The following is a 113,851-nucleotide window of genomic DNA, read 5'->3' as shown; positions in this document are numbered from 1 at the left end:
AACACACCTTCTTGTTCTGGCCAAAATAAAGATTCGGGCTCTGTCGACAAATGACGAACATGGACAATCGGTGCATGACTGGCACGCCAATGGGCTAATAGCTCTGCAATTTCATGTTCCGCATTTGGGTTATTGCGTTCGCCCGCTTGTGGCCAAGACATGCCTTGCTGCATATCGATGATCATCAATACTACTGATTTAGTCATCGTCACTCCTTTATTTAAACATCTTGGGATTAACTGTCCTTGAGCTTACGTGTCTTTAAACTTCAGCGTTTTTAACTTCAGAATCCGATTTTGCTTTTTCATCAATACGATTTTCAAGCGCCTGCAATCGCTTCTGCTGATTACGTAATTTAAAAAAGAAAACCACTAACGCCATACACAACAAGAAAGTTAAATTACCCAAGAAATTCACACGATATTCTAACGACTTAACATGCGCTATTTTGGTCGAAAGTGATTGGTAATCACCTAGAGACGCAGTGGATAACTGTAAAATGGCCACACTTCGCTCTAAATCAAAAACAGTTTGAGCTAGCTTTTGCTGATCTTCTGGCATGGTTTGCGCGGCCATAGAAACCGATACAAAACCACCAAGAAATAGACATAAGAGCAATCGATATAACATAAGTAGTCCCTAAAATAGTGTCAGATTGATATCTGCATAATAACGGCATCGCAGCCCTAATAGCTAGGGAAGGTGCGAATAAGTCTACTAAGCCTCAGTCTTTCAGAGAAATCGTCAGATAAGGCGCGGCTCTGAAGGAATGTAGGTACCTTTCAAAGAGTCGCAACGACATGTGGCCTGTTACTTTTAATAGTAAGCTCTGAAAGACCCGCAGGGCATGGTCTAAAAGCCTGTATTCTTTGTTGAGCACCTCGAAAATAGAACCACTATTCACATTCGGTACTCGTCTCGAATAACAGGCTTTTATCAACATGCTGAGGCAAGAGGACTTGTTCGCACCTTCCCTAGGCCTGCGATCACAGGTTACAGATACTAATAGTGATTCTACTTTAATCGACATTAAGCCACGATTACTGAGTCACACTTTAAATATTGAAATACTACGGTTCAACGATTCAGCTTGATCTGCAATAGCCTGACTCGCCTTAGAGTTCAACGCGACAGATTCTGACGTGTCTTCCGTGATTTCACGTATTGTGTCGACGTTTTTACTAATCTCGTTGGCTGCGATGGTCTGCTGTTCAATTGCGGTTGATACAGAGCCCGCCATTGCCGAGATTTCTTCTACATCAAGAATAATTTGCTCAAGTACAGTTCCAGTAGTCGCCGCTTCATCACGACTTAACACACCATCATGACGGCAATTTTCCATCAGCGCCACAATGCCTTTGGTGCGCTCTTGCAAGGTGACAATAATGTCAGAAATTTCTTCCGTGGCAGAATGAGTTCGACTTGCCAATGCACGTACTTCATCGGCAACAACAGCAAAGCCTCGGCCTTGCTCACCCGCTCGAGCGGCTTCAATCGCGGCATTAAGCGCCAGTAAGTTGGTCTGCTCAGCGATACCTTGAATAACGTTCAACACCGTGCCAATGCTTTCGCTTTCTTTTGCTAATGCACTGACGGTTTCGACAGAGCCTTCCAGTCTGTCTGAAAGCTGACGAATACGATCAATCGCAGAGTTCACTTTAGACTGCCCTTGTCGTGCATTTTCTTGCGTTGAATGAGCCTTCGCCGCAGCCATTTCCATACTGCGAGAAATATCTTCCACTGTGCCCACCATTTCAGTGACAGACACCGCCACCATATCAGTTTCCGCTCTCTGCTTCTGCGCATCATCTGAGGTTCTGGCTGCATTTTGCGACAACTGAATTGTCGTGCTATTCATCTCTTGTACAGTGAGGTTTGCGTTAGCAATGACGCTACTAAAATCCGTCAACATATCGTTAATACTGGCAGCCACAAAACCAATCTCATCTTTCGCCGGCAAATCGACACGTAAACCAATATTGTGAGTGGTTTGAATATTTCGCATCGTTGTTTGGATGGTATTCAATGCCGAATTGATCGTACGATTAATAATCCACGCAACAAACACTCCAACAACAATGATGACGCCACAAAGAATAGTTGTCATCATCATGGCAAAGGATGTTTTGGCTTGAATAACCGACGTTAACTGAGCTTCCAGTGAATCGAGTGCCGTTTCGGTTTTATGGATAGACTCACGCATTGCCAGTAGTTTGCCTTCTTTACTGGTCAAACCTAAGGCTTTTTTGCCATCCGCATATTGGTTAAAGCCTGTTCGATATTGTTCGGAAAGAGATATTAATAGCTGAATCTTATCTGCTGGCAGTGAGCCACTGCGTAAGTTACTTTCTAACTGATCTAAGGTTTTATTAAAAGAGGTAATATATTTAGGATTACTGCGCAACATAAAGTCTTTTTCATGTCGACGAAGCTGCAACATAGTCACAAGTAACGCATCTTGGTTCAGGGCTGATAACTCGCTTTCAATATTATGTACCGCTCCACGAAGCTGACCTTGCAGTCCCGTCTCTGGTGTTAGGCCCAATTCTTTAGAAGCCGTCACAACAGAGGTAAAATCTGTCTGATACTCTTTAAAATCGTCGGTAAGTTCCAGCAAAGTATTAGTATCGACAGCAAACTCATTCATTACGCTTTCAAGTAATGTTTGATCTGCAAAAAGAGAAGTCATTGTCTCGTTGAATTTTACTTCATAAGAAAGGTCAAGACGCGCCAGAAAATCTTTTTCATTACGACGTAAGGTCAGCATATTCACTTGTTGGTGTACGACAAGATTCTTGGCATAGTTTAGCTTTTCTAGATTGCTCTGCGTATTATAAAAAAGCCCTAACATGGCGACGAGCGCAACAACTAACAAGACGGTATTTAAAATTAATTTATGTTTAATGAGCACAATTGGCTCCTATCATTAAAAAGAAAACGATCCTTTACTTACACTAAAATTAATTCCATCTACCTATATGATAATTCATAAAAAACGGAAGATCCTCGATTCGCACAATTCCATAATAAACGTCACAGGAAATAACAAAGCTAACCGAGGTTTGTTACAGAAAAATATCTGCTCATCAAAACTTCGCAAAAGATGTTTTTAAAAAATCCAGCAACAAGCGCAACTTTTTAGACTCTGCGGTTCCGGGCGGAAAAACCGCGTAAACATCAATGCCTGTGCATTTATAATCCGGTAAAATTCGTTCTAAACTACCATTAGCAATACGCGGTAACGCGTCGTACATGGGAATGCGTCCTATGCCGTTACCGCCTTCTAAAAATATTGTCCTCGCTGCCGCATTGTTGGTACTCACCGCGCCATGCACAGACAAGCTAAACGACTTAGAACCTTGGCTAAGGTGTACGGTATTTGCTGCGGGCGTATAGACCACCCAATCATGGTCATAAAGTTCTTCGGGCTTAGTTGGTCTGCCGCGACGGCGAAAATACTCTGGCGAGCCACACAAGCAGGTCTCAAAGGTCTTTAACTTGCTGGCTTGCAAACCAGAATCTAATAAGGGCGCACCTCGAATTGCCAGATCAACACCGTCTTTGATGATATTAACTACTTCATCACTTAGGGAAACATTCAATTCTATTAAAGGATAAAGCCTCCGAAATTCATTCAGCGCGGGCACAATTACTTGCAAGCCCAAATTGACTGGACAAGAGATCTTCAACTTCCCTTCTGGCTCTTGTTTGGCTTTTTCTATCTGTCGGTTCGCTTCGTGAGCTTGAAAAGCAATGGCTCGGCAACGCTGATAATAAGCTTCGCCCGTTTCGGTCAATGACAAAGATCGAGTAGTACGATTCAGCAGTTTTACGCCAAGCTGCTCTTCTAGCTTTTTTAGGTGATAACTCACCACGCCACGGGAAATCCCCATGAATTTGGCGGCGGCCGTTAAACTGCCTTGCTCCACTACTTGGGCAAACACCACCATACTTTTTAACTGTTCAAAGGAGACTTCCATAGTGACGACTCTTTTATATAGATAACGGGAAACCAGATTAATTGTATCAATTATTAGATCAATGAAGTCAAAAATAACTCCATTACACTCATTCGATTAATTAGATAGACTAATCACAAGTTAATAACACAACTCATTCAAACATTTAGGAGCCTCTTATGAGCAGCAAAAAAATTCTAGTCGTACTTACTTCCCATTCGGATCTGGGCGACACAGGTCACAAAACAGGTTTTTGGGTAGAAGAATTCGCTGCACCTTATTACGCATTTCTTGATGCTGGCGCAGAAATCACTGTCGCTACGCCAAAAGGCGGCCAAGCGCCAATTGATCCAAACAGCACAGCGCCAGATGCACAAACCGAGGCAACTGAACGCTTCTATAAAGATCAGGCTGCGCAAGACGTAATTGCTAACACAGTCAAATTGAGCGATATGAAACAAGAGGACTTCGATGCCATCTTTTACCCGGGCGGCCACGGTCCACTTTGGGATCTGACTGAAAACAAAGAGTCTATTGCCTTGATCGAAAGCTTTATTAAAGCCGACAAGCCAATCTCTTCTGTCTGTCACGCACCAAGCGCTTTCTTGAACATCAAAGACGCAGACGGTGAGTACTTCATTAAAGGCAAAACCGTCACTGGCTTTACTAACAGTGAAGAAGCGGCTGTGCAATTGACAGAAGTTGTGCCTTTCTTGTTAGAAGATGAAATGAAAAAACGCGGTGCAGATTACAAAAACACGGCGGATTGGACACCATTTGCGGTTCAAGACGGTTTAATGATCACAGGTCAGAACCCTGCCAGCTCTGAACTAGTGGCTGAAAAACTATTGGCTCACTTAAATAAATAAGCCCTACTAGCCAATTGGTGAAAGTATAAAAAAACCGTCTCAAGATAACTTGAGGCGGTTTTCTGTTTTATCGTCAGTGAAACTAAGGCGTTATAACGCGTAATCGAAAACAATAATGTCTTCTAAAATCGGCCCTAGTTGCGCTTTTAATACTTCGTGTTCTGGATGAGGAATATAAGCATCACGTGCAGCTTCGTCCACAAAGGTCATAAACACACAATGGGTATACTCTTTATTGCGCCCTTCTGGACTGTTGTTTAAGCCCCATTCAACCGATTCAATGCCATCGATCTTGCTCTTAATTTTCTCGAAGTTAGCCATAGACGTTGCGATATCCGCCGCGGTCGCTTGCTCTTTGTACTTGATAAACAATACATGTCGAATCATAAGGACTCCTGTTTAAATAAATGATTTAACAAAATCATACTCCGCTCCTCCAACGAAAAACATGCGAACAGTAAACAATCCTTAAAAGGTCAATTTTGTTCAATACGCCAAGATCCTAAAAAACGATAGTGAACGCCTGTTGATTATTTTCTTAGGAACATCTGATGACTTTCTCTTTAATCATTTCTATGTCTTTGTTTGCCTTAGCGGCGTCTTTGTCACCAGGCCCGGTGAACCTTGTCTCGCTAAGTGGCAGCGCTCGCTATGGAATCAAAACGGGGCTTATTTTTGTAACGGGAGCGACGCTCGGTTTTATTGTGCTGTTTTTGCTGATCGGCTTTGGGCTACATTACTTAATCGACCAATTAAGCTGGATCACCCAAGTGCTGCAATGGTTCGGTATCGCCTTTCTGCTGTATCTGAGTTATCAGTTATTCACCGACAATGGCGAGCTAAATTCCGACAAACATAGCAAGGCGCCAACCTTTATGACAGGTGCCATTATGCAATGGCTAAATCCAAAAGCATGGCTAGCCTCGCTGTCTGGCATTGCGGCCTATACTCCCAATGCGGAAGCAACCGAGGTGATCATCTTTGCGAGTCTATATTTGCCAATTTGCTGGCTGTCTTTGGGAATTTGGGTGTGGATAGGAAAAATACTCGGACAGTATTTTCAAAGCCCCGACAAAATGCGCTTAATGAATAAAACCTTGGCGATATTACTGGCAGGTAGTTGTGTGATGATTCTAGTCTAACTGACCTTACCTAAGAAGAAACTGAACGGCGATACTGATCTGGTGTTGCCGCTACTCGCTGTTTAAACGCGCGCTGAAAGTGCGCTTGATCACTAAAGCCAATCGTCTGTGCCACATCAACAATGGCTTGACCTTGCTTTAAGGCTTGCTGGCCCAGTTGAATACGACGATTCAAACGATAAGCATGTGGCGTCATATTAAAATGGCGCTTAAACGCACGAACCAAATAACCAGTACTGAAACCAAATTCAGTACTGATTTGCTCAATCGAGGTATCGTGCAAACAGTATTGATTCAAATAGTCCGCCACTTGATATAAGTTATTCACAGGCAAAGCTGTGGAAAATTCGATGTTATTCGCATCCAACTCCGTGAACAAGTCCACCAGCACCGCTTCTAGCCTTTGGCCTTTTTCTATAGACGAAAAATGAGTAGCCATTAGACATTCACATACTTCTACAAATGCCTGATAAGCCTGAGCTGACAATAAGGTATCACCCAGAGTATCTCGCCAAGTTTGAGCTTCTCTAATGCCATGGGCGAACAATAAGGACGCTAACCAATCCTTGTCTAAATGCATCATGTAATAAGCCCAAGGAGAATCTTGACGAGGATTACAAGCATGAACCACATCTGGATTCATCATCACCAAAGCCCCCCACTCAACGCCGTGTAAGCGATCCGCACAGCGGAATTCGCTCTGGCCTTGCAGAATGGCACCAATCGACCACTCTTGATGAGAATGTGGCGCATAGCTAACATTTCTGCCATCCAATACTTGGCGAAGCTCTACATAAGGCAAAGCCGGATCTCGCCAAAACATCGGATGGGTAGAAGGTGTCATTTTATCGTCCTATCAATCAAGCTGTTTATGCCAAATAGTTTATGACAAACAATTTATGGCAAGCAACTCATACGAAATTTATCATCCAACGTCACAGGCAAAACCAAAGTACTAAATTTTAACGTCAAAGATTGTTTACACATAGCACTTCGTTGCGCTTCATCATCCACATAAATCTCACGATATTCTGCGTTTAGTACAGGCTTACCTTTACTAATGAAGGCTTCATATGAGCGACATTCAGAGTATTCGAAACATTGCTCGTTGACGGCAAAATCAAAATCATCGACTAAAGCACGAATCTGATCTGGGTCGTTTTTGAGCCCAATCGCCAAGCCTCTTTTATGAGCTTGAGCGGCAAGAAAGCGATTGAAATCTAGCTGATCATTACGGTGAAAATAGAATCCAGTGTTAGTTCTGTAGCTGTCTACATTGTCTGGCTCAACGCCATCACAACCTTTTTCAGCAGCTAAATCAAGACGACGGGACAACACTTCACGAACATGCTTAGAGCGAATATCTAACCAACGTTCATTGTCCCAACCACTTAAGGTTTTGCCCAAATATTTGGTAGCAAAGTCTGTTGCATCAGGTCGCCAATCTTCGTATGAACCAGCAGAGAAATAACAAATAACTTTTTTACCCGATGCTTGCAGGCGTTGAATCAGCTCAACAGACGAATCAAATAAATCAATGTCGTATAAGTCCACGTCATAACCTTCGTTAACGACGCCATCGAGCTGCCATTGCCAGGTCACGGAAACCGGTGGACGATACCAATCATCCGCCGCATAAAGAGGGGAAAAGAGAGACGAAAGCAACACACACAACACAGGGAATGGAAAAAATAGAACGCGCATAGTGGACTCCATATGCTCAAAAGGCTAAAAAGCCCGCGACAGGTCTTGCCGCAAGCACCCACTCTACTCTGTTATGAGGTGAAAGGCTCTCAATCTAATGGCTTAGATTCTAGTGGAACAGCTGAGACAGGCACTCATTAGAAATACTGCCATGACAAACAGATGTCACGCCACCACTCATACTGACCCGAAAATCGTCGCTAATTTCAATATCTATCTGGCCACCCGGCATCATCACCTTGATGGACGAGTCACATAAACCTAACTTGTATGCCACTGCAGCGGCTGCACAACTGCTGCTGCCAGATGCTAACGTATAACCAGCGCCACGCTCCCAAATTTCGATCACAATATGATTACGATCAATCACTTGCATAAACTGCACATTGGTTCGATTAGGGAAATTGGGATGTGTCTCAATCAAGGGACCAAACTCTTTTGCCATGGTTTCAGTTGGCGACTCAGCCAAGATAACGCAATGGGGATTGCCAATGGTGACAGCGCTATAGATGTGATTCAGACTCATCACATTAAGGTTTTCTAACAAGACTTCGCGAGGTTCACCCCAAACTGGAATGTCTTGGCTAAAAAAAGACACTTTGCCCATTTCCACATCCACTCGCTGTCCATTGTCAGACACTTGTGCTTTGACCACGCCACCTTTGGTTTCAATAGTAAAAGGTTTGTCTTTCACCAAGCCTTGGTCCCATAGTGAACGACAAAAAATTCGTAAGCCATTACCGCTTTTCTCTGCTTCGCTGGCATCTGGATTAAAAATACGTAACCCAAAGTCTGCAATATTTGAAGGAAATGGACCGACCAATACGCCATCTGACGCTACACCATAATGTTTATGGCAAATATTTTTAATGATCAAAGCGGCAGGCTCATCAGGAAACTCATCTGGTGAGACCACTAAATACACATTTCCTAGCGCATGGTACTTACGAAAATCCATTGCCTTACTTCCTTTGGCTATTCAATTAACTGATTGGCTAAAGCGTATTTTATCAAGCCGGCAGAGGTATGAATATCCAACTTGTTTTTAATATTTTGTCGATGGGTTTCGGCAGTTCTCACACTGATATTCAAGGATTGGCCGATTTCTTTATTAGATAAGCCTGCCGCCAAAGCTTTCAATACAGCAACTTCTCGCTTAGTTAAGTCATCCGACTGCTTGGGAGAAGCGCCCAATGAAAACAGTGAATCAGACGCTCCTGAGCTAAAATAAGTACCGCCTTGATGCACGGTATTAATGGCTTGTACTAATTCTTCTGAAGACACGTCTTTTAACACGTAGCCATTCGCACCAGACTGAATCAGCGACAAAATATACTCTTTGTCATTATGCATACTCAGCATCAAGATTTTCACATTGGGCTGTTCTGCTTTAAACCGCTTGGTCGCCTCTAACCCATTTAAAACGGGCATAGAAACATCCATAAGAACCAAATCTGGCTGGGTTTCTTTGGCTTTTTCTAAGGCATCCAATCCATTCGATGCGGTTGCTATAATGTCGATATTGCCTTCTAACTCCAAGCGAGCTTGAAGACCATCTAACACCAACATGTGATCATCGACTAAAATTAATCGGATATTTTTTGTCATTATTGTCACGCTTTCCTAACTGATTACAATCTTTGTTCAAGAGGCAATAACGCATGCACTGTCGTGCCTTTGCCGCGCTGTGATTCCAACATAAAATCACCACCAATTAACTCAATTCGCTCACGCATATTAATTAAACCAATCCCGGAAGACAGCTCTGATTTTTTCGAGAAACCATCACCATCATCCACACACTCAAACATTACATGTCGGTGAGATTGCAATACTTGTAGCGATATATTCTTAGCTTGCGCGTGCTTTTCAATATTAGTCAAAGATTCTTGAGTAAGACGATAAACCGTAATTTCTATTTCATCTGGTAATTTAGAGGATACATCAAAACGATATATAACCTGGATTTCCGTTCGCTCCATAAATTGATCAATTAGGGCCTGTAACGCCGTATCCAAACCTAAATCATCCAACAAGGTTGGCCGTAAATTATGGGAAATCTGCCGAACTTCGCTGATAGTTTGATTGATCAAGTCACTCGCTTTGGCTAATTCCTGATGAATCACCTCTTTTCCATGGTCACGCTTTAATTTATTTTCCGCTAGCTCTATTCGAAACTTACAACTCACTAGTAACTGATTAATACCATCATGAAGCTCACGGGAAAATCCGCGCCTTTCATTCACTTGCAAACGCATAAAGCGCTGAGCCAGCTCTTTTAATCTTGAGTCCGCCAATTTATGCTCATGAAGATTAATCGCCAAGCCTAATAAAATTACCAGTACTACGGTGACCACAACCACGGCAATTACGGTAAAGAAACTACGCTGAATGTTATCATTCATGATGGCTTTAGTTTTTGCCAACTCGGCGTAGATATCATCAAGATACAGCCCGGTGCCCATGATCCAATTCCATCGATCAATGGCGACAACGTACCCAATTTTATCTTCTTGCTTCATTAATGGCGGCTTTTCCCAAATATATCTATGGTAACCACCACCCGCTTGAGCCGCGCGAATTAAGCCTTGGATCAAGAAATTTCCCGAGCGATCCTGAAAGTTCCATAGGTTTTTACCAATGAAGTCCGGTTGCTTAGGATGGACTAGATTCACCCCAGACATTTCATAAGCAAAGAAATAACCATCGTCTTCGAAACTCAAGCCAGCCAGGATTTTTTTCACCTGAGACTGTGCTTCAGCATCATCTAACTGTTTATTTTCTAGCACAGGACGAATCGCTGACATGGCAATATTAACGTGATTTTTCAAAGCTAATTTTTTAGCATCTACTAAATTGTATTCATAAATAGATAGCTCTTGCGACGCCAGCTCACGAGCAGATTGAAAACCCAGATAAGTAATGATTGCTGTAGCGACAATTAAAGGCGCAACAGCAAGTAAAATAATTTTACTTTTTAACCCCACAACAAAAGACCTTTTTTTATTATTTTCAGAGAGCCAAACTGTTTAGTCTTCCTAAAATAACAAAAAAGCGGGTAAAAACCCGCTTTATTTTATATCTTAGCGTCTAAGTAATTAACCCATTCCATACCATTCAGGAAAGACCATAATACTTGCCAGAACTAGAATCTGAATCAAAATAAAGGGTATAACGCCTTTATAAATATCCATTGTCCGTATCGAACTGGGTGCAACCCCTTTTAAATAGAATAGACTAAAACCAAAGGGCGGGGTTAAAAACGACGTTTGTAAATTCATCGCGATCAAGATCGCGAACCACACCATATTGACACCCAATGCTTCGGCAACAGGAGCCAAAATAGGCACGATGATAAACGCAATCTCAACGAAGTCGATAAAGAAGCCCAAGATCAAGATGGCGACCATCGCCAAGATGATAAAGCCCCATTTTTCACCAGGAAGATTTAATAACACTTCTTCAACAATCGCATCGCCACCTGTGTAACTAAACGCCATAGAGAAGGCTGTTGCACCCATCAAGATAGCAAATACCATTGCCGTAACTTTTACCGTTTCCAAGCCACTGTCATAAAGCATTTTCCAGCTAAATTGACGGTAAATAAGCGCCAATACAATCGCGCCCATGCCGCCTAACGCAGAAGACTCAGTCGGTGTGGCAATCCCTGTAAAAATAGAACCCAATACGATCAATACCAAGGCAAGTGGCGGGATAATCGCTTTTAACGCGCTACGAATTTGCTGTGCACGGGTTTCATTATCCAAATCCTGTGGCATAGCTGGGGCTAGCTCAGGCTTTAAGAAGGTCAAGATCAGGATATAAACAATGTAGCAACCAATCAGCACCATGCCAGGAAACAAGGCTGCATGAAAAAGGTCACCGACTGGAATACCTAGAACATCACCTAAGATAATCAAGATAATCGATGGTGGAATAATTTGACCCAAGGTACCAGACGCACAAATCGTGCCGCAGGCTAAAGATTTACTGTATTTATATTTCAGCATCACAGGCAAGGAAATTAGTCCCATTGCCACCACACTCGCGCCAACCACACCGGTTGATGCAGCTAATAACGCACCCACTAAAATAGTCGAAATCGCCAAGCCGCCGCGAACACCACCAAACAGTTTGCCCATGGCTTCTAATAATTGTTCTGCTAACTTAGTCTTTTGTAACACTATGCCCATAAATACAAACAAAGGCACCGCCATCATAACGGTATTTTCCATGTAGCTTTGAATGCGGAACGGCATAAAAGCAAACATATCAAAACCTTCGGCAAAGACGCCGAAAATCAAGGCCACACCACCAAAGGTAAAGGCCACAGGGAACCCCAGTAAAAGCAATACTAGGGCAACAAAAAACATGATTATTCCAATCATAAATAACCTATAAGCTTAAAATGGAGACAAGAATTAATGTTGAATAGGCGGATGTGAAAAACCTTCTTCACTCACACCACGCAGCACATTGATGCAGCGAATAATCATTCCTAATCCACTGATCGCCATAGAGAAAAAGGCAACAGGAATAACCGCTTTAATAATCCAACGATAAGGCAAACCACCGGGATCACCACTGGTTTCACCAAGGGCATAGGCCTCATGCGCAAAACCCACTCCGTAATAACCGACTAACAAGGTAAAAGGCATTAGAAACACGACACAACCAAACAAATCTATCCAAGCTTTACCGCGGATAGAGAGGTTTTCGTAGATCAAATCTACACGTACATGGCCACCATGCTGAATACCGTAAGGAATGCCTAATAAGAAAATCGCAGCGTATAAATGCCACTCCAACTCTTGCATACCAATCGACACATCGTTAAAGGCATAGCGCATCAGAACGTCGTAAAAAACGTTAAATAACAAGCCAATAAATAATATGGTGGAGAGGATTCCCAATAGATTCGAAAAACGAGTGATACCTCGTTCTAGGGTGATTAATGACATGACAAACTCCTAGAAAAGACAAAGGGCGAGGTCATACTCAGTATTCACTCGCCCTGTCAGAGGTTTTATTGATCTAAACGGTCAACGCTTTCAAGATAAGCGCGATCAGAAATGTTCGACCAAACTCGTGCTGTTTTCATGTACGCAGCCTGAGAGTCGATAATTTCTTTCGCCAATGGATCTTTCGCCGCTTCTTCCGTCAAAAGTTCGTCGTTGGCTTTTTTCATTGCGTTCAGAACAGGTTGTGGGAAGGTTTTAACCTGAATATCTGGGTACTCAGATTTCATCGTCGCCCAGTTCACACCACTTTCATGGTAGCTCTGAATATACATATCATAAGCCGACACCTTCATAGCTACGCGTAGAATTTCACGAAGATCGTCTGGTAACTTTTTCCAAGTTCGTTCGTTCACAAGGAACTGAAGTTCCGTTGCTGGCTCATGCCAACCTGTGTAGTAGTAAGGCGCAATTTTGTGGAAACCCATACGCAAATCAAGTGAAGGACCAACCCATTCAAGCGCATCAATCGTATTACGCTCAAGCGCTGTGTATAGCTCTCCAGGTGGAATATTGGTTGGTTTTGCTCCTAGTTTTGCTAATACTTCGCCAGCAAAACCTGGAATACGCATTTTCAGACCTTGTAAGTCCTCAACAGAATTGATCTCTTTTCTGAACCATCCGCCCATCTGTACGCCAGTATTACCACCAGGAAAGGACAACAAACCAAATGGTTGATAGACTTTTTCCATCAACTTCATGCCATCACCATAGTAGAACCAGCCGTATTGCTCTGGCGCGGTCATACCAAAAGGCATGGTAGTGAAATAAACGGTATTAGGGACTTTACCTTTCCAGTAATACGACGCGGAGTGGCCTAGGTCGTATTGGCCAGAACGCACCATATCAAACACCCCCAAAGGCGCTTTATGTTTGTTAGCAGAATCTATGGTGATTTTAAGGCGGCCGCCAGACATTTCTTCAGCAATACGAACCATGTTTCTTGGTGCATCACCAAAGATAGGAAAGTTCGTCGCCCAAGTTTCGGCCATTTTCAATTTATAGACTTTTTCCGCTGCGATAGCAGGCAAAGAGAAGGCGCTTAATGCCACTGCGGTTGCAGCAACAAGAGTTGTAAGTTTTAAGGATTTCATCGTTTTTATCATCCTGTAGTTTTATTTTTTATTATTTAAGGTAGATCAAGAATGATAATCGCGCGTATAGAAAGTGCAAACAATTCGTACGAATACCGACCTAAAAATCGGCAACTACGTAGACGACTAGGTATTAATACTTATATGTAAATCAAAGTTTTTCATCGCTAAATCGATATTCTTCCATTAATTCAACGACATAAGGTTCTATTGCATCGGCAAAAATCTGATATTGACTGGCATTAGGATGCAAAAAATCATTCATAACATCACTGGTAATTCGCCCTTCATCATCCAAAAACACAGAATTGATATTGCGAAAAAAGACGTTTTTATCGTCGGCAAATTGACTAATAATTTGATTAACTTCCTCATTCAGCACTCTAAGCTTTTGCATGGGTTTCGCACTACGGGGAAAAATCGCCAACAGCAAAATTTTGGTCTGCGGTAACTTTTCCGCCAGTACTGACAAAATAGTTTGAATACCAAGTGCTGTGTCTTCTGCTTTGTCCATGCGGTGTCCCGCATTGTTGGTTCCAATCAACAAAACCAACAACTTAGGCTGAATATTATCGATTTCCCCATGAGCCAGTCGCCACAAAACGTTCTCAGTTTTATCGCCATTGAACCCTAAATTCAGTGCATGCCTTGGTTGATAAAAAGCCTGCCAAACATCCGCGCCCTCTTTCTCCCAAGCTTGTGTGATGGAATCCCCAAGAAACACCAGATCCACTCGCTCCATGGCATTCTTTTCAGCTAATTTTTCTTCATGACGAGGCAACCACCAAATAGTTTCTTGTGGAGCCGATTGCAAGGCCAGTGGCAATTTCTTTGTCATCGTGTTCGCCTCTTTCATAATTAAGACACTGTGCGTTTAGCAAATAAAGCCCAGATACCTGCAATCGACATCAAGGAGCCACCAGCCAGATTAAAACCCCGCATAGCTTTTTCAGAAGAGAGAAGCGTACGTGCTCTAAGGGCAAAAAAAGCATACATAGAAGCAGACAGAGTTGCTAACATCACGAAGGTAAACGCCAAAATACAAAGCTGTTCTGTCGTATTGCCTTGGTGAGAAACAAATTGCGGCAAAAAGGCCACAAAAAAGATAATGCCTTTGGGATTCAATGCAGTAACAATGTAAGTGTTTAAAAAGAGTCGCCATTTAGAAACCAATATATCTGAAGACGGTATTTTCATTGCTGAAGTGCCAGATCTGAGTAACTTAATACCCAAGTACAAAAGGTATAAACCACCAATACTTTTCACCACAGTAAACCAAAAAGCCGACACAGAAAATAAAGCGCCTAACCCCACTAAAGAGGCAAATAACGCCGTGGAATCCCCCAGCGCGACACCAGCAACCAATGGAATATTCGCTCGGCGACCATGTGCCACAGAATTCGCAATCACGGCCAAAATTGTTGGGCCAGGAATGATCAGCATGGTAATAGACGCAACAACAAAAGCGAGCCAAACTTCAATCGACATGGAACTTTCTCCTTCTTTAATAGATATCTATCAATCCATAGACGACAGCAAAGATCAATCGTTAAACACTCAAAAAAAACAGGCCGAGACACAAGTTACAAATCACACCCTAAAAAATGCGTTCCAGGAATTGGGTTGTAACTCACCGGATCACAAGGTTCAAAACCCAAACGAACATACAAACGTCTCGCGGTTTCAAAATCTGCTAACACATCAAGACACATACGCTGATAACCATTTTCCTTGGCACAAGACATTAACGCAGTGACTAGCTTTTCGCCCAAACGATGACCACGTTCTGTTGGCCGAATATAGACTCGCTTCATTTCGCAAATTTGCGCATCAACCCGACGAAAAGCCCCGCAGCCGACGACTTCATTGTCTTTCCAGATAAGTAAAACAACACCATTGGGAAGTGAGTATTTACCTTCCAAAGCAACAAACTCTTGTTCATTCTGTTGATAATCCAAGCTCACCGGAGCCGACGCTATATACTCACGAAAGATAGCTAACACACTGTCATTGTCTTGTGGGAAATCGGCAGGGCGAACGGAAAACATGGCGTGTCCTTACATCAGAATGTCAAAAGCAAAATAATACCGACAAAACAACCTGAAAAACAAAGCTTAATAGAACCCTTTTAAGCTTTAAGACAAAACCATACTCCTTTATGATCCCTGTACTCTAAAACGACATTATTAAAGAGATAGCACAGTGGGCATTATTCTTTTTTACCTCAAGAAAATCATCGGCATGATGCTCATGCCAATTCCTCTCACTTTGCTGGCCATGTGCCTCGCATTTTTACTGATGAATAAATGGCCAAAAATTGCTCGTTTTTTCTTGTTGTGCGGCATATTAATGCTGGGACTCACTAGCTGGAACCCAGTTGCCAATACACTGATTGCGACGGTAGAACATGACTTCCCAGTATTTGATATTCAGCAACCTGTTGATGTCGTTATCGTCCTCGGCAGTGGACATCAAAACCTTCCTAATACGCCTGCCGTTATGCAACTTGGTAGAAGTGCAATTTACCGATTAGAAGAAGGAATACGCATACTAAATGCAAACCCAACTGCTCAATTATTTGTTTCTGGCTTCGGTGGCCACGCACAAAAAATGCGAGACGCAGCAATTGAGCTAGGTGTAAAAGCACAAAGGATCAAAATGTTTCCAAAACCAAAAGATACCGAAGAGGAAGCCAACAGCATGAAACCTTACTTAGAAGGAAAACAAGCAGCCTTGGTTACAGAAGCCTCACATATTAAACGTGCGTCTATTTTCTTCGAAAAAGCCGGCATCAACATCATCCCAGCGCCAGCCTTGTACTTAGGCTCAGAAAAGAGCGACTGGCAAATCGACGCCACCGCCGCCTACAAAAGCCAACGCGCCTTTTACGAATGGCTTGGACGTACTTGGCAATGGATTAAGGGGTAAATAATGACATCTAAAATGACATTTGAAGCAGATAAAATAGATGACCCAATATCTCATGATACTTGGTTAACACAGCAAATAAACACCGCTTTCGATCGCATGGAAAACGGCCTTGCTGTATTTGTGTCGAACGAAGAAGCCAATGTTCAGATGGAAGATTTTAAGGCAAAAGTTCGTGCTAGGAATAAGAACTTATAGTTACACTGCCTTATAAATTAAACCCATAATGGCTGCCATCTGGCAATTCAACATCAACGGTTAGTTTGCCACCAGCCCCTTCTACATAACGCTTTAAAGTAGATAGCTTTACATCTCGGCCTTTGCGTTCCATTCCAGCAATCGTTGGCTGCTTCACGCCTAGCGTGTTTGCCATATCCTCTTGAGTAATTTGCATGCGTTCACGTAACTGAGACAGATGAATTCCAAGCACCATATCCTCAGCTTTTTTACGGGCGTTTTTTACTATTTCAGGCTTCTGATCTGAAATTAACTTATCAAGCGTTCTAGCCATTACTCACCTCGACTTTTTAGATCCAGTAGATGCTTTTCAAATTCTTTATCAGCAACTGAAATCATCTGTTCATAAAATCGCTTATCTTTCCCTGTTTTCTCTCCAGCACATAATAAAATACCAGTTCTGCTTGGATTGAATGCATAAAACGAGCGTATAGGGTTACCCTTACTTTGCGTCCTTAGCTCTTTCATATTAGCGAACTTCGAGCCATTCACAGCATCAGCATAAGGCCTAGATAATTGCGGTCCTTTTTGCTGTAGCAAAAGCAATGTTGCCAACACGTTTTCTTTATCAATGTCGTCCAGAGCTTCAAACCATTCATCAAACACATCCGTTGTTTCTATACTCCACATAAATTCCCTTTTATATAAAATAATAGCTTTTAAACTATATAGCTTTAAAGCTATATTTTCAATTTAAAAAAAGCAGCGACGACTTAATTAGCGCTGCTTGTTTCATTTTAAAAGTAGAGTTTTTCTAAGCTAACCCCCTAATGTGAAACAGTAACCGAGTTTGACAGCGATTCCCCAACTCTCTCTTTGGCAATTTCAATTACCGCATGGGCAAGCTGTACCAAGGTCGCAAAGTTAGGCTTGGTTTCCGGTTTAAGAGATCGATAAGCACTGGTTCGGCTTTTAATACCCGCTCTTGCAATCACGACACTGTGTCCGAATAACTCAACATAGGAACGAATAGCGGCTTGCAAAATGTCTGGGCGACCTTCTTTCATAGAGTCCCATGAAGCCTGTTTAATCACCTCTTCCATTTGTTCAACATCAAATCGTATGCATGAGGTCTGATAGGCACCTTTTGTAATGCCGCGTAATGTGCCCGCAGTAAGCTCATTACCATTCCAATTCAACGCACCGTCTGCAGTTAAAGCAAAGCGTTTAAAGTCTTTTACGGTAACAAAAGGTGGTTTTGAAAAGTAATCCGATAAGTCTGCCTCACCTTCAAATCCGTCGTTAAAGGTTAATGCTAAGGTGTGATCTTTAACCCAATCCACATCTATAATTTTTAACATAAATCCTCCAACTTTCCCGGGTTCTCACCCTTCACTGCTTTACGCCACATCTGCATGAGTTGCTCTCGATACATAGTTATGTGAGCTTCAGCACGTTTACGCTGTTTGCTGGGAAGGTAACCTTCTAAGCATTCACTGGTTTCAATAGCAATAATCAATTCATAGTCACCATATTTCACATGTAAGTGAGGTAACTTGTGCTGTTGGTTATCAAAAAAGTATAAGCAAAACGATAATCCTAATAACGCATCGATTTCAGGCATCCTTACCCCTCGATATTTATATAGATAAAACTATAGACTAGTCTCTCAAAAGAGACAATGTTATTTTATAAACACAAAAAAAGCAGCACCCATTACTGGACACTGCTTTTTAATATTTCAAAGATACTGAATTTCTAATTAATCAAACCTGAAACAAGAAGTTTTTGATCAGGTCTTTGCCACCTTCTGTGGCGAAGGATTCTGGGTGAAACTGAATCCCTTGGATTGGGTACTCTTTATGACGAACGCCCATCAGTTCAAACTTGCCACCTTGGTGAATTGTGGCAATGTCTTTGAAGTCAGCTTCTTTTAACTCTCCAACAGAAGCCGTTACTTCCAACACCTCTGGAAAGCTTTCTGCTTCGGCGATTAACGAGTGATAACGCATGACTTCTAGTTGGTCTGGGATATCATGGAATATACCTTCACCGTTGTGAGTAATCGGGCTGGTTTTACCGTGCATTGGCAATGGTGCTTTCACTACTTTGCCGCCAAATACATGACAAATCCCCTGCATTCCCAAGCAAACGCCCATTAATGGAATGGTTTTACCGAACTCTAGAATGACGTCGGCACACACACCGAAGTAAGCTTTGTCGTCTGGCGAACCTGGCCCTGGAGAAATAATAATGCGATCTGGCGCAGCGGCACGAATATCGTCTAATGTTACTTCGTCGTTACGTTTTACAATCACTTCAAACGCGTCGATTTCACCACGGCTTTTCTCAGTTTCTAACACTTCACCAATAAACTGATACAGGTTGTAAGTGAAGGAATCGTAATTGTCGATAATATAAACTTTCATGCTTCCCTTACTCCTGATTCGCTTTTGGCGCGAAGCTGTCTAACACACGTTTGGTGCCGGCAAATTTACGTTGGATTTCTTCGTATTCATCTTCGGCATTGGAGTCATACACATTGCCGCCACAGGTTTGCACATAGGCTTTGTTGCCATTAGCAAACACAGTACGAATCGGAATCGCAAACATACAATCGCCATTGAAAGAGAACTGACCAACCGCGCCGCCGTAAGGGCCACGACCATCATTTTCCAAATCATCGATGATCTTCATGGCTTCGATTTTTGGTGCGCCCGTCAAGGTTCCTGCAGGGAAGTTACTAGCTAATGCTGAGAACATGTCGTGATCTTCCGCCATGATGCCGACAATCTCACTGGAAATGTGCTGAACGTGACTGAAACGTTTAATGTCCATCAAGCTACGAACTTTCACTGTACCGAATCGCGCTACACGACCAATGTCGTTGCGATGCAAATCGACAATCATATTGTGCTCGGCGATTTCTTTCGGATCATTCAACAAAGCACGCGCAAAGGCGGTGTCTTCTGCGGCATCTTTACCACGCTTCGCCGTTCCGGCTAATGGGAATGTTTCCATTTCCCCTTGGCGAACACGGAACAATAATTCTGGGCTCGCGCCGATGACTTTTTGCTCACCAAACTTGATGTAATACATTTGCGGGGATGGATTCACTTCACGCAATTGCTCGTACAAATTAATGGTGTCGCCTTCCATATCGAACCATTTTTTAAAGCCGACTTCACACTGGAAGATTTTACCTTCGATGATATCTTGCTTCACCTTGGCAACCGCATTCGCATGATCAGTTTTGCTCATCGATTCGCCAGCAGGACGAACTACAAATGGGCCGTTTTCTGGCGTCGGTTCCACCATCATGCTGTTCACTAATTCCACACGATTCCCTGTAGAATCGTCGTCGTAATAAAAGTAGAAAACTTCGCCGGTCATCTTGTCCAGAATCAGACCATCTTTGTACAAACCAAAACGAAACGCGTCGAACATCTCGCTCGATTGCAGATCCAACGTCGGCTCAAAATAGTTCATGCTGTCGTAACCGATATAACCCGTTAACCCACCAGCAAAACCACGCGACAAAATATTTTGCGGCACGATATCACGCAGCAAGTAATATGGATTGTCGGATTCAAAAGACTCAGTACTGCCGTCACGTTCTTGGATAAATAACTGCTTACCTTCCGCCCAGATCAATTTCTCAGGATCAAAACCGATAATCGAATGGCGGGAAATGAAGCTCTCTTCACCAAGGGATTCCAACATAAAACAGTTATCAAAACGCTTCTCGACTTTCTTAAACAAGTCAAAAAAATCGCAGGCAGAACTGATGGTGACATACTTAGGTTTGCGCGGCAGCGTGATGCGCTGCGGCTTTTTATTATATGAACTCATATCTCTTTTAATTCCTTCAATGCTCGGGAGCCACGGGTCACAGTAGCAATACCCACACCCAACTGTTTCGCAATATCTCGCTGCGGCACGCCTTCGTCTAACAAGGCAATAATCTTCAAACGACTCACCATTTCACTAATTTCATTCGGTGTCAGCAGCACTTTTAAACGCTTCTCCAACACAGACTCATCGTCTACTTCGGTTAAAAACTGGATCAAGTCCTTCATAGGATTCAACTCTCACAAGAAGGTTTGTATTCATGTACTAGTACAGTATTTCATTTGAATGGCTAAAGCAATAGATAAAATAAGTGGCGAGAATATAAAACCAAAGTTATCATATAAGATAACAGCCAGGAGGTAACCATTAGCTGGAAAATACAGTTTTATGATGGCGTAGAGGACTCTATTCTTAGCATGCCACCAAAGATCCAAGCACGAATGATTAAACTTTTAGAGTTAATGGAAAAGCATGGAGCACATCTTGGCCCACCTCATACAGAGGCAATGGGTGATGGTTTGTTTGAGATTCGAGCCAAAGCGCAGGAAGGTATTGGCCGGAGCTTATTCTGCTACTTAAAAGGCCAACAAATATTTGTATTGCATGCTTTTGTGAAAAAGTCACAGAAAACACCAAGAAGAGAGCTAGAACTCGCTAAATCAAGACAACGAGAGGTTCAGTCATCATGAGTCTACAACACTTAAAACAACGAGCATTGAGCAACACAGAGGTTCGTGCGGAATATGATCTGCTTGAAAATGAGTTCGCGTTTATCGATCAATTGCTTTCTATGCGCGTCCAAGCGGGATTAACCCAAGAACAACTCGCAAAACGCATGCACACCCAAAAAAGCAACATCAGCCGATTGGAACGCGGCAACGCCAACCCAAGCTGGACGACGCTACTAAAATACGCCCATGCTTGTGGATTTGAGCTAAGCTTAACACTGCAAAAGATGTCGCATGATGTTTAAGCATCACTGCTAAATATTAGAAACCTGATCCAACCCTTCTTTTAACTTAGCCTTGTTGTGGTAGTCTTCGAAATAGTGTTTCTTTAATCACAGCAATACAGTTTGTCAGATGTAAGTTTTCCAACCATATCAGATAAAACGTCGCTTTCGCCGTCAAAGTGACGTTTTATCGCTTTCTCGATTGTCTAACGATTAACTAGCTTGTACTTTTTACTTATCAAACCATTTATCAACGTCCAAAAGGCCTACTCATGACATTCATCAAAGCCAAAGACTTCACTGCCGACCGCGCTTGGGGCGCGTTGGATATTGCCAATATGTACGGCGTGACGACTCGTTTGCATTGGACAGATCAGACGTATAAATGGCACATCAACGATGGTGCAGAAGTGTTTGTGGTGTTAGATGGCGAAGTGAATATGTATTATCGAGTCGATGGCAAAGAGTATATTCAGCTGATGACGGTAGGCGATATTTTCTACGCGGCGATTGGCACTGAACACGTAGCACATCCTGTTGGGGAAGCACGTATTTTGGTGATTGAAAAAGAAGGCAGCGTTTAAAATCAGGCGTTTATTTACTTCACTATCCTATTATTTATTTTCACATTTTCTTACAGAAGAGCCACTGAATTAGACAATAGATTCCATTACTGTGGATAAATAAAATTTATATGATGTTAGCCTATGAATCTTCCACAGCCTTCTGATTACAGTGCCTACCCTTCCCTTAGCACCACTCAGGTTATCGTTCGTATTACTGCGATTATTATGCTGTGGGAATTTGTCATCATGCTGGCGCTGGGCATATTAAAAGTAGATATTGGCCTTTATTGGTTGGCGGCTTTGGATATCTTGTTTTTGTCTATACTGTCTACACCGTGTATTTATTTCTGGGTAATACGCCCTTTTACTCTAGCTCGCGATCAAGCTATTACGCAGATCCATCACCTTGCTCATACCGATCCCCTCACGCAATTAGTCAATCGCCGTGGTTTGTCTTTATTTTTAGAAAAGTTAATCGCACAGACACAGCGTCATGGCGCATCAGGTGCAGTGTTAATTATTGACTTAGATGGCTTTAAGGTCATTAATGATATTGAAGGACATGCGGCAGGAGACGCGGTACTTATCGAAATCGCACAGCGCTTAAATGATAATGTTCGTACTGAAGACAGCGCTGGGCGTTTAGGTGGCGATGAGTTTATGGTTCTGCTAACCAATTTAGACAATCAGGAACAAATTTCACGCGCCTCTGCTATGCAGGTCGCCAACAAACTTTGTCACATCATCAAGCAACCCATAGAGTTTGAAGACAAACATCTAAATGTGGGCGCGAGCATTGGTATCCGCATATTAGGGTTTGAAAAACTAGATACAGAAACGGCTATTAAAGACGCCGACACAGCCATGTACTTTGCCAAGCAAGCAGGTAAAAGCTGCGCGGTTGTCTTCACACCCAACCTAACTAATACCTAAGCTCTTTATTGGGCTCTTTCTCAAGCTCTATCTTAAGCAGTAATCAAATCATCCAACAGCGATGATGTTGCTTTCTATCCTCGGTTTCACCCAGACTTTTAATCCGATAATAAAGAGAATTAAAAAAGCGGCCGCAGTGCCAATGGTAACCAACGAACGAATCGGATGATCGCCAAAAGTTAATAGCTGAAAACTGAATACCGCAGCGACATAAGCCACCGTCGTACTCCAAGCCACAACCACGCTAGACCAAAGCATTCCACCTTCTTTTACTAAGGCGCCAATGGTCGCGGCACAAGGTGTATAAAGCAGTACAAAGACCAGATACGAAAACGCGCCTTTCCAACCTTCAAATAAAGACACCATGTTACGATGTCCAGGCGTCATAACTTGGCTTTTGGCTTCGCTGACACTGGTCAAACCTAACGGATCGGTTAATGTCGTTACAATGCCCGCAAGGTTACTGCCTAATAAGGTCACAGCACCGACGATATTGCTTATTGGGGATTCGTATTCAATGTTGCTCGGCTCATTGTCGGCATTGGAATACAAGGCATCCATAGTGCCGACTACAGCTTCTTTCGCTAAGATGCCAGTAAACACACCAACAGCTGCGGGCCAATTATCATCGCCCATACCAATCGGGGAAAACACTGGCGTGATGACTTGACCGATTTCAGCCAAGGCGGAAGGCTTGCCACCTTCGTCTGCGGCGCGCCAAGATGGCACTGAATTCAAAATAGTTAGAATCGCTGAAACAAGCACTATGGTCTTGCCAGCGCGCAGAATAAAGCTGCGCACTTTATGCCAACTCGACAAACCGACATTGCTCCAACGTGGACGATGATAATGGGGCATTTCCATCAAAACACTCACTCGTACATTACGAAATAATTGCTTTCTGAAAATCCACGCTGTACCAACCGCCATGATGATGCCAAACAGGTATAAACCGAACACCAGAAGCCCGCCGTACTCGCGGAAGAATACCGACACAAACATCACGTAAACGGCCAAACGCGCACCACAAGACATAAAAGGCGCCATCGCCATGGTCAGCATGCGTTGTCGAACATTGGTCAAACTTCGCGTCGCCATAATAGATGGCACATTACAGCCAAAACCTAGCAACAACGGAATAAACGCCTGACCGGGCAGACCAATCGACGACATAATACGATCAACAATAAACGCCGCTCGCGCCATATATCCGCTGTCTTCCAAGATACTTAAACATATATAGAGGAAGCCAATAACAGGGATAAAACTCGCCACCAGCTGAATACCACCGCCTAAACCATTGGCAAGTATGACAATGGTCCACTGAGGAATGCCTAACTGCGTTAGCCAGTAGCTTGGAAAGCTCACAAACCAATAGCCTGCAAACATATCGATAGGATCGATAAATAAGGTGCCAACACCAATAGCCACTGCAAACATGGCGTACATCGCAAACAAAAAGATCGGAATACCAAACCAAGGATGCAGCACGATTTGATCTATTCTGTCAGTAAAATTTTTCGCCTGCGCACGTCCTTTGGTCACGTTAGACAACCAAACTGCCACACTCGGAACGCTTAAAGAATCGGAATACTCATCACTGAGGCTTCGTTGCAGGGCCAATTCACGATCCGTTGGCAAAGCATGAAAATGTACTAGTAGTTGGCGTTGTAAATCAGTTACTGACAACTGATGACCATCAACGACTGGCACGCCTATATTCTTCGATAATATCTCTAGATTCGGCATGATATTCAGCTTGCGGGCCAAATCGGTCATGGTAAGCACAATCACCATAGGTCGACCCAAGGCGACCAGTTCTTGTGTCAATTTGAGGTTACGTTTTAAGTTGGTGGCATCTACTACATTAACGATAACATCGTAATCGCTCTCGGTTAAAAAACGTCGCGCGATTACTTCATCCATGCCGCCAGTCTGGTTATTCAAACTGTAAATGCCCGGCAAGTCGGTCATGTCAACACGTTGATCCGAACTAGTGAAAAATCCAGTCTTACAATCCACTGTAACGCCAGCCCAATTGCCTACTTTTTGCCGAGTTCCTGCCAGCTTATTAAATAAAGTCGTTTTCCCTGTATTTGGATTACCGACTAAAGTGATGTGGAATGTCATGCTTGTGGTGATCTCTTGTTGAAGCTAAATACTAATCGCAGAGGTGAATATAGCTTGCGTCTTCAGAATGAATGGCGACCAAAGTAGAGCCGACCTTTATTTGCAAAGAATGACCAAATGGCGCTTTCGTCATCAACTGCACAGTTTCACCTGGGTCAAAACCTAATGCTAAAAGTTGGCGTTGCATGTCTTCTTGTGGATGAGCAACAGAATGGATTTCAGCAACCGTACCTTTCGGTAACTGTGATAGAAGCATTATCTCTCCAAGAACAAACGTAATAATAATTATCAAATCAAATTGTACGGTTATTATCGCTCACACAGGTAGAGAGTCACCAGAACAAAAATGTAACGATTCGGTAAACATAAACAAAAAATTCTAAAATCAGAAAGGCATAAAAAAGATGAAAAAGCCCTCGCGAAGAGGGCTTTGGAAGGTGTAAAGGAGGCTTTTAAATACTGTAATCAATAATAATCATATCACTGAGCAACGATCCTAGTAGTTTTTTTATCTCGTCATGCGCTTCATGCGGCAAATAATGATCGCGTGCCGCTTCATTAATAAAGGTCATCGTCACACAATGTGTAAACCCTTTATTAGCTCCTTCCTTACTATTATTTACTCCCCATTCTATTGACGCAATTCCCTCTACTCTCTCGGTGATGCTATCGAGCGTTTCAAAAAATAGTGAGATATTTGAGGCCGCTGCAAGTTCATTAAACTGAATAAGTAAAATATGACGAATCATAATACCTGTCTCCAAAATACAGTTTTCCTGCCGTTTAAAAACATACAAGGCGTTCAACTGTGTTAATAACAATGCCGCATGATCAGGTTTCCTTACAGTCTTTGCCGCTACCCAATCATGCGACGTACAGACTAAAGAAACATTCCTCCAGACGCTTCAATACGCTGTCCAGTTATCCAACCACTGTCTTCACTCAACAACATAGCAACGGCTTTACCAATGTCGCCTGCTTCGCCAACACGGCCCAAGGCAGTAACAGAAGCTACCATTTGATTCATTTGTGGGTTGTCTCGGACATTACCATCGCGGAAATCCGTAGCGATTGCTCCTGGCGCCAATGTGTTCACACGGATCTGGCGGTTTGCAAGCTCTTTTGCCATATAACGCGTCATCACTTCAACCGCGCCTTTGGCCATTGCATAAGCACCAGAGCCAGGCAAACTAAAACGCGCCAAACCAGAAGAAACATTAAGAATATGTCCACCATCTTTAAGCAATGGTAAAAGCGACTGAGTCAAAAAGAAGGGTCCTTTGACATGAATCGCCAACATATCTTCCAACTCGTCATAAGTCGTGTCTTCAAGGCTCGCATGTAACCCCGTACCAGCGTTATTTAATAAATAGTCAAAGTCGCTTCGTGAAAACTCATTAGTTAACACAGTTTGAATTTGGCCCACGAACTCAGAAATAGTGACAACATTTCTCGTATCTAATTGTAAAGAAAAGGCTTTTTGTCCTTTTTGTTTAATCTCGTCAATCACATCTTGTGCTGCGTGGACATTATTGTGATAAGTAAAAATAACGTCTACACCTTTATCCGCTAACGCTAAGGCACTGCTTTTTCCTAAACCGCGGCTACCACCTGTGATGATCGCTAACTTTTTCATAGTCTATCCCTCTTGTTTATTTGTTCGATGTCGAAACACAAGTGCAGAATAGAGATTTTATTAGTCTGGATATACACACCAAAAGTGATAACATTGTTCGCATTAAACGAACAAAGGTAGAGGTGATGGACAAGTTTGAAGCCATGCAGCGCTTTGTATTGGTTGCTCAATTTGGTAGTTTCACTAAAGCAGCAGACGCATTTGGTTTACCAAAATCAAGCATCTCAACTGCTATTCAAGGACTTGAAAGCGAACTTGGGACACGACTTTTCCATCGCAGCACTCGCAATATAACGTTAACTCAAGACGGTGAGATCTATTTACCACAGTGTCGAGCATTACTCGCTAATTTAGACGCACTGGACAGCCAATTCCAACGAGAACCAAGTGATGTTCGCGGTGTACTTAGAGTCGACATGCCAAGCCGTTTTGCCACTACGGTTGTCATTCCGCATTTATCCGACTTTCTCGAAAAATACCCGAACATACGTTTAAAGATCAGCAGCGCAGATTATCGAGTAGATATGATTAAAGAAGGTATTGATTGTGTCATTCGAGTGGGTAATCTTGATGATAGTAGCCTTATCGCTCGTCCATTAACGCTGTACCGAAGCCTAAACTGTGTGTCGCCAAGCTATGTTGAAAAATATGGCATTCCGCAAACAATCGAAGAGCTAGCGAATCATAAGCTGATCGAGTATTCCCATTCGCTTGGTAATCTCGACGCACAATTTGAATACCTAGAAGGCCACAAGGTAAAACAACAATCCATGCCAAGTAGCCTAGCGGTTAATGGCACAGATGCCTATTTAGATGCTTGCTTAGCAGGGCTTGGCATTGCCCAAATACCCGCTATTGGCGCAGAAAACCTCATCAAGAAAGGCCTACTCATTTCTATCCTACCTCAATTCGAAGCAGAACCAATGCCGGTATCCTTGCTCTATCCATCACGCAGACAACCAACCAAACGCCTGACTGTCTTTATGGATTGGCTGCAATCCATCACCCTTGCCGCACAAGAAAAATCACAACGTATTTCGTCAAGTTATTGAAAACTATCTGTTTTAAAAAACGCCTTATCTATATTCCAAAAAAGTTACTTTTTAGCCATTGTAATAACTAAATCTTTTAAGTAATCTCGCTATCAATATAATTCACTGCTTCCCAAATGAGGATACTATGAAATCTAAGCCACGCTTTTTAAAATCTATTATTGGTACATTGTTATTGAGCGGAGCCGTTCAAGCGTCGGCTGCGGATCAAACGATTCTTAACACGTCCTACGATATCGCTCGTGAGCTGTTCGCCACTTATAACCCAACGTTTGAAAAACATTGGTTAGAGAAAACAGGCAAAACTATCGAGATCAAACAGTCTCATGCAGGATCTTCAAAACAAGCCAATGCCATCATGAACGGCTTGTCTGCCGATGTTGTTACTTTTAACCAAGTCACCGACGTCCAAGTTTTGCATGACAAAGGCAAAATGATTCCTGCCGATTGGAAAAACGAATTTCCAAATGCCAGCTCACCTTACTATTCAACAATTGCCTTCCTTGTACGTAAAGGCAATCCAAAAAATATCAAAAGCTGGGGCGATCTAGCGGGTAATAATGTGGCATTGGTGTTCCCAAACCCTAAAACATCTGGCAACGGTCGTTACACTTTCCTAGCGGCTTACGGTTACGCACAAAAAACCTTCGGCAAAGACAACGAAGCGAAAGTAGACAATTTCCTCAGTACTTTCCTGAAAAACGTGTCTGTGTTTGATACTGGCGGTCGTGGTGCGACAACAACTTTCGTTGAGCGTGGCATTGGTGATGTGTTGATTACGTTTGAATCGGAAGTAAACAATATTCGTAACCAATACGGTGCAGACAAATACCAAGTGGTTGTACCAAAAACCTCTATCTTGGCTGAATTCCCAGTAGCCGTTGTTGAGAAAAACGCGAAGAAAAACGGTACAGAAGAAGTGTCTCGTGAATACCTAAGCTACTTGTACAGCGAAGAATCTCAGCGTTTGTTAGCTGGTTTTAACTACCGCGTACACAACGATGTTGTAAAAGCAGAATTCGCTGATAAGTTCCCTGAAGTGAACTTGTTAACCGTCGAAAATATTGCTGGCGGTTGGCCACAAGCGACTAAAGAATTATTCGCAAATGGTGGTAAACTAGACCAACTTCAGCGCCGCTAATATCTGAATAGATAACAACTAGCCGGATACGCTTGCGTATCCGGCTTTTCTGTCTCTAAAGCAACTAGCGACTTTATTGAAATACTCTTGTTAAGACCATAATAGGCAAACACATGGCAACACATTTAAGCGCGGCCGCAACCAGACCTCGCCATAAGCGAGTCTTGCCCGGACTCAGTTTAAGCTTGGGAACCTCCTTGCTGTTTATCAGTTTGATTTTACTACTCCCAATGAGCGGACTGGTTATGCAATCCGTCGACATGGGCTGGGATAGATATTGGCAAGTAATCAGCGACGAACGTGTGGTTGCCAGTTACAAAGTCACGCTTTGGGCGGCCTTAATAGCTTCTATCTTTAATGGTTTCTTTGGCCTTCTATTGGCTTGGGTATTAGTGCGTTATGAATTCCCCGGACGCCGTATTTTAGATGCATTGGTGGATTTGCCTTTTGCTTTGCCAACGGCGGTTGCAGGTATCACCCTGGCAACCTTATACGCTCAGAACGGTTGGTACGGTGAAATACTCGAAAGCCTAGGACTCAAGGTTGCTTACACGCCTTGGGGGATCGTGCTTGCTATGGCGTTTACCAGCATTCCCTTTGTGGTTAGAACGGTTCAACCAGTATTGGAAGAATTATCCCCAGAAGAGGAAGAAGCAGGAATGACGCTAGGCGCATCCGATTGGTCGGTGTTTCGTCGGGTTATTTTCCCTGCCTTGTGGCCAGCATTGATGACGGGCATTGCCTTGTCATTCACTCGTAGCTTAGGTGAATTTGGTGCTGTCATCTTTATCGCGGGTAACATGCCTTACGTCAGCGAAATTACGTCTTTGATGATCTTCGTTAGCTTACAAGAGTTCGATTTCCCTGCCGCCAGCGCCATTGCGTCTGTTGTGCTGATAGCGTCACTGATCCTTTTGTTTGCCATTAACATTTGGCAGGCGCGTTATTTACGTCGCCTTCATGGACGCAGTTAGGAAGCTTATATGTCATCGTCTAAACACTCATCGAGCCAACTTAGAGTCGGCGATAGCCCTTTGGTTAAATGGCTACTAATTGGTCTGACGCTGTTCTTGACCGCGATTTTGTTAGTCGTGCCGCTGATTGCCATTTTCCAACAAGCTTTTGTGGAAGGCGCAGCACACTATTTCAATAGTTTAATTGAAGCCGATACCTTGCACGCCATTGGTTTAACTCTGGTGGTTGCGGCGCTAACCGTGCCGATTAACTTGGTATTCGGAGTCATGCTCGCATGGGCCGTAACCCGTTTTGAATTCCCCGGTCGAAAAATCCTAATGACTTTGATGGACATCCCTTTTGCGGTGTCACCTGTAGTGGCGGGCCTGTTATATCTTTTGTTGTACGGCAATAACGGCTGGATTGGCTCTTGGCTTTATGATCATGACATCCAGTTGATGTTCGCTTGGCCTGGCATTGTCATGGTCACCGTGTTTGTAACCTGCCCATTTGTCGCCCGAGAATTGATTCCTTTGATGCAACAACAAGGACGAGAAGACGAAGAAGCCGCCGTCATTCTGGGCGCTTCTGGCTGGCAATTATTCCGTCGCGTGACCTTGCCGAATATCAAATGGGCGCTGATTTACGGCGTGATTCTAACTAACGCCCGTGCCGTCGGTGAATTTGGCGCGGTATCTGTGGTCTCTGGAAATATTCGTGGCGAAACCAACACCTTGCCGCTGCACGTTCAGTTGCAATATGAGGATTACCAAGCCGCTGCGGCGTTCGCCAGCGCATCGCTACTAGCGATGATCGCCCTACTTACCTTGTTGTTGAAAGCCTTCATCGAATGGCGTCAGGAACGTAGTTTAAAAATTGAAGCTGAAAAAGAAAGACAGGTGACACAATGAGTATTTTGATTGAAAACATTTCCAAACACTTTGGGCAGTTTCAAGCCTTGTCACCTTTGTCATTGGATATCAACGAAGGCGAAATGATTGGTTTGCTTGGCCCATCAGGCTCAGGAAAAACCACTTTATTGCGCATTATCGCGGGTCTAGAAGGCGCGGATACTGGTCGCATTCAGTTTGGTGACCGAGACGTGACTAACTTGCATGTGCGAGATCGTCGCGTGGGCTTCGTATTCCAAAACTACGCCTTGTTCCGCCATATGACAGTGGCTGACAATGTGGCCTTTGGCTTAGAAGTCTTACCACGTAAAGAACGCCCAAGCCCGACTGAAATAAAAAACCGCGTTATGCATTTATTGGAAATGGTGCAGCTTGAGCATCTTGCCAGCCGTTTCCCGTCACAGCTTTCTGGTGGTCAAAAACAACGTATCGCTTTGGCACGTGCCCTGGCGACTCAGCCAGAAGTCTTACTACTGGACGAGCCCTTTGGTGCATTGGATGCCAAGGTTCGTAAAGAGCTTCGTCGCTGGTTGCGCGGATTGCACGACGAACTGGGCTTCACCAGCGTCTTCGTCACCCATGATCAAGAGGAAGCCTTGGAACTGTCTGATCGAGTTGTCGTGATGAGTAATGGCCACATAGAACAGATCGACCAACCAGGTGCACTTTACGCCTCACCTAACAGCCGGTTTGTCTTCGACTTTCTTGGCAACGCCAATGTCTTTGAAGGCAAATTGGAAAACGGCAAATGGCAAAATCTGCAAGCCAATATCGTTCTGCCAAATGGTGCAGAACAGAAAGACGGCCAACTGTACATTCGCTCCCATGAGTTCTTTGTCTCGAAAGAAGCAACAGCCCAAGCAAACTTGCCGTTACGCGTTATTGCCATCAACCCGATTGGCGCCGAAGTTCGCCTAGAACTGACTCCAATAGATTGGCACAGCAACGACGTATGGGAAATCGACCTACCTCACAAAGCCTTCGATAAGAACTGCTTCGAAAAAGGCCAAACCTTATACGTCACGCCGAAAGCAGGTTACTTCTTTGCCCATGATGCACAGCAACCTGTGCTATTGAATTGGGAAACAGAGAAAGTACAAGTAACTGAGCAAGCATAATAAAAGATAACTAAGAACGGCATTCAGAATGCCGTTCTTCTTTTTTATGCCCAGCAATGATACGTTTATGCATCGCATGAACTGAATAAGTGCAAAGAAAATTCCACAAAAATACTCTAGTCGTTTTCCGTCAACCTTTCGCCGCAATGAGGAATACAACTAAAAGATAAGCGCCCTAGAGTCGGTAGATACCCACTCCCGAAGGAAAACGTCGTATGCGCTATTCTAGCCTATTGTTAGTTTCTGTCGTCTTGTCCCAAGCACCATTTACATTAGCCGCCGCAAAGTTTGATTTCTCTAATGAATACAACGCGACGTCTATTCATGCTGAAGGAGATAAGTATTTCATTGATCAAGTCACTAAGCTTAGTCAAGGTGACATAGATATTACGCTTCATACCGGTGGATCTTTAGGTTTCAAATCTACGGATAACTTTTACGCGGTTGCCGATAACGCGATCCAGATTGCAGACACCTTGGCAGGCAGCATGGCAGGTATTGACCCTATATTTTTATTGTCTTCGTTGCCTTTTATTGTTGAAAATGAAGATCAGGCCGAACAACTTTATAAAATAGCCAAGCCTTATTACCAGAAAGTATTTGCTCAAAATGGACAAATCCTACTTTACGCTTCCCCTTGGCCAGCTAGCGGTATTTGGTCTCAAAAACCTGTTACTACAAAAGAAGAACTCGCCAATTTAAAAATCCGTACCTATGACAAAAATGGTACTTTGACATTACGTGAGGCAGGCGCAGAACCAATTAGCCTCTCATGGGGAGATGTCGTTCCTCAACTGTCTACAGGAGGAATTAAAGCGGTACTTACCTCAGCCGATGCTGGTGCGAGCGGTAAATTTTGGGAACATCTAGATAATTATAGTGCCATTCAATATGCAATCCCTCTGAACATGGTTCACATGAACAAAGAGGCGTTTGATGATTTATCTAGTGAAGAACAAAGCGCTATTTTAAAAGCGGCCGCGTTAACAGACGAACATAACTGGCAAACAGTAAGAACTCGCGTTGTGGATAATTACAAAGAGCTTGCTGCGAATAATGTAACCATTCATCAAAACCTTTCAAAAACTTTTATTAGTTGGCTGCAAGAGTCAGCTAAGCCTTCTCTAAAAGAATGGTTAGAAGATACTGGGAAGTCGGGTAGCGATATCATGGCGGATTTTGAGAAAAGCAAATGATCATCCGTCTATTAGTCAGTATTTCCAGACGGCTTAATCAGCTGTCTGGCGCCTTGGCAATGTTACTCATTGCTTATCTGCTGTGTCATATATTGTTAGAAATTGTCTTGCGACTATTTGGCACATCAACTTATGTTCTAGATGAATTTGTGGGTTACGCCATCGCCACAATCACTTTTCTTGGCTTAGGTTATAGCTTAGAACGAAATGGTTTAATCAAGGTAAATATATTAAGTGACCGACTCCCTGAAAAATATCACTGGATATTAGATTCTTTTATTTCTCTTGTTTCTTTCGCTATGTTTTTTTGGGTTTCCTATTACTGGTACATCAATGTCGCCAGAAGCTTTAAACGCAATGTCACCAGCGAGTCCATAGCAGAAACACCTTTGTGGATTCCGGAAGGCATGGTGTTAGTTGGCTTAACTCTTTTGTGCTTAACCCTATTTGTCAGAATACTTGTACTCGTATCTACACGCCAAGTCCCACATATCGAGAGCAATAAATAAGATGGAAATTCTATTATCTGCCGTTGGCGTTATTACCTTAATTCTCTTGGTACTCGGACTTGGAGTTTGGGTATTCTCTGGACTAGCTATCGTTGCTTTGTTGTCCCTAATTTTAATTGGTGATGTCAGTTTAGATCGCTCCGGAGCTATACTCAGTCGTATTATTTTTAGATCTGCAAACTCTTGGGAACTATCTGCTATCCCGCTCTTTATACTGATGGGCGAGCTTATCTTTCGGTCTGATATCTCAGATAGATTATTTCGCGGATTAGAGCCTTGGACGAAAAAGATCCCTGGCGGCATACTTCACACGAATGTTTTCGGCTGCGCTCTTTTTGCTGCGGTAAGTGGTTCAAGTGCGGCAACCACAGCAACCGTGGGAAAAATCACCACGACTGAGCTTAAAAAACGTGGTTATGATAGAAGTTTATCCGTCGGCTCCTTGGCTGGAGCAGGAAGCTTAGGACTGTTAATTCCGCCTTCCCTTGTCATGATTGTTTATGGCATTCAGTCTGAAGTCTCAATCAGTAAACTTTTTATGGCTGGCGTATTGCCTGGGGTTTTAATTGCGGCACTCTATTCTGGATACATCATATGTCGAGCATTATTAAACCCTTCATTATGCCCACCAGAGCAATCCCATGCCGCCAGTAAACTGGAAAGTTTGGTTCTGCTTTTCCCCGTAATTTCACTGATCGTTATCGTAATGGGTGCCATTTATACAGGTATTGCCACACCATCAGAAGCCGCTGCAGTTGGTGTATTTGCGACACTTGTTATTCTTATAAAAGAACGCCAGTTGTCTTTTAAAATGATACAAGAGGCAATGATTGCCACCTTGTTGAGTTCAACCATGGTCTGCAGCATATTGGTATCAGCGGCACTTTTGTCGACTGCGATGGGCTTCCTACATTTACCTTCTGAGCTAGCAAGCTATATCGCCAGTTTGGATCTTACTCCAGCATTTTTACTGTTAGCCCTGGCCATTTTTTACGTCATACTCGGTTTATTTCTGGATGGTATCTCCATCACGGTAATGAGCTTACCTATAACCTTACCCATCGTGATTCAAGCTGGCTTTGATCCTATTTGGTTTGGTGTTTTCTTGGTTATACTGATTGAACTTGGACAAATCACACCACCCGTTGGCTTTAATCTGTTTGTTCTTCAAGGCTTGACGGGAGAGAAAATAGGCAAAGTTGCAAAAGCCGCTTTCCCATTCTTTCTTCTGATGTGCTTAGCTGCATTCATACTTTGTCTAGTTCCAGAAATCGCTTTATGGCTGCCTAATGCACTTTCAAATTAGGCTTTATCCATGTCTAATAAAACACCAAGAAAAAAGCAAAGTGATAAACAATTATGCAAGCCGTTATTTTTGACATGGATGGATTACTGATTGATTCTGAACCATTCTGGAAGCAAGCGGAATACGATGTGTTTTCATCGGTTGGTGTTGAAGTTACGGCCGAGTTAGCGACACTAACTGCGGCAATGACGACGAGAGAAGTCACTGAGTTCTGGTTTGCAAAACAGCCTTGGCAAAATGCCTCTCTTGAGGAAGTCGAGAATCGTGTTGTTGAGCGAGTCAAATATCTGATCGAGACTCAAGGGCAAGCCATGCATGGCGTCCATGATTTACTCGATTCACTACAACAAGCCAAAGTAAAAATTGGCCTAGCTACCAACTCACCAAAAGACATTATTCCCAGCGTGTTACAACGCCTTGATATCGCAGACTATTTTATGGCTTACAGCTCAGCGGATGAAGTAAGTCAAGGCAAAACCGCTCCTGATGTTTACCAGCTAACACTGGAAAAACTTGGTATTGAAGCTCATCAATGCATTGCTTTTGAGGATTCACTCGGCGGTATAAAAGCGGCATTAGCTGCTGGCATTAAAGCGATTGCCATACCGCACCCTGACGAATTTAATCATGATAAATTTGATCTAGCACCACACAAACTCAAGAATTTATCTGAGTTCAACCACCAGCTTGGCAAAAGGCTTTTGGCTAGCGCCTAAAGCTAAAAAAAAATAAAACCAAAAGCTTAAATTAAAAATCTAGCTTCAAAGCCTCATTAAGCTTTTGATATGACAAAATGCAGCGCGACCAAGCGCGTCTACGTTGTAACCGCCTTCCAATACTGACACGATTTTTCCATCACAATGACGATCTGCCACGTCCATTAATAGATCGGTAATCCAAGTAAAGTCCGACTCGCTTAATCTTAGTTGTCCCATTGGGTCTTCTTTGTGAGCATCAAAGCCTGCTGAAATCATAATCAGTTGTGGTTTGAAAGCTTCAAGTGCGGGCAACAGTTGCTCGGAGATAATGGCTTGAAAGGCGTCACTGCCAGAACCTGCTTCTAGCGGCATGTGTAGAATATTATCATGTGAAGCGCCCGGATCGCTGTAGGGATAAAACGGGTGCTGGTAGCTGGAGGCATAAAGCACCTTGGGATCGGCTTTAAAAATGTCTTCGGTGCCGTTGCCGTGATGAACATCAAAATCCACAATCGCTACGCGCTCTAAACCATATTGTTCAATGGCATAACGTGTTCCGACAGCGATGTTATTGAACAAACAAAAACCCATGGCTTTGTCGTATTCCGCATGATGTCCCGGTGGGCGAATCGCGCAAAAAGCATTGTCCATCTCGCCTGTCATAACGAGATCCACCGCTTTAATCACCGAGCCTGCCGCATACAAAGCCGCGTCCAGCGTGTGCGGCATCATCAAGGTTTCTGGCTCCAGCTCCACATGACCGTCTTCTGGCGCGCGTGCGAAAATTGAATCTACATAGGCTTCATCATGTGTAAGAAGCAATTGCTCACGCGTTGCTGGATCAGACTCCAGTCGACGTAGGAAATCCATCAACTGCCCCATAATCAAACGATTTTGAATCGCCCCAAGGCGCAGCGGCGACTCGGGATGATCGTCTCCCATATCATGTTTGTCGCAATAAGTGTGTGTGATGTAAGCCGTTGTCATCTTTATTCCAGTGTTTTTTATTTTTAAAAACTGCCGAGGTCTTTTCAGAATTTCATGAACACAGTTGGCATGACAAGATCTCATGAATGAAAAAGACAGTCCACCCTACCATGGTCTACAATTCGTACTATCGAAGACTATGATACAGTCTCAATACGTTGCTTTTTCCCCAAAGCATAAAGTAAGTTTCAGGAGAATATTAGGTGAGCCAACACGCATTACAATCTCTACTCGCCCCAAAATCTATGGTGGTGCTTACTGGCGATGATGCGCACGATCCTCTCATGCTGGCGCTTTTGACCTCCCTCTCTCATGCGACAAAGTCCTGTCCTGTTAGTCTTGTGGGTGTTCAGCCAGCGACAGAATTCTCTTTTCCGCTTTTCTCAACACTCAGCGAATTAACCACAAGCCCTGATCTTGCCGTGTTGGTCGGCTCCTATTCTTGCAAAGAAGACCAACCTTACATGGAAAGCATTATTGCCGCCTGTGGCGCTGTAGGCATTGGTTCTTTGCTAATGCTGTCTTGGACAAGCGACAGCCAAGAATCGCTGGTTGAAGCACTGCGCAAACACAATGTGCGTTTGCTTGGGCCGAACAGCTTTGGCATTTGTCGCCCTAAACAAGGCGTCTTTGCTTGGCTTGGTTTAACCCAGCCTTTACCGGGACGCTTAGCCTTAATGTCGCAATCTGGTACGGTCGCCAGTGCGCTTGTAGACTGGGCAACGTGGCAAGGCATCGGCTTTTCCCAAGTGGTTTCTATGGGATCACCTGTCGATGTGATGCCATCGCAAGTCTTGGATTACTTATCCAATGATTTCGACAGTCAGGCCATTTTGATGTATTTGCAAAAAATCGGTCGTCCGACACGATTCCTCAGCAGCTTACGCGCCACAGGGCGAAGCAAGCCGGTTGCGGTTGTAACAGAGCATTCTATTGACGCTGATGAACGAGTACTCGACGCCGCACTCAGTCGAACCGGTGCGGTACGAGGTCGACGCTTGAATGATTTAATCGCAGCGGCCTCGGTAATGACAAACGCTCGTCGAGTCAAAGACGGTTCCTTGTTAATCATTGGAAACGGCGCTGGGCCAGGCGAATTGGCAGCACAACGCGCTATGGAATTAGGCATTGATCTACTCACGCCAGAAGGCGAGTTACACAATAGATTGGAATCCACCATGGCGGGTCGCGGTGGCATTGGCCCGGTGACAACGGTTTGGGCAAGTTGCGCCACCGATCTCTTTATTGATCTTGCTGCCGATGCCTTGCACAGTGAAGATTGTGGTGCGGTGTTACTGACACTAAGCCCAACCGCACTCATCGACATCGATTCCCTGTACGACCTTATTATCAAATTACACCGAACACAGAAAAAGCTCGTCATGGTGTGTTTGCTTGGCGGCGGAAACATGACCAACATGCGTACGCGTATTAACGAAGCCGGTATCCCCACCTTCCGTACCCCTGAAACAGCTATTGAAGGCTTTCAATTTTTGGTGCAATTCCAACGCAACCAATTGCTCGCTAAGCAATCACCTGACAGCCATGCATTTCGTTTTAAAATTGATGTTTCAGAAGCAACCAAGACCCTTAATCGCCTTATTAAACAAGAAGGTAAACAAGGTGAAAAAGTACCTCAAAACGATTCACTACGAGATGTTTTTGAGCTATTCCATGTTCACTTAATTACTCGTCGTCAGGCTTCAAATCAGTTGTCTGCACCAATCCACCTTCGAGTCTTTCAGGATGCTGTGTTTGGCCCAGCCATTGGTTTGTCTTTGGAAGGCGCACAGCAGCACAAACAAGCAGAAGCCGTCGCTTTACCGCCACTCAACACCGTCTTGGCAAAAGATTTAATTCAACGTGCGTTTCCTGGAGAAGAGTCCTTTGAACTAGAAAGTTTGCTGCGCAATTTATCTACCATGGTGTGCGAATTACCCGAAATTGAGAGTCTAGAGCTAGGAGATGTGCGGCTCTACGAAAACGGCAGTGTTTACGCTGACGTCACAGCCAATCTTCGACTTTGCAAAAATTGGCGTCGTTATGAACATCTCGCCATTCATCCTTACCCAAGACAATGGGTATCGGAGCGAGTATTGAAAAATGACGAGATAGCCACCGTTAGACCGGTTCTACCGAGAGATTCTGGCATTTTGGCGGATTTTGTTCGTAGCATGTCCCATGAAACTCGTTATTTTCGTTTTATCTCCAATATCGAAGAATTGACACCACGCATGCTTGCCAGCATGTCCCATATCGACTACGACCGAGAAATGGCTTTACTCGCAGTGATTCAACGGGATGGACGAGATTTACTCATCGGCACCGCACGATACATAGATAACTTCGACGATCAAAGTTGTGAATTTGCCGTGGTACTTGGCGATGAATTCCAAGGTTTAGGCTTAGCGTCTTATCTAATGCGACGACTGATGCAAGTCGCCGCAGACAAAGGCATTCGCGTAATGAAAGGTATTGTCTTGGCCGAAAACAAACGCATGATCGAATTCTGCCGTCATTTGGGGTTCGCCATCCAGCGTGATCCAGACGATTTTGGCCAAATGGTCGCCAGCATTAAACTGACGCCGAGCTTGCTGGAAAAGTGTCGGGATGCTTCCTAACTAGTTCAAGACCTCAATCTCAACTTCAATCACACCATCCCGAGTATTACCAATGCGCTGAAAAGCGGCTTTGCTAAGGTCAATAATGCGGCCACTTACGAACGGCCCACGGTCATTGACTCGCACCACGACACTTTTACCATTGGCAACATTGGTCACTTTCACTTTAGAGCCAAAAGGTAATCGCTTATGAGCAGCGGTCATGGCTTTTTGATCAAATAATTCCCCACTAGCGGTTTTTCGGCCTTGATACTTCATGGCGTAATAACTGGCTCCGCCGCTTTCTTCGAACCCTATTGAATCGGAACGACTGATTGGACCACTTGCGCATGCGGTTAGAACAAGAGACAAGATTGCCACACATAAGGTGCTAATTTTTCGCATTGTTTTTTCTTTTCCTTTAAGTCGCTTTGATTTTCAGACGCTATACTCTTAGTCTCATAGTAACAGATACGTCCGCCCAACAAACTCAACCTAACGAAACATCCGTCAGCTTCTTGTCAGAATTTTGGCGTATCTTTCTATGCTTTGCCTTAATTCTCACGGCAATTCCCAACATGACAATGCACCAACATAAGTTGCGAGTATGGTTAACATCACCAGAGGCGCCAATAATACCAGCTTATTTAAGGTATGCTTGGCGCCATTAAACCCACTGCTTTTTTTCGACAGATAGACATGACTTCTCGCTTTTTATTACTTTGTAAAACCCCTTCTCGTTGGCCTACAACTTGGCGATTATCCGTCTTATTAGTAGTCTCTTTTGTTTTAGTGGTGTGCTTTGAATACGCTAATTTGCCAGCGGCGCTTCTGCTTGGTCCTATGATTACCGCAATTATTTTAGCCACCAGTGGCGCAGGTATGACACTGCCAAAGCCAATGTTTTTAATGGCTCAAGGTATTTTGGGCATGATGATAGCCAACAGTCTTCCGCTGACGGTCTTTGCGAAAATCTCCATGGAATGGCCGTTGTTTCTAATTGGCACTGTCTCGACGATTGTCGCGTCTAGCTTTTTGGGCTGGTTGCTTAGTCGTAGTGGATTATTACCAGGCACCACAGCCATTTGGGGCTCTTCTCCAGGAGCCGCTTCGGCGATGACGATTATGTCTGAATCCTACGGAGCTGATATGCGATTAGTCGCTTTCATGCAATATTTACGTGTGGCTTGCTGTGCTATCGCAGCGACAGTCGTTGCGGCGATATTTCACGTCGATGGGGTTGCGGCTGAACCGATTGATTGGCTGGGCGTTCCTTCGTGGTCTGGTTTTGCCATCACGTTATCTGTCATCTTAATCGCGAGCATTGTTGGTGTAAAACTGCGCTTACCAAGCGGGCCTTTACTGCTTTCTCTCGCGGTAGGGTTGGCAATTAAGTTCTCCGGTGTTTTGCCTATTGTTCTGCCACATTGGTGCCTGGCGATCAGCTTTGCCATATTAGGTTGGGGAATTGGCTTTCGTTTTACTCGACAAGTGTTAAAACATGCCTGGCATGTATTCCCCCATGTGTTAGGTGCGATTCTAGCGTTGATTACGATCAATGCTTGCTTGGCCATGCTATTGATCACCTTTGCTGATATCGACCCGCTCACAGCCTTTCTCGCCACAAGTCCTGGCGGTGCTGACTCAGTTGCCATTATCGCCGCATCGACCAGCGCAGATGTATCTTTCGTTATGGCCATGCAGGTTGCTCGCTTTCTATTGGTCTTGATTGCTGGGCCAATGCTTGCCCGTTGGCTTTCGACAAATAAGACCGCCTAAACGAAAAAACCACCCGAAGGTGGTTTTCATAGACATCAGGCTTTTCAATCAGCTAGCTTCTTGCTCAAGATTCTCTGGGCCAAACGAGAAGGGTAATAGCTCATTCATAGTGAGGGATTTTCTCACGCCTTCTGCGCCACAAATATGAATCATGGTATCCACAGAAGAGAACTCACGAATTTTCTGGCGACAACCACCACAAGGTGTTACCAATTCATCCCCTTTCCCAATAACATAAATATCTTTAATCAGTGTATCACCGCCAAGCACCATAGAAGCAATTGCACCCGCTTCAGCACAGGTACCTTCTGGATAAGCGGCGTTTTCTACGTTACAGCCAGAATATAGTTTGCCACCAGCGGTTAAAATCGCTGCGCCAACAGGAAAGCGAGAATAAGGCACGTAGGCTTTATTCATCGCCTCTTTAGCTAGCTCAAAAAGCGCAGTGCTCTTTTTCAAATCAGGCATGGTTTAAATCCAACATATTAAGCTCGCTCTTTCACATAAGGGCGGCCAATGGCTTTTGGCCCAACGGCTTTACCGATGAAGCCCGCAAGCAACAAGACGGTTAATACATACGGCAAGACTTCAATTGCCTGTACTGGCACTTCACCAATACCAGGAATCACAACACCTTGCATACGAACAGCCACAGCATCTAAGAAACCAAACAACAAACAAGCTAGTAAAACAGGAACTGGACGCCACTTACCGAAAATTAGCGCAGCCAATGCCATGTAACCTTTACCCGCGCTCATATCTTTCAAGAAACCTGCATTATGAGCAGTAGACAAATACGCACCAGCAAGGCCACATAAAATGCCACAAATGATCAAGGCGCGATAGCGAATGAAAGACACAGAAATACCCGCCGTATCTACCGCATGAGGGTTCTCACCCACCGCACGCAGACGCAGGCCGAAACGAGTCTTATAAATCACCCAATAGGTCACAGGCACCATAGCGAACGCCAAATATACCAAGATATTATGGCCACTTAGCAAGTTCGAATAAATCGGCCCAATCACAGGCACACTTGCGATTGCATCTGCAAATGGGAAAGTGATATCTAAGAAACGCGCATCACCAACCAAAGCCGGTGTTTGTCCGCCCATACCAAACCAATGCATAGACAAGGTCACCGTCAAGCCCGCTACAATGGTATTAATCGCCACACCAGAAACGATGTGATCGCCTCGATGAGTAATACAAGCGAAGCCATGAATCATCGCTAAGCCAACAGAGGCCATTATGCCAAAGCACAAGCCAATCCAAGCTGAACCAAAAACAGACGCTGCCGCCGCTGCCGCAAAAGCACTGCCCAAAATTTTACCTTCTAGACCGATATCTACAATGCCCGCGCGCTCAGAATACAAGCCAGCTAAAGCCGCAAAAATAAGCGGAGTAGAAACGCGCATTGTCGCGTCTAACATGAGTATCAATGTTTCAAACATAGTTTTCCCCTACGCGACCGCTCTGCGAATAAAAAAGCCTTCGATACGATCCTTGAACATATGCTCAAGCGCACCAGAGAACAGAATCACTAAACCTTGAATTACAACAACAATCTCAGGCGTAATAGTTGGAATTTCAAATGCTAACTCGGCGCCACCTTGGTACAAGGCTCCAAATAGAATAGCCGCCAAGATAATACCAATCGGATGATTACGTCCCATCAAGGCCACAGCGATACCAGCAAAACCATAGCCCGCCGTAAAGTTAAGCAATAAGTTATGGTTCACACCCATGATTTCGTTAAGGCCAACAAAACCTGCCAAGCCGCCAGAAATCAACATCGCCCAAATGGTTACTTTCGCTGTATCAATACCAGCGTAACGCGCCGCGGTAGGATTGGTTCCTAGCGTACGTAGCTGATAACCCCAGCGTGTGTGCCAAATCAATCCCCAGACAAACACACAGCACAACAAGGCCCATATGAAAGCAAGGTTAAGTGGTGAGTCACCAATATCGATACCCAATGGAGAAAGCAGCTCATGCAAATAAGGCAACCATGCATTTTCGCCAAAAGTCCGGCTATTTGGCGCCATACGACCATCTTCTTTTAACCAGTTTACAATCAAGTAAACCATCAACGAGGACGCGATAAAGTTAAACATGATGGTAGTAATAACAATGTGGCTACCGCGACGGGCTTGCAAGTACGCAGGAATATAGCCCCATGCAGCGCCGAATACCGCCGCGCCAATCACAGCCAAAGGCGCGATAACATAAAACGGCATGGTGTGATCCAATGACAAACAGATCAAACCCACCCCTAAACCACCGATATAAGCCTGCCCTTCACCACCGATGTTGAACAAGCCACCTTTAAAGGCAACAGATACAGCCAAACCAGTAAAAATAAGGTTCGTTGCGTAGTAAAGCGTGTAACCAATACCTTCGTCGTAACCAAAAGCGCCATAAATAAGATATCCAGCCGCTTCAATTGGGTTTTCACCAATGGCAAGAATCACCAAACCAGAAACCAAGAAGGCCAACATAATATTTAGCACAGGGATAAGGGCAATATTTACCCAAGTAGGGACTTTCGCCTGACTCATGCGGACACCTCTGCTGATTCTTCGCCTTCTTGCTCTTCGTTATAGGCATTAGCCATCATCAGGCCAAGGGTTCGTTCATCGGCATCTTTTGCATCTAGCTCACCAACAACTGCACCATCAAACATCACAATGATGCGATCACTCAGTGCCATAATTTCATCCAATTCAACGGACACAAGTAAAATGGCTTTACCTGAGTCTCTTAGTTTAACGATTTGTTCGTGAATGTTTTCGATGGCACCAATGTCAACGCCACGCGTTGGCTGACCAATCAATAACACTTCAGGGTTTTGTTCTACTTCACGAGCAATAACAATTTTTTGTTGATTACCACCAGAAAAATTCGCCGTCTTAAGATGAGGATTCGGTGGACGCACATCCCAAGCCGCCATGCGCTCATTACATTCATCAAGCATGGCCTTGCGATTCATTAGAATTTTGCCGTTATAAACAGGCGAATTATGATAGCCCAACACAGCCGCTTCATAAGCTTCAAAACCCGTTACTAAGCCCATTTTATGGCGATCTTCAGGTACATGAGCCATTTTCAAATCACGCATCTGCGCCGCATCTTTTGGTGCTTTCGCAGTGATAACTTGACCTGCAAAATGAATCTCGCCTTCGTCCATCGGGGTAATACCTGATAAGACATTCAACAACTCACTCTGCCCATTACCAGACACGCCAGCAATACCCAGAATCTCACCAGCCCGCAGCTCTAAACTCACATTTTTTAGGCGCTTAACGCCTTGGCCGTCAAACTGAGACAAGTTCTGCGCAGACAACAACACTTCGCTTGGCTGAGCGTCATCTTTATCAACGGTTAAGCGAACTTTTTTACCCACCATTAATTCAGCAAGATCTTCCTTACTGGTATTGGCGGTTTCTCGATGAGCAACCATTTCTCCTTGGCGCATCACCGATACATTATCGGTGGAAGCCATGATTTCACGTAATTTGTGGGTGATTAACAATACGGTAACGCCCTGATCTTTTAGGGCTTTTAGAATGCGAAACAGGTGATCTGCTTCTTGTGGCGTCAGTACGCCTGTAGGCTCATCTAAAATAAGAATACGCGCGCCACGATATAAAGCTTTTAAGATCTCAACACGTTGCTGCAAACCAACCGGAAGTTCCTCTACGATTGCGTCTACATCAATGTCTAAACTGTATTCATGAGCTAAGCGTTGCAATTCTACTCGCGCCGCACCGATGCCATTCTTCAGTACCGCGCCACCTTCTGCACCTAAAATAACATTTTCAAGGACACTAAAATTTTCTACCAGCATAAAATGCTGATGCACCATGCCTATACCCGCATTGATAGCATCTTGAGAGCTACGAATATCAACGCGCTTACCATCAACTTCAATGTGACCTGTATCTGCTTCATAAAAGCCATAAATGATACTCATCAAAGTGGATTTACCCGCGCCGTTTTCACCAATAATACCGTGAATCGTGCCTGCCGGAACTTGTAAGCAAATGTCTTTGTTGGCCTGAACTGCACCAAAACGTTTACTGATGTCTCGCAATTCTATTGCGTATGGCATTGTTTTATTCGTCATATCTAAAAGTAATTCATCTGCTTAAAATGGAACACACTAGAACAAAAAAAACAGTTACCTACACTATGTAAGTAACTGTTTTTTGATGCAACTTAGTAGTTACAAGTGTTATCTGACATGTAATCGTGAACTTTAATTTCACCACTGACAATCTTTGCGCGAATGTCTTTCATTTTTGCTTTCATATCAGCTGTAATTAAACTCGCATTGTTGTCATCTAGCGCCCAATCAACACCGCCTTCAGCCAAACCTAGAACAACCATTCCTGGTCTCCAATTTCCAGCTGCTGCATCCTTATAAGTTTTGTAAGCGGCTTGATCTACACGTTTAACCATAGACGTTAGCATTGTACCTGGCTGAATGTGGTTTTGGTTTGAATCTACACCAATCGCCAATTTGCCATCATCTTTTGCCGCTTGGTATACACCAATACCTGTCCCCCCCGCTGCGGCGAAAACAACATCAGAACCTTTAGAAAACTGGCTCTTCGCTAACTCAGAACCTTTTGTTGGGTCATTAAACGCGGCGCCTGTAGAGCCTGTCATATTCTGCAAAACAGTGGCACTAGAAGACTGATATTTAACACCCTGTTCATAACCGCACGCAAACTTACGAATCAGAGGAATATCCATGCCACCGACGAAGCTCACTGTATTGGTTTTAGATGCCATTGCAGCCAAAGCGCCAACTAAGAAAGAACCTTCTTGCTCTTTAAAAACAACAGACTGAACGTTTGGAAGATCAATCACACCATCAATAATGGTGAAGTTGATTTCTGGGAAATCTTTCGCGACTTTCTCAACCGCAGAAGTCATGTTGAAACCAACGGTAACGATAGGAGAATAACCACGTTTAGCAAGGCGGCGTAGACCTTGCTCTACCTGAGCTTCGTTCTTAGGTTCAAATTCTCGAACCTGAATGCCTGTCTCGGCCGTGTATTCTTTCACGCCATTGTAAACGCCTTCGTTAAAAGACTTATCGTATTTACCCGCTTGATCATAAACAACTGCAGGTTCTGTTGCAGCATGAGCCATGCTTGATGAGATGGCTAACGCTGTGACGGACGCAAGAAAGACAGCTTTCATTCCAATTCCTCTTATGTATGTAATTTAATCTAGGCAACTCTTAACCTTGCCTAACTGGTCAAAAATAAACCCATTAGCAGAATACCGCAATGTAATCTGCACAATTTAAGCAACATTTTTACCTATATTGCCCATCACAAAGTCATTTGCCGAAGGACGATATATTCAACAGTAGTCATTAGCAATTCTTATGCCTAATTTAAACAACTGGTCAGGATTGGCAATTAATACAGAAAACCGTACTACGTTGAGCTTGGCGAATTTCTTTAAGCGGCGCACTGCATATGATACAAGCTTTATCTGCACGGCCATAAACAGCCAACTCCTGCTTAAAGTAACCAGGCTTGCCATCACCGCCAACAAAGTCTTTTAGGGTCGTTCCGCCCTGTTTAATGGCAGCAGCAAGCACTACTTTAATGCACTCAACCAAACGGGCCAAACGCACCTTACTTATCTTGCCAGCCAAACGATCAGGACGAATCCCTGCCTTAAATAGCGCTTCATTGGCATAAATATTCCCAACACCCACAACCACCTTACTGTCCATGATAAAGGTCTTAATGGGTACTTTTCGCCCCTTCGCTCTCGCGTACAGCATATCAGCATTAAAAAGCTCTGAGAGCGGCTCTGGGCCTAAGTGCTTAATCAGCTCATGCTTGTTCCAATCTTCCGTTGTCCACAGAATGGCACCAAAGCGACGAGGATCCGTATATCTCAACCATACATCATCATCGGCAAAGCAAAAATCCACATGATCATGAAACAACGGCGGCGTCTCGGCAGGCACAAAATACAAACTACCAGACATACCAAGATGAACAATCAGGGTGCCTTTTGACGTATGAATGCCAATGTATTTACCACGACGAGAAAGATGAGTAATTTCCTCACCTGGCATTTCTGAGCTTAGCTCAGGCGTGATTAACCAGCGCAGCTTTGGCTGACGGATATCGACCCTAGCGAGAGAGCGCCCAACTAATTTGGGTTCGATGCCACGTAAGGTGGTTTCTACTTCTGGTAACTCAGGCATGGTTAACCTCAATGATGACTAGATACACACAAAAAAAACTGACCAGATGAACAACTTGCTTCTACTACTATATGCTAGATACAAAAAAACCGACTCAATGAGTCGGTTCCTTTTGACAAGAAACAAAAATTATTTAATTTTCGCTTCTTTGTACATAACGTGCTTACGTACAACCGGATCAAACTTTTTCATTTCAAGTTTGTCAGGAGTATTTCGCTTGTTCTTGTCAGTTGTGTAAAAGTGACCAGTACCAGCAGAAGATACCATGCGAATTAGATCGCGAGCGCCTTTAGAAGCCATGATTCAGATCCTTATACTTTTTCGCCGTTGGCACGAATTTCAGCAAGAACTGATTCAATACCTTTTTTATCGATAATACGCATACCTTTAGAAGATACACGTAAACGGATGTAGCGGTTTTCACCTTCGACCCAAAAACGGTGCCAATGAAGGTTAGGAAGAAAACGACGCTTAGTACGGCGTTTTGAGTGAGAAACGTTATTACCTGTAATAGGACGTTTCCCAGTAACTTGACATACGCGAGACATAATTAAATACCTTTTGCTATCCAGAAAGATTATTGGAAGTGTTTCACTTCCTCAGGCGGAGCATGATTCCTTATGAATCAAAAAAATCCCATACCGAGGATATAGCGGCGCGCATTTTCCCATAAGCCAACCCATTGAGCAATTCTTTTTGTTAAAAAATGATCAGTTAGTAGCATCGAGCAAATAACATAGTGACGCTCCTTATCGAAACTAGCACCTACCTCAATAAGATTAATAGCTGCGTAATTTTAATTTTTTTGAGGATTTTATGCACATGGGCTCCTTTGATTATCAGCTGTTAAATTTAATGCAATCCAATACCCGAAGGACAACCGAAGAAATGGGCCAACTAATAGGTCTGTCGGCAACCGCCGTACAAAGAAGATTAAAAGCACTGAGACAATCTGGAGTAATAGAAAAAGAAATTGCGGTACTAAGCCCAGTTGAATTAGGCGGTCATATATTAGTCATTGTTGAAGTCGTCTTAGTACAAGGAGGGAGTTCCGTTGTAGACAATTTCAAAAAGAAAACACTAGCTTACCCAGAAGTACAACAATCCTACTACGTTGCCGGTGACAATGACTTCATTCTGGTGATAGCAACAAAAAGCATGCAACGCTATGACATCATCACTCAAGAACTCTTTTTAAACGATAAAACCATACTCAAGTTCCACTCCAATGTGGTAATGGGAAATGTCAAAGTGAGCTTAGAAGTGCCATTTTTATGAAAGCTTGTCCTCTTGTAACTAACAAACCAAAAAGCGAACTTTATTTAAAATAGTAAAAACGACTTTAAGCCTATCTCTGCCAAAAAAACAACCGAGTTTGTAGCGGCATGCCACTTACATAATTAATCTAAAGGCTAAGTCTTAAGTTAGATTGGATTTCCTCTCTAAGAGACCGAGGTACATTCCACTCTTGGGCTAAAGTCGGCCACCTAGAAACACATTCGATCGTTTCATCGATGATGCTGTCAATTTTGCTCTTGCCAAATAAGGGGCTGAGTTTCTCTAGACTATAAAAATCCGCTCGCGTAAAACCATCTCTCTTTCCATTTAAACTCATCCAATGACTATTAACCCACTTACTTCCAGGCTTGTAGCTATAGGCCAAATCATAGGCAGGGGCTAAAGACCAACCCTCATTTTTCAGAATGAAAGCAAAATTTTTGGCATGATCATCATGATTCCGAGCAATAATATTAAATACCATACGCTTTAATATCTGCAGGGCATCAGTTGCAGGCAGCTTTAATTGCCGAGCCACACTGAATATTTCTGCATAGGAGAATGAGCCTGGTTTATTGTAGTCAACATGGGCCAACCCATTGAGCGTCTGGACATGGACTTTGGTATTACTTACGCGATCAAATCGCTGCGTTATAAAGTGCCGCCTGCCACCTTCTTCAAGCAACCTACAGGGCATCATTTCAATACCACAACTTTTGGCCATCAAATAATAAACAAATTCCATAGCTCCGTAACCTAAGGGATCCCCAAATGTCTCTTGGTTCTGATTGTGTTCATTTACACCATCAAATTTCATTAGGTAATGAGTAAAGCCTTCAGGAACGGTCGTTTGTCCAGAGCGAACTTGAGTAAAGTCTTTATTAAATGCCAATACAGCCTTAGGCCTTGCTCCGCCAGCACTCATACCAACAGAGAGTAACGACAACATTGCTTCCCTTTCTTCTCGTCCATCCTTATTAAGCTCTACCTCAAATACACCACGAGAGTCTAAAATTTCTTGCGCGATTGAAACAAGAGATTGAATTTCAACTTGTTGCGATGCATTCAGGCTACGAAGTTTTGTAGCGGGTGAATACTCCAGAGCCCCCATACCTCTTTTCCCAGTGTATTGAAGCCGTTGTAGAGGAGAAATGTCATTAGGAGACTTACCTTGACTTGCCACCCAAGCATTAAGAACTGAGTTACCAAAATTATCGGGGAGAGAGTCTGCAATTAAGCCTGGTAAGCCTTTAAAGGTATTAAAATCAAGTTCAGGAAAGCTAAAAATCCGTCTGGATAACGGCATTTTAAGGGGGGAAAGCTCTATCCCTTTTTTTATAAAGCTTGCTGTATATTCAAAAGCTCCAATGCCTTTATCGACATCAAAGCTTACAGCACCAACATCATGACCTTGATAAGAGACCTTAATAACTTCCATTACCATTCTAATCTCCCTTTATTATTTTCTCGATGCACTCCTGACGCTCGCTGCCGTTTTTTACCCTCTAGCTTAGCAAGTTGCAATGGTGATATTTCTTGTTTTGGCAGGAATAAATTCAATTGATCCGTTAAATTCAATGCAATCATGATTGCCACAAACACTTCTAATTGCACTTTACCTTTTTCGGCATTTAAAACCGTTTTGCGAGCAACACCAGCAAGTGCCGCGACCTCGGACTGAGTCAGGTTAAGATTCAACCTAGCTTGCTTTAAACGCTCTCCAAGCTCCTCAGAAAGAGCGGCCGCAGATTTTTCGATAGCCATACAAGGTTCCAATTTAGTGACACTGTAAGATTAAAATAACCTTTATGTCCTAAATTTAGAACTTTTCGAACAGATCATCAATACAAACCTCACTAAGTCCTAAATTAGTTACTTTAAATTCTTAAAAAACAAATAAAGTAACTAAAAAAGAACCTTAATTAGACTAAATTAAAATTAAATAGCACACAACCCACTTCTCAGTTTCCTATTATCAGACTTAAAAACAGCTTCTAAACCAATCCCCTCTCCGCTAACGATACAGGAGAGCCATCACCGACAACAAAGTGGTCCAACAATCGCACATCAACAAGATCCAGCGCGCGCTTAATTTTTTCGGTAATACTGATATCAGCCTGACTGGGTTCTGCGATACCGCTTGGGTGATTATGGGCGAGGATCACCGCGGCGGCATTGTATTGCAACGCGGCTTTAACAACTTCACGCGGATAAACCGCCGCGGCATCTACGGTACCCATAAAAAGTTCTTGATAGCGGATCAACCTGTGCTGAGTATCTAAAAACAGCACCGCGAATATTTCTCGTTGGGAATGGCGTAGTTGAGAAGAAAGGTAAGTTCGGACGTGTTCCGCGCTGGTAAACACAGTTTCGCGCATGAGCTGCTCTTGAAGATGACGTTTGGACATTTCCAGCACGGCTTGTAGTTGGGTGTATTTTGCGTCGCCAAGCCCAAAACCTTGGCAAAATTCTTCGCGACTGGCCGACATAAGCGCACGCAAACCACCAAATTGGGACAACACCTGTCGAGCCAATTCCACCGCGCTGATGCCTTGCGTCCCAGTTCGAAGAAATATCGCCAGCAATTCGGAATCACTCAGCGCGCTCGCCCCTTGATGAATAAGCTTTTCTCTGGGTCTTTCTTGTTCGGGCCAATGTTTAATACTCATGATCTAGTCCTTGATCCATGTTAATCTTACTCTCAATTTAAAGAGACTGGCGTCCTGCCTATTACTCACTTTATCGACCACAGCACGAATTGAGAAGTTTTTTATGTCAAATCTCGCTCAAAAACGCATTCTATTAGGCATTACTGGTGGCATCGCAGCTTATAAAAGCATCGAATTAATTCGCTTACTAACCAAAGCTGGCGCAGAGGTTCAAGTCGTTTTAACAGAAGGTGCAAAAGCCTTTGTTACTGAGATGACCTTGCAAGCCATTTCAGGTCACCCTGTTCGCAGCACTTTATTAGACCCAAATGCCGAAGCGGGAATGGGACATATAGAATTAGCAAAATGGGCTGACTTAATCCTGATAGCGCCCGCTTCTGCTGACTTCATGGCTCGCTATGCTCAAGGTATGGCAAATGATTTATTAAGCACCTTATGCCTTGCTACAGAGTCACCTGTCTTACTTGCTCCTGCAATGAATCAAGCCATGTGGCGTCACCCGGCAACCCAAGCCAATGCAAAATTACTCACAGAGCGAGGCGTGCTAAGCATCGGGCCTGCCGATGGTGCGCAAGCTTGTGGTGATATCGGCCCTGGACGTATGAGTGAGCCAAGCGAAATTTTCAATGCTGTCAACACTCACTTTCAAAACACTTCTGTGGAACAGGACCTAGCAGGACAACACTGGGTGATCACTGCAGGCCCCACTATGGAAGCCATCGACCCCGTTCGTTTTATCAGCAATCACAGCTCAGGCAAGATGGGTTATGCTCTTGCCGCTGCGGCGATTGCTCGTGGCGCGAAAGTCACACTAATCAGTGGTCCAGTACAAATATCCACACCTGCAAATGCAAATATTATCAATGTAAAAAGCGCTGATGAAATGTTAGCCGCTTGCCAGCAAAGCATGAGCGCTCAAGCGGATGTGTTCATTGGCGCCGCTGCCGTTGCCGATTTTAAAATGAAAGCGGCCTGCGATCAAAAGATGAAGAAACAATCAGATACCGATGAAGTCACCCTGACATTAGTCAAAAACCCTGACATCATCGCGACACTTGCACAACAAAAGCGCGCAAGAACCATCGTTGGCTTTGCAGCCGAAACACAGAATGTGATCGAATACGCCAAAGGCAAACTAGCGAAAAAAGGCTTAGATATTATTGTTGCCAATGATGTCTCACGCAGCGACATTGGTTTTAACCAAGATGAAAACCAAGTCACCGTCATTACGAAAGACAAAACATGGTCACCTGACAAAGCCGCAAAAAGCGAGCTAGCAAACCAACTCGTTGAGTTTATTCAGCAGCATATTAAGTCATCGTCTTAACAACACTTACAAATTTAGAGAAAAAGAGAAGATAAACATGAAACAAGCTATTCAATTAAAAATCCTTAGCGACAAAATCGGTAAAGAGATTCCGTTGCCGACTTACGCAACCCAAGGTTCTGCTGGTTTAGACTTACGCGCTTGTCTTGATCAGGCAATCGACCTTGCTCCAGGCGAAACAACGCTACTACCAACTGGCTTGTCTATTTACATCCAAGACCCAAGTTTGGCAGCGACAATTCTGCCACGCTCTGGACTTGGCCATAAACATGGTATCGTTTTGGGTAACTTGGTTGGTTTAATCGACTCAGATTACCAAGGCGAGCTAATGGTTTCTTGTTGGAATCGCGGTAATACGACATTCACTATCGAACCAGGTGAACGTGTTGCGCAATTAGTTCTATTACCAATCGTTCAAGCTGAATTTAATATCGTTACAGAATTCGAAAGCACCGAACGTGGCGAAGGTGGTTTCGGTCACACAGGCACAAAGTAAGCAGAAAAAACACGAAAAGAGTGAGATTAATTCACCCTTTTCGTGTTCGTTACCACATTCACTCACCCTTCCTTCCTCCCGAAAACGAAATTAACTTTCATAAGTCTAAACTTCGTAAGTTTCATACAAATTTCTATAGTTAATCCTTCAAGATCACGCTATTATTTCAAACCTAAGTGGTTGCTTACACTCGTTGTCAGCCTTGACTGTCACCGTTTTGCCACACTAACTAAGTAATTTTATTGTTGATAGAATAGTAAACCTATCAAGATTGTATATTTTTTTATGCGACCCATTTTTTGTTTACAGGAGTACATAATCCGTGGCTTTTTCTCGTGAGTCTGCTTTAGATGTTGCTAAGGTTTTAAGCGAATCGCTTCCTTATATTCAACGCTTTGCTGGTAAAACGCTGGTTATCAAATACGGCGGCAATGCAATGACAGATGAAAACCTACAAGCTGGGTTTGCACGAGATATCGTTTTAATGAAAGCCATTGGTATTAACCCAATCGTTGTTCACGGTGGCGGCCCACAAATTGGTGACATGCTTGCTAAACTGAACATTGAGTCTAAATTCATTAATGGTATGCGTGTAACCGATACCGCAACCATGGATGTAGTTGAGATGGTGCTAGGCGGCCAAGTAAACAAAGAAATCGTTAATTTAATTTGTGAAGCAGGTGGTAAAGCCATCGGTATCACAGGTAAAGATAGTCGCTTTATTAAAGCGAAAAAACTTTTTGTGAAACACCAAGCGGAAGGCATGTCAGCACCAGAGCAAGTGGATATTGGCCACGTTGGCGAAGTTGCCAGCGTCGACACCAGCTTCCTAAAGTTCTTTGAAAATAGCGACCTGATTCCTGTTATTGCACCAATCGGTGTGGATGACGAAGGCAATTCTTACAACATCAATGCCGACCTTGTTGCTGGCAAGGTTGCCGAGGCCGTTGGTGCAGAAAAGCTTATGCTGCTGACCAATATCTCAGGCGTACAAGATAAGCAAGGCAATGTATTAACTGGATTGAGCACTGCACAAGTTGATGCCTTAATTGCTGACGGTACCATTTATGGCGGCATGTTACCTAAGATTAGCTGTGCACTATCTGCGGTTAATGCTGGTGTAACGAGCGCTCATATTATTGATGGCCGTGTTCCACATGCGACTTTATTGGAAATATTTACCGACACTGGCGTTGGTACACTAATCTCAAACACCAAGGTTGGTGAATAAGAGTTTTCGCTTTTGTTGATACTATCACTTAACGATACTGGCAATTAACAACTCTGGTTAGAAACTGGACAAGAAAAATGAGCAATAAGAAAAACGATCGTCGCACACAGATATTGCAAGCGCTTGCTCAAATGCTAGAAAGTAGCCCAGGAGCACGTATTACTACGGCTGCTTTAGCAAAGCAGGTTGGTGTGTCAGAAGCGGCGTTGTATCGTCATTTTCCCAGTAAAGCCAAGATGTTTGAAGGCTTGATAGAGTTTATTGAAGAAAGCCTTTTCACTCGCATAAATCGAATCGTACAAGAAGAAAGCAACGTGATTACTCGAATCGAGATGATAGTCACGCTAGTACTCGGATTTGCTGAACAAAACCCAGGCATGTGTCGTTTGCTGACTGCCGATGCATTAGCAGGCGAAACCGAGCGTTTACGCGTTCGCATTACACAAGTATTTGATCGGATAGAGACTCAGCTAAAACAAGTCATTCGCGAAGCAGACTTAAAACAGGGTTTACGACCAGCGATGGGCGTTGCACCTTGTGCGAATTTCTTGATTGCTATTGTCGAAGGGAAAATACGCCATTACGTTCGTAGCGAGTTCAAAGTTAAGCCAATGGAAATTTGGCCAGAGCAATGGGCAATATTGGCACAGAACTTGATGCTAAACCGCTAAGGATTGAGGCAAAACCTCAATCCTTAGCGTCGGCATCAGTATTAAATGCCGTATTGCTGACGATACGCTTTAACCGCATCAAGGTGTTTAGCAAATTCAGGAGAATCCTGTTCTGCCAAATACGTCATGATGTCATTTAAAGATACGATACTAATAACAGGCATACCGAAGTCACGTTCGACTTCTTGGATAGCAGACAACTCACCTTGGCCTCGTTCTTGACGATCCAAGGCGATAAGAACACCAGCCGGAAGGGCATTGGCTTGTTGAATAATAGCCATAACTTCTCGAATGGCCGTCCCTGCAGTGATAACGTCATCGATAATCATGACGTTACCCGCTAACGGAGCGCCCACTAGAGAACCGCCTTCACCGTGAGTTTTTGCTTCTTTACGGTTGAAAACGTATGGTGTGTCTACATTATGATGGTCATAGAGAGCAACAGCCGTAGTTGTTGCCAATGGAATGCCTTTATAGGCAGGGCCAAATAGAACATCAAATGGAACATTTGCTTCCATTAATGAGGTTGCGTAAAAGCGTCCTAACTTAGCTAGCGCTTGGCCAGAACTAAATAGGCCTGCATTAAAAAAGTAAGGACTTACGCGACCTGATTTAAGCGTAAATTCGCCAAAGCGCAGCACGTTTTGTTCAATAGCGAATTCGATAAAGTCTCTTTGGTAAGGTTTCATGCCAACTCCAGAAAGATAATAAATAGTACACAACAAAGCGCCGCCAAGAACGAGCGAAGCCATGCCAACATTGGATAGGCGCTAATATAACACACGGCTAGGAATTGTAGGGACCAGAAATGAAGGTCATCAGCCTTAATGTAAACGGTATAAGACAAGCAGCAGAACGCGGCTTTTTTGAATGGATGGTTCGTCAGGACCCAGATGTTGTATGTCTGCAAGATATACAGGCAGATGAACGCACACTAAATGACAGTGTGTTTTTCCCTCCGGGGTATAACACATACTTCTTTGACTCTATGGAAAATCCAGAGCAAGCAGGTGTCGCTATCTATTGCAAAACCATGCCTAAAGCGATTATGACTGGCATGGGATTCCCTGAATGCGACTTTGAAGGTCGTTTTATTCAAGCGGATTTTGATAAAGTTAGCATTGGTGCTTTCTTGACCCCTCACGGTTCAAACCATGAGGAAACGCTACAAGAACATAAATATCGTTTTATGGAAGGTTTTAAAAACCATCTCATTAAAACCCGTCGCAAGCGTCGTGAATTTATTTTCTGTGGTACAGCCAATGTTGCCCGTTCACCGATTGATGTGAGCAGCTGGTTCGTCAACCAGCGTAATTCTGGCTTTCTGCCAGAAGAGCGCAAATGGATAAATGAGATTTTCAATGAGCTGGAATACATTGACGCCTTCCGCCAAGTGAACAAACAAGACAAGCAATATACTTGGTGGCCAGATTATGAACGCGCATGGAAACTAGATGAAGGCGGTCGATTGGACTACCAAATCACAACACCAGGCATTAAAAACTTAATCCAAGGTGGCACGATTTATAAAGGCCAACGTTTTTCAGATCACGCCCCATTGATCATGGAATACAATATTGATTAAGCATTGCCTCAATTCCAGCGAAAAAACAAAGCTCTTTCACTAGAATTGAAAATCAAAAACTAAAAAGCCCGCTGGTAGTGATCTGCAATATTAAAACAGTCACTACCAACGGGCTTTTTTATAGACAAAACCTTTCAGAAAAGCTATTGATTCAACGCTTATTCGTCAACCAGAGACTTGCTCTTCACTTTTAACTTAAGTTGATGAATTCCACCAGCTGGAATGCTATAAGCATCACTAAGCGCATTAGCGGCCTCAACACAGACAAAATGACGGTAATCGTCGTCTTCCATATCCGTGCGCTGTTTCGCGATTTCTGCCCCAGGATTCCATAGCACAGTACTGTTACTGCCCTCCGTGCTAATCACTAACCTTCTATTTAAGCCAGCATCCTGAATTTCGCATTTTTCAGGCGCGGCAACATAGACTCTGTCCATGTAATCACAAGGGGTAACAACACCCTGCTGCAATTTCTGTTGACCATTATCAAACTTATCAACATAACTCACTTGATCTAAGCCATGCACCTCAGCAGTCTGATTATCTGAAACATGAAAATAAGTGTGCAATGCTTCACTAATTGGCATCGGCTTATCAGATAAGTTAGCCGCTGAAAAATTGACTCGAAAACCCTTGTTAGAAAAACGAAAGACTTGTCGTAATTCAAAAGCAAACGGCCACATTTCTTCGATCAGAGGATGATCTTCCGACGCCAAACGAATAACAATTTTCACGTCGCCATTTTTAAAACGCCCAGCCTCAATAAATTCCCAGCGAAAATAACGTGCAAGACCATGTGCAGGAAAATCAGCCTGCGTTTCATTGGCACCAAACCAAGGCCAACAAACAGGAACACCAAAGTGGCGACGCCCAAAACGACCTTCACCACCCTGATTGGTAGATTGAAATAAAAGATCCTCTTGACCAGCAGGAATAAAGCTCTCCAAATGCCCGCCCCATAAGGCAATAACCGCACTAAAGCCCGGTTGCTCAATGACAATTTCGTCGCATTTTTTTAAGCTTGCTGGGCGTATTTCACCACCCAACTCTTCCAACTCTTTCATCAGTCGGCCATTCATCTACAACTCCATTAAAGTAATTTCGTACGCCCATATTAACTTTAGATACAATGATTACAATAGTTTGAGCTTATACTGACAATACAACAAAACAGATAGCCTTGCTGTGCATCAATAAAGACTTAACCTGATCGCACTTTTACGCTATAAAACACAGCAACTTAGGGTACGTTTTCATTACCGTTAACGTAGACTGCTTTCATTTTAAAAGGTGTCATATTTTTTATGAATCAACAGAACGAACCCAAAATGGTGATTGGTTGTGACGAGTGGTGCGCATTTCCTTCTCTTAATATTCCGGCAATAAAGGCGCGAGTTGATTCAGGTGCAAAAACATCATCTATGCATGCGATCAATATTGTGCGCTTTTCTCGTGATAATGAGAGCTGGGTAAGCTTTGAAGTCCATCCTCTACAAAAGAACCGTAAAGTAACCGTTCATTGTGAAGCTCAGCTTGTCGACCAAAGAGTCATAAAAAGCTCTAGCGGAGACAAAGAGAGCCGCCCCGTCATTCGCGTCCCCCTTTCTCTTGGTGGTATCTCATGGGAAGCAGAAGTCACGCTAACCAATCGCGACAGCATGGGCTACAGAATGTTACTTGGACGTGAAGCAATGAATGGGCGCGTTCTCATCGACCCTGAAGGCCTATGCCTACAGGGTGACAAACAAGAAGAAAATTTGGTGGAACTCTATAAAATCCCTGCCAAGAAAACGAGCAAAAAGAAATAGCAAAAAAACGCCTTCCTTTTCCACTGAATAAACAAAAGGAAGGTAATTACTATTTAGAGAGTGCTATTCATACTTAGAGAGCACTATTTTGATAGAGCTTGACTCAAACGTCGTAATTTCTGGTTAGCAGCCGACAACGCCATTTTATTGGTCGCAATATCAGTCACATCATAGACAACCAAACATATATTCTTTATTGACCCATCAGGGCTGGAGATCGGACGTATCGCTACGTTCTGATACATCCTATTCGCAATGCCTGTAATTGGGCGATAACTCTTAAATGGAAAGAAATGCGGGCGCTGCTCCCAAGATATAAAAATCGGTGTTTTCAAACCAAAAACATTATCCAACTTCTGGTGTAACCACCCCGTATCTAATTCTGGATAAAGCGCCAGCAAAGATTGCTCCTTAGCTATCGATGAACTCACTCCGCTGTGGTTTTCCATGAAGTTGTTCCATAGCTTTACTCGATATTTCGAGTCCAAAACAACAAGCCCAACATCAATATGATGAAGCATATCAAACATCCAGTGGAGATCTGCCATCCCTTCTGCTTCATTACTCATTCGTCTTCCTCAACTAAAAAGGACAATAAATTCTCTAGTGTCGGCACAGAGTCTTCAGTGAAAAGCATAATTAGATCACAACTAATCTGATAGTTTTCCACTTCATAGACAATTTCAACCGCTAACGTTCTTTTCCACGTCGCTTTCTTTTCGTTAATTAAGTCTGCAATTTTAACATGCTGACCAAGTAACAACGGATGACTGTGACTAAAATCGATATTGAGCTGTTTTCCGATGGCAGCCATAAATGGACCAACTAAAACCGAAGATACATCCATCAAGAGCTCTGTTTCTAACTCTCTCGTAATGGTATCCGTCACGCCTAAAAGTTTCGCCATATCAGGAAAGCTGGAATCGCTAAAAATGAGCAATGTCTCAAACGCAATGCCAGAACCGACATAACCTTGTGATACAGCAGAACAACTGTCATTTTTGACACTGTAATCTAGTGCCATCTGCAATTCACTTACTTCCAAAATGTTCACGGTAGGCACTGGTAGCTTAACAAATACATTTAGCATTTCTGCCAATACACTTGCAGCACGCCCCATGGCAATATTCGAAATTTCTTGTAAACATTCATTAAGCGTAAACTGCTCAGCTGCAGTAGGCTGCTCAACAACGACTTTATTCTGCTGATCATCTCCAACAGAAAAAAGTCTAAGAGAAATTAATAAACTGCGCAGCTCTTCAGCCGATGCGGGCTTTTTATGGAAGGCGATTGCTCCCATTTCTTTTACTCGTTGTATCGCTTTCGGCTGCACATCACCAGAGACTACTATTACCGCTGGTGACTGCTCAAAAGACTGTAACGCCTCAAGCGTTTCATAACCGTCTTTCACCGGCATATTTAAATCTAAGAATAAAATATCAAAAACAGAGGATGACAACATATCCAGTGCTTCTTGACCGTCTTCCGCAAAATCGACTTCGACATCCCAGTCTGTCGGCAATATTCTTGCTAACTGCTTGCGTGCAATTTTTGAATCGTCACAAATCAGTACTCGTGTACTCATTACCACTCTCTTTTTGATCAGCGCCACATACCACGTACTATGACACTTAAGACCTTGTTTTTAAAAATACAAAAATGTTACGTCACGTAACCAGAATTAATCTAAACCATATCTAATTTAAAGATAGCACAAACTTTTTTTGCCACTTCAATTCGTGAAGTCAAACAAAAGACAGCAAAGCTCTGGCAACCAAGCACTCATCGTACTTATGCTGCTTTTCAGTAATCAATGGTGTTCTGATAACTACAATATTTAGACCATTTAATAATTCACTGTCTAGCTCGCCATAATTATATGAATCATCAAGTAACAAATAATCCAAAGCAGAAAATGGGCCTACAACTTCTGTATCGGCAGTGACAGTAGAAACTAAACGCCTTACCCGCTCCATCAATGACAAACCCTGCTGTTCTGGGTCTGTACCTAAATTAGGCAAATACACTTTAGGGTTAGGATTTTGGCAAATAGAACGCCCAACACCTTCCGGCAAAAGATTCGCCAAAAGACTGCTATAAAAGCTACCCGGTGGGTAACAAATCAAATCGGCTGTTTCGATGGCATCCTTGCGATCATCAGCTATATGACAATTGGTAGGCACTACGCTACGCAAACCTTTGTTTAACCACATACGCTTTATCGGGCTAGACAACTCATCAGTTTCCTTTCCCGTAATCCTATGCTGCCCTAAGACAATATCGCCATTATCGAGTTCAACACCCAAATGTAAGCTGGCATCTAACGTTGTTTTCACTTCACCTAGCGCTTTTACTAATCGTGAAAACAAGAAAACAATAGGATCTAATTGCTGCTGATTATTTAAATATCCACCCGCCATAATCAGATTACCAATACTCGCACCGCGCAAATCGAACTCATCATGAATACGAGCTTGAGTCACCGCCAGCTGAGTCTGAATCAAGGCTTTCATAGGGTTTGGAATGCCTTCAATAAGAGGGTGTTCACCTGATACTAATAACTGAAGCTGTTCTCTTAATACTAAAGGCTCCGCCTGTTGGGGAAGACGATGGGTAAATAAATCATATACTTCTGGCTGCCCCATTACCGTTTCGTCTGCTAATGCCATCAAACGACTGCGTAAATCCCCTACCGCAGGAATATCAAATTCAGCCCGCAATCGTGCTGAACTACCACCAGAGTCAAAAGGCGTTACTAAATGAACAGAATGATGAGTATATTCTTTAAATACTCGACTGATTTTATTCAAAGCTGAGCCGCCACTAAAAAAAAGGACTTTTGGCCCTTGCTCAGGCAAGCTGTGATATCGATGAACACGAACCAGATCCGGCATAGTCATGCGACGCCAAATACGTAAAAAGCTCGTCATAAAGAAACCTCATATATTCACACCAATAAAAAAGACGAACAACGCCACTAAAACTATCGCACTATAGTAACAAATGAAAAATAAACCGTTGTGACAAAAAACTTAAAACCAAGTGGATATTATCTTCCCATCGTACAGGGTGCTAAAATGCCTAATATGAAATTAACAATAGCACGTATTACAACTAGGAAGCGTCATGGAAACAAAAACCTCGGGGTCATCTCTTAGCAAAGCGTTAAACATGCTAAACCATGTTTGCACGTCTCCGGTACCATTACGTTTTGCCGAATTGGTTGACCTTTCTGAACTCCCAAAAGCGACCGCTCACCGACAGTTAAATACCTTACTAGAACATGGCTTGGTGCGCTTTGATGACAACAAACAAGCCTATTATCCAGGTTACGGGCTGCTTGCTCTTGCGCATCGTACTTGGGCGAATTTAGATATCCGAGATGTGTCCACCGCACCAATGCGAGACTTGTGGTCAAGCACACAAGAAACCATTCACCTTGCGGTCTTAGATGGTGCTGACGTTATTTACATCGACAAACTCGAAAGCCCCAAAAGTCTGCGATTGTATTCCGCGGTAGGAAAAAAAGGTCCCGTTTATTGCACAGGCGTTGGCAAAGCTATGCTAGCTTTTTTACCAGACGATAAACAACAAGCCGTCATTGACGCCCAAGCCTTTTTCCGCCACACAGAACACACTTTAGACTCAGCTGAAGCGTTAAAAGCCAATCTTAAACTTATTAAAGAAACAGGTATTTCTCTCGACTTAGAAGAACATGAGATGGGTATAAAATGCGCGGCAGCACCGATTTTCAACTCACGCCATGAAGCCGTGGCTGCACTAAGTGTGACCGCGCCCGCCTTTCGCACCAGTGACGAGGCGTATGACATGATGAAAGTACAAGTGAAACAAGCAGCAGATACCATTTCTAAACGACTGGGCGACTGCGAATAAATAATTAAGACACTTTGAGACCTTTTAGGGAAAACGATCATGGCAATGACAGGATTATTAGCACTTCTTGATGACATCACCACACTACTGGACGATGTCGCTGTTTTCTCTAAAGTCGCGGCCAAGAAAACCGCTGGCGTATTGGGCGATGATCTTGCCTTAAACGCCGAGCAAGTTTCCGGAGTCAAAGCGGATCGTGAACTTCCTGTCGTCTGGGCAGTAGCGAAAGGCTCTTTTCTTAACAAACTGATTCTAGTGCCGTTAGCATTAGCCATCAGCGCTTTTATACCTTGGTTGATTCAACCTTTATTGATGGCTGGCGGTTTGTATTTGTGTTTTGAAGGGGTGGAGAAAGTCCTTCATACGTTTAAAGATAACCATGAAGAAAAAGAAACCCTAAGAAAAAACGTCAAACAAGCAAACTCTGCTAAAGAACTATTAGCCCTAGAAAAAAGCAAAGTGAAAGGCGCAATTCGTACCGACTTCGTTTTATCAGCCGAAATTATCGTTATCGCCCTTGGCACCGTGGCAGGACAAAGTTTATTAACACAAGCCATTGTCGTTAGCCTGATCGCCTTTATTGTCACCGTCGGTGTATATTTCTTGGTTGGGTTAATCGTGCGTCTTGATGATATTGGCTTACACCTAAACCAATCAAAAACCGTATTTGTCAAACAACTTGGTTTAGTCATATTGAAAGGCGCGCCAATGCTGATCCGCCTTTTGACCATCGTCGGCACCATTGCTATGTTCTTAGTAGGCGGCGGTATTTTTGTTCATGGCTTGCCAACTTTGCATCATCTTGCTGACATGGCAGTGTCTGGTGAAATAGCCCAAATCCCACTTGTAACAAGCTTAATAAACACAGGCATTAGCTTCTCAGTTGGCTTAATTCTAGGTGGCGTTGCCGTTGGCATTGCTTCTCTGTTCTCAAAAGTAAAAAAAGCTTAAATCTGCCTAGCGGACAGAATAAAATCAGCTAGCTCGGCAAAACCCAAGCCGCCCGGTTGCGTCGTCTGATAACGAGGATGGTGACGCATAATCGACAAGTGCTCGGCGATATTCGCCACACCAACACTCAGCGGGAAACGCGCAAACATACTTTCATCGTTAGGCGCATCACCAACGTAAAGCACTTGCTCTTGCTGCTGCGCTTCACTTAATCCATACACATCGCCTAACACGCGCTGCGCCATAGAAAACTTATCGTAACCTTGAGAACACACATTAATATGTATCGAGCTGGCTTTAGCGTTTAAGCCCATAGCCATTAACGCAGCCAAACAGGCACCTTTGTCGTCCACTGCCGCCGGTTTAACATCTTGCGCGTAATCAATCGCCACATCCGTAAGACGATAAGCTTGATCTCTTGCCAAACGCAAACGTGGAAATTGCGTTAAAACTTGATTCACCTGAGTTAATATATGCGCTTGCTCTGCACGCATTTCTGACTCATCACGCCAGAAGGAATACGTCAAATGGCGATCAGCTGTTCTGCCAATAAAACAGGCTCCGCCTTCGGTAATCACACCATCAACAGGCAGCGCTCTGGCAATCATGTCTGACCAACCGGCGCAACCACCGGTTACCGGAATCACCTTGATGCCATTCGCTTCCAGTTGCGCCAAAGCTCGTAATGTTTCAACAGGCAACTGACCTTCCCATGTCAGCGTGTCATCAAAGTCGGTTAAAATAAACCGTAAGTTTTGACAGGTACTTTTGCCTAAAGAAGAAAGTTCTAAAGCGGAAAGCGCTACAGCAGATATCGACATATTCGTCCTAAGAACAGAGTTGAATTTGAACACCATGAGAGGTGAGTAGTTTAGTTTGAGACTCGGTTAACACATCACTAAAAAGCCAATCTATCGCAGCAAAAGGCTGTACCCGTGCCATCGCTTTGCGCCCCCACTTATGTTGATCAGCAACCAACAAACTATGACGACTCTGTTCGACCAACACACGACTTACCGCAGCTTCTTCAGGGTCAAAATCCAATATACCTTGAGCTTCATCCATGCCACCACAGCCTAATACGCCATAGTCGAAATAGTATTGGCGCAGCCCAGACAAGGTCTCTTCACCCACTAAATCATGATGACGATGACGCAACTTCCCCGCCAGCACTCGCACTCGCACCTCAGGGTAATCACCCAAAATGCTCGCCACGGTTAAGTTGTTGGTAAAGACTTGCAAGTTAGTGTGCGACACCAAAGCTTTCGCCACGTATTCAACCGTTGTGCCGATGCCTAAAAACACCGAGGCGCCGTCTGGAATAATCTGAGCAACCTTAGCGGCAATAGCTTCTTTCGCATCACTGTTTAAAAACTGCCGATGGTCAAACGGCAAGTTTTCCGTACTGGAAACCGGGGCGATACCGCCATGAGTACGACGAACAAGATGACGCTCAGCCAGCTGATTAATGTCTTTACGTATGGTCTGCGATGACACGTTAAAACGTGTCACCATCTCTTCCACCAATAACGCGTCTTCTTGTTGCACCCAGTTCAATATCTGATTTTGTCGCTCATTCAAACCCACAAAAAACCTAACTAAATCAATAAGAATAACCTGTCTAATTAAAAACTAGGCTGATAAAAAAGCAAACTTCGTTGGGTCATCGGTAATCACCGCATCCATTCCCCATTCCCAGTGTGCTTCCACTTTTTTAGGGTCATTGGCGGTATAACACAACAGTTTATAACCTGCTGCTTTCACGGCTCGCGCTTGCGTTTCGGTCAATCGAGAGTAATCGCAATTCAAACTGTACGCTTTAATGGCCTTAAGCTGCTCTTGCCAGTCGTCAGGAATGTCTTCATACAAGGGCGCAAGATGGCGCTGAGCATCAATTTCGTAACAAAGCTCTAACGCCGCTAAGTTAAAACTAGAGATCATCAGCTTATTGTTGTCTTCCCAGTGATCACGCAACATAGCCATCACAGCAGGCACAATGTTTTCCACGTCTGCGCTGTCGTGTTTAATCTCAAGATTCAAACCAAGCCCCAACGACTGAATACATTCCAACGCGTCCAATAATGTTGGTACTTTTTCGCCAGCAAATTTCTCTGAGAACCAGGCACCCGCATCCAATTCAGCCACTTCAGTAGGACGAGCATCGCGAGTTAAGCCTGTCCCATTGGTGCAGCGATCCAGTGTGTCATCATGAAAAATGACCAATCCACCTTCAGCAATTAAATACACATCAATCTCTACCCACGTTGCGCCCACTTCAGCAGCAGCTCGAATAGACGCCAAGGTATTTTCTGGCGCCAGTAATGCCGCACCACGATGTCCCATTACTTTGGTGTTTAGTACCTTGTCTTTAACAATATAACCTGTTGAAACACTGTCGTTTTCCATATCGACCTCACAATCGTTGTTGAGTTTTTGCGTCAAATAAGTGCCAATGCGACACTGGCGCCGTTAACCACATAAGGCTATTCACATCCGGTAAATGCGGTCCAGACAAACGTACCACTATCGGCTCGCCATTACCGGACTCTGTTTCTATTTTACCGTGAATTAACGTCTCTGCTCCCAAGGATTCTACCGCTTGGATACGCAAAGCGAAATCGGCATTTTGCTCATCACTCACCTCTAAATGCTCAGGACGAATCCCCCACACGATGCCACCTCGGTGTTGATGAGACAATGGCAAGGTTAACGCCCCAGAAATTTTAATGCCTTGCTCGGTAAGATTCGCATCGATCAAATTCATCGACGGAGAACCAATAAACGCGGCAACAAAAGGCGTTGCCGGTTTATTGTATAAATCCATCGGCGTACCGATCTGCTCCGCCTTGCCTTTATTCAATACCACCAAACGATCTGCCAAGGTCATGGCTTCCACCTGATCATGGGTCACATACAAGGTCGTGGTGCCTAATTTACGCTGCAACTGACGAATCTCGACACGCATCTGCACTCGTAACTTAGCATCTAGGTTAGATAAAGGTTCATCAAACAAAAACACTTTCGGGTCACGCACCATAGCCCGCCCCATGGCAACACGCTGGCGCTGACCACCCGATAATTGACGCGGTTTACGCTGTAACAATTCGGTTAAACCCAGCATAGCTGCCACGTCGCTGACTTTTTCTTCAATAAGATTTTTCGCCATGCCGCGGTTTTTCAAGCCGTAAGCCATGTTGTCGTACACGGACATGTGTGGGTACAAGGCGTAATTCTGAAATACCATGGCGATGTCGCGTTCAGCCGGTTCTTTTTCATTCATACGCTCGCCACGAATACGCAACTCGCCAGTCGAAATACTTTCTAGCCCCGCCACCATGCGTAACAAGGTGGATTTACCACAGCCTGATGGACCAACTAAAACAATAAACTCGCCTTCTTCAATCGATAAATCCACACTTGGAATCGCGTGATAACCATTAGGATAGGCCTTGCCTACTTTTTCTAAAATAACGTCCGTCATTACTACTTCTCCGAATCCACTAAGCCTTTAACAAACAGCTTCTGCATGCCAATCACCACCGCAACCGGTGGCAACATCGCTAATAAGGTGGTTGCCATAATTTGGTTCCATGCGATATCACCATCCGTCACCGACAACATGCGCTTAATACTCATTACCAAGGTGTAATAAGCGTCGTCTGTGGTGATCAGCAAAGGCCATAGATATTGATTCCAACCATAAATAAACAAGATCACAAACAAGGCCGCGATATTGGTTCTAGACAGCGGCAACAAGATGTCAAAAAAGAAACGCCATGGCCCAGCGCCGTCCATTCGAGCGGCTTCCACTAACTCGCCCGGAATACTCAAGAAGCACTGACGAAACAAGAAAGTTGCCGTCGCACTGGCGATTAAAGGCAAGGTTAAACCCGTATAGCTGTTAAGCAAATCAAGATTTGCGACCACCTCGTAAGTAGGCACAATCCGTACTTCAACAGGCAACATCAAGGTCATGAAAATGATCCAAAAGCACAGATTACGAAACGGAAAGCGAAAGAACACAATCGCATAAGCCGACAACAATGAAATGGCGATTTTGCCGAAGGTGATCCCCAGCGCCATGATCAACGAGTTCAGCATCATAAACCAGACTGGCGTATCCACGCCGTTACCTGCTTTTTCAAACAACACAGTGCCCCATGTTTCTGCGCCAGCGTCGCCAAACCACAAAGGAATATGACCAACACCAAACGCCGAAGCAGGATGTGTCGATGCCACCAGAGCCATCCAAACAGGTAACGCCACTAAAGCGATCCCCGTCAGTAATGTCGCGTGACTCGCAAAAGTTAACCAAGGTCGATTTTCGATCATGAGTACTGCACCTTACGCTCAATAAAACGAAACTGAATGACCGTCATCAAACCGACAATCGCCATGAGCACAACCGATTGCGCCGCCGATCCACCCAGATCCAAGCCGACAAATCCGTCATCAAACACTTTATAAACCAAGGTGGTCGTGCTTTGCCCAGGACCACCTTTGGTCGTCGCATCAATCACGCCGAAGGTTTCGAAGAAGGCATACACAAGGTTAACAACCAACAAGAAAAAGGTCGTCGGCGACAAAAGCGGAAAGACAATGGTCCAAAAGCGCTTAAACGGACTCGCACCGTCAATCGCTGCCGCTTCAATAAGCGAACGAGGTACCGCTTGTAAACCCGCAAGGAAGAATAAAAAGTTGTAGCTGATTTGCTTCCAAGTAGAGGCAATCACCACCAATATCATCGCTTGGTTGCCATCAAGATAATGGTTCCAATTGACACCTGCAGTCTTCAACCATAGGGCAATCGGCCCCATGCTCGGATCAAATAAAATCCACCATAATACACCTGCTAATGCAGGTGCTACGGCATAGGGCCAGATTAATAATGTCTGATACGCCAGTTTGCCGCGAACCACTCGGTCCGCCATGACGGCCAACAACAGCGCCAACGACATACCCACAATGGCAACAGAAAAACTGAACACCAAGGTGGTTAACATAGACTGGTAATACAGAGGGTCAGTAAATAAATCGGCAAAATTTTCCAAGCCAATAAATTCACGACTCAAGCCAAATGCGTCTTCTTGGTAAAACGCTTGTTCCAAAGCTTGCTCAGCAGGCCAAAGAAAGAAAATCGCCGTCACCAACAACTGAGGCAACAACAATAGCCAAGGCAGGCCTTTTTGGGGGAAGGTAACCGTCATCGGACAATCCAAAAAAAGAAAACAACAAATTAAAAAGAAAAATATGCCATGCAATAAAAAGCGCCCTTATGCAAAAAACATAAGGGCGCTGATTTCATTTAGTCGTTCGCTTTTTCAAACTTACGAAGCAATGTGTTACCACGCTCAACCGCTGTATTCAGTGCAGTTTGAGCATCAACATCGCCGCTCCATACGGACTCTAGTGCTTCGTCGATCACGCCACGAATTTGCACAAAATTCCCCAAACGCAAACCTTTAGTGTTCGCTGTTGGAGTACCTGTCGTCATTTGAATAACACCAGTTTCTGTACCAGGGTTCGCCTTGTAGAAGCCTTGTTCTTTGGTCAAGTCGTAAGCCGCTTTGGTGATTGGTAAGTAACCAGAAAATTGGTGCCAATCCGCCTGTACAGATGCTTTAGATAAATAACTTAGAAAAGAAGCGACACCTTTATATTCTTCTTTAGAATGTCCTTGCAACACCCATAAAGACGCGCCGCCGATGATAGTATTGGAAGGCTGTTTTGCTTTGCCTTCCCAATAAGGAAGCTCGGCAACACCGAAGTCAAATTTCGCATTACGCTTGATACCTGCGTAACCTGCGGAAGACTCAGTAAACATCGCACATTCTTGGCTGTAGAACTTCGCCGCGCCATCATTGGTACGACCAGAGTAGCTAAAAATACCATTTTTTTGCCATTCGCCCATCTTTTCGATGTGAGCAACTTGCAGCGGACCATTAAATTTCAGCTCAGTTTTCAAACCGCCAAAACCATTTTCTAGCGTGGCAAATGGCACATTGTGACGAGCACTTAGGTTTTCTAATTGCACCCAAGATTGCCAAGCTGTGGTAAAGCCACAGCTCACACCAGAAGAAAGTAATTTTTTAGAAACGCTTTCAACATCTTGCCATGTTTTTGGAGCTTGGCTGATGCCCGCTTTTTTGAACAAATCTTTGTTGTAATACAGTACAGGAGTTGAACTGTTGAAAGGCATAGAAAGCATTTGGCCATCGCTGTTAGAGTAATACCCCGTCACCGCGCTCAAATAGGCACTTTCATCAAACGCCTGACCTGAATCTTTCATCAGTTTATATACTGGATAAATGGCACCTTTTGCCGCCATCATACTGGCAGTACCAACTTCAAATACTTGAACGATAGCTGGCTGTTGTTTCGCTCGAAACGCGGCAATCGCCGACGTCATTGTCTCGGTATAATTACCTTTATAAATTGGCTTAACTTCATAAGTATCTTGTGAATCATTAAACGCCTTAGCAATTTCATTCACTTTTTCGCCATTTGCACCACCCATTGCGTGCCACCACTCTATTTGTGTAGCTGCAAAGCCTGAACTCGCAATGGATAAACCAACAACAACTGACGCCAACTTCAAATTATGCATTTCCGTGTTCCTCACAATGAGTTTTTATTAGAAAAGAAAGAACGACTATAGAAAGAAAATGTTTCACTTTGATGATAGTTAGGTTTCATTTGAAATACAATTACAATTCAAATGAAACCATTTTAAACGAAAGGACAGAAATAAAGAGATAAAAAACAGGAAATGAAAGCGAGATAAACAAAAACGAAAGAGCTATAAAAAGTTTACAAAAGTCTATTAGATAAAATTTAACGCAAAATTTCTTGCTTGAGAGCAAGCGCCAAAGCCTCAAACGCCTCCCTCAAAGCAGTATAACGAATAGGTAATTGATCACCTTTACCTTGTATCGCTAAACCTTCCATTTCAGTGATTAGCTGACAAAAACGATAACCGGACACTTCCAAGGCTGCGCCTTTTAAACGGTGTGCGACCAAAGCAAAATCGTCCCAGTCTTCATCCATCATGTAAGCCTGTAGCATTTCTAGCAAGACAGTTGCTTCTTTAATAAACTCACTGGCAACCAATGTCATTAATTCATGGTTATAGGCCAGACGACTCTCGTAGTCTGTATTATCAAATACCTTAGGCTCAAACATGACAAAGAATCTCCATTTCAATATTACCCTCTAAGGAAGCCATTTTGTGAGTATCGCTACCAACTTATCTTGTGAAATTGGTTTAGCGATATGGTCATTCATACCAGCAGCAAAACACTCATCTTCATCACCTTTCATTGCATTAGCGCTAAGTGCAACAATCGCCACATCAGAAGGTGTTTGCCCATCAGTAAACTGGCGAATGGTTCGAGTCGCTTCGTAACCATCCATTACTGGCATCTGACAATCCATGAAAATCATATCAAACTTGGTTGCTTGTGCATGCTCAACGGCTTTCTGACCGTTTTCTGCCACCACAACTTCTACGCCATACAAGTTCAACAAACCACGGGCAACAATCTGATTGGTCAAATTGTCTTCTGCTAACAGTACTTTGGCTTTAAATACTGGCCGACCTTCTGGCGCTTTCTCTACTTCGTTTGCCGCCATCACAGACGCTCCTTCCACTAGCGGTTTTAGATTTTCAAGCACGTCCAACAATGGCTGATGAAACACAGGTTTTGTTAAGGAAGCAACATACACTTCTTTATCAAAATCCATACTTGAACGCCCTTGTATTAATACTCGCTTAACGCCATTCTTCCGGCAAAATGCATCCAACTCAGAAATATCAGAAGTAACCGAAACGACATCTGAGTCCAGTAGTATACAATTTCCAATCCATTCACTATCAGCAAGCGCACCGGAAATACTGTCGTAAGCATTGTAAATGACACCTAACGAATCCAGCAATGCGCCAACATACTCACGACCAGTTTTATTCGCATAAACTAGCGTCACTCTAACGACCTGCTCTGCGACATCGGTCATCAAGGGGATCTGCTCTGCAGTTGAAACCACAGTGAGGGGTATACGAAACCAAAAGTCAGAACCCTTACCTTCTACTGAGTTTAAACCTATTTCACCATCCATGGCTTGGATAATCTCTTTACTGATCGCTAAACCTAATCCAGAGCCACCAAACTTGCGAGTAGTAGAACCATCGGCCTGCTTAAAACGCTGGAATAAATGACTTTGATTCTCTTTAGAAATGCCAATCCCAGAGTCTTCAATAACAATACGCAGAATAACACTATCATCTACTAGCGGCTCAATCGCAAATCGCAACGCCACTTCACCTTCTTGAGTAAATTTAACCGCATTACCCATCAAATTAACCAATACTTGCTTGATGCGTAATCTATCTCCAAACAACGTAACATTCGGAATAGGTGTGGTTGGCGAATTTAATACAATGCCCTTTTCTTCGGCTTTTAAAACAAAGATATTGGTCACTTCTTCAATTAACGCCCGTAACTCAAACTCTTGTTTGTCTAACGCTAAGGTTCCCATCTCAATCTTAGACAAATCTAAAATATCATTAATAATATCCAACAAGGATTCCGCACTCTGCTGAGACATTTTTGCTAAATTCGACTGTTCAGGCTGCAATTTCGTATTCATCAACAAAGACAAACAACCAATAACGCCATTTAATGGCGTACGAATTTCGTGGCTCATGTTTGCCAAAAATTCACTCTTAGCACGGTTGGCTTCTTGTGCTTCTTCTTTGGCCTTACTCTGCTCTAGTTCAGACGCTTTTAAATGCTCGTTTGCCAACTGCAAATCTCGCGTCCTTAATCTCACTCGATTTTCAACTTCCGCCGTATGGCTACTCACAATCAATAAAAACCACCCAAACAAACCCGTGAATAAAAAGCCGCAAGCTAGAACAAACTTCACGATCCAAGGCTGTTTAAAAAAGTAGTTATCACTAACTTGATACAACTGCCAGTTTTTGCCACCCACATTAATCACGAAATTAACCGCATGATGAAATTCACCAGCCAGGTAACGAGCAACCAAGTCTTCTGCGGACAAATGAGCTGCTGTATTTTTTGTCACGATAATCGGCTTGGATGTCGCGTTATCAGTATCGACCAAGTAGAGCTCAGTATTGGGGAGAAGCCCTTGCTTAACAATGGTATCGGTTAACGTATCAATCTCGATGACCGCTGTCGCAACACCTAAAAAAGCATCGGTTTCTCGATCAAAAAATGGCAAAAACAATAATACAGCATTCGAATTTTGAACTAGCTTGAGTGGAGCCGTGGGGTAAACTTGACGTGACGAAATAGCCTGATCTAAGGCAAAACGTCGATCGGCTTGCGAATAAACGTCGTAACCTAATGCCGCTTTATTGCTCTGTAAGGGGCTAATAAAGGTCACCACAATGTGCCTATCTCTTGGCGTCGCAGGTTTAAGCTTACCTTCGCTGTCCCTTTCCTTCACACGAAAAATATCGTCTGGATAACTTTTTTGAATCGACTGTTCAAAACTAGCAATATCTTTTCCAGCCACGGCAAAGTTTAATGACACCCCCAAAATAGAATCGTCTCGACGCATCACACTATCCGCAAAAAGCTCAAACTCATTCGCCTCAATCTGCTCACTACCGTTTATCAAACCAACAAAGCTATGCAGCATATCCACACTGTTTTTAATTCGATTATTAAGCAGCACTTCTAACAATTCAGCATTAGAACGAAACTCTCTCGATTGCTTGTTCCATTCCGAGTAACTGCTTCCCCAAGACAGAACAATCGTAATAACCAACACAGTTAAAAAACCGCCGATTAATCGCAGCGGATGATCAAATTTATTACCAAAATATTTGGGGAAACACACGGCTAACCAAGGCACCATAACCAGTACCCCGATCATGTCACCGCCCCACCAAACCAGCCAATTGGTTAGAAACTCCTCTTTACCAATGATGCCAAAAGAAAGCAGCGACGTTGAACCAACACTAGCACTAATCAAGGTGGATAAGACACCGGCTAAAAAGATAAACCTAACCACTAAACTAGTACGATGAAATTGAAAAGGTATACCTACAAAGCGGCGAACCAAATAGCCGCCAACAAAAGACTGCAACGTCGAGCCAAAAGCAATAAGAGTAGGAAGAGACCAAGCAACAACATGATGATTAACCCAAGTCGCACCAATGTTTAGTAACAAAGAACCTAGAAAAATACCGAACGGCGCTTGCTTAGGAAAAAAGATAGAAGCCACAACCGCAAAACCAGAAGCTGGCCAGATAATCGTTGAGTACCCCGGTGAAATAGCAACAGCCAACCCTACAACGCCAAGGATAAAATACCCCATCGCAGTTAAGGCGACTATCGTCATCACTCTCATCATAATCACTTGCTCCATCAAAGATGGTTTAAGCATAGCTAAAACAACGAGTTTTTAAGATTTAATATTGGTTACGTTATGTAATAAAAAGAAAGTGAATACAGCACAAGAAAACCGTCTACAGAGAAAACATAAACTAAAAAGAAGTACATAAAATGTACATTGTATGTTGCAAAAGGCATGATGAAAAAAGGTCGGTAGTAGTAGCCTCAAGTCTCCATTATAAAAGGAGATTTGAAATGTTCATTACCAACCTGATTACAATACAAGCAATTTTTTTCTTGATTAGCTTTCTACTAGAAAGGATCTTTCCCAACAAACAGTGGCAAACACAAAAGGGGTTTGGCTCCATGCTGTGTTTCTTAATGAGTATTGGCGCAATATTCGCCCAAGTAATGTTTTTTGGGTGGATAAATATTGCCGGAATAGGCATAGAAATAAATGAAGATCCTCTTATAGAAGGTATAATCTTCTACCTTGTCTATTCGCTTGTTAACTACTGGGCTCACAGAGCAAAGCACGCGATACCAACAGCATGGAAATATCTACATAAAATGCACCACAGCACTTCTCACATGGACAGTCGCGTGGCATTTTATAGGCACCCATTAGAAATGGTGGTAAACACCGTCATATTATTTGCATTGGGTAAAATTGTTTTGGATGTCAGTGCCAATGCAGTCGCAATGGCTCTAGTGATAGAAGGAATATTAGAAACCTTCCATCATGCCAATATTAAACTGCCCCGTTGGATACGCCCACTTGGCTATATTATTCAAATTCCAGAACAGCATATTATCCATCACCAAAAAGGACTGCATAAATACAACTACAGCCCGTTAGCCCTTTGGGATTTAATATTTGGCACATTACGATTCCACCACAGTGGCTTTAATGGACTAGGATTTAAAGACTCAAACAAAGCATGGCCATATTTACGATTCGACAAATAGGAGAGCATCATGGGAACCCAAGAGAAGGAAAAAACAGGCGTTTCATTTGATTTAAACATTACCACAGAGTACCACGCTGTCGGTGTTGATGAGCTTGAAGAACAACTCAGAGAGAAAATCACCGAGTTCACCTCGAGCAGCAGCATCATTAACGGCAGAAAACGCAAAGGAAGCTATCGCCTATTAGCGGAATATACGGATATAAGCCAAGCGTACATTCACCAATTTCACAGTGAAAAGCGAGCCATCTGCATCACTAATATGAACAAGCTCGCAAACTACTTTGGCGTAAAGTACGTTGTTAGCAACTTCTAATGATATTTTTGTATATTAAAGTATACAAAATTTGACAAAAAACAAAAACCGTTCAATATAGGGGATCAGATAAAAGGCTAAACGAGGATGGAGCCTGATGCTAAACAACAAGGTGCGTAATTTGATTAGAATGTTTTCGGATATTAAAGCGTTAAAAACGCTGTCAATAATATCCGACATCATAAATCAAAAAACAACTGTCATGAGCGAACAAATTAGCTCGTTGTTAGCATGTGTTGTTGAAAGTATGGAAGAATCTCAAGAAAGCCTAGTTGTCGCATTGCAAGAATCTACCTAAAAGGCTCCTCTTTCATGAGGGGTCTTTTTATTTGCCCTAACCTGCAACTAAGAAAAGGAAATCTATATGGAACGTATTCAAATACAACTACTCGCAGAAAAAATTCTCGGACTCACTCCAGAACAAGCAGACGCATTGGTCGATGGCGGCGAAGATTACGACACCCCACTTAAAGAACGTTTTGGTGTCGATCTAGACACGTTTGGCAAAATAGCCAACGCCCTTATCCAACTAACACCGATCATCCAAGAACCCAACACAAAAAAACTCATTCATGCTTTTATCGAATTCCAAAACGGACAAGGCAAAATACTGGTCAAAGAAGCTATTGATAAATAACCTTTCTCAAAATAAAAAGCCCTCATGAGGGCTTTAAGGTATTTTTTCATTATTGGCGAGAATCAACATACTATTTTAAGACTTCATCAATCCGCGACTGCCAACCTTTACCACCATGCCTGAAATATTCGATAGCATCTGGGCTTAAACGAATCAGAGTAGACACTTTTGGGTTATCGGCTTTCGGCCAACCTCAGCTGTGAGTCGCTACAATATCGGACAAGAGTTCACTTGTAGGCTTAGCGCGTTTGAACGTATTGGATGTCCATTCTGGATTGTCTTTGTCCTCTCATCATATCCATTTGCTCCATCAAAGATGGTTTAATCATAGCTAAAACAACGAGTTTTTAAGATTTAATATTGGTTACGTTATGTAATAAAAAGCAACTGGATAAGGGGAATGAGTGGCCTACGGACTGATGCCCTTTTTGGGCGGTACAGAGGTAAACATCAATATTGTTCAGCAAGTTTTGAATATCTGTATTTATTAGCCATTTAGCTCAGCTTTCGCTTTTGCAATAATTTATGCGTGCGTAAGCGTACTCTCGACGCTATCCTCTCCAAAGACGAAGACCTGCACGCACCGCTTCACTTGCGTTACGACAACGTCCTGTTTCTTTTAAATCCGATAGGAAAATAGTGAAATGCTCACCCAAATCAATACTGGCTGTAGCCATAATAAGACCCTCTCTTAAAGCTTAAAACCACTAATATTTAGTAGTTTTGTCAATTTTGGCTTTATTTCTGTAGACAATTGAAGTTGGTAACCTGGATTTGACCGCGTTAATTTGGACATGACCACTTCTGACGAAATAAAACGACAAATTCACTATATGTCGTTTGGGATCAATGTATTAAGAATAATAGCGGCACTGGCGATTTGAAGTGTGGTGTGACGAGATAGATTTAGATCATGGGAATGGCTTAGCTTATAAACAAAGCTAGCACCACGGGCTTTGGTGTTGATAGATTGGCAATACAGGTCTTTTACTGTCTCGCACACGACGTGATCAAGGCCTTGCTGTGGCAATGTGAACAAACGACTCGCATGGCTAACGCCCCTAAGTTTTCGATATTTTAGCAAAAGTATGTAGTTATAGTAACTTTCACTTAAAAGCGCTTTTCCCATAAAGGGAAATGATTGTATTAATGTTAATATATTTCCCATAATGGGAAAATCAAGGAAAGAAAGAAGAGCCTGCATGAGGGTATTTACCAAAAAGACTCTGCGAGAGTTTTGGAAGCAAACGGATTATCAGGACGCTGAGCAGCCTTTGAAGGCGTGGCATGACGAAGCAGATCATGCAGATTGGAAAACGCCACATGACATTAAAGCACAGTATGCAAATGCCAGCATTCTTAAAAACAACAAGGTTGTTTTTAACATCCATGGGAACAAATACCGTTTAGCGGTTGAGATTGATTATACGTATTCGCACTGTTATGTACTTTTTGTTGGTACTCATGCGCAATATGACAAAGTGGATATTGATTCACTTTAAGGAGAAATACTATGAACATTAAGCCCATTAAAAACGACGATGATTTAGCTTCTGCCGTGCTTCGTATGCGTAGCCTTCGAGGCGCAGAGCCTGGTTCACCTGAAGGTGATGAGATGGAGATTTTAGCTGCTCTTGCTCAAGCCTATGAAGAGAAACATCACACTATTGAGGCTCCTGACCCTATTGAAGCGATTAAATTCAGAATGGATCAAATGGGTCTTAAAGATGCCGATTTGACCCCTCTTGTTGGTCAACGTAGCCGCGTTACAGAAGTTCTGAAAAAACAACGAGCACTTAATTTAAGAATGATTCGAAACCTCCACAGGGAATTGAATATTCCTCTTGATGCACTTGTGAAGGATTATCCATTAGAACGAGAAGCGGTTTAGGTCTCTTTGATAAGGATAGTTTAAATGGATTTACCCTCTCCTACTTATGCGGCCACTGTAGCGAGTGGCCTTCAGGCTTCTGATATTACCGCCATTGCGAGTGTCGTTGTGGCGGTTTGTGCATTATTTATTACTCTGTGGCAAGCTTGGTCCAGTCGACAACACGCTATAACCAGTTTAAGACCTTTACTTATTGTATCTGTAGATGAAACTGAACCCTATGCACATAACAGTTGTATAACAATATACCTAGAAAATGTAGGTCTTGGACCAGCTATTATAAAGTCGTGGGATGTTTATTCAGCGGGCATTCTTGTACAAGAAGATACTGTGCAAAGAACCCATTTTAAAGACATGCCTGAACCTAGCCATTTAGCTTATGCTTTCAAAAAATTAGATATTCCCGATATTAGCGTTGTACGTAGTACAGACAAAAAAGAGGGCTTTGCACTTAAGTCAGGCTCTAAAGAGCCTATATTCGTTCTATCTTTTGCATCATCACAAACAAACAAAGCAAATGCTTATCTAGGACTCAACCACTTAAAACTCATAGTTGAATATCAGGATTTATATAAGAATACACAGCCAATTCTAGATACCTCAAAAAACAAACTTTAAACAACTATCTTTACTGCCCATCACGCCACATTGGCTCCTTAAAACTCACAGCGGTAGCCCCTAGATGCTGGTTGATCTCTAAAAACGGTTGCTGCAGGGCACCTATTTCCAGTTCGTGGTACACGCGCATTATCTTTTCTATGTCCCCAAAGCCGCATGATGCCAGATAGGCCAGACTACATACGGTGCATGGATAGGATCTCTCCCATTGTGATGTTCTTTACCCGCTCGAATTCATCTTTGGTACCTATGTCGCCTACAGGGATAATTTGCACAGGCTCTTTGCCTTGGGACTTCCCGATGTTTAAAAACAGCGATCGGAAGTTACCTGGTCCTTTTCAAGTTTAGAATCAGATCAAAAACTAAGCTATTCAGGGAAACACGTTATACATACCCTTCAAGCCCTCGTACAATCAAGTAGATGTTTAAACTTAGTTTCTTGACCTGGCTCCAAGACTTAAGGGATAACGAAATAGAAAAAGTACGAGGTGTTGTTTGAGAGATTTCAGAATACAGTTTATTGACGACGCAAAGGAAGATCATTGCGGCCATAGACGAAAACGATGGTAGCACCCTCTAACTAGCGAACATATCAAGCCGCAAAGCAAGCCTTTCTTCGATTGGCAGGCTTTATTTGATTTTTTCTTTTTTAAGTGGGTTCTTTTCAAGTTTTTTAGCTAGCCACTCAAACTCTTGATACATGGTGGGGTGTTTATTAATTTTACGCAACTCATAGATGAAAGGCTGAAACTCTTCCCAGTCACGTAAGACTGTACCACACCGCATTCTTTTAAAGAGGTTAAAATCAAACGCTTCTTCTCGTATGCCAGTCGCAACGAATTCATAGTTATTAAGGACAAAAAGAATAGCTGTCCGTTCTTCTGAACCTATATGGGATTTATCTGAATACTTGGTAATACTAATACTTTCATCACGCAGTAGCGGATTCACAATCAAGTTAGCATTTTTTAGATCTGAATCATTTTTCTGATGTAACACTAGATCAACCGTAGCACGTCTACGGTTGATTATTGTATTTCTTCGAATTGAATATAATGCCGCAATGGCTGTGGCTGCCAATATGAAGGTATCAATATCGAATTGGCTTAGGTAGGTTTGTAGTAACGTAGGTTCCATTTAACGTCCCGTAAAGGAAAGCGTTATCGGTCTTCCCATTCATCTCTGATAGACATAGTAATCCCCTTTCTTGGTTCACGTTGTTCGCGTCGGTGTTTAGGCTTTTGCTGTTAACAGCGAGGCGATTCTTGATCAACCGTTCGAGATTCGTGAATCTCGAACCCAAATATTAGTGTATGAAAAATAAAATTACAATTGTTATTAGATGAAAACATACACAGCTGACTACCTTTTGGCTACTTTTACACAGTTCTGCCATACATTGCAGATAAGTGTTAACTAGCGAACATATCCCGCTGCAGAGCCTGCCTTTCTTCGATCGGCAGGCTTTTTATTAGGGCTGGCAATTTGTAGCGTGGTGTGACGAGGTGGGTTTAAATCAGGGGAATGTGTACTAATAAATATTCTCTCTACTTATTGTCTTGCCCTCTAATTGAAGTCAAGGCTGATGAAATTATTCCGGTGGGAATAGCGATCAAGCCCAGCCCGATTATAAGCAGAACAAAAGTAAAGATACGCCCTCCAACAGTTATTGGGTAAATATCTCCGTATCCGACTGTTGTCAGTGTAATTACTGCCCACCACAGACAATCAAAAATCGATCGGAACGCATCAGGCTGAGCTTCATGCTCAAAGTAATAAATACCCAGCCCTGCAATATAGATAAGCATCATGCTTGTTAATAAAAATATTACGAGCTCCTCTTTTACTGAATACAAAGCTTTAGCAAACCTAAAAGAAGCTTCATTGTATCGAACTAGTTTAAGTATACGAGCTAAGCGAAGAAGCCTAATTATTCGAAGAGTTCTTAGATCTACAGCAAATGCAAGATAGAAAGGAAGTATCGCAATCAAATCAACCAAGCCATAGAAACTGAAAATGAATTTGAGACGCTTCTTTGTAGAAACTATTCGAGCAATATACTCAAGCGTAAAAATGATAGTGACAATTACTTCAGAGTACCGAAGAAATTTCTTTTCATTAAGGCTTAGGTTAGGGAGTGTGCCAAAGGAGAAGCAAAATAAAGAATAAAAAATAAGTAACGAGATGAACCAAGTGAATACAGGTTTATCTAAAACATTCTTCTCTTCCATGTCGTTATCTGTTCCATATCAGTAAGCGTGCCCTTGATTATGTTAGATTTTTTGCTCTTTGTCTTTTTTTAATATTCCTTATCCTGCTAATTTGTCGATTGGGCAAATTTTAAAAATGGAAGTAAGAAATAGCTTTCAGATAAAACGAGTTTGTGAAGCGCTTGAAAGAAAGTTTGGAGAACACTAGAAATGGTGCCCAGAGACGGAATCGAACCGCCGACACGAGGATTTTCAATCCTCTGCTCTACCGACTGAGCTATCTGGGCAAATAGAAAAATGACTGTGGAGATGTGCGAGCCATTTCGACCAAAAAAAAGCCTGCTATAAATAGCAGGCTTTCTTCTTAATCATGGTGCCCAGAGACGGAATCGAACCGCCGACACGAGGATTTTCAATCCTCTGCTCTACCGACTGAGCTATCTGGGCAAATAGAAAAATGACTGTGGAGATGTGCGAGCCATTTCGACCAAAAAAAAGCCTGCTATAAATAGCAGGCTTTCTTCTTAATCATGGTGCCCAGAGACGGAATCGAACCGCCGACACGAGGATTTTCAATCCTCTGCTCTACCGACTGAGCTATCTGGGCAAATAGAAAAATGACTGTGGAGATGTGCGAGCCATTTCGACCAAAAAAAAGCCTGCTATAAATAGCAGGCTTTCTTCTTAATCATGGTGCCCAGAGACGGAATCGAACCGCCGACACGAGGATTTTCAATCCTCTGCTCTACCGACTGAGCTATCTGGGCAAATAGAAAAATGACTGTGGAGATGTGCGAGCCATTTCGACCAAAAAAAAGCCTGCTATAAATAGCAGGCTTTCTTCTTAATCATGGTGCCCAGAGACGGAATCGAACCGCCGACACGAGGATTTTCAATCCTCTGCTCTACCGACTGAGCTATCTGGGCAAGTGGGGCGTATTATAGAGAAACCTTTATTTGGGTCAATAGTTTTTTTGAAAAAAAATTAAAAACTTAGTTTCTTCTGCTCGTCTGGTATTATCTTCCTATATCAAGGAGATAAACCAATGCTTCATATTGTACTTTACCAACCAGAGATTCCGCCTAACACAGGCAATGTTATTCGATTATGTGCTAATACTGGCTACCATCTTCATCTTATCGAGCCGCTTGGCTTTGAGCTTGAAGATAAGAAATTGCGTCGAGCCGGGTTAGATTATCATGAGTTCACGCGCCTAAAACGCTACCCTGACTTTCAGGCATTTGTTGATCAAAACGAGATAGGAACTATTTACGCGTTGACGACAAAAGGCAGCCATACACACAGTGAAGCACGCTTTGCTGAAAATGATGTGTTGGTTTTTGGCCCTGAGACTCGCGGATTGCCTGCGGAGTTTATCGAAGCCTTGCCACCTGCTCAGCGTTTACGTTTGCCAATGCAAGCTAACTCTCGTAGCTTGAACCTATCCAATACAGTGGCTGTGATGGTTTACGAATCTTGGCGTCAGCTGGGTTATGCCATGCCAGCCGATAGCGAATAACCAACCGAGGTACGATGAATTCTCTTTCACTGCTCTTGAAGAAAAAAAATAGCCGTCGTCAATTTAGGAAAAAAGTACATCTGCATGAATCGGGCGATTTAAAAAAGCGTCTTATATTTTTAGCCGGTGTTATTGGTCTCCACAGTTTGGCGATGGTGTTTTTTGAAGACTTAAATTGGTGGCAAGCCTTCTGGCTGACTATGACATCAGCCAGCACCACAGGTTACGGTGATATTTCAGCCGCGACTTTTTGGGGGCAGTTTTCTACCATTGTCTTAATTTATGGCATGGGTATTACTCTACTCGCACAAATCGCCAGTGACTATGTTGAAATCAGGCTAACGCGCAAAGAAATGCGTATCAAAGGCCGTATGAGATGGGACGACATGCAAAACCATATACTGATCATTAATACACCAAAGTACGATGCCGAACGCTATTTAGGCTTGCTGATTAACCAGATTAGCCAAACACCAGAGCTAGTCGACATTCCGATCCAAATATTAACGCACGCGTTTCCTGAAGGTTTGCCCCTTGATCTAAGATCACAAGGCGTGGTTCATCACACTGGCGATGCGCTGGAAGACGGTATGTTGGAGTCGGCAGGAACGCACAAGGCAAAATATATTGTTGTACTTTGCCAAGATGCTCAGGACAGCCACTCAGACAGCTTAACCTTCGACACCTTACATCGCGTTCAAGCACTGAATACATCGGCGTTCGTGATGGCTGAGGCGATTAATGACTCCAATAGACCACGATTCAAGGCTGCTGGCGCAAACGCGGTTATACGACCTGTGAGAGCCTATCCTGAGATGCTAGTGCGGTCATTGATTGCTCCAGGGACAGAGCAAGTACTGGAAGATTTATTTCGTCACCAAGGAGATCATACGATTCGACTTGATGTGGAAATAACCGGTGTGACCTGGGCAAAGATTGTCACAACCTTAATTCAAAAGGACATTGGTACTGCACTTGGCTATGTACAAACGAATGGAGATATTATCACCCATCCACAAACTCATTCGGTCATTGATGCACAAGGACTGATTGTGCTTATCAACGACGATCAAATCATCCCGTCGTTAGCAGAAATTAGCCAGCTCTTTAACGAGTAGAAACAGATCTTAACTGAGACCTTTGCACGCAGTAACGAACGCAGTCGTTTGTGCAAAGATCTCAGGCTTGTTTATCTTGCAGTTTAAGCCCAATCACTTCTACCTCATTACCATTCATCTGCCTGATTGTTAGACGAATATTACCAAAGCGCACTCGGTCACCCACAACGAGATGTTTACCAAGCTGACGCTGCAATAGTGCGGCGGCTGTATCAGCTTCATCGATACCATCAAGCGGCACACCGTACACTTTCGCAAGATCAATCAAAGACGCATCACCACGAATGGCAAATTCACCAAAGAAGTTCTGCAACAAGAAAGACGAAGACGCTTTATGAGAGAAAATCTGCGCAACATCATTTACATCACCAGGATGTAACAACATCCAAATTCTATCACCAGATTTCAGTTCCGTGTCGGCATTCACAACAATCGGTTGTTGGTCACGAACAAGCGAAACAAGCTGAGGTGTGGAAACCGTCGCACTTGGCACATTTTGCACAATAGAAGGCGGTATACGAACGCCTTCCGCTTGCACCAAAAACTCGTACAACTCTAGAGAATGATCCGAATCGCTATCATTTATCAATGAGAAACGTGTCGTTGGGGCTGGTGCAGGAGGAACGACGATCTTTAACCATCGCGCTACTTGTGGAACCGTTGATCCCTGCAGTAGCAAGGAGATAAGCACCACAGTAAAAGTAATTTCGAACAGCAGTTCAGAATTAGAAAGCCCAGCAATAACAGGATACAGCGCCAAGACAATCGGCACGGCACCACGTAAACCAACCCAGCTAATATAGAGCCGCTCGGGCCAACGAAAATCAAATGGCAATAAACAGATCATCACGGCCACAGGGCGAGCGACAAAAATCAGAAACGCAGCAATCGCCACAGCTTGCCAACCATGTGTCAAAAGACTCGATGGTGTAACCAGCAATCCCAATAACAAGAACATGCCTGCTTGTGCCAGCCAAGCCAAGCCATCCATCACTTGTGAGATAGCCTCTTGTTGTTTAATTCGGCCATTACCTACGCTCAGGCCAACTAAATACACAGCAAGAAAACCACTGCCGCCAATCATATTGACACCAGAAAATATAGCCAAACCAAATGAAATAATAAGAAGAGCGTACAGTCCTTCGATCAAAGGAACACGGCGCAGAACCATTAACAATAACTTACCACCAAGCAAACCTAGCACGCCACCTATGGCAAACTGTTGAATCATTTGCCCTAAGAAAGCCCAAATGCTCAACGCCTCCGCACTTTGCAAAAGCCCAGTCAGCATGACCACTAACAAAATGGCCATTGGATCGTTGGCACCAGATTCTATTTCTAATGTGCCGCCAACTCGCTCGTTCAGCTTAACACCACTATTGCGCAATAAGCTAAATACCGCTGCGGCATCGGTCGAACCGACGATAGCACCGAGTAGTAAACCGTAAATAAGTTGAACGTCTAAAAGCCAAGCTGCGAACGCGCCAACAGATGCTGTAGTGATCACAACACCTAAAGTAGCGAGCGATAAAGATGGCCAGAGAGCCACTCGGAAAGTGCTGATTTTGGTCTGCATACCACCATCCAAAAGGATGACAGCTAAAGCAAGATTACCAACAAAAAAGGCAAGATTTGGGTTGTCGAAATCCAGTCGGCCCAATCCCTCTTCACCTGCTAGCATCCCCATTCCAAGGAAAACAAGCAATAAAGGCAAGCCAACACGAACAGTAAAAGAACTCGCTAGAATACTGACTAATAACAGTATTCCAGCTAAAAATATAAAACCATTTGTGTCGATAGCGGCAACAACCTATTCGTTATAATTGACCTGTGAGCGTTAAATATTTTTCCATTAACTGCTCTTCTGTTTCTTTGCGATTAGGGTCCAAAGGGATGCAATCAACAGGACACACTTGCTGACATTGAGGTTCATCAAAATGCCCTACACACTCAGTACATTTTGATGGATCAATCACATAGATCTCATCACCCTGAGAAATAGCTTCGTTCGGGCATTCAGGTTCACACACATCACAGTTGATGCATTCATCGGTAATAATAAGAGACATTCTTCTCTCCTAAAACCGCTACCTTACTGACAAGGTGCTAAGCAGCGGGACTTAAAAAAAACAGAAACTAAATCGTTTTATAATGTTCTTGCAGAACACGTTTTACTTCTGGGTTAACAAACTGACCAAAATCACCATTTAAAGACGCGATTTCGCGTACCAATGTTGATGAAATATAAGAGTGCTTTTCAGAAGGCGTCAAAAAGATGCTTTCTACATCTGGCGCAATCGCACGATTCATATTGGCTAACTGGAACTCATACTCAAAGTCAGAGACAGCACGCAAGCCACGAATGACCACTTTACCGCTTACAGAACGAGTGAACTCAGTCAGTAAATTATCGAAGCCAACCACTTCTACATTAGGTAAATGACCTAATACTTTTTTTGCCAATGAAATACGCAATTCATGAGACAGTGCTGGGCGTTTTTTAGGGCTCGCAGCAACCGCTACGATCACCTTTTCAAATAGCTTTGATGCGCGTTCAACCAAATCCGTATGGCCGTTAGTAATAGGGTCAAAAGTCCCCGGATAAACCGCAATCGTACTCATAGCTTTCATCCAAAAAATTAATAGGGAGAACGAGTCAGGTAGCTAACGACTTTTGTCTGTGCTAATTCCCGTTTAGGGGTCGCATCATATAGGAATACGCCCCTGTTCTCAATTCGATGGAACGCGATGATAATTTTATCAACGCAGATCCATTCTAGTTATTTTCTTAAATACTATACGGTGCCAGCACTTGCTTCAAAAAAGAAATCGCAAGGAAGATAAAAATTGGCGATAAATCCAGTCCACCTAAGGTCGGGATTACCCTTTGGCAAGCACGGTATAAAGGCGCGGTAATTTGTCCTACCAGCATGGCTCCAGGGTGATTTGCACCTGGTGCTACCCAGCTAAGGATAACCGAAATAAGCATTGCCCAAAAATACAGATCCAACAAATGATATAAAGTACCAGCCACTGTATAGATAGCATAGCTGGTCGGTGAAATAGCTACACCTTTAATCATCACAACAAGGAAAACAGTCAAAAGTTGAACCGCAAACGCCAATATAAGAGAAGCGGTGTCTAAACGACCAATCGCCGGAATCACTTTTCGTAAAGGTAAAACAAGTGGGCTTGTCGCCTTAACAATACCTTGGCTAATAGGATTGTAAAAATCCGCACGTGTCAGCTGAAGCACTAAACGTAGTAGAACAATAAATAAATAAAGATTACAAATAACCTTTACTAGCATCACAAATGGATCTGAATACATAATGTATATGTCCTTAATTAGTCTTTCTTAACAGAAAAGTCTTCTGCCATTTCTTTAGATCGGTTAACGCAGGCCATCATTGCATCTGCGACTATTTTATCAATATCGGCGGCTTCAAAAGACAACAAAGCCTGTTCAGTTGTTCCCTTTGGAGACGTAATATTTTTACGCAGTTGAGCTATTGGCTCGTCTAACTCCATCACCATTCGAGCTGCGCCAAACATAGCATTGCTGGCTAGCTCACGACTCGTTTTTTCATCAAGCCCTTGCTCCTTGGCGTTTTTAACCATAGCTTCGATGAAGCGAAAGAAATACGCTGGTGCACTGCCAGACAACCCCGTCACCGTGTGCATGTGAACTTCATCTTCAATCCAAACAGAATTACCAACACTAGAGAATAGTTCACTGACCCAGTCTTTTTGCTCGGCAGTCGTATGATCATTGGCAATCAAACCTGTCATGCCAGCACCAATTTGTGACGGTGTATTTGGCATACTACGAACCACAGCAACCGGCTTGCCTATCCAATGAGCTAATGAATCTAATTCAATACCAGCAGCTACCGAGATAAACAATTGATCTTCACGCACATGCGATGAAAAATCTTCCACAACGGTTTGCATTTGTGCGGGTTTAACACACAACACCACGACATCCGCCTGACTTACAGCCGAGTCATTATCCGCTAACATGGCGATACCATATTGTTCGTGATAGTACTCACGTTTTTCTGGTGTTCTAGACGTACCGATAATTTTCTCAGCAGGATAGCCACTTGCCAACATGCCACTAAAAATCGATCTTGCCATGTTTCCCACGCCGATAAAGGCAATACTTGGTATCATTTTATATCCTTTCATTATTTAAGCAGACTATAGGCCATCTACTTAGTCAAAATATGTTCGAAAGCGCAAAACCTTACACGTTAACGCAATCATGCTTTAGCTGAATAATCTCGTTCGCCAAAAATCGCCGTTCCAACACGCACCATGGTACTGCCAGATTGAATCGCCGCAGGCAAATCTCCAGACATACCAATAGATAAGGTATCTATCATGCTATCGGATTTGGATAATTCAACAAAAGCCTGCGCCAATGGCTCATAAACAGCACATTGCGCGTCATGATTATCTTGCGGGGCAGGAATCGCCATCAAGCCTCTAAGACGCAAATTCGGCAGTTCAGTTATTAAAGCGACCATGTCGTTTAACTCCGACAAAGCTACTCCAGCCTTACTTTCTTCACCACTAATATTTACTTGGACACAGACATTTAACGGTGGCAAATCATTGGGACGCTGCTCACTTAGACGACGCGCTATTTTTTCACGATCAATAGAGTGCACCCAATGCATGGTTTCTGCGATCAAACGAGATTTATTAGACTGAATGGGGCCAATAAAGTGCCACTCAATATCAGGCAAATGCGATAGCGCATGAAACTTATCCACGGCTTCTTGCACATAGTTCTCACCAAAGGCTCGCTGACCAGCACTGTAAGCTGCTTCAAGTGCAGATAACGGCTTTGTTTTACTGACAGCCAACAAACGCACACTACCAGCCTTTCGCCGATACTGCTGCGTAAGTTCATCAACCTGCTGAGAAACTCGCGTTAAATTTGCTTTAATGTCTTGTGCTTCGTTACTGTCGACTTCAATCGCCATTTCGCGCATCACTCCATTGTTATCAAATAGGTAACAAGTCTACCCAATCATCGTATTTTCACTATTAACAGCACCTACGTAGCACTTAAGGAAAACACCGAAGGGCGCATCATAGCATCTTTTTTAAAAGGCAGAAAAAGCTTCCGAGGAATATCTATAGGGAATAAAAATCAGCACTAGACTCGTAGCACTCACCATGAAACTCAAGGCGGTATCCGGATATATTTTTCAGAGAGTCAGCGGCAAATGAGGCGGCTTGATAAAGCGCTTCCAGCGATGAGTGTTCGGGATAAAAAGCAATACCAATAGACAAGCCGTCTCGTATTAAACGATTGTCTGAAAACTTTGGTGAATTGAGTGACTTCAATAACTTCGCAGCAACAACTTCAGCATCTTCTAAATGCTGAATCCGAATTCCCATGACCAATTCACGTTCATCGTAATGAGCAATGAGATCATTGTCTCGCACGGTATCACTCATGACCTCAGCCAATAGCCTCAAATCAGCATCATTAACCTTTGAAGAAGAAAGCAATCTAAGAGAGAACAATGCCGCGCGCAGAAAGTGACGGCGAGAATCTTTTAAGACAATACCGAAACTGTTTTCAAAACTATAACGTCGCAATAAACCTGTCGAAGGATCTCGATGACTGTCTTCTAGCAACAAATGATCAGCTTTTTCTCGTTCAAATACGGCGCTCATCCAGGAAGCATAACTGTCTAGTGCAAGTGCCATTAACTCACCTTCAAGCCGGGTTTCTTCGCGCTGAAATGCTAGCATCAAATAAATAGAACCATTGCCATCCGATACACTTACCATAGAGACATCAGAAAATGCATGGTCATTTAAAAACGGCAACCAATGCTTCCAACTAGATGCACTTTGAATATCAATATCATGACGTTTTGGACAAGACGGACTCGCTGCAAATGTAATCAAGGCTTGAGGAACTATGCTCAGTTGACTATTTGAGTTCAGTAAATATTCATTTATGGAATCGGTATATTGCAGACGCCACTGTAAGCACTCTTTATCACAAACAATAAAAAGGCAGTATGCATTGGGTAATTGGCTTTGTATTTTATTTCTAAAGCGACTGAGAGAGGAGCTTAGCAATGATCCTTTAGAGATAGCCTGCAGCATTTGAGGCATGTCACTATACAAGCTTTTTATGAAATCTCGCTCTTTTTCAAGGTATGCAACACGAGACCGCAAGATCTGCTGCTCCTTAAGCAATGAATTTGAAGAGTCGATTGGCATAAAATACTAAAACCATAATAATACGTAATTCAAACTAGATTAACGGCCTAATATTAAAAGTAAAGAAATAGTAAGGCTAAGTGAAAGAAAAACTCTCGCTCAGCCTTACTAATTAACTTAAATAGCCTGATATACACGTTGACCAGAAATATAAGTCGACATCACACGCCCGACAAACTCATCACCAAAGTAAGGTGAGTTATGCCCTTTTGTCTTACGAGAGTCATAAGACCAAGTCCAACGAGCGGTACTATCGAACAAGATGAAGTCTGCAAAACTCCCCACAGACAAAGAGCCGGCCTCTAAACCAAAGCAAGCAGCTGGACCAGATGTTAGACACGTCAACACAGTCGAAAAGTCCAAATCACCTTCATCCATCAGCTGCATGGCCAAAGGTAATAATATCTCGACGTTCGCCATACCCGGCTCGGTTGCAGCAAATGGCGCAATTTTAGCCATTTTTTCGTGAGGCTGATGATCTGAGCAAATAGCAGCAATAACACCGGCTTTGATGCCTTCGATCAAGGTAAGACGGTCTTCATCACTGCGTAGCGGTGGCAAAACATGAAAATGGCCATCGAAACGACTCAGAACCTGATCATTCAGCAATAAGTTATGAACCGCCACATCGGCTGTGACATCTAAGCCAGAGGCTTTGGCGTCAGCGATCATTTCGACCGACTTGGCGCAAGACAAACGGGCAAAGTGCGCGCGAACACCGGTTTTTTCAACCAGCAACAAGTCTCGCATCAGCGCAATAGTTTCTGCTTCCTCAGGAATGCCTGCCAACCCATGCATGGTCGACATCAAACCTTCATGGGCACAACCACCTTCTGAAAGACTAGACTCATCTGGATGAAAGACCACCAGTAAATCATGCGTCGCTGCGTATTCAAGTGCGCGAGACAGCACTTTAGTGCTCGCCATTGGATGACGATGATTCGATAAGGCGATACATCCAGCATCCGTTAAAGCAACCATGTTACTAAGCTGCGCGCCTTCTAAACCCTGCGTCAATGCGCCAAGAGGAAATACATTAGCCATGCCTGCATCGTCCGCTTTGTCTTGAATAAGCGCAGCAACGGCAGCTGTATCAACGATCGGGCGTGTATCTGGTGGACAAACCAAGGTCGTTACACCACCGGACACAGCGGCACGACCTTCGGTAGCAATATTACCTTTTTGCGTCAGCCCAGGCTCGCGAAGAGAAACAGCAAGATCTACTAAGCCTGGCAATACCCACTGACCAGATGCATCTATAATTTCAGCCTCTTCAAAGCCTTCTGGCGCTTCACCAATCGCAACGATTTTTTGATTATCAACAAACAGATCCGTTACTGCATCAATGTCTTGACTAGGGTCGATTAGACGACCATTTTGAATACGTAATTTCATGTTATTTTTCATCCTTCGCTGCTGGCGTTTCATCACGTTGCAACTGACCGCTCATCGCCATCGACATAACCGCCATTCGCACTGCGATGCCATTGGTTACTTGGTTCAAGATGACTGAATGCTCGCCGTCTGCGACTTCTGAAGATATTTCCACACCACGGTTAATTGGACCTGGGTGCATAACAATTGCATCAGGCTTCGCCCAAGCAAGTGTCTCTTCCGTCAAACCATACAAGCGGTAGAATTCGCTTTCACTTGGTAACAAAGCGCCTTTCATGCGCTCTTTTTGCAAACGCAACATCACGATAACATCAACGTCTTTTAAACCAGCTTCTAAATCATGGCAAATGGTGGCGCCCATTTCAGCAAAGAAACTTGGCACTAAGGTTTTCGGGCCAATTAGACGAACATCACTGACACCTAATGTTGTCAGCGCTTGAAGCTGTGAACGTGCCACACGAGAGTGAAGAATATCGCCAACGATAGCGACTTTTAGACCATCAAAGCTGCCTTTGTGACGACGAATCGTCAGCATGTCTAACATGGCTTGAGTTGGGTGAGCGTGACGGCCATCACCGGCATTAATAATGGCGACGTTGGGCGTGCAGTGTTCAGCAATAAAGTGTGCAGCGCCACTGTCAGAATGGCGGACAATAAACATGTCGCTTTGCATCGCTTCCAAGTTTTTTAGGGTATCCAATAAGGATTCACCTTTCGAGGTCGCTGACGTTTCAATATTGAGGTTAATTACATCAGCCGATAAACGCTTTGCGGCTAATTCAAAGGTGGTACGAGTACGAGTGGAATTTTCAAAAAATAAGTTAACTACGGTTTTACCACGTAATAGAGGTACTTTCTTAACCGACTGCTCTCCCATTGATAGAAAAGAGTCTGCTCTATCGAGAATCTCCGTCAAAATGGTTTTACTTAACCCATCCAGCGTTAAAAAGTGCTTAAGCTGCCCGTGTTCATTTAACTGTAATGCCCGAGGCTCGGATCGCATCATGGTTTGCTTTCCTCAAACTGCAAAGACGATGGTATCGTCTTTCTCTATTTAAAATAGGAAGTTCAGATAGGAAAATGCCCGGTACAGAAAAACTGCAACCGGGCATTAATGACACTAAACGGTTGTCTCACCGTATTTTTTTGGTGAGATCTGATTCTTCTAACCGCTGTATCGTCAATCTTATCCATACGTTAATTGTCGTACGTGTTCGACAAAAAATAAAGCTTTGTTATGCATATTAATGGGTATCAATCACAGAAACATTCAGTGGTTTCGGCCCTGTTAGCTTAACCCTTTGGTCAGTATTAAGTGTTAAGCACTCACCAACGATATCTGCTGCAATAGGTAACTCATGCTGACCAAGGTCGTAAAGGATTGCCAAGGTGATACTGGCAGGTCGACCGAAATCAAATATTTCATTCATTGCCGCGCGAATGGTACGGCCAGACATCAACACATCGTCCACTAAGATCACGTGGCGATCTTCAATCGCAGGCAACAAAGTTTGATTTACCTTGGGGTTCAAGCCAGCTTTGGTAAAATCATCACGATAAAAAGTGATATCTAACGTCGCCAAAGGCTCTGTCGTTGGCACGGCTTCCATTAAGCGTTCTGCAACCCAAACACCACCCGTATGAATCCCCACGACAATGGCATCCTCGATATTATTCTTTTCACAGTACTCCGCCAGTTGCGTTTTCATGGACGCTAGAGAATGCTCTAAATCTAACTTCATTATTTCTCAAACCTTGTTCTTAAATTCAAAATAAACACCGATCAGCAAGTGATTCTTAATAAGACTCTGCAAACCAAGTCTCTAAAATCATTTGAGCGGCCAAACCATCTACCGAATTCTCTTTAAAATTACGATTGCCGCCACGCGCAATCACCTTTCCTTTGGCTTCATAAGAAGATAATCGTTCGTCCATCATATGGTAAGGAAGGTTAAAACGTCCATGCAATCGTTTGGCAAATTTACGTGCACGTTGACACATCTCATTTTCTGAACCGTCCATATCAAGTGGCAAGCCCACGACAAAGGCGTCTGGCTTCCATTCTTCTACAATACGCGTAATTTCATCCCAATTAGGAATGCCTTCTTTGGCTTTGAGTGGGTCAAGCGGCTGAGCAGTGCCAGTAATACTCTGACCAATAGCAACGCCAATACGTGTGGTACCAAAGTCAAAGCCCAATACTGAGCGAACAGTATTGGGCTTCTGGTTATCGTCTAACGATGTTCCTGTAGAGATTGACTCTGTCATTAACCATGTCCTATATCCGGTGAAAGTCTTGTCATATCAATTCCCAACACGCGCGTCGCGGCGGTAAACTGCATATCACTTGGTGTGTGAAATAATACGTCTAAATCCGCCTCACATACCAGCCAATCATTATTCGCAATCTCGGTTTCCAGCTGTCCAGCATCCCAACCTGCACAACCTAAGGTAATACGAAAGGCCTCGGGCCCATTGCCTTGTGCAATATCTTCCAACGCTTCCAAAGAAGCCGACAGAGACACTTCATCAGTCACGCGTAAAGTATTACTCCAAACTTTATCCGTTGTGTGCAAAATAAAGCCACGCTCTGCTTCCACTGGGCCACCCGTGTATATTGGCTCAGAGGTTAAACGTGGGCTGTGAATTTGAATTCCAAGGTGATCCGCCAATTCTGTAAAATCAACATTTGAGGGACGATTGATAATAATCCCCATGGCACCCGCTTTGGTATGTTCACAAAGATAAATAACAGTATGTTCAAAATGTGGGTCGTCTAGGTGTGGCATAGAAATTAAAAAGTGATTTTTAAACGAATCGAAAAATGCATTCATAGTCATGAGCCCTCTTTAATTGATGACAGCGCAAGGATCGCGCTAGTTACTAAAACCTAAGAAGTACCTGAACTTAAGATAAAACTCGCCAATTAAGACGAGATATAGATATAGATATAGAGAAGAGCAAAAGAAGACGGCAAATAAAAACAACCGACTCATGCAGTATAGGACAAACAGAGCGTTTGCCTACCCCAAAACTACAAATTATTACCGAATCCCTTCAAAACTCACATTTCAAGCAGTAAACTATCACTCTTAATCCTTAAAGCAGGGTTAAAATTCCTATTTTCGCACTTAGGAGACCTACGTGCCCTTAACTTCATCACAGAATGCCCAAATACAATCAGCTCACGCTGAGATGTTTGATCGCCTGCATGGGATGAGTCTGGCGCAATGGATTCAACACTATCAAGCCGAAACCGTCGATCTGCGCTACTTTTTCCATAGTGGCTGGTCTTCTTAGACTTCCAAGTATTGTCATTAAAAACCAACAGCATCATATATAAGGTGCTTATTTAACCTGTTAAGACAACACCGCCAGTTATTGGCATAGGAAGAAAAAATGCAACTACAAGCCGTTGACTACACAAGCCCAACTGCCGCAGAAGACTTTGTAAAATCCCTGCGTGAAACAGGATTTGGCGTACTTAAAAATCATCCAATCAAAAAAGAGCTAGTGAGCGCTATCTATACAGATTGGCAGGAATTCTTTTCGGACGAGAGCAAATACGACTATCGCTATAATGTCGGTCCTCAAGATGGTTACTTCTCACCAAAAGTCGCGGAAACCGCCAAAGGTCTTACCAAACGCGATATTAAAGAATACTTCCATTACTATCCTTGGGGACAATGCCCTGAAAAGCAAAAGCCGCTTTTAGCACAATACTATGGCGAAGCGACAAGCTTAGCTGAAGAATTATTAGCGTGGGTAGAAGCGCACTCTCCAGCAGACGTGGCGAAACATTACTCGCAATCACTTTCTAGCATGGTAGAAAACAGCCAGCAGACTTTACTGCGTATCTTGCATTATCCACCGCTAAAAGGTGACGAAGAGCTTGGAGCGATTCGCGCTGGCGCACATGAAGACATTAACCTATTGACAATACTGCCTTCTGCGAATGAACCTGGTTTACAGGTGAAAGCGAAAGATGGCACGTGGATGGATGTACCTTGTGACTTTGGTACCTTGATCGTTAATATCGGCGACATGTTACAAGAAGCATCTGGTGGCTATTTCCCATCGACCTCCCATCGCGTAATTAATCCTGAAGGTGCTGACAAAACCAAGTCACGCATTTCTCTGCCATTGTTCCTTCATCCAAAACCTGAAGTAGTATTGTCTGAACGTCATACAGCAAAAAGCTATCTACATGAGCGCTTGGTAGAATTAGGTGTTTTACCAGCCTAATTCTGATAAAACAACAATACAAAAAAGCCGCTGCTCATCTTGATATGAGCAGCGGCTTTTTATTTGTATGTAACCTTTAACCGCCCGTTGCCCAAATAATTGCAGGAATCCCCACCACAATCACAACGGAAGAAACTAACGTCGTTGTGGCAATGGCATTTGCTGTAGACTTTCCATCATCACCTTTTGCAACCGCAGTAACGTAAGCTGATGCCGCCGTTGGCGCTGCTAAAAAAATAAACAAGAACAACAATTCCTTTTGGTTAAAACCTAGCAAATAACCCAAAGCCGTAAACAAAATAGGGCTTAATGCAACTTTACTTAACAGCGCCATAGGAAAATGTTTTGGCAAAGTAAATCCACTGGTGACTAAGGAGCCACCAATACAAATCAATGCCAACGGCAAAGACAAACCACCAATTAAAGAACCAGTTTTAACCACAAAGACAGGCAGTTTCAAGCCTATAATATTTGCTACCACGCCAAGCACAATACTCAGTATCAAAGGATTCTTCAGCAAACTTTTTAATACTGGAACCAGCTGCAATTTGCCGTGGCTGTAACGGGTTAAAATAACTTCCGCTAAAATATTAAACAAGAAAACGCTCAAGCCAGACATCACACCACCAAGCGCTACGCCTTCTTGACCAAACATGTTCACAACTAACGCAACACTAAATATCCCGCAATTACCACGAAAGGCAATCTGGACAAAAACGCCTCGCTGTCGTTCAGGAACGTCTAATTTAACGGCTATAAACCAAGCAAACAAAAACGTTAACGTAATCGCGGCAAGAAAATACGCCGCTAAGTTAGCACTAATAAGCCCACTTAAATTATTTCCCAGCATGCCGAAGAAAAATAAAGCGGGCATGGATACCTGAAAGACAAATCGCGAACTAATTAAAATGAAACCGTCATTTATTAGCTGAATTCTGCGTAGGAATGCGCCCATCGCGATCATTAATAGTACTGGCGCGGCCACATCTAAAATCACGCTTTGCGTTTCTAACAACATAGACTCCTTCAAAAAACACTCTACTCCTTGATGAACATAGAGTCTTTCGTCAAAAAATAGAAAGGTGTATTTTACACAAATTTTCCATCAACTAGTTGAGTCGACACACAAAACATTTTTATATTGAACATAAAAAATCAGCATAACATTTAGCAAAAATACTCAGGAAATTCCTCCTGCAAAATACGAACTCGTGAAATAGTACCCGCCAAATGGTCACGCATCGCCTCAAAGGCTTTATCTTGTGAGCCACTCGCTATCGCATCAATAATCGCCGTATGTCCAGCAAGAACACTGCGGATTTTCCCCTCAGAAGGCAAATGCAAGCGTCGCACACGATCCATATGACCAGATCTTGAACGTACCAATTTATACAAAGGCTCATGCCCTATTGCCTTAAACATTGAGCGATGAAATAGCTCATCCAGTTTAGCAAACATAATGATGTCATCACTTTCTGCTGTAGAAACCTGCTCCTGCATTGCAACAATTTCTCGCAGCTGAGACACAATTCCCTCATTTGGAATCTGCGTTAACTGTCGTACTACTTCAAACTCCAGCGCCTCTCGAAGAAAGTGACTCTGCTCTAATTGTTTTATATCTATATAAGATACTTCGGTACCTGACTGAGGCTTAACATTCACCAAACCTACTTGTTCAAACCGCAATAACGCTTCTCTGACCGGTGTTTGACTGACTTTATACTCACTACATAGTTCACCACGAACAAGCTGTGATCCTGGCGGAAGCTCCAAACTTACAATACGACGCAATAGATCATCATACACACGATCAACAGCAGTACGAGGCAAGTCATTACTCTGCTCTAAATAATTTTTAATCAAATAATTATTCTTCTGATTCATAAGATTGAAGCCATATTTTGCCTTAAATAGTTAAGTCATTATCTCAGAGCCGTTTGCAGCACGAAAGAAAAAAGACTTGCGCATTGAAATTAATATATTAGTATATGAATGACAAAACCAACTAATATATTAGTATATAAGAAACCATAAAAGAGCAATTCCTAACAATAAATCTAAAAATCAGGAGAAAAACAATGCCCCTCACATCCATACCTAAAACTCTCACAGCAACGCTACTTACAGCAGGGTTAGCCTTTTCGGTTGCACCAACCTACGCTGAAACACTCAAGGTCCAAACCAGCTTTAATGCGTCACACATCAGTTTGACTCGCTTAAATCAAATATGGATACCTAAACTAAAAGAAATGACTGGAGGCGACCTGCAAATAGAATTGCTACCTATTGGCTCTGTCGTTTCACATAAAGAAACGCCTGTGGCGGTTTCTATGGGAATCTTGGATGGCGATTTAACAGCAACCAGCTATTTTGCAGGCAAAGACCCCGCTTATGCCTTGATGGGTGACTTAATTGCAGGCTATGACAATCCAGCCCAAATTGAAGAGTTTTGCATGCAAGGCGGCGGTAAAGAGCTGCTACAAAAAATGTACAACAAATACGACCCCGGCGTTCATGTCATTGGCTGTAGCTCTGAAAAACGCGAAGCCTTCGTATCAAAAGTACCGGTTCGTGGGGTCGCTGATATGAAGGGGCTGAAAGTTCGCTCTCCCGAAGGCCTCGCTGCAGATGTGTTTCGTCGTGCGGGTGCAGCGCCCGTATCTCTACCTGGCTCAGAGGTATACACCGCTCTAGAGAAAAATGTGATTGATGCCGCCGATTCCTCGGCTTACGCAAACAATGATGCCAGCGGCATGCACAAGGTCGCCAAATTTCCAATTTATCCAGGTATTCACTCAATGCCTTTTATGCAATTCACCATCAACGAAGCAACCTGGAACAAAATCGATAAAGAAGACCAAGCAGCTCTAACAGAATGGTTCTTGAGTGCCTACGCGGACCTACGCACCTACCTAGATGCTAAAGACAAAGAACTGGTCGCACGCGACAAAGCCAAAGGCGACATTACCGTCATCGACTGGCCTCAATCCGAGCGTGACGATTTCCGTAAGATAGCAAAAGAAGCATGGGAAGCCTTTGGTAGTGCCTCACCTCTGGCAACAGAAGTGTACAAAGCACACGTTAAATTCATGACCGAAAAAGGCCTACTCTAGCCCAAGAGTGATTTACCACTAGCGACGGCTGGGCATTGTCCCTCCGTCGCACCTTCCACATAAAAATAAGCCTCCCCATGCAGTAGGCTGATAGATCAGGTGAACACTATGTCCAAAACTCAAAGCCTCAACGCTGATGACATTGTCGAAATTGCCGACGACAACCCGATTGAGCATGCGCAGCAGCATGAAGAATTCAAATACACCCCCATAGATCACTTTAGCCACTTTTCTGGCATTGGGGTTTCGCTGCTTTACCTTGTTGCAGCCGGTGCCACCTTATGGGAAGTTGTTGCCCGCTATATGTTTAATTCGCCAACACAATGGGCATTTGAAGTGGTGATGGTGCTGTGCGCCGCAACTTGGATGCTTTCTGCGGGCTACATTACCCTAAAGCAACGCCATATAGGCATTACGGTGATTCATAATATTGTCTCCCCGAAAGCTCAATGGCGTCTTGATCTATTTGCATCCAGCATTGGTATTGTTGCGCTATTTCTGTTGCTATCCGATGCTTCTATGCGCGCCTACATGGCGATTGATCATATAGAACGCACTGGTAGTGCGTTTAATTCCCCCATGCCGATGCTATTAAAAACCTTACTCATGCTGGGTGGATTCATGTACCTCGCTCAGCTAACCGTTAACCTTTGGCGTCACGTAAACAGCAGATGGGCTAAGGCAGCTGTGAAACTAGTCGGTCTGTTTATGGCGCTATACTTTATCAATGGTGTACTGGCTTATATTTCTGGACCAGGCTCGATTTTCGATGGCGTGAGTGGTTACTTCTCAGCGGTAGGCCAAAGCCTAGACCCAAGCGCTGCACTGGACATGCGCTCATACAGTTTAGGGGTAATATCCTTAATTATGGTCGCGATGCTGGTGTCTTTGATGATGACAGGTATGCCGCTAGGTATCGTAACCTTGATAGTCTCTGTCGTCATGGCGATTGCCTTCTTTGGCCCTCGGGGCTTATATCTAGTATCCGCCAACACCGCAACATTACTTGATCACTACACTCTGATTGCCATTCCATTCTTCGTATTAATGGCAACGATTCTTGAAAAGTCTGGTATCGCAGAAGATTTGTTTGATGCCATGTCAGTATTCGCTGGCAATCTACGCGGTGGCGTGGCAGTACAGACCGTGGTTGTGGCGGTTATTCTCGCAGCCATGTCCGGTGTGATGGGCGGCGAAATTGTGATGCTTGGCCTAGTCGCCTTGCCGCAAATGCTACGCTTAGGCTATGACCGAAAAATGACCATTGGCCTAATTTGTGCTGCAGGCGCCTTGGCTACCCTGATCCCACCTTCGATCATCATGATCGTTTACGGTCTATCTGCTGAAGTCGCCATTGGCGATCTGTTTATGGCAGGGGCTGTACCTGGACTAATGCTGGCTGTCTTCTATGCATTGTATGTTCTGATTCGTGTGCACATTAACCCTAAATTAGCGCCAACGGCGAAAGAAGTGGCCGAGCTAACAGGCGAAGAGCGCAAGCTATCAAAATCTCGTATGAGCGCAGTATTCTTGAGCATTATGCTAATCGGCTGTGTAATGGGGTCCATCTATGGTGGTATTGCTTCGGTCACCGAAGCGGCGGCAGTGGGTGCCTTGGGTGCCATGATTGTTTCTGCAGTACGTCATGAATTTAAATGGTCCATGCTGAAAGCTTCTTTAGTTGGTTCTATGGCCACTGTGGGCACCATCATTTGGTTGGTACTGGGGTCCGTATCTTTTGTCGGTATCTTCAATCTAATCGGTGGCGCGGACTTTATGCGCTCACTGTTTATGAACCTTGGCATTCCAGCCATTGGCGTGATCTTGGTAATGATGCTGATTTTGGTGATTTTAGGTACCTTTATGGAATGGATCGCCATCGTTCTAATTACGGTTCCTGTTTTTGCCCCCGTCGTCATGACCCTAGCGCCTGAGCTTGGACTGACACCAGATCAAGCAAAAGTCTGGTTTGGTATTCTGTTTGTTCTCAACATTCAGATTTACTTCTTATCACCACCGTTTGGTCCAGCCTGCTTCTGGCTCAAATCAGTCGCACCAAAAGACATATCTCTGCAAGAAATCTTCATCTCTGTGTTGCCATTTATCGGCTTGCAAATTGTCGGGTTGATTCTGGTAATGAGCTTCCCTCAAATCGCCCTTTGGCTTCCCGAAGCGCTCGGAAATTAACCTAGGAGAATATTTATGATTGGTCACGATAATCAGTCTGAAATTGACCGTTATGGCGTTGCGCCTTGGATTGCGGGGGGCGTTGTTGCCGCCATCCTAATCGTTTGTATGTTTGCTCTCGCCGCAGGTTTTGCCTAGCACTGTAGGATATTAACCATTTACATTTTTAACCTTCTTATTGATGGCAAAAGCCATCGATAAGACTCCATTTTCTCAGGAGATAACCGTATGTCACGTATAAAACAAATTGAAATTACACCTATTGCGTTCCGCGATCCTCCACTACTCAATGTTTATGGCGTTCATGAAGCATGGGCCTTGCGCACCATTATTGAAATAAAAACCGAAGACGGTAATTACGGTTTAGGCGAAAGTTATGGTGACGAACAAACCATCAGTCAATTGCGCCAAGTCGCGCCACATCTAGTGGGCATGGATGTTTTCAATGTCAATGCGATCCGTAACAAAATTGAATCCGTTGTCACTCTACCCGATCCAAATTCAGGGCTAGACATCGCCCCAGGTACATTGGGCGCAACCACAGTGCCGCGTATTTTCTCAGCCTTCGAAGTCGCTTGCTTAGACCTGATGGGCAAGATTACAGGCCGTCCTGTGTGTGATTTATTAGGCGGCAAAGTACGCAATGAAGTCGCCTACAGTGCATATTTATTCTACAAGTTTGAACGCCATGGCTTTACCGAAGATCCATGGGTAGATACGTGGGGGGAAGCAGTAACGCCAGAGCAAATCGTTGCGCAAGCGAAGAAAATGATTGATCAATACGGCTTCCAATCGATCAAACTCAAAGCGGGTGTGTTCGAGCCAGAAAAAGAGATTGAAGCTCTAGAAGCACTACGCGAGGCCTTCCCAGATGTACCGCTGCGTATTGATCCCAATGGTGGTTGGACGGTTGAAACCACCAAGCGCTTATTAGACAAATTTGGCAATGGACTACTGCAATATTTAGAAGACCCTGCCCACGGCCAAGAAGCCATGGGACAAGTAAGCGCCATGACCGACATTCCATTAGCGACCAATATGTATGTCATTGGCTTTTTTGACATTCCAAAGGCCATCGAGCTGGATTCGGTACAAGTTATTTTGTCTGATCACCATTACTGGGGCGGCCTAAGAGCCACACAAGAATTGGCACAGTTGTGCAAAACATGGGACATCGGCCTATCAATGCACTCCAACTCTCACTTAGGCATCAGCTTAATGGCCATGACTCATGCCGCCGCAGCGATTGATAATCTAACGTACGCCTGCGACACACACTACCCTTGGCAAGAAGAGGAAGTGATTGTCGGCGGCAAGATCCCATTCAAAAATGGCGCAGTCGTGGTCCCTGAGAAACCGGGCTTAGGTGTGGAATTGGATAGAGACGCCTTAGCTGTGTTAGCCAAAAACTACGAAAACTGTGGCATTCGTGCTCGTAATGACGTTGCGGAAATGCGCAAGTACCAACCAGACTGGAAAGGGACCGTACCACGCTTCTAAGAGGTTTGATCCTTTAATGCCTTGCCGACTTAAAGGAGCAATGTTCAGGCAAAGTTGTGCTCTAGCTTGCTCGAATTTCTTAATGGAAATTCGAGCTTTTTTATCTAGAAAATCAAAGAATAACGGGCGTAAGCAGTGGTTTACCTGCAAAGTGCGCAGCGAGATTATCCACTACCAATTGTGCCATGGCAGCACGCGTTTCATAAGTGCCGCTAGCACAGTGAGGCTGTAAGACCACGTGATCCATAGACAGTAACGCCTGTGGTACATTCGGTTCGTCGACAAAGACATCTAAACCTGCACCTTTGATCGCACGTTGTTCGAGCAACTCTACTAACGCTTGTTCATCAACGACGGAACCACGCGAAACGTTGATAAAGTAGCTGTCCTCACCTAATGCGCTCAGAACTTCTCGGCTAATTAAGCCTTCTGTGGCGGGGCCACCGGGAATGACAGGTGCCAGCACATCCACGTCTTTTGCCAAGGCAACTAGGTCGTCGTAATGACGATAATCGACATCTGTTTTGGCTTGGCGACTGAAGTAGCTGACGTTCATACCAAACGCTTCTGCACGGGCTGCGATAGCCTTGCCAATTCGTCCTAAGCCGACAATACCAAGAGTCTTGCCTTTCAGGGAGGTATTCAATGGCATCATGCCCTTCTCGACCCAGTGACCACTCTGAATCCAATCCACTGCAGGCAACATGCGACGCAGAGTAGTCAATGTAAGCATCATCGCCATATCGGCCACATCATCGGTCAATACATCCGGTGTGTTTGTAACAGGAATGCCGCGCTTGTGGCAGGCTTCCACACAGATGGTATCCAGACCCACACTGGATGAACAGACGATTTCCAAATTCGGCAATTGCGCTAATAAGGTTTCGTCAAATCCGCCCCCGTGAGTGGTTGCCACCGCACGTATCTTGTCACCAACAGCACCGATCATGGCGGCTTTTTCTTCTGCTGAGGCCTGATCGTAACGGTGCAGTTCATAAGTGTCTGCCAGCATTTGCATTTGTTCTGGGCGGTTTGGCCAAACGACCAATACGTCAATTTTACTCATGTAATGATTTCCTTATGTCCGTTTAAAGTATCGCCAACAGCAATGGTGCGATAAATACGATCACCACTGAGCCGACTAAGGTGGATGTGGCAATGGCATTCGCGGTCACTTTGCCGTCACTGCCGTGCGCCACAGAAACGACGTAGGCTGACGCTGCGACGGGCGCACCAAAGAACAAAAATAGATACAACTGCTCGTGCTCAGAGAAACCTAATAATGCAGCCAAGCAGGTTAAAATCACTGGGCTAATAAAAACTTTAACCGCAATCGCTAATGAAATATGACGCGATAGAATAAAGCGACTAGTGGCTAATGACCCGCCAATACAAAGCAAAGCTAAGGGCAAGGTCACACTGCCTAAATACTTACCTGTGGTCACTACCTGACTCGGAATCGGCAAGCCGATCAGATTCACGATAATGCCTGCCACAACACCAACAATCATCGGATTGCGCGCGATTGTGCCAAACAATGCTTTGTGACTAATGGTGTGGTCTTTTTGATAACGCGACAACGCAATTTCGGCCAACACATTAAACATAACAGACGTAATACTGGCCAAAACACCGCCAATTACGACGCCTTCGTCGCCAAACATGTTCACCACAAGGGCTAAACTGAAAACGCCTGTATTACCGCGGAAGGCAATTTGAATAAAGATGCCACGCTCGTATTCTGGCACCTTCGCTCTGCCCGACAACCACCATGCGAAACCGAAGGTAAGCAGTATACCTACCGCAAAAAAAAGCGGCATTTGCCATGACATCAAATTACTCGGACTCGCCCCCAGCATGCTAAAAAATAGTAACGTCGGCATGCCGACAGCAAAGACAAAGCGCGAACCAGAAGCAATGAAGCTGTCATCAATGACGCCTCGATTACGCAGAAAAGCCCCGACTACTATCAGTAATAAAACGGGGATGGACACATCCAAAATAGCCGTAAAAGCAGTCGCTTCCATCGATCTCTCCCAAATAGCACAGCAACAAATAAAAAGGGGCACCGAAGTGCCCCTTAAAATAGCGAGTATTGGAGCTTAATAAGTGCGACTTAGTTAAACTTTCCATCCACCAATTGCGGCACATTCAAAGGATTCTTATCTTGAATGGCCTCAGGGATCAATGAGCTTGGGAAGTCTTGGTAACACACTGGTCGCAAGAAACGATCAATCGCCGCACTACCAACAGACGTAGAACGGCTATCAGATGTTGCAGGGAAAGGACCACCATGAACCATGGAATGACACACTTCTACACCTGTTGGGTAGCCATTACAAAGGATACGACCGACTTTACGCTCTAACGTTGGCAATAAAGCTCGAACGGCTTCAACATCCGCATCAGACATTTGAACCGTTGCAGTCAATTGACCTTCTAAATGCTCAGCCACCACCTTGTATTCATCCAAGGTATCGCATTCGATGATCAAAGACGTTGAGCCAAATACTTCATCTTCCATTGATGCATCAGCCAAGAAAGCTTTTGCACTGGTCGCAAATACATGTGGGCAACACTGGTTTGGTTGATCGCTGTCATTACCTTTCGCCAACAGTGCCGCTGCTGAGTTGCTATTTAGCTTCTCAACACCTTCACAATACGCTTGGTAAATACCTGGTGTCAGCATGGTTTGCGTACCCAATGCCTGCACTTCGCTGGCAACCGTCGCTTTAAAGCTATCCGCTGCTTCGCCTTTCAACAGCACAACCATACCTGGGTTTGTACAGAATTGACCTGCGCCCATGGTAAGTGAACCAACAAAACCTTTCGCCACACTTTGCGCTTCAGCAGACAATTTTTCAGGCATGACAAAGACTGGGTTGATGCTACTCATTTCTGCATAAACAGGAATTGGCTCAGGACGATTTGCCGCGATATTCATTAGCGCAACACCGCCACTACGCGACCCAGTAAAGCCAACGGCTTTAATAGAAGGATGCTCAACCAAAGCACTGCCGATTTCACGACCAGAGCCATACAGTAGAGAAAACACACCAGCAGGCAGGCCGCATTTTTTAACCGCTGCCGTAATCGCACGGCCAACAAGTTCAGACGTACCAGGATGAGCAGAATGCGCTTTTACAACAACAGGACAACCTGCCGCCAATGCAGACGCTGTATCACCACCAGCAACAGAGAAAGCCAATGGGAAGTTACTTGCACCAAAGACCGCAACTGGGCCTAGAGCAATTTTTTGGAAGCGCAAATCAGAGCGAGGTAATGGCGCACGATCTGGCATAGCAGGATCAATGCGAGCATCCGTCGCTTTGCCCAAACGAACTACGCCAGCGAACAAACGTAACTGGCCCATAGTACGGCCACGCTCACCTTCGATACGCGCTTTTGGCAAACCAGATTCCGCCATAGCACGCTCTACCAAGGCATCCCCTAATGCTAGAATTTCATCAGCGACACATTCTAGGAAAGCGGCACGTTTTTCTGTACTTACAGCACGGTATTGATCAAATGCTTGCCAAGCAGCACTCACAGCTTGCTCAACTTCAGCTTTTGTTGCGCCGTTATAAGCAGGCTCAAGTGTTTCATTTGTCGCAGGATTGATTGCATAAATGGCTTTTTGCGTGCCAGTAATATCGTTACCTGCCACCAATGAAGTGCCTTTAAGAAGCCCTTTCGTATCCATGTTTCCCCCTAATTACTTATGAAAATAAGCTATGAAATATAAGCTATGAACAGCAAAAAATGCTGTAAAGAGAAAGAAGTGAACAAGATTCACTTCTAGCAACCTCTTTTCTCAGGGCTTTGCAGGATGTTGCTATGAACGAAGTCGCTACAAAGCTCTCATTCTAAATCAAACTTGTTATCGCTCTGATAACGTTCGTACAAGTGGTAAGCACGGTATAAATGATTATGCATAGCCTGTCTCGCACCTTCTCCATCTTTATTCTTAATACAATTCAGTATTTCAAGATGTTCGGTGCGAATACGATGCAAATATTCATCGGTTGCCACCTGTTTCAAGTTTGAATTAATCAATTTTGCTCTGGGGATAACGTTTTTATTAAACTGCTCATAGAACTGTTTAAGGAAGGGGTTACGAGTAGCAGTACAAATAGCCAAGTGAAAAGCGTAATCTTCTTTTCGTGCCAATTCGCCTCGACTTAATGCCTCGTCAAAATCATTAAAATGTTTTTCAAGTATGGCGACATCCTCTTCTGAGCGACGCAAAGCGGCCAGCTCACAAGCAGTTGTTTCAACACTCAAACGCATTTCTAATATATGTAGAATATCGGTAATGGCAGTAGGGTCGATCTGATAAGCAAACATAGTTTCACTAGCCTGAGCACGAAGAACGCTGGTACCAACCCCGCGTTTCGTTTCAACCAAACCAAGTGATTTAAGCTGTGTAATTGCTTCTCGGATAACGGTACGACTCACGCCAAATAGATCACATAGTGCGTTTTCTGTTGGCAGTTTATCGCCGACAGGTATATGGCCAGCGGAAATTTGTTGCTCAAGCTGTTTTGCTACATTGCTTGCCAAACTATCGCCTTTACCAACTCGCTCTATTTGTAGTGATTTAGCCACCGTTTTAACCCCATCCATATATAAATACGCCGTATATTCTAAAACCCTGAACATTACCCCAGTGCTATCTATCTAACAAGCGCTGGTTTCTTAGGATCAAACGTCCAACCCGGAATAAGGAACTGCATTGCCAAGCTATCATCACGTTGACCAAGGGTTAACGTTTTATAGAGAGCATGCGCTTCCATTAACTTTTCGCGGTCTAATTCAATACCTAAACCCGGTTTTGTCGGCACGGTAATCTTACCGTTACGGATTTTTAATGGCTCTTTTGTGACGCGTTGTCCATCTTGCCAAATCCAGTGCGTATCAATAGCGGTCACTTCGCCTGGGCAAGCTGCCGCAACATGCGTCATCATCGCCAAAGAAATATCAAAGTGATTATTACTATGGGAGCCCCATGTCATGCCCCATTCATTACAAAGCTCACCAACGGCTACAGCACCTTGCATGGTCCAGAAATGACAATCGGCCAGCGGAATATCAACAGAATCAAGACGCACTGCATTTTTCAGCTGTTTCCAGTCTGTCGCAATCATGTTCGTTGCTGTTTTCAAGCCCGTTCTACGTTTGAATTCAGACATGGTTTCACGACCAGACCAAGCGCCTTCTTGACCACAAGGGTCTTCCGCGTAACTCAACATATGTTTAACTGGTGTGAGATATTCAATGGCTTGCTCTAATGTCCAAGCGCCATTTGGATCCAAGGTTAAACGCGCATCAGGGAAAGCTTCGTACAAGGCAGCAATACATTCTGCTTCTTGATGACCATCCAACACGCCGCCTTTTAGTTTGAAATCTTTGAAACCATAACGCGCATAAGCAGCTTTCGCTAACCTAGCAATGGATTCAGGAGTGACTGCTTCTTGACCGCGAACCCGATCCCACTCATCGACTGGGTTTTCATAAGCTGGGTAAGGCAAATTTGTTTTGGTGCGATCCCCAAGGAAGAACAAATAACCTAGCGCTTCTACTTCATCGCGCTGCTTACCGTACTGTCCTAATAGATCGACCACTGGCAATCCCATATTCTGACCAGCCAAATCCAATAATGCGGATTCAATCGCGGTAATAACATGAACAGCAGTTCTTAGGTCAAAGGTTTGATTACCGCGCACATCATCCGATTTACCCGATGTGGCAAGGCGAACGTCGCTGATAATGCTTTTCCATTTACCAACGCTTTTGCCCTCCACAAGAGTTCGGCACTCTTCAAGGGTAGAAATAATTTTATCGGTTGCAGGTACTTCACCTAAGCCGATATTGCCATCGTTATCTTCTAATACGACAACGGTACGAATAAACCAAGGGGCATGTCCGCCACTTAGGTTTAATAGAAAACTATCATGACCAGCAACAGGTATAACCTGCATCTTTTTTATTGTTGTAAACATAATGCGAGTCTCTGCCTTGTAAAAAATGAGAAGGTTAGACTATCCGACCTAACCCTCTCTAAGCTCTCTAAGAGTTTTTCTTAATAATTGCTTCTAACTCCGCCACTTCACTTGCTGTTGGCATAGTAAGTGGAGCACGAACATTACCAGCACTTTGCCCCATCAAGGTTGCACCCGCTTTAATTAAGCTCACCGCGTAGCCTTTTTTGCGATCACGCAAACGGCAGAATGGGATAAAGAAATCTTTAATGATTGCCGTAACAACCGCCTGATCACCCGCACGCAACGCTTTGTAAAACTTGTTTGCCATTTCCGGCATGAAGTTAAATACGGCAGAAGAGTAGGTATTCACGCCAATAGACAAATAGGCTTCAGCGAAGATTTCAGCCGTTGGCACGCCACCGATGTAAACCAAACGATCACCGACTGTTTTAATAGTATCGTTTAATGCTGCAATGTTGCCGACGCCATCTTTCAACGCCACCATATTTGGATTCGCTGCAGCTAACGCTTTCACGCTTTCAGCTGTCAAAATACCATTACCGCGGTTGTAATAAATAAAATGCGTTTTGCTAGATGCCATGATTTGGCTAGCGTATTCCACAATGCCGTCTTCAGGACATTCTGTTAAGAAAGGAGGCATCAACAAGATACCGTCACAGCCTGCAGCATCGGCAATCGCCACAAACTTCTTCGCATCTGACACACTGCGACCAGCAGACGCAATCACTGGCACACGACCTTTTACTGTAGCAACAGATAATTCGACAATTTGGCGATAATCATCTTCATCTAGAGAGAAGAACTCCCCTGTGCCACCGGCAACAAAAATGGAAGACACACCATGTTCGATAAACGTCTCGATGCGCTGACGGAATGTCTCTGCGTTGAATTTACCATTCGCATCAAAATCCGTAACAGGAAAGGACAAAAGTCCGTCACTCAATGCTGATCTCATTTGCTCAACCGAAAAAGCCATGCTTTTTTCCTCTTTATTATATTAATAACACCTTCCTTGTTCGGAAGATCTTTGACACAACTTGTAATACATCATACAACTAAACAAGTTAATTACAAGTCAAATTTAACCTTATAACTATCTCGACTCAGGTCACAGGTGCTGGGTTAAACAATACCAAGTCGTTATGTAACCCCAGACGATCTGCCGCGACTTGCTTACGCCCACTCGCCACATCCAAAATTAGATGGAACAATTCCCAGCCAGCTTCCTCTAAGGTGATTTCCTTGGTTGCCATACGTCCAGCATCCATATCGATCAAATCATGCCAACGGTTTCCTAATGAACTATTGGTCGACACTTTAATGACAGGCGCCACTTCCAAGCCATAAGGCGTACCTCGCCCTGTTGTGAATACTTGAACATTCATCCCAGAAGCAAACTGCAAAGTACCGCAAATAAAGTCACTAGCTGGCGTCGCCGCGAAGTTCAAACCACGCTTACGAATACGCTCACCCGGGCTTAATACATCGACAATTGGACTGTTACCGGACTTGGTAATCGACCCTAATGACTTCTCTACAATGTTATTTAGGCCGCCTTTTTTATTACCTGGCGTGGTATTCGCACTGCGATCGGCTTGGCCTTGATTTAGATAATCGTCATACCACTGCATTTCACGTAACAAGGCTTTGCCTACTTCTACTGTTTCTGCTCGTGGTGTTAACAAATGAATTGCATCTCGCACTTCGGTTACTTCCGAAAACATGACAGAGCCACCCGCACGAACAATTAAATCCGAGGCATAACCCACTGCAGGATTCGCGGTAATACCTGAAAAGGCATCACTACCGCCACACTGCATACCGACGACAAGCTCAGAAATAGGACAAGGTTCGCGACGACGTAAATTTAAGCGTTTAAGATGCTCTTCAGCCATCTCCATAATATGGTCGACCATATCTTGAAAACCATGATGAGACTCGTCTTGCAAGCTCACTATGCTATCTTCAAGATGTTTCGCGGCAGCAGAGTTTGGCAAAATATTGACTGCTTGCGAGTCATCAATCTCTAACAATCGGTGCGGCTGTAACTTTTCACAGCCCAAACCGATGACCATGATTTCGCCACCGAAATTGGGATTCTTTGCCATGTTCTGCAAGGTACGAATCGGCACAATTGCTCCGGGTGCATTAATCGCTACACCACAGCCATAGGAATGATTTAGCGCAACCACACCGTCTACATTAGGGTATTTTGGCAACAAGGTTTGCTTAATCAACTTAACTACATAATCAGTAATACCTGCCACACATTGCACACTGGTACTGATACCAAGTAAGTTTTTTGTACCTGCGGAACCATCTGCATTTTTATAACCATCAAAGGTGTAACCTTCTAATGGCTCAAATTTAGGTTTCTCACGAGTGGCTAATGGCAACTCATCAAGATTCGGCGGCGTCGGCATACGTACAACTTGCTCAGACACCCAACAACCAACATCAAGATCTTTGTTCGCATAACCAATTACTTCGTTATAACGAATAATAGTTTCGTTTTCTTTGATCGCCCGCAACGTGACTTTGTGCCCCTGAGGAACCGCCTCTTTCAATACCAAGCCATTATCTAGCTCGGCACCTGCTGGCGCGCCGCCTTGATTTAGAATGATAGCGACATTGTCGTTATCATGAATTTTGATTAACACATATTGATCTGTCATGAACTAACCCTCTTTACTGATGCGCGCTTTATTCTTCTTGTGAATCAAGTAAGAGAAAAAGATAGAAAGCGCAATCAATAGCCATAGGAATAACGCAATTGGGCTCTTAGTGAAGAAAATCGTAAACTCGCCATAGGACTCTAAGCTTTTTACAAAATAGACTTCCGCCGAACTGCCCAAAATAAAACCAATCACCAAAGGCGCAACTTCGATACCAACCTTGGTCAAAACCCAACCAGCCACACCGAAAATAAACAACGTCCAAACATCAAACATAATGCCGTAGTTAATGGCATACGCACCGACACCACACATCATCACAATAATTGGATACAGAATAAATTTCGGAATCAGTACGACCTTGGAGATATGACGAATCGCAAAGAACATCACCAAAAACATCACCACGTTAGAGAACAACAATGCCGCTACCATGGAATACCAAGTGTCTAAGTTTTCACCGATAAACAAAGGCCCTACTTGCAACCCCTGCAAAGTAAAGGCACCAATCAATACCGCTGTCGTACTGTCGCCTGGAATACCCAAAGACAGCAAAGGAATCAAAGCACCACCAGTCAAACCATTGTTAGATGATTCTGATGCCACCAAACCTTCTGGCACACCTGTGCCCATTTTTTCTGGTGCTTTAGACAAGTTCTTTTGTTGTGTGTAGGCCAAAACAGACGCCGCACTACCACCAATACCGGGCAATAAACCAATAAAAGTACCAATAAATGAAGAACGAATCAGATTAGATAATTGGCCTTTGAAGACCGAGAAACGGAAAGGTTCGCCCTTGGTTAACTGCAGACGCTTTGCATAGGACTCATCTCGCGTACCCTTTTCGGCTTGCTCAATAATAGTTGCCACACCAAACAAACCTATTAGCACAGGTAACAGCGTAAAACCTGATTCTAAGTACGGCGTCATGAAGTCGAACATCAAACGGTATTCACCGTTACCACCACTAGAAACATCATAAGTGCCAATTAAGCTTAAAAACACACCTAACAAGCCACTAAACACCCCCATCAAGACATTTTTAGATAATGAAGCAATCACTGTCATTGCAAAGAAAATCAGCAAAAACTTCTCTACATAAGAAAATTTGATCGCAAAATTAGCCAAGACTGGCGCAAAGAAAAACAAGATGATCGCACTAAAAATACCGCCAAAAAGAGACGAAACGATACAAATTTTTAGTGCTCTTTCCGCTTCACCACGTTGCGCCATAGGATAGCCATCAAACGTCGTGGTAATAGAGGAAGGTGTTCCGGGGATATTCAGCAATACCGCTGGCACCAAACCACCAGAGATACCACCAACATAAAGCCCTAACAACAAGGCCAAGCCTTCATGCAAGCCTAATGAATAAGTCAATGGCAGACACACAGCGACAGCCATTGTGGCTGTCATCCCCGGAATCGCACCAAAAATAATACCAATAATTGAACCGGCAGCAGCTAATGCAAACGCCGCTGGGGAAAGTAAATCAAAAAATTCCATACACTACTCCGACGGCGCTTAAGGCAAAGAAACGCTAAAAAGGTTGTAAAGAAGAAACCAGACTAACAAAGGTGTCAGAGCCGCGTTCAGTGTGATAATGATCAGGTTTCGCCTGTCTCTTGTATGGCAATAAATCAGCGACATCAGAAACATAAAAGGAATAGAGGAAAGCAAAAAACCCATTCCCATATTGGGGATCAAACCGCCAATGAAATCCATCATAAAGAAATACACAGGCAGCAATACTAGGGTTGCAACTAACCTAAAGAAATCTGTATTAGGCTCAAAGAAGGTCCATTTACCTTGAGAAATATTACGGACAACCAACTTAAAACGTGAAACAACTACGATTAACCCCACCACCAGCAACAATGCCATGACAATGCGCGGGAAGTACCATTGAGAGGTAGTAAAATCGATAGTGACGCTGTTCAGTGAGGAAAGCCAATTTTGCATGAGGACACTCTTCTGAAAGTTAATTAACCACTAGAGCAGTTTTCTATAAACCGTCTAGTGATTAATAGATCAACATAAAGAGACCTTTTCACGATGTCACGAGCGAAGCCAAGACCAGTTTTTTAACAAAGCATTGACGAGCACAGTAATCGCACAAAGATCACCTAAATTATTTTCCGTCGATATTCTCTATAATCTCAGCATAGCTATCACGCTTCGCTTTTAGATACGTCTGAGCATCCGTCGATGTACGGAAATCAGGAATAAAGAAAGACTTCTTAAGTGTTTGAATCACTTCACCTTCTTCAAATACTTCTTTCAGCGCTTTATCTATGTAAGCAATGACTTCAGGAGAGGTTTTCTTGTTATAAATAACAAAAAACTCCTTATCAAAGGTAAAATCATTCTCTGCATCCATTGGGATTTTCACGCCCAAACCAGAAGCATACTGCAACAATTCATCACGAGATGTCTCGCCCATACCTTGAGGGTTTGCTTGAGAAAGCGTCGATGCTTTCGCTGTTAACCAAACGAAGCTCATCGCTTTTTGGTCATCAGATGGTAAACGAGTATATTGCTCGTTTGCTTGAACACTGCCATTGATGACATCAGACAAACCATCAAATAACGTCTGGTTTTTATCAGACTGGGAACCCGTATTAAGGGCAACTAGGTTGTCCTCTTTCCCTGGATAAGCCAATTTGACGGCATTTTTCATCGCGGTAAAACCGATCTCAGACACGCCACCTGGCTGTATTGCTACACGAACAGTTTTACCCTGTCCCGCTGCATTCAAAATGTCGTCCATGGTTTTGTAAGGTGAGTTCTTAGGAACGAGATAACCGTTACCTGGGTTGGTCGCTAGGGTTGGACCAATGATGAACTCTTTAAAAGGATCAACATAACCAGCTTGCTTATACAGGTTCCCCAAATACGACTGATCATGGAAAATCATGATGGTATTGCCACTAGAAACACGCTTCAGAGCTTGATATGCAGCAGAAAAGCCAACCGCATCAACTTTGATATTGGTATCCAGTTTTTTTGCTAACGCCTCAGAAACAATAGAGGCAGCTTGATAAGTATCACCACCAGTCGATTTAGAACCGATGACGACTCGGATATTGCCATGGATTGGGCTGTCTGCTGCAAAACTCGCTACTGGAGCAAGTGCACAAGACATCGCCAACAAAGCCACCTTAGATTGAAATAAGATTCTTTTCATAACCGTTTTCCCATAATTGTTTTTGTATGTAGGACGATTTGTTTTTAGTTACTGCTTTCTCAAACACAACATCATCATACATCATACAACATACTTTTCAATATGGAATTTTCTTTTTTCTCATCCCCTTAATCGACAACACATTACGCAAAAAGCCCTATAACTTACTCATAAAAGAGTAGTCAATTAAAAATACTATCGCTGAGATAGCCCAAAAAAGCCCAGACCTTAAAACAAGGGTGAAGTGACCCCATAAAGTTGGACACTTTATTAACCGGC

General features: G+C 43.6%; 125 protein-coding genes, 5 tRNA genes and 1 pseudogene (1 of these 131 cut by a window edge). 43 read left to right on the top strand and 88 right to left on the bottom strand.

All coding sequences use genetic code 11. From position 1 onward, the window contains the following. The 4 genes from KPL72_RS08100 to KPL72_RS08085 all read right to left on the bottom strand — a co-directional run. Positions 1-206, bottom strand: the beginning of a protein-coding gene (locus KPL72_RS08100) for a cysteine hydrolase family protein (protein WP_219702412.1). Its footprint begins 349 nt before the window's first position; only the first 206 of its 555 coding nucleotides appear in the window; its start codon is at positions 204-206; its stop codon lies off the left edge, out of view. Positions 207-261: 55 nt separating this feature from the next. Continuing rightward, positions 262-630: a preprotein translocase subunit YajC gene (gene yajC / locus KPL72_RS08095; protein ID WP_212917581.1), complete on the bottom strand. Its 369-nt coding sequence runs from the start codon at positions 628-630 to the stop codon at positions 262-264. 418 nt (positions 631-1,048) lie between these two features. Continuing rightward, positions 1,049-2,911 carry a methyl-accepting chemotaxis protein gene (locus tag KPL72_RS21425; protein ID WP_219702411.1) on the bottom strand — a complete coding sequence of 621 codons (1,863 nt, stop codon included), beginning with the start codon at positions 2,909-2,911 and terminating at the stop codon, positions 1,049-1,051. Between the two features lie 175 nt (positions 2,912-3,086). Next, a complete protein-coding gene (locus tag KPL72_RS08085; protein WP_212917579.1) occupies positions 3,087-3,980 on the bottom strand; it encodes a LysR family transcriptional regulator in 894 nt (297 codons plus the stop codon). Positions 3,981-4,138: 158 nt separating this feature from the next. On the opposite strand from KPL72_RS08085, the gene KPL72_RS08080 reads away from it, so the two are divergent. Then, positions 4,139-4,828 carry a type 1 glutamine amidotransferase domain-containing protein gene (locus tag KPL72_RS08080; RefSeq protein ID WP_212917578.1) on the top strand — a complete coding sequence of 230 codons (690 nt, stop codon included), beginning with the start codon at positions 4,139-4,141 and terminating at the stop codon, positions 4,826-4,828. Between the two features lie 90 nt (positions 4,829-4,918). Here the strand turns inward: KPL72_RS08080 and KPL72_RS08075 are convergent, their stop codons facing one another. Continuing rightward, entirely contained in the window at positions 4,919-5,215 is a 297-nt protein-coding gene (locus KPL72_RS08075; RefSeq protein ID WP_212917577.1) for a Dabb family protein, read from the bottom strand. A gap of 164 nt (positions 5,216-5,379) precedes the next feature. Here KPL72_RS08075 and KPL72_RS08070 point away from each other — a divergent pair, with 164 nt between their 5' ends. Then, the gene (locus KPL72_RS08070) at positions 5,380-5,970 is read left to right on the top strand and encodes a LysE family translocator (protein ID WP_219702410.1); all 591 of its coding nucleotides are present in this window, start codon (positions 5,380-5,382) and stop codon (positions 5,968-5,970) included. A gap of 10 nt (positions 5,971-5,980) precedes the next feature. Here the strand turns inward: KPL72_RS08070 and KPL72_RS08065 are convergent, their stop codons facing one another. The 11 genes from KPL72_RS08065 to KPL72_RS08015 form a co-directional block, all read right to left on the bottom strand. Continuing rightward, positions 5,981-6,814: an AraC family transcriptional regulator gene (locus tag KPL72_RS08065; RefSeq protein WP_219702409.1), complete on the bottom strand. Its 834-nt coding sequence runs from the start codon at positions 6,812-6,814 to the stop codon at positions 5,981-5,983. 53 nt (positions 6,815-6,867) lie between these two features. Next, positions 6,868-7,674: an endo alpha-1,4 polygalactosaminidase gene (locus tag KPL72_RS08060; protein WP_219702408.1), complete on the bottom strand. Its 807-nt coding sequence runs from the start codon at positions 7,672-7,674 to the stop codon at positions 6,868-6,870. A gap of 109 nt (positions 7,675-7,783) precedes the next feature. Beyond that, entirely contained in the window at positions 7,784-8,632 is an 849-nt protein-coding gene (gene dapF, locus KPL72_RS08055) for a diaminopimelate epimerase (protein ID WP_219702407.1), read from the bottom strand. Positions 8,633-8,649: 17 nt separating this feature from the next. Continuing rightward, entirely contained in the window at positions 8,650-9,282 is a 633-nt protein-coding gene (locus tag KPL72_RS08050) for a response regulator transcription factor (protein ID WP_212917572.1), read from the bottom strand. A gap of 23 nt (positions 9,283-9,305) precedes the next feature. Then, complete coding sequence (locus KPL72_RS08045; protein WP_212917571.1) at positions 9,306-10,661, bottom strand: cache domain-containing protein; 1,356 nt, start codon at positions 10,659-10,661, stop codon at positions 9,306-9,308. A gap of 111 nt (positions 10,662-10,772) precedes the next feature. Continuing rightward, positions 10,773-12,062, bottom strand: coding sequence for a TRAP transporter large permease (locus tag KPL72_RS08040; RefSeq protein ID WP_212917570.1), 1,290 nt, complete (start codon positions 12,060-12,062; stop codon positions 10,773-10,775). Positions 12,063-12,095: 33 nt separating this feature from the next. Next, complete coding sequence (locus KPL72_RS08035) at positions 12,096-12,635, bottom strand: TRAP transporter small permease subunit (RefSeq protein ID WP_212917569.1); 540 nt, start codon at positions 12,633-12,635, stop codon at positions 12,096-12,098. Between the two features lie 65 nt (positions 12,636-12,700). Beyond that, on the bottom strand, positions 12,701-13,786 hold the full coding sequence (locus KPL72_RS08030) for a TRAP transporter substrate-binding protein (RefSeq protein ID WP_219702406.1): 1,086 nt from the start codon (positions 13,784-13,786) through the stop codon (positions 12,701-12,703). 151 nt (positions 13,787-13,937) lie between these two features. Next, positions 13,938-14,624 carry a GDSL-type esterase/lipase family protein gene (locus tag KPL72_RS08025; protein WP_219702405.1) on the bottom strand — a complete coding sequence of 229 codons (687 nt, stop codon included), beginning with the start codon at positions 14,622-14,624 and terminating at the stop codon, positions 13,938-13,940. A gap of 20 nt (positions 14,625-14,644) precedes the next feature. Beyond that, positions 14,645-15,274: a LysE family translocator gene (locus tag KPL72_RS08020; protein ID WP_219702404.1), complete on the bottom strand. Its 630-nt coding sequence runs from the start codon at positions 15,272-15,274 to the stop codon at positions 14,645-14,647. Positions 15,275-15,369: 95 nt separating this feature from the next. Beyond that, a complete protein-coding gene (locus KPL72_RS08015) occupies positions 15,370-15,834 on the bottom strand; it encodes a GNAT family N-acetyltransferase (protein WP_219702403.1) in 465 nt (154 codons plus the stop codon). A gap of 154 nt (positions 15,835-15,988) precedes the next feature. On the opposite strand from KPL72_RS08015, the gene KPL72_RS08010 reads away from it, so the two are divergent. Then, a complete protein-coding gene (locus KPL72_RS08010; protein ID WP_346729501.1) occupies positions 15,989-16,714 on the top strand; it encodes an ElyC/SanA/YdcF family protein in 726 nt (241 codons plus the stop codon). A gap of 3 nt (positions 16,715-16,717) precedes the next feature. Continuing rightward, positions 16,718-16,912: a hypothetical protein gene (locus KPL72_RS08005; RefSeq protein WP_219702402.1), complete on the top strand. Its 195-nt coding sequence runs from the start codon at positions 16,718-16,720 to the stop codon at positions 16,910-16,912. A 10-nt stretch (positions 16,913-16,922) separates the two neighbouring features. On the opposite strand, the gene KPL72_RS08000 is transcribed toward KPL72_RS08005, so the two are convergent. From KPL72_RS08000 to KPL72_RS07970, 7 genes are all read right to left on the bottom strand, one after another. Beyond that, positions 16,923-17,225, bottom strand: coding sequence for a helix-turn-helix domain-containing protein (locus KPL72_RS08000; protein WP_219702401.1), 303 nt, complete (start codon positions 17,223-17,225; stop codon positions 16,923-16,925). Beyond that, positions 17,225-17,581, bottom strand: coding sequence for a type II toxin-antitoxin system RelE/ParE family toxin (locus KPL72_RS07995; RefSeq protein WP_011978493.1), 357 nt, complete (start codon positions 17,579-17,581; stop codon positions 17,225-17,227). Before KPL72_RS07995 ends, KPL72_RS08000 begins: the two co-directional genes overlap by 1 nt. Positions 17,582-17,718: 137 nt before the next feature. Continuing rightward, entirely contained in the window at positions 17,719-18,252 is a 534-nt protein-coding gene (dhiA, locus tag KPL72_RS07990; RefSeq protein WP_219702400.1) for a type II toxin-antitoxin system antitoxin DhiA, read from the bottom strand. Then, complete coding sequence (dhiT, locus tag KPL72_RS07985; protein WP_219702399.1) at positions 18,246-18,515, bottom strand: type II toxin-antitoxin system toxin DhiT; 270 nt, start codon at positions 18,513-18,515, stop codon at positions 18,246-18,248. Before dhiT ends, dhiA begins: the two co-directional genes overlap by 7 nt. Before the next feature lie 142 nt (positions 18,516-18,657). Continuing rightward, on the bottom strand, positions 18,658-19,320 hold the full coding sequence (locus KPL72_RS07980) for an anthranilate synthase component II (RefSeq protein WP_219702398.1): 663 nt from the start codon (positions 19,318-19,320) through the stop codon (positions 18,658-18,660). Between the two features lie 7 nt (positions 19,321-19,327). After that, the gene (locus KPL72_RS07975) at positions 19,328-20,743 is read right to left on the bottom strand and encodes an anthranilate synthase component I family protein (protein ID WP_219702397.1); all 1,416 of its coding nucleotides are present in this window, start codon (positions 20,741-20,743) and stop codon (positions 19,328-19,330) included. After that, positions 20,740-20,970 (bottom strand): Trp family transcriptional regulator, encoded by a 231-nt coding sequence (locus KPL72_RS07970; protein ID WP_169458219.1) that lies wholly within the window; start codon positions 20,968-20,970, stop codon positions 20,740-20,742. Before KPL72_RS07970 ends, KPL72_RS07975 begins: the two co-directional genes overlap by 4 nt. A gap of 189 nt (positions 20,971-21,159) precedes the next feature. Between KPL72_RS07970 and KPL72_RS07965 the strand changes: the two genes are divergently transcribed. The 4 genes from KPL72_RS07965 to KPL72_RS07950 all read left to right on the top strand — a co-directional run bounded on the left by KPL72_RS07965 (position 21,160) and on the right by KPL72_RS07950 (position 23,194). Next, entirely contained in the window at positions 21,160-21,432 is a 273-nt protein-coding gene (locus tag KPL72_RS07965; protein ID WP_283247986.1) for a type II toxin-antitoxin system RelE/ParE family toxin, read from the top strand. Then, a complete protein-coding gene (locus tag KPL72_RS07960; protein WP_219702396.1) occupies positions 21,429-21,716 on the top strand; it encodes a helix-turn-helix domain-containing protein in 288 nt (95 codons plus the stop codon). The genes KPL72_RS07965 and KPL72_RS07960 overlap by 4 nt, the downstream gene beginning before the upstream one ends. A 251-nt stretch (positions 21,717-21,967) precedes the next feature. Further along, positions 21,968-22,279, top strand: coding sequence for a cupin domain-containing protein (locus KPL72_RS07955; protein WP_219702395.1), 312 nt, complete (start codon positions 21,968-21,970; stop codon positions 22,277-22,279). Positions 22,280-22,402: 123 nt separating this feature from the next. Beyond that, positions 22,403-23,194, top strand: a complete 792-nt coding sequence (locus KPL72_RS07950; RefSeq protein ID WP_219702394.1) for a GGDEF domain-containing protein — start codon at positions 22,403-22,405, stop codon at positions 23,192-23,194. Between the two features lie 48 nt (positions 23,195-23,242). Here KPL72_RS07950 and feoB read toward each other — a convergent pair whose 3' ends face one another. The 4 genes from feoB to KPL72_RS07930 form a co-directional block, all read right to left on the bottom strand. After that, positions 23,243-25,324: a ferrous iron transport protein B gene (feoB, locus tag KPL72_RS07945; RefSeq protein WP_219702393.1), complete on the bottom strand. Its 2,082-nt coding sequence runs from the start codon at positions 25,322-25,324 to the stop codon at positions 23,243-23,245. A 31-nt stretch (positions 25,325-25,355) separates the two neighbouring features. Further along, entirely contained in the window at positions 25,356-25,580 is a 225-nt protein-coding gene (locus KPL72_RS07940; RefSeq protein ID WP_072838872.1) for a FeoA family protein, read from the bottom strand. Between the two features lie 196 nt (positions 25,581-25,776). Next, complete coding sequence (locus KPL72_RS07935; protein ID WP_219702392.1) at positions 25,777-26,073, bottom strand: Dabb family protein; 297 nt, start codon at positions 26,071-26,073, stop codon at positions 25,777-25,779. Positions 26,074-26,204: 131 nt separating this feature from the next. Further along, positions 26,205-26,960: an SDR family NAD(P)-dependent oxidoreductase gene (locus KPL72_RS07930; RefSeq protein WP_100186559.1), complete on the bottom strand. Its 756-nt coding sequence runs from the start codon at positions 26,958-26,960 to the stop codon at positions 26,205-26,207. 125 nt (positions 26,961-27,085) lie between these two features. On the opposite strand from KPL72_RS07930, the gene KPL72_RS07925 reads away from it, so the two are divergent. The 9 genes from KPL72_RS07925 (at position 27,086) to hxpB (ending at position 35,863) form a co-directional block, all read left to right on the top strand. Then, positions 27,086-28,012 carry a LysR family transcriptional regulator gene (locus tag KPL72_RS07925; RefSeq protein WP_219702391.1) on the top strand — a complete coding sequence of 309 codons (927 nt, stop codon included), beginning with the start codon at positions 27,086-27,088 and terminating at the stop codon, positions 28,010-28,012. Between the two features lie 127 nt (positions 28,013-28,139). Beyond that, positions 28,140-29,153: a thiosulfate ABC transporter substrate-binding protein CysP gene (gene cysP, locus KPL72_RS07920; RefSeq protein ID WP_219702390.1), complete on the top strand. Its 1,014-nt coding sequence runs from the start codon at positions 28,140-28,142 to the stop codon at positions 29,151-29,153. 113 nt (positions 29,154-29,266) lie between these two features. Continuing rightward, the gene (gene cysT, locus KPL72_RS07915; RefSeq protein WP_219702389.1) at positions 29,267-30,127 is read left to right on the top strand and encodes a sulfate/thiosulfate ABC transporter permease CysT; all 861 of its coding nucleotides are present in this window, start codon (positions 29,267-29,269) and stop codon (positions 30,125-30,127) included. Between the two features lie 9 nt (positions 30,128-30,136). Beyond that, positions 30,137-31,018, top strand: a complete 882-nt coding sequence (gene cysW, locus KPL72_RS07910; protein WP_212917549.1) for a sulfate ABC transporter permease subunit CysW — start codon at positions 30,137-30,139, stop codon at positions 31,016-31,018. Beyond that, on the top strand, positions 31,015-32,136 hold the full coding sequence (locus KPL72_RS07905; protein WP_212917548.1) for a sulfate/molybdate ABC transporter ATP-binding protein: 1,122 nt from the start codon (positions 31,015-31,017) through the stop codon (positions 32,134-32,136). Before cysW ends, KPL72_RS07905 begins: the two co-directional genes overlap by 4 nt. 215 nt (positions 32,137-32,351) lie before the next feature. Continuing rightward, positions 32,352-33,332, top strand: a complete 981-nt coding sequence (locus KPL72_RS07900) for a TRAP transporter substrate-binding protein (protein ID WP_219702388.1) — start codon at positions 32,352-32,354, stop codon at positions 33,330-33,332. Further along, on the top strand, positions 33,329-33,841 hold the full coding sequence (locus KPL72_RS07895; RefSeq protein WP_212917546.1) for a TRAP transporter small permease: 513 nt from the start codon (positions 33,329-33,331) through the stop codon (positions 33,839-33,841). Before KPL72_RS07900 ends, KPL72_RS07895 begins: the two co-directional genes overlap by 4 nt. 1 nt (position 33,842) lies before the next feature. Continuing rightward, positions 33,843-35,147 carry a TRAP transporter large permease gene (locus KPL72_RS07890; protein ID WP_219702387.1) on the top strand — a complete coding sequence of 435 codons (1,305 nt, stop codon included), beginning with the start codon at positions 33,843-33,845 and terminating at the stop codon, positions 35,145-35,147. A 53-nt stretch (positions 35,148-35,200) separates the two neighbouring features. After that, positions 35,201-35,863, top strand: a complete 663-nt coding sequence (gene hxpB / locus KPL72_RS07885) for a hexitol phosphatase HxpB (protein WP_219702386.1) — start codon at positions 35,201-35,203, stop codon at positions 35,861-35,863. A 45-nt stretch (positions 35,864-35,908) separates the two neighbouring features. Here the strand turns inward: hxpB and KPL72_RS07880 are convergent, their stop codons facing one another. Next, complete coding sequence (locus tag KPL72_RS07880; protein ID WP_219702385.1) at positions 35,909-36,832, bottom strand: histone deacetylase family protein; 924 nt, start codon at positions 36,830-36,832, stop codon at positions 35,909-35,911. Between the two features lie 203 nt (positions 36,833-37,035). Between KPL72_RS07880 and KPL72_RS07875 the strand changes: the two genes are divergently transcribed. Continuing rightward, the gene (locus tag KPL72_RS07875; protein WP_219702384.1) at positions 37,036-39,453 is read left to right on the top strand and encodes a bifunctional acetate--CoA ligase family protein/GNAT family N-acetyltransferase; all 2,418 of its coding nucleotides are present in this window, start codon (positions 37,036-37,038) and stop codon (positions 39,451-39,453) included. Here the strand turns inward: KPL72_RS07875 and KPL72_RS07870 are convergent, their stop codons facing one another. Next, positions 39,454-39,837 (bottom strand): septal ring lytic transglycosylase RlpA family protein, encoded by a 384-nt coding sequence (locus tag KPL72_RS07870; protein ID WP_219702383.1) that lies wholly within the window; start codon positions 39,835-39,837, stop codon positions 39,454-39,456. A 294-nt stretch (positions 39,838-40,131) separates the two neighbouring features. Here KPL72_RS07870 and KPL72_RS07865 point away from each other — a divergent pair, with 294 nt between their 5' ends. Then, the gene (locus KPL72_RS07865; protein WP_219702382.1) at positions 40,132-41,211 is read left to right on the top strand and encodes an AbrB family transcriptional regulator; all 1,080 of its coding nucleotides are present in this window, start codon (positions 40,132-40,134) and stop codon (positions 41,209-41,211) included. A 48-nt stretch (positions 41,212-41,259) separates the two neighbouring features. Here KPL72_RS07865 and cdd read toward each other — a convergent pair whose 3' ends face one another. The 8 genes from cdd to rpmB form a co-directional block, all read right to left on the bottom strand. Next, on the bottom strand, positions 41,260-41,679 hold the full coding sequence (cdd, locus tag KPL72_RS07860; protein ID WP_212917539.1) for a cytidine deaminase: 420 nt from the start codon (positions 41,677-41,679) through the stop codon (positions 41,260-41,262). 17 nt (positions 41,680-41,696) lie between these two features. Then, positions 41,697-42,665 carry an ABC transporter permease gene (locus KPL72_RS07855; RefSeq protein ID WP_212917538.1) on the bottom strand — a complete coding sequence of 323 codons (969 nt, stop codon included), beginning with the start codon at positions 42,663-42,665 and terminating at the stop codon, positions 41,697-41,699. Between the two features lie 9 nt (positions 42,666-42,674). Beyond that, positions 42,675-43,772, bottom strand: a complete 1,098-nt coding sequence (locus KPL72_RS07850) for an ABC transporter permease (RefSeq protein ID WP_212917537.1) — start codon at positions 43,770-43,772, stop codon at positions 42,675-42,677. Further along, a complete protein-coding gene (locus KPL72_RS07845; RefSeq protein ID WP_219702381.1) occupies positions 43,769-45,340 on the bottom strand; it encodes an ABC transporter ATP-binding protein in 1,572 nt (523 codons plus the stop codon). The genes KPL72_RS07850 and KPL72_RS07845 overlap by 4 nt, the downstream gene beginning before the upstream one ends. A 92-nt stretch (positions 45,341-45,432) precedes the next feature. Beyond that, on the bottom strand, positions 45,433-46,425 hold the full coding sequence (locus KPL72_RS07840; protein WP_212917535.1) for a BMP family lipoprotein: 993 nt from the start codon (positions 46,423-46,425) through the stop codon (positions 45,433-45,435). Positions 46,426-46,636: 211 nt separating this feature from the next. Next, on the bottom strand, positions 46,637-47,455 hold the full coding sequence (gene mutM / locus KPL72_RS07835; protein WP_212917534.1) for a bifunctional DNA-formamidopyrimidine glycosylase/DNA-(apurinic or apyrimidinic site) lyase: 819 nt from the start codon (positions 47,453-47,455) through the stop codon (positions 46,637-46,639). A gap of 129 nt (positions 47,456-47,584) precedes the next feature. Continuing rightward, on the bottom strand, positions 47,585-47,755 hold the full coding sequence (gene rpmG / locus KPL72_RS07830) for a 50S ribosomal protein L33 (protein WP_011978459.1): 171 nt from the start codon (positions 47,753-47,755) through the stop codon (positions 47,585-47,587). Between the two features lie 11 nt (positions 47,756-47,766). Next, on the bottom strand, positions 47,767-48,003 hold the full coding sequence (rpmB, locus tag KPL72_RS07825; RefSeq protein WP_011978458.1) for a 50S ribosomal protein L28: 237 nt from the start codon (positions 48,001-48,003) through the stop codon (positions 47,767-47,769). Positions 48,004-48,271: 268 nt separating this feature from the next. Here rpmB and KPL72_RS07820 point away from each other — a divergent pair, with 268 nt between their 5' ends. Next, the gene (locus KPL72_RS07820; RefSeq protein ID WP_346729500.1) at positions 48,272-48,733 is read left to right on the top strand and encodes an Lrp/AsnC family transcriptional regulator; all 462 of its coding nucleotides are present in this window, start codon (positions 48,272-48,274) and stop codon (positions 48,731-48,733) included. Positions 48,734-48,860: 127 nt separating this feature from the next. Here the strand turns inward: KPL72_RS07820 and KPL72_RS07815 are convergent, their stop codons facing one another. The 3 genes from KPL72_RS07815 to radC all read right to left on the bottom strand — a co-directional run bounded on the left by KPL72_RS07815 (position 48,861) and on the right by radC (position 51,402). Then, positions 48,861-50,177 carry a type II toxin-antitoxin system HipA family toxin gene (locus tag KPL72_RS07815; RefSeq protein WP_219702379.1) on the bottom strand — a complete coding sequence of 439 codons (1,317 nt, stop codon included), beginning with the start codon at positions 50,175-50,177 and terminating at the stop codon, positions 48,861-48,863. Continuing rightward, complete coding sequence (locus KPL72_RS07810) at positions 50,171-50,497, bottom strand: helix-turn-helix transcriptional regulator (protein WP_212917531.1); 327 nt, start codon at positions 50,495-50,497, stop codon at positions 50,171-50,173. Before KPL72_RS07810 ends, KPL72_RS07815 begins: the two co-directional genes overlap by 7 nt. Positions 50,498-50,727: 230 nt before the next feature. Beyond that, a complete protein-coding gene (gene radC / locus KPL72_RS07805) occupies positions 50,728-51,402 on the bottom strand; it encodes a RadC family protein (RefSeq protein WP_219702378.1) in 675 nt (224 codons plus the stop codon). A gap of 103 nt (positions 51,403-51,505) precedes the next feature. Here radC and coaBC point away from each other — a divergent pair, with 103 nt between their 5' ends. The 4 genes from coaBC to slmA all read left to right on the top strand — a co-directional run bounded on the left by coaBC (position 51,506) and on the right by slmA (position 55,127). Continuing rightward, positions 51,506-52,729: a bifunctional phosphopantothenoylcysteine decarboxylase/phosphopantothenate--cysteine ligase CoaBC gene (gene coaBC / locus KPL72_RS07800; RefSeq protein WP_219702377.1), complete on the top strand. Its 1,224-nt coding sequence runs from the start codon at positions 51,506-51,508 to the stop codon at positions 52,727-52,729. A gap of 37 nt (positions 52,730-52,766) precedes the next feature. Further along, positions 52,767-53,225, top strand: a complete 459-nt coding sequence (gene dut, locus KPL72_RS07795; protein WP_212917528.1) for a dUTP diphosphatase — start codon at positions 52,767-52,769, stop codon at positions 53,223-53,225. 322 nt (positions 53,226-53,547) lie between these two features. Further along, the gene (gene argB / locus KPL72_RS07790; protein WP_212917527.1) at positions 53,548-54,456 is read left to right on the top strand and encodes an acetylglutamate kinase; all 909 of its coding nucleotides are present in this window, start codon (positions 53,548-53,550) and stop codon (positions 54,454-54,456) included. Between the two features lie 77 nt (positions 54,457-54,533). Next, complete coding sequence (slmA, locus tag KPL72_RS07785) at positions 54,534-55,127, top strand: nucleoid occlusion factor SlmA (RefSeq protein WP_212917526.1); 594 nt, start codon at positions 54,534-54,536, stop codon at positions 55,125-55,127. Between the two features lie 41 nt (positions 55,128-55,168). Here slmA and pyrE read toward each other — a convergent pair whose 3' ends face one another. Next, a complete protein-coding gene (gene pyrE / locus KPL72_RS07780; protein WP_113917464.1) occupies positions 55,169-55,816 on the bottom strand; it encodes an orotate phosphoribosyltransferase in 648 nt (215 codons plus the stop codon). A 119-nt stretch (positions 55,817-55,935) separates the two neighbouring features. Here pyrE and KPL72_RS07775 point away from each other — a divergent pair, with 119 nt between their 5' ends. After that, positions 55,936-56,712, top strand: coding sequence for an exodeoxyribonuclease III (locus KPL72_RS07775; RefSeq protein WP_072838845.1), 777 nt, complete (start codon positions 55,936-55,938; stop codon positions 56,710-56,712). A 158-nt stretch (positions 56,713-56,870) separates the two neighbouring features. On the opposite strand, the gene KPL72_RS07770 is transcribed toward KPL72_RS07775, so the two are convergent. Beyond that, positions 56,871-57,791, bottom strand: a complete 921-nt coding sequence (locus KPL72_RS07770; protein ID WP_219702376.1) for a D-hexose-6-phosphate mutarotase — start codon at positions 57,789-57,791, stop codon at positions 56,871-56,873. Between the two features lie 225 nt (positions 57,792-58,016). Here KPL72_RS07770 and KPL72_RS07765 point away from each other — a divergent pair, with 225 nt between their 5' ends. Beyond that, positions 58,017-58,520, top strand: a complete 504-nt coding sequence (locus KPL72_RS07765; protein WP_219702375.1) for an ATP-dependent zinc protease family protein — start codon at positions 58,017-58,019, stop codon at positions 58,518-58,520. An 83-nt stretch (positions 58,521-58,603) separates the two neighbouring features. On the opposite strand, the gene KPL72_RS07760 is transcribed toward KPL72_RS07765, so the two are convergent. The 3 genes from KPL72_RS07760 to KPL72_RS07750 all read right to left on the bottom strand — a co-directional run bounded on the left by KPL72_RS07760 (position 58,604) and on the right by KPL72_RS07750 (position 61,450). Further along, complete coding sequence (locus tag KPL72_RS07760; RefSeq protein WP_212917522.1) at positions 58,604-59,089, bottom strand: transcriptional regulator; 486 nt, start codon at positions 59,087-59,089, stop codon at positions 58,604-58,606. After that, positions 59,086-60,105 carry a response regulator gene (locus KPL72_RS07755; RefSeq protein WP_219702374.1) on the bottom strand — a complete coding sequence of 340 codons (1,020 nt, stop codon included), beginning with the start codon at positions 60,103-60,105 and terminating at the stop codon, positions 59,086-59,088. The genes KPL72_RS07760 and KPL72_RS07755 overlap by 4 nt, the downstream gene beginning before the upstream one ends. Positions 60,106-60,265: 160 nt before the next feature. After that, on the bottom strand, positions 60,266-61,450 hold the full coding sequence (locus KPL72_RS07750; RefSeq protein WP_212917520.1) for a GAK system CofD-like protein: 1,185 nt from the start codon (positions 61,448-61,450) through the stop codon (positions 60,266-60,268). 196 nt (positions 61,451-61,646) lie between these two features. Between KPL72_RS07750 and KPL72_RS07745 the strand changes: the two genes are divergently transcribed. Continuing rightward, positions 61,647-62,414: an IclR family transcriptional regulator gene (locus KPL72_RS07745; protein WP_219702373.1), complete on the top strand. Its 768-nt coding sequence runs from the start codon at positions 61,647-61,649 to the stop codon at positions 62,412-62,414. A gap of 39 nt (positions 62,415-62,453) precedes the next feature. Next, positions 62,454-63,365, top strand: coding sequence for a DUF808 domain-containing protein (locus tag KPL72_RS07740; protein ID WP_219702372.1), 912 nt, complete (start codon positions 62,454-62,456; stop codon positions 63,363-63,365). On the opposite strand, the gene KPL72_RS07735 is transcribed toward KPL72_RS07740, so the two are convergent. The 9 genes from KPL72_RS07735 to KPL72_RS07695 form a co-directional block, all read right to left on the bottom strand. Then, positions 63,362-64,186 carry an HAD family hydrolase gene (locus KPL72_RS07735; protein WP_219702371.1) on the bottom strand — a complete coding sequence of 275 codons (825 nt, stop codon included), beginning with the start codon at positions 64,184-64,186 and terminating at the stop codon, positions 63,362-63,364. The two genes, KPL72_RS07740 and KPL72_RS07735, sit on opposite strands and share 4 nt — an antisense overlap. A gap of 7 nt (positions 64,187-64,193) precedes the next feature. Continuing rightward, positions 64,194-64,952, bottom strand: coding sequence for a DeoR/GlpR family DNA-binding transcription regulator (locus KPL72_RS07730; RefSeq protein WP_212917516.1), 759 nt, complete (start codon positions 64,950-64,952; stop codon positions 64,194-64,196). 45 nt (positions 64,953-64,997) lie between these two features. After that, positions 64,998-65,771 carry a glycerophosphoryl diester phosphodiesterase gene (locus KPL72_RS07725; protein WP_212917515.1) on the bottom strand — a complete coding sequence of 258 codons (774 nt, stop codon included), beginning with the start codon at positions 65,769-65,771 and terminating at the stop codon, positions 64,998-65,000. Between the two features lie 7 nt (positions 65,772-65,778). Beyond that, a complete protein-coding gene (gene ugpC / locus KPL72_RS07720; protein ID WP_219702370.1) occupies positions 65,779-66,846 on the bottom strand; it encodes a sn-glycerol-3-phosphate ABC transporter ATP-binding protein UgpC in 1,068 nt (355 codons plus the stop codon). A gap of 2 nt (positions 66,847-66,848) precedes the next feature. Then, entirely contained in the window at positions 66,849-67,697 is an 849-nt protein-coding gene (gene ugpE / locus KPL72_RS07715) for a sn-glycerol-3-phosphate ABC transporter permease UgpE (RefSeq protein ID WP_212917513.1), read from the bottom strand. Then, entirely contained in the window at positions 67,694-68,572 is an 879-nt protein-coding gene (ugpA, locus tag KPL72_RS07710) for a sn-glycerol-3-phosphate ABC transporter permease UgpA (RefSeq protein WP_219702369.1), read from the bottom strand. The genes ugpE and ugpA overlap by 4 nt, the downstream gene beginning before the upstream one ends. A 98-nt stretch (positions 68,573-68,670) precedes the next feature. Continuing rightward, a complete protein-coding gene (gene ugpB / locus KPL72_RS07705) occupies positions 68,671-69,972 on the bottom strand; it encodes a sn-glycerol-3-phosphate ABC transporter substrate-binding protein UgpB (protein WP_219702368.1) in 1,302 nt (433 codons plus the stop codon). A gap of 227 nt (positions 69,973-70,199) precedes the next feature. Beyond that, positions 70,200-70,547 carry an Hpt domain-containing protein gene (locus tag KPL72_RS07700; protein WP_219702367.1) on the bottom strand — a complete coding sequence of 116 codons (348 nt, stop codon included), beginning with the start codon at positions 70,545-70,547 and terminating at the stop codon, positions 70,200-70,202. A gap of 30 nt (positions 70,548-70,577) precedes the next feature. Next, positions 70,578-73,784 (bottom strand): CHASE domain-containing protein, encoded by a 3,207-nt coding sequence (locus KPL72_RS07695; RefSeq protein ID WP_249422148.1) that lies wholly within the window; start codon positions 73,782-73,784, stop codon positions 70,578-70,580. 203 nt (positions 73,785-73,987) lie between these two features. Here KPL72_RS07695 and KPL72_RS07690 point away from each other — a divergent pair, with 203 nt between their 5' ends. From KPL72_RS07690 to KPL72_RS07675, 4 genes are all read left to right on the top strand, one after another. Continuing rightward, positions 73,988-74,701, top strand: coding sequence for a sterol desaturase family protein (locus tag KPL72_RS07690; RefSeq protein ID WP_219702366.1), 714 nt, complete (start codon positions 73,988-73,990; stop codon positions 74,699-74,701). Between the two features lie 9 nt (positions 74,702-74,710). Further along, positions 74,711-75,016, top strand: coding sequence for a helix-turn-helix domain-containing protein (locus KPL72_RS07685; RefSeq protein ID WP_219702365.1), 306 nt, complete (start codon positions 74,711-74,713; stop codon positions 75,014-75,016). Between the two features lie 97 nt (positions 75,017-75,113). After that, positions 75,114-75,314: a hypothetical protein gene (locus tag KPL72_RS07680; protein WP_219702364.1), complete on the top strand. Its 201-nt coding sequence runs from the start codon at positions 75,114-75,116 to the stop codon at positions 75,312-75,314. 66 nt (positions 75,315-75,380) lie between these two features. Further along, positions 75,381-75,653, top strand: a complete 273-nt coding sequence (locus tag KPL72_RS07675) for a hypothetical protein (protein WP_212917506.1) — start codon at positions 75,381-75,383, stop codon at positions 75,651-75,653. A 70-nt stretch (positions 75,654-75,723) separates the two neighbouring features. Here KPL72_RS07675 and KPL72_RS07670 read toward each other — a convergent pair. The 3 genes and pseudogenes from KPL72_RS07670 to KPL72_RS07660 all read right to left on the bottom strand — a co-directional run. Further along, positions 75,724-75,828 (bottom strand): annotated as a pseudogene (locus tag KPL72_RS07670) (BrnA antitoxin family protein); the annotation flags it as partial. Between the two features lie 376 nt (positions 75,829-76,204). Then, positions 76,205-76,330 (bottom strand): ribbon-helix-helix domain-containing protein, encoded by a 126-nt coding sequence (locus KPL72_RS07665; RefSeq protein ID WP_212917504.1) that lies wholly within the window; start codon positions 76,328-76,330, stop codon positions 76,205-76,207. Between the two features lie 152 nt (positions 76,331-76,482). Continuing rightward, positions 76,483-76,857, bottom strand: a complete 375-nt coding sequence (locus KPL72_RS07660; RefSeq protein WP_219702362.1) for a hypothetical protein — start codon at positions 76,855-76,857, stop codon at positions 76,483-76,485. Between KPL72_RS07660 and KPL72_RS07655 the strand changes: the two genes are divergently transcribed. The 3 genes from KPL72_RS07655 to KPL72_RS07645 are packed head-to-tail and all read left to right on the top strand — an operon-like array spanning position 76,856 to position 78,162. Continuing rightward, positions 76,856-77,155: a type II toxin-antitoxin system HigB family toxin gene (locus tag KPL72_RS07655; RefSeq protein WP_219702361.1), complete on the top strand. Its 300-nt coding sequence runs from the start codon at positions 76,856-76,858 to the stop codon at positions 77,153-77,155. The two genes, KPL72_RS07660 and KPL72_RS07655, sit on opposite strands and share 2 nt — an antisense overlap. Positions 77,156-77,166: 11 nt before the next feature. Next, positions 77,167-77,544, top strand: a complete 378-nt coding sequence (locus KPL72_RS07650; protein WP_219702360.1) for a helix-turn-helix domain-containing protein — start codon at positions 77,167-77,169, stop codon at positions 77,542-77,544. A gap of 24 nt (positions 77,545-77,568) precedes the next feature. Then, on the top strand, positions 77,569-78,162 hold the full coding sequence (locus tag KPL72_RS07645) for a hypothetical protein (protein ID WP_219702359.1): 594 nt from the start codon (positions 77,569-77,571) through the stop codon (positions 78,160-78,162). A 630-nt stretch (positions 78,163-78,792) separates the two neighbouring features. Here KPL72_RS07645 and KPL72_RS07640 read toward each other — a convergent pair. The 7 genes from KPL72_RS07640 to KPL72_RS07610 all read right to left on the bottom strand — a co-directional run bounded on the left by KPL72_RS07640 (position 78,793) and on the right by KPL72_RS07610 (position 81,299). After that, complete coding sequence (locus KPL72_RS07640; RefSeq protein ID WP_219702358.1) at positions 78,793-79,299, bottom strand: DUF4760 domain-containing protein; 507 nt, start codon at positions 79,297-79,299, stop codon at positions 78,793-78,795. Positions 79,300-79,709: 410 nt separating this feature from the next. Next, positions 79,710-80,393, bottom strand: coding sequence for an ion transporter (locus KPL72_RS07635; RefSeq protein WP_219702357.1), 684 nt, complete (start codon positions 80,391-80,393; stop codon positions 79,710-79,712). A gap of 190 nt (positions 80,394-80,583) precedes the next feature. Beyond that, a tRNA-Phe gene (locus KPL72_RS07630) sits at positions 80,584-80,659 on the bottom strand. An 84-nt stretch (positions 80,660-80,743) separates the two neighbouring features. After that, positions 80,744-80,819 (bottom strand) — tRNA-Phe (locus KPL72_RS07625). 84 nt (positions 80,820-80,903) lie between these two features. Further along, positions 80,904-80,979 (bottom strand) — tRNA-Phe (locus KPL72_RS07620). Between the two features lie 84 nt (positions 80,980-81,063). Then, positions 81,064-81,139, bottom strand: a tRNA-Phe gene (locus KPL72_RS07615). Between the two features lie 84 nt (positions 81,140-81,223). After that, positions 81,224-81,299 (bottom strand) — tRNA-Phe (locus KPL72_RS07610). Positions 81,300-81,418: 119 nt separating this feature from the next. On the opposite strand from KPL72_RS07610, the gene trmL reads away from it, so the two are divergent. Together trmL and KPL72_RS07600 are read left to right on the top strand one after the other, a co-directional pair. Next, on the top strand, positions 81,419-81,892 hold the full coding sequence (trmL, locus tag KPL72_RS07605) for a tRNA (uridine(34)/cytosine(34)/5-carboxymethylaminomethyluridine(34)-2'-O)-methyltransferase TrmL (RefSeq protein WP_212917501.1): 474 nt from the start codon (positions 81,419-81,421) through the stop codon (positions 81,890-81,892). Positions 81,893-81,906: 14 nt separating this feature from the next. Beyond that, positions 81,907-83,010, top strand: coding sequence for an ion channel (locus KPL72_RS07600; RefSeq protein WP_219702356.1), 1,104 nt, complete (start codon positions 81,907-81,909; stop codon positions 83,008-83,010). Positions 83,011-83,071: 61 nt separating this feature from the next. Here the strand turns inward: KPL72_RS07600 and KPL72_RS07595 are convergent, their stop codons facing one another. The 12 genes from KPL72_RS07595 to KPL72_RS07540 all read right to left on the bottom strand — a co-directional run bounded on the left by KPL72_RS07595 (position 83,072) and on the right by KPL72_RS07540 (position 93,500). Continuing rightward, positions 83,072-84,790, bottom strand: coding sequence for a potassium/proton antiporter (locus KPL72_RS07595; RefSeq protein WP_346729505.1), 1,719 nt, complete (start codon positions 84,788-84,790; stop codon positions 83,072-83,074). Positions 84,791-84,827: 37 nt separating this feature from the next. After that, positions 84,828-85,079 carry a YfhL family 4Fe-4S dicluster ferredoxin gene (locus KPL72_RS07590; protein WP_212917499.1) on the bottom strand — a complete coding sequence of 84 codons (252 nt, stop codon included), beginning with the start codon at positions 85,077-85,079 and terminating at the stop codon, positions 84,828-84,830. Between the two features lie 67 nt (positions 85,080-85,146). Next, positions 85,147-85,632, bottom strand: coding sequence for a pantetheine-phosphate adenylyltransferase (gene coaD, locus KPL72_RS07585; protein ID WP_212917498.1), 486 nt, complete (start codon positions 85,630-85,632; stop codon positions 85,147-85,149). Between the two features lie 166 nt (positions 85,633-85,798). Beyond that, positions 85,799-86,341 carry a YggT family protein gene (locus tag KPL72_RS07580; protein WP_212917497.1) on the bottom strand — a complete coding sequence of 181 codons (543 nt, stop codon included), beginning with the start codon at positions 86,339-86,341 and terminating at the stop codon, positions 85,799-85,801. A gap of 17 nt (positions 86,342-86,358) precedes the next feature. Then, positions 86,359-87,186: a pyrroline-5-carboxylate reductase gene (gene proC, locus KPL72_RS07575; protein WP_212917496.1), complete on the bottom strand. Its 828-nt coding sequence runs from the start codon at positions 87,184-87,186 to the stop codon at positions 86,359-86,361. An 89-nt stretch (positions 87,187-87,275) separates the two neighbouring features. Then, positions 87,276-88,004 carry a YggS family pyridoxal phosphate-dependent enzyme gene (locus KPL72_RS07570; RefSeq protein ID WP_212917495.1) on the bottom strand — a complete coding sequence of 243 codons (729 nt, stop codon included), beginning with the start codon at positions 88,002-88,004 and terminating at the stop codon, positions 87,276-87,278. 154 nt (positions 88,005-88,158) lie between these two features. After that, positions 88,159-89,220 (bottom strand): diguanylate cyclase domain-containing protein, encoded by a 1,062-nt coding sequence (locus KPL72_RS07565; protein WP_249422147.1) that lies wholly within the window; start codon positions 89,218-89,220, stop codon positions 88,159-88,161. Between the two features lie 162 nt (positions 89,221-89,382). Next, complete coding sequence (locus KPL72_RS07560) at positions 89,383-90,660, bottom strand: dihydroorotase (RefSeq protein ID WP_212917494.1); 1,278 nt, start codon at positions 90,658-90,660, stop codon at positions 89,383-89,385. Position 90,661: 1 nt separating this feature from the next. Then, entirely contained in the window at positions 90,662-91,666 is a 1,005-nt protein-coding gene (locus KPL72_RS07555; RefSeq protein WP_212917493.1) for an aspartate carbamoyltransferase catalytic subunit, read from the bottom strand. Between the two features lie 238 nt (positions 91,667-91,904). Continuing rightward, a complete protein-coding gene (pyrR, locus tag KPL72_RS07550; protein ID WP_212917492.1) occupies positions 91,905-92,402 on the bottom strand; it encodes a bifunctional pyr operon transcriptional regulator/uracil phosphoribosyltransferase PyrR in 498 nt (165 codons plus the stop codon). A gap of 55 nt (positions 92,403-92,457) precedes the next feature. Beyond that, entirely contained in the window at positions 92,458-92,928 is a 471-nt protein-coding gene (gene ruvX, locus KPL72_RS07545; protein WP_219702355.1) for a Holliday junction resolvase RuvX, read from the bottom strand. Further along, on the bottom strand, positions 92,928-93,500 hold the full coding sequence (locus KPL72_RS07540; protein WP_249411678.1) for a YqgE/AlgH family protein: 573 nt from the start codon (positions 93,498-93,500) through the stop codon (positions 92,928-92,930). Before KPL72_RS07540 ends, ruvX begins: the two co-directional genes overlap by 1 nt. 304 nt (positions 93,501-93,804) lie before the next feature. Here KPL72_RS07540 and KPL72_RS07535 point away from each other — a divergent pair, with 304 nt between their 5' ends. Then, positions 93,805-93,960, top strand: coding sequence for a hypothetical protein (locus tag KPL72_RS07535; protein ID WP_212917490.1), 156 nt, complete (start codon positions 93,805-93,807; stop codon positions 93,958-93,960). Positions 93,961-94,059: 99 nt separating this feature from the next. Next, positions 94,060-94,905, top strand: a complete 846-nt coding sequence (locus tag KPL72_RS07530) for a 2OG-Fe(II) oxygenase family protein (RefSeq protein WP_212917489.1) — start codon at positions 94,060-94,062, stop codon at positions 94,903-94,905. 76 nt (positions 94,906-94,981) lie between these two features. On the opposite strand, the gene KPL72_RS07525 is transcribed toward KPL72_RS07530, so the two are convergent. Both KPL72_RS07525 and KPL72_RS07520 read right to left on the bottom strand, forming a co-directional pair. After that, positions 94,982-95,935 (bottom strand): AEC family transporter, encoded by a 954-nt coding sequence (locus KPL72_RS07525; protein ID WP_219702354.1) that lies wholly within the window; start codon positions 95,933-95,935, stop codon positions 94,982-94,984. Between the two features lie 137 nt (positions 95,936-96,072). Beyond that, positions 96,073-96,789 carry a GntR family transcriptional regulator gene (locus KPL72_RS07520; RefSeq protein WP_212917487.1) on the bottom strand — a complete coding sequence of 239 codons (717 nt, stop codon included), beginning with the start codon at positions 96,787-96,789 and terminating at the stop codon, positions 96,073-96,075. 194 nt (positions 96,790-96,983) lie between these two features. Between KPL72_RS07520 and KPL72_RS07515 the strand changes: the two genes are divergently transcribed. From KPL72_RS07515 to KPL72_RS07500, 4 genes are all read left to right on the top strand, one after another. Further along, on the top strand, positions 96,984-98,018 hold the full coding sequence (locus KPL72_RS07515; protein ID WP_212917486.1) for a TRAP transporter substrate-binding protein: 1,035 nt from the start codon (positions 96,984-96,986) through the stop codon (positions 98,016-98,018). A 108-nt stretch (positions 98,019-98,126) separates the two neighbouring features. Beyond that, positions 98,127-100,205: a TRAP transporter large permease subunit gene (locus KPL72_RS07510; protein WP_219702353.1), complete on the top strand. Its 2,079-nt coding sequence runs from the start codon at positions 98,127-98,129 to the stop codon at positions 100,203-100,205. Between the two features lie 15 nt (positions 100,206-100,220). Next, positions 100,221-100,343 carry a dihydroxy-acid dehydratase gene (locus tag KPL72_RS07505; RefSeq protein ID WP_212917484.1) on the top strand — a complete coding sequence of 41 codons (123 nt, stop codon included), beginning with the start codon at positions 100,221-100,223 and terminating at the stop codon, positions 100,341-100,343. A 90-nt stretch (positions 100,344-100,433) separates the two neighbouring features. Then, positions 100,434-101,705: a glucarate dehydratase family protein gene (locus tag KPL72_RS07500; RefSeq protein WP_219702352.1), complete on the top strand. Its 1,272-nt coding sequence runs from the start codon at positions 100,434-100,436 to the stop codon at positions 101,703-101,705. Between the two features lie 112 nt (positions 101,706-101,817). Here KPL72_RS07500 and KPL72_RS07495 read toward each other — a convergent pair whose 3' ends face one another. The 10 genes from KPL72_RS07495 to KPL72_RS07450 form a co-directional block, all read right to left on the bottom strand. Then, positions 101,818-102,771, bottom strand: a complete 954-nt coding sequence (locus tag KPL72_RS07495; protein WP_219702351.1) for a 2-hydroxyacid dehydrogenase — start codon at positions 102,769-102,771, stop codon at positions 101,818-101,820. A 22-nt stretch (positions 102,772-102,793) separates the two neighbouring features. Continuing rightward, a complete protein-coding gene (locus KPL72_RS07490) occupies positions 102,794-103,732 on the bottom strand; it encodes an AEC family transporter (RefSeq protein ID WP_219702350.1) in 939 nt (312 codons plus the stop codon). 89 nt (positions 103,733-103,821) lie between these two features. Beyond that, a complete protein-coding gene (locus tag KPL72_RS07485) occupies positions 103,822-105,408 on the bottom strand; it encodes an aldehyde dehydrogenase (NADP(+)) (RefSeq protein WP_212917480.1) in 1,587 nt (528 codons plus the stop codon). Positions 105,409-105,566: 158 nt separating this feature from the next. After that, entirely contained in the window at positions 105,567-106,313 is a 747-nt protein-coding gene (locus KPL72_RS07480; protein WP_249411677.1) for a FadR/GntR family transcriptional regulator, read from the bottom strand. A gap of 68 nt (positions 106,314-106,381) precedes the next feature. Continuing rightward, a complete protein-coding gene (locus tag KPL72_RS07475) occupies positions 106,382-107,707 on the bottom strand; it encodes an enolase C-terminal domain-like protein (protein ID WP_212917478.1) in 1,326 nt (441 codons plus the stop codon). A gap of 67 nt (positions 107,708-107,774) precedes the next feature. After that, on the bottom strand, positions 107,775-108,686 hold the full coding sequence (locus KPL72_RS07470; protein WP_212917477.1) for a 5-dehydro-4-deoxyglucarate dehydratase: 912 nt from the start codon (positions 108,684-108,686) through the stop codon (positions 107,775-107,777). Between the two features lie 127 nt (positions 108,687-108,813). After that, positions 108,814-110,385: a galactarate dehydratase gene (gene garD / locus KPL72_RS07465; protein ID WP_219702349.1), complete on the bottom strand. Its 1,572-nt coding sequence runs from the start codon at positions 110,383-110,385 to the stop codon at positions 108,814-108,816. A gap of 3 nt (positions 110,386-110,388) precedes the next feature. Continuing rightward, complete coding sequence (locus KPL72_RS07460; protein WP_212917475.1) at positions 110,389-111,891, bottom strand: tripartite tricarboxylate transporter permease; 1,503 nt, start codon at positions 111,889-111,891, stop codon at positions 110,389-110,391. Between the two features lie 18 nt (positions 111,892-111,909). Continuing rightward, positions 111,910-112,347, bottom strand: coding sequence for a tripartite tricarboxylate transporter TctB family protein (locus tag KPL72_RS07455; RefSeq protein WP_212917474.1), 438 nt, complete (start codon positions 112,345-112,347; stop codon positions 111,910-111,912). A 169-nt stretch (positions 112,348-112,516) separates the two neighbouring features. Next, complete coding sequence (locus tag KPL72_RS07450; protein ID WP_219702348.1) at positions 112,517-113,572, bottom strand: ABC transporter substrate-binding protein; 1,056 nt, start codon at positions 113,570-113,572, stop codon at positions 112,517-112,519. Positions 113,573-113,851: the final 279 nt, after the last annotated feature.

Source organism: Marinomonas lutimaris (assembly GCF_019426345.1).
Lineage (GTDB): Bacteria > Pseudomonadota > Gammaproteobacteria > Pseudomonadales > Marinomonadaceae > Marinomonas > Marinomonas lutimaris.
Note: the sequence above shows the minus strand (reverse complement) of the source record. Positions and strands in the feature narration are given on the sequence as shown.

Excerpts from the sequence above, each read along its gene's own strand:
- yajC (WP_212917581.1), bottom strand. The coding sequence starts at position 630 with ATGTTATATCGATTGCTCTTATGTCTATTTCTTGGTGGTTTTGTATCG.
- KPL72_RS08085 (WP_212917579.1), bottom strand. The coding sequence starts at position 3,980 with ATGGAAGTCTCCTTTGAACAGTTAAAAAGTATGGTGGTGTTTGCCCAA.
- KPL72_RS08080 (WP_212917578.1), top strand. The coding sequence starts at position 4,139 with ATGAGCAGCAAAAAAATTCTAGTCGTACTTACTTCCCATTCGGATCTG.
- KPL72_RS08075 (WP_212917577.1), bottom strand. The coding sequence starts at position 5,215 with ATGATTCGACATGTATTGTTTATCAAGTACAAAGAGCAAGCGACCGCG.
- KPL72_RS08070 (WP_219702410.1), top strand. The coding sequence starts at position 5,380 with ATGACTTTCTCTTTAATCATTTCTATGTCTTTGTTTGCCTTAGCGGCG.
- KPL72_RS08065 (WP_219702409.1), bottom strand. The coding sequence starts at position 6,814 with ATGACACCTTCTACCCATCCGATGTTTTGGCGAGATCCGGCTTTGCCT.
- KPL72_RS08060 (WP_219702408.1), bottom strand. The coding sequence starts at position 7,674 with ATGCGCGTTCTATTTTTTCCATTCCCTGTGTTGTGTGTGTTGCTTTCG.
- dapF (WP_219702407.1), bottom strand. The coding sequence starts at position 8,632 with ATGGATTTTCGTAAGTACCATGCGCTAGGAAATGTGTATTTAGTGGTC.
- KPL72_RS08050 (WP_212917572.1), bottom strand. The coding sequence starts at position 9,282 with ATGACAAAAAATATCCGATTAATTTTAGTCGATGATCACATGTTGGTG.
- KPL72_RS08040 (WP_212917570.1), bottom strand. The coding sequence starts at position 12,062 with ATGATTGGAATAATCATGTTTTTTGTTGCCCTAGTATTGCTTTTACTG.
- KPL72_RS08035 (WP_212917569.1), bottom strand. The coding sequence starts at position 12,635 with ATGTCATTAATCACCCTAGAACGAGGTATCACTCGTTTTTCGAATCTA.
- KPL72_RS08030 (WP_219702406.1), bottom strand. The coding sequence starts at position 13,786 with ATGAAATCCTTAAAACTTACAACTCTTGTTGCTGCAACCGCAGTGGCA.
- KPL72_RS08025 (WP_219702405.1), bottom strand. The coding sequence starts at position 14,624 with ATGACAAAGAAATTGCCACTGGCCTTGCAATCGGCTCCACAAGAAACT.
- KPL72_RS08020 (WP_219702404.1), bottom strand. The coding sequence starts at position 15,274 with ATGTCGATTGAAGTTTGGCTCGCTTTTGTTGTTGCGTCTATTACCATG.
- KPL72_RS08015 (WP_219702403.1), bottom strand. The coding sequence starts at position 15,834 with ATGTTTTCCGTTCGCCCTGCCGATTTCCCACAAGACAATGACAGTGTG.
- KPL72_RS08005 (WP_219702402.1), top strand. The coding sequence starts at position 16,718 with ATGACATCTAAAATGACATTTGAAGCAGATAAAATAGATGACCCAATA.
- KPL72_RS08000 (WP_219702401.1), bottom strand. The coding sequence starts at position 17,225 with ATGGCTAGAACGCTTGATAAGTTAATTTCAGATCAGAAGCCTGAAATA.
- KPL72_RS07995 (WP_011978493.1), bottom strand. The coding sequence starts at position 17,581 with ATGTGGAGTATAGAAACAACGGATGTGTTTGATGAATGGTTTGAAGCT.
- dhiA (WP_219702400.1), bottom strand. The coding sequence starts at position 18,252 with ATGTTAAAAATTATAGATGTGGATTGGGTTAAAGATCACACCTTAGCA.
- dhiT (WP_219702399.1), bottom strand. The coding sequence starts at position 18,515 with ATGCCTGAAATCGATGCGTTATTAGGATTATCGTTTTGCTTATACTTT.
- KPL72_RS07980 (WP_219702398.1), bottom strand. The coding sequence starts at position 19,320 with ATGAAAGTTTATATTATCGACAATTACGATTCCTTCACTTACAACCTG.
- KPL72_RS07975 (WP_219702397.1), bottom strand. The coding sequence starts at position 20,743 with ATGAGTTCATATAATAAAAAGCCGCAGCGCATCACGCTGCCGCGCAAA.
- KPL72_RS07970 (WP_169458219.1), bottom strand. The coding sequence starts at position 20,970 with ATGAAGGACTTGATCCAGTTTTTAACCGAAGTAGACGATGAGTCTGTG.
- KPL72_RS07965 (WP_283247986.1), top strand. The coding sequence starts at position 21,160 with ATGCCACCAAAGATCCAAGCACGAATGATTAAACTTTTAGAGTTAATG.
- KPL72_RS07960 (WP_219702396.1), top strand. The coding sequence starts at position 21,429 with ATGAGTCTACAACACTTAAAACAACGAGCATTGAGCAACACAGAGGTT.
- KPL72_RS07955 (WP_219702395.1), top strand. The coding sequence starts at position 21,968 with ATGACATTCATCAAAGCCAAAGACTTCACTGCCGACCGCGCTTGGGGC.
- KPL72_RS07950 (WP_219702394.1), top strand. The coding sequence starts at position 22,403 with ATGAATCTTCCACAGCCTTCTGATTACAGTGCCTACCCTTCCCTTAGC.
- feoB (WP_219702393.1), bottom strand. The coding sequence starts at position 25,324 with ATGACATTCCACATCACTTTAGTCGGTAATCCAAATACAGGGAAAACG.
- KPL72_RS07940 (WP_072838872.1), bottom strand. The coding sequence starts at position 25,580 with ATGCTTCTATCACAGTTACCGAAAGGTACGGTTGCTGAAATCCATTCT.
- KPL72_RS07935 (WP_219702392.1), bottom strand. The coding sequence starts at position 26,073 with ATGATTCGTCATATTTTACTTATTCAGTTTAATGAACTTGCAGCGGCC.
- KPL72_RS07930 (WP_100186559.1), bottom strand. The coding sequence starts at position 26,960 with ATGAAAAAGTTAGCGATCATCACAGGTGGTAGCCGCGGTTTAGGAAAA.
- KPL72_RS07925 (WP_219702391.1), top strand. The coding sequence starts at position 27,086 with ATGGACAAGTTTGAAGCCATGCAGCGCTTTGTATTGGTTGCTCAATTT.
- cysP (WP_219702390.1), top strand. The coding sequence starts at position 28,140 with ATGAAATCTAAGCCACGCTTTTTAAAATCTATTATTGGTACATTGTTA.
- cysT (WP_219702389.1), top strand. The coding sequence starts at position 29,267 with ATGGCAACACATTTAAGCGCGGCCGCAACCAGACCTCGCCATAAGCGA.
- cysW (WP_212917549.1), top strand. The coding sequence starts at position 30,137 with ATGTCATCGTCTAAACACTCATCGAGCCAACTTAGAGTCGGCGATAGC.
- KPL72_RS07905 (WP_212917548.1), top strand. The coding sequence starts at position 31,015 with ATGAGTATTTTGATTGAAAACATTTCCAAACACTTTGGGCAGTTTCAA.
- KPL72_RS07900 (WP_219702388.1), top strand. The coding sequence starts at position 32,352 with ATGCGCTATTCTAGCCTATTGTTAGTTTCTGTCGTCTTGTCCCAAGCA.
- KPL72_RS07895 (WP_212917546.1), top strand. The coding sequence starts at position 33,329 with ATGATCATCCGTCTATTAGTCAGTATTTCCAGACGGCTTAATCAGCTG.
- KPL72_RS07890 (WP_219702387.1), top strand. The coding sequence starts at position 33,843 with ATGGAAATTCTATTATCTGCCGTTGGCGTTATTACCTTAATTCTCTTG.
- hxpB (WP_219702386.1), top strand. The coding sequence starts at position 35,201 with ATGCAAGCCGTTATTTTTGACATGGATGGATTACTGATTGATTCTGAA.
- KPL72_RS07880 (WP_219702385.1), bottom strand. The coding sequence starts at position 36,832 with ATGACAACGGCTTACATCACACACACTTATTGCGACAAACATGATATG.
- KPL72_RS07870 (WP_219702383.1), bottom strand. The coding sequence starts at position 39,837 with ATGCGAAAAATTAGCACCTTATGTGTGGCAATCTTGTCTCTTGTTCTA.
- KPL72_RS07865 (WP_219702382.1), top strand. The coding sequence starts at position 40,132 with ATGACTTCTCGCTTTTTATTACTTTGTAAAACCCCTTCTCGTTGGCCT.
- cdd (WP_212917539.1), bottom strand. The coding sequence starts at position 41,679 with ATGCCTGATTTGAAAAAGAGCACTGCGCTTTTTGAGCTAGCTAAAGAG.
- KPL72_RS07855 (WP_212917538.1), bottom strand. The coding sequence starts at position 42,665 with ATGTTTGAAACATTGATACTCATGTTAGACGCGACAATGCGCGTTTCT.
- KPL72_RS07850 (WP_212917537.1), bottom strand. The coding sequence starts at position 43,772 with ATGAGTCAGGCGAAAGTCCCTACTTGGGTAAATATTGCCCTTATCCCT.
- KPL72_RS07845 (WP_219702381.1), bottom strand. The coding sequence starts at position 45,340 with ATGACGAATAAAACAATGCCATACGCAATAGAATTGCGAGACATCAGT.
- KPL72_RS07840 (WP_212917535.1), bottom strand. The coding sequence starts at position 46,425 with ATGAAAGCTGTCTTTCTTGCGTCCGTCACAGCGTTAGCCATCTCATCA.
- mutM (WP_212917534.1), bottom strand. The coding sequence starts at position 47,455 with ATGCCTGAGTTACCAGAAGTAGAAACCACCTTACGTGGCATCGAACCC.
- rpmG (WP_011978459.1), bottom strand. The coding sequence starts at position 47,755 with ATGGCTTCTAAAGGCGCTCGCGATCTAATTCGCATGGTATCTTCTGCT.
- rpmB (WP_011978458.1), bottom strand. The coding sequence starts at position 48,003 with ATGTCTCGCGTATGTCAAGTTACTGGGAAACGTCCTATTACAGGTAAT.
- KPL72_RS07820 (WP_346729500.1), top strand. The coding sequence starts at position 48,272 with ATGCACATGGGCTCCTTTGATTATCAGCTGTTAAATTTAATGCAATCC.
- KPL72_RS07815 (WP_219702379.1), bottom strand. The coding sequence starts at position 50,177 with ATGGTAATGGAAGTTATTAAGGTCTCTTATCAAGGTCATGATGTTGGT.
- KPL72_RS07810 (WP_212917531.1), bottom strand. The coding sequence starts at position 50,497 with ATGGCTATCGAAAAATCTGCGGCCGCTCTTTCTGAGGAGCTTGGAGAG.
- radC (WP_219702378.1), bottom strand. The coding sequence starts at position 51,402 with ATGAGTATTAAACATTGGCCCGAACAAGAAAGACCCAGAGAAAAGCTT.
- coaBC (WP_219702377.1), top strand. The coding sequence starts at position 51,506 with ATGTCAAATCTCGCTCAAAAACGCATTCTATTAGGCATTACTGGTGGC.
- dut (WP_212917528.1), top strand. The coding sequence starts at position 52,767 with ATGAAACAAGCTATTCAATTAAAAATCCTTAGCGACAAAATCGGTAAA.
- slmA (WP_212917526.1), top strand. The coding sequence starts at position 54,534 with ATGAGCAATAAGAAAAACGATCGTCGCACACAGATATTGCAAGCGCTT.
- pyrE (WP_113917464.1), bottom strand. The coding sequence starts at position 55,816 with ATGAAACCTTACCAAAGAGACTTTATCGAATTCGCTATTGAACAAAAC.
- KPL72_RS07775 (WP_072838845.1), top strand. The coding sequence starts at position 55,936 with ATGAAGGTCATCAGCCTTAATGTAAACGGTATAAGACAAGCAGCAGAA.
- KPL72_RS07770 (WP_219702376.1), bottom strand. The coding sequence starts at position 57,791 with ATGAATGGCCGACTGATGAAAGAGTTGGAAGAGTTGGGTGGTGAAATA.
- KPL72_RS07765 (WP_219702375.1), top strand. The coding sequence starts at position 58,017 with ATGAATCAACAGAACGAACCCAAAATGGTGATTGGTTGTGACGAGTGG.
- KPL72_RS07760 (WP_212917522.1), bottom strand. The coding sequence starts at position 59,089 with ATGAGTAATGAAGCAGAAGGGATGGCAGATCTCCACTGGATGTTTGAT.
- KPL72_RS07755 (WP_219702374.1), bottom strand. The coding sequence starts at position 60,105 with ATGAGTACACGAGTACTGATTTGTGACGATTCAAAAATTGCACGCAAG.
- KPL72_RS07750 (WP_212917520.1), bottom strand. The coding sequence starts at position 61,450 with ATGACGAGCTTTTTACGTATTTGGCGTCGCATGACTATGCCGGATCTG.
- KPL72_RS07745 (WP_219702373.1), top strand. The coding sequence starts at position 61,647 with ATGGAAACAAAAACCTCGGGGTCATCTCTTAGCAAAGCGTTAAACATG.
- KPL72_RS07740 (WP_219702372.1), top strand. The coding sequence starts at position 62,454 with ATGGCAATGACAGGATTATTAGCACTTCTTGATGACATCACCACACTA.
- KPL72_RS07735 (WP_219702371.1), bottom strand. The coding sequence starts at position 64,186 with ATGTCGATATCTGCTGTAGCGCTTTCCGCTTTAGAACTTTCTTCTTTA.
- KPL72_RS07725 (WP_212917515.1), bottom strand. The coding sequence starts at position 65,771 with ATGGAAAACGACAGTGTTTCAACAGGTTATATTGTTAAAGACAAGGTA.
- ugpC (WP_219702370.1), bottom strand. The coding sequence starts at position 66,846 with ATGACGGACGTTATTTTAGAAAAAGTAGGCAAGGCCTATCCTAATGGT.
- ugpE (WP_212917513.1), bottom strand. The coding sequence starts at position 67,697 with ATGATCGAAAATCGACCTTGGTTAACTTTTGCGAGTCACGCGACATTA.
- ugpA (WP_219702369.1), bottom strand. The coding sequence starts at position 68,572 with ATGACGGTTACCTTCCCCCAAAAAGGCCTGCCTTGGCTATTGTTGTTG.
- ugpB (WP_219702368.1), bottom strand. The coding sequence starts at position 69,972 with ATGCATAATTTGAAGTTGGCGTCAGTTGTTGTTGGTTTATCCATTGCG.
- KPL72_RS07700 (WP_219702367.1), bottom strand. The coding sequence starts at position 70,547 with ATGTTTGAGCCTAAGGTATTTGATAATACAGACTACGAGAGTCGTCTG.
- KPL72_RS07695 (WP_249422148.1), bottom strand. The coding sequence starts at position 73,784 with ATGCTTAAACCATCTTTGATGGAGCAAGTGATTATGATGAGAGTGATG.
- KPL72_RS07690 (WP_219702366.1), top strand. The coding sequence starts at position 73,988 with ATGTTCATTACCAACCTGATTACAATACAAGCAATTTTTTTCTTGATT.
- KPL72_RS07685 (WP_219702365.1), top strand. The coding sequence starts at position 74,711 with ATGGGAACCCAAGAGAAGGAAAAAACAGGCGTTTCATTTGATTTAAAC.
- KPL72_RS07680 (WP_219702364.1), top strand. The coding sequence starts at position 75,114 with ATGCTAAACAACAAGGTGCGTAATTTGATTAGAATGTTTTCGGATATT.
- KPL72_RS07675 (WP_212917506.1), top strand. The coding sequence starts at position 75,381 with ATGGAACGTATTCAAATACAACTACTCGCAGAAAAAATTCTCGGACTC.
- KPL72_RS07665 (WP_212917504.1), bottom strand. The coding sequence starts at position 76,330 with ATGGCTACAGCCAGTATTGATTTGGGTGAGCATTTCACTATTTTCCTA.
- KPL72_RS07655 (WP_219702361.1), top strand. The coding sequence starts at position 76,856 with ATGAGGGTATTTACCAAAAAGACTCTGCGAGAGTTTTGGAAGCAAACG.
- KPL72_RS07660 (WP_219702362.1), bottom strand. The coding sequence starts at position 76,857 with ATGCAGGCTCTTCTTTCTTTCCTTGATTTTCCCATTATGGGAAATATA.
- KPL72_RS07650 (WP_219702360.1), top strand. The coding sequence starts at position 77,167 with ATGAACATTAAGCCCATTAAAAACGACGATGATTTAGCTTCTGCCGTG.
- KPL72_RS07645 (WP_219702359.1), top strand. The coding sequence starts at position 77,569 with ATGGATTTACCCTCTCCTACTTATGCGGCCACTGTAGCGAGTGGCCTT.
- KPL72_RS07640 (WP_219702358.1), bottom strand. The coding sequence starts at position 79,299 with ATGGAACCTACGTTACTACAAACCTACCTAAGCCAATTCGATATTGAT.
- KPL72_RS07635 (WP_219702357.1), bottom strand. The coding sequence starts at position 80,393 with ATGGAAGAGAAGAATGTTTTAGATAAACCTGTATTCACTTGGTTCATC.
- trmL (WP_212917501.1), top strand. The coding sequence starts at position 81,419 with ATGCTTCATATTGTACTTTACCAACCAGAGATTCCGCCTAACACAGGC.
- KPL72_RS07600 (WP_219702356.1), top strand. The coding sequence starts at position 81,907 with ATGAATTCTCTTTCACTGCTCTTGAAGAAAAAAAATAGCCGTCGTCAA.
- KPL72_RS07590 (WP_212917499.1), bottom strand. The coding sequence starts at position 85,079 with ATGTCTCTTATTATTACCGATGAATGCATCAACTGTGATGTGTGTGAA.
- coaD (WP_212917498.1), bottom strand. The coding sequence starts at position 85,632 with ATGAGTACGATTGCGGTTTATCCGGGGACTTTTGACCCTATTACTAAC.
- KPL72_RS07580 (WP_212917497.1), bottom strand. The coding sequence starts at position 86,341 with ATGTATTCAGATCCATTTGTGATGCTAGTAAAGGTTATTTGTAATCTT.
- proC (WP_212917496.1), bottom strand. The coding sequence starts at position 87,186 with ATGATACCAAGTATTGCCTTTATCGGCGTGGGAAACATGGCAAGATCG.
- KPL72_RS07570 (WP_212917495.1), bottom strand. The coding sequence starts at position 88,004 with ATGGCGATTGAAGTCGACAGTAACGAAGCACAAGACATTAAAGCAAAT.
- KPL72_RS07560 (WP_212917494.1), bottom strand. The coding sequence starts at position 90,660 with ATGAAATTACGTATTCAAAATGGTCGTCTAATCGACCCTAGTCAAGAC.
- KPL72_RS07555 (WP_212917493.1), bottom strand. The coding sequence starts at position 91,666 with ATGATGCGATCCGAGCCTCGGGCATTACAGTTAAATGAACACGGGCAG.
- pyrR (WP_212917492.1), bottom strand. The coding sequence starts at position 92,402 with ATGAAGTTAGATTTAGAGCATTCTCTAGCGTCCATGAAAACGCAACTG.
- ruvX (WP_219702355.1), bottom strand. The coding sequence starts at position 92,928 with ATGACAGAGTCAATCTCTACAGGAACATCGTTAGACGATAACCAGAAG.
- KPL72_RS07540 (WP_249411678.1), bottom strand. The coding sequence starts at position 93,500 with ATGACTATGAATGCATTTTTCGATTCGTTTAAAAATCACTTTTTAATT.
- KPL72_RS07530 (WP_212917489.1), top strand. The coding sequence starts at position 94,060 with ATGCAACTACAAGCCGTTGACTACACAAGCCCAACTGCCGCAGAAGAC.
- KPL72_RS07520 (WP_212917487.1), bottom strand. The coding sequence starts at position 96,789 with ATGAATCAGAAGAATAATTATTTGATTAAAAATTATTTAGAGCAGAGT.
- KPL72_RS07515 (WP_212917486.1), top strand. The coding sequence starts at position 96,984 with ATGCCCCTCACATCCATACCTAAAACTCTCACAGCAACGCTACTTACA.
- KPL72_RS07510 (WP_219702353.1), top strand. The coding sequence starts at position 98,127 with ATGTCCAAAACTCAAAGCCTCAACGCTGATGACATTGTCGAAATTGCC.
- KPL72_RS07505 (WP_212917484.1), top strand. The coding sequence starts at position 100,221 with ATGATTGGTCACGATAATCAGTCTGAAATTGACCGTTATGGCGTTGCG.
- KPL72_RS07500 (WP_219702352.1), top strand. The coding sequence starts at position 100,434 with ATGTCACGTATAAAACAAATTGAAATTACACCTATTGCGTTCCGCGAT.
- KPL72_RS07495 (WP_219702351.1), bottom strand. The coding sequence starts at position 102,771 with ATGAGTAAAATTGACGTATTGGTCGTTTGGCCAAACCGCCCAGAACAA.
- KPL72_RS07490 (WP_219702350.1), bottom strand. The coding sequence starts at position 103,732 with ATGGAAGCGACTGCTTTTACGGCTATTTTGGATGTGTCCATCCCCGTT.
- KPL72_RS07485 (WP_212917480.1), bottom strand. The coding sequence starts at position 105,408 with ATGGATACGAAAGGGCTTCTTAAAGGCACTTCATTGGTGGCAGGTAAC.
- KPL72_RS07475 (WP_212917478.1), bottom strand. The coding sequence starts at position 107,707 with ATGTTTACAACAATAAAAAAGATGCAGGTTATACCTGTTGCTGGTCAT.
- KPL72_RS07470 (WP_212917477.1), bottom strand. The coding sequence starts at position 108,686 with ATGGCTTTTTCGGTTGAGCAAATGAGATCAGCATTGAGTGACGGACTT.
- garD (WP_219702349.1), bottom strand. The coding sequence starts at position 110,385 with ATGACAGATCAATATGTGTTAATCAAAATTCATGATAACGACAATGTC.
- KPL72_RS07460 (WP_212917475.1), bottom strand. The coding sequence starts at position 111,891 with ATGGAATTTTTTGATTTACTTTCCCCAGCGGCGTTTGCATTAGCTGCT.
- KPL72_RS07455 (WP_212917474.1), bottom strand. The coding sequence starts at position 112,347 with ATGCAAAATTGGCTTTCCTCACTGAACAGCGTCACTATCGATTTTACT.
- KPL72_RS07450 (WP_219702348.1), bottom strand. The coding sequence starts at position 113,572 with ATGAAAAGAATCTTATTTCAATCTAAGGTGGCTTTGTTGGCGATGTCT.